Source organism: Labilibaculum sp. (assembly GCF_041595635.1).
GTDB lineage: Bacteria > Bacteroidota > Bacteroidia > Bacteroidales > Marinifilaceae > Labilibaculum.
In genome coordinates this window covers 1-97,144 of the sequence record NZ_JBFHJW010000007.1, presented here as the reverse complement: position 1 = coordinate 97,144, position 97,144 = coordinate 1, and the positions used below count along the sequence as shown (strand labels likewise).

Here is a 97,144-nt window from a genome sequence, read left to right as displayed (position 1 = left end):
AGCGACCATAAAATGGACGATGCCGATCCAAAACTGGGGAGTGATACTCAATCAGTTTTTAGCTATATTTGAAGAAAGGGTCAGACTTAACTAAAGTCTAACCCTGGAAATATCACTTACACACTTTGCGGGACAGTGTCACACTTTGCGGGACAGTGTCCTTTTCCCTGAAGGAAAAAATTTCCATTCCTTAATCACAACTTTCCATCAATGCGTCTTCAATTATTATAATATTCTTAATATTTATCTAACATTCTATTTAAGCTTATATTCCTTTAAATACACCTGTTTTAACTTTAATCCATTAGGTGTAAATTTATATTTATGCGATATTTCACCAAATCCGACTATTTCCTCTATATAATCATATTGACTTAAAAACTTTATCAAAGGAGTATAATCTGATGGATAACCTCCTGCAATATCCTCAATCAATTTTTCTAACTCTTCTATAGAATACTCCTTTTTAATTGTATTGAGCATATCATTTTCAATATCATTCTCACTAATGAACTTACTACTTGATTTAGTAAGCCCCAATATTCTCTGTTCTAATTTTTCATTCTCGTTTTGCATCTCAACCCTGCGACCTCTCTCTTCCTCTAATCGCTTTTCAAGTAAATCTCTTTCCTTTTCTAGTTGTTGGTATGTACTCTTTAAAACTACAGAATTTGCATCCGTCATCTTATAAACAAACGGAGTCACTTTTTTCTCATAGAAGTTTATAATTAACCTACTAAAATTGAGCAAAAAATAGGTAACAATTAAAACCAATACTGAAACAATAAGACACTCAATTAAATTCGTAGTAAATTTTATCGGTTTTAAATATCCATCTATAAACTCCCATTTCTTTTCAAGAGTCCACGACTTATCAAAATTGAAAACACCAAATACAAGCTTCCAATTATGGAATAGCCATACAATTATAACTGTACCTAAAAATGGATTTGTTGTTTTTTGAATAATATTATCTCTCAAAGAGGCAAAAGTTTTAGTAATCATTGGTTACGTATTTTAATGATCTACGAATTTAACAAATAATCAATACAGCAACAATAATCCACTTTAAGAATACTCAAAAGTCTCGTATTCCATCACACTATATTCATCATAAAATCAAAAACTTAACTCTTCTCCCCAATCAAGTCCTCCAGTTGCAGCAGTAGCTCGCTGGCTTTTCCCTGAAGGAAAAAATCAGTAATCTGATTGGTATAGTTTGAGGGCTCGGTATTAATTTCGATGATGGTGGCTCCAGCCCGCTTGGCTTCGGTGGGAATCATAGCAGCAGGCATCACCTCTCCGGTGGTTCCTACAATTAGTACCAAATCGGTTTTTCGGGCGGCCGCAAGCGAATTGGCATAGGCTTCTTCGGGAATTCCTTCTCCAAAAAACACAAAATTGGGTTTTAAAACGTGTCCATCATGCTTACACAAAGGAGGCAGTTCATCTAAATTCACCTCTTCGGGTAAATAGATCTTTTTGCAATGGGGACAAATCAATTTTTGCGAGTTGCCATGAAATTCATAAATCTCTTTAGAACCTGCCGCCTGATGCAAATTATCGATATTCTGAGTCACAATAGCCTTTACAATCCCCATTTGTTCGAAATCGGCTAAGACCTTATGAGCTGCATTAAATTTGGCTTTCCCAAAAAAATCATAAAAAATGGTTTTAATAGCCATCCACGACTCTTTAGGATGCGAATGAAAAAAATCCAAATCTAAACATTTCGGATCGTACCGACTCCACAATCCATTCTCGCCCCGAAAAGGAGGGATACCACTTTCTACTGAAATTCCTGCCCCGGTAAAGGCAATCATATTTTTTGAATTCCGAATCAATTCCGCTACTTCTTGTAAATCAACTTTCATAACTACTATTTTAATCTATTTTCTGAAGACTTGCACTTGTACCTCCTCCATCTTTTCTTAACAAAGGGATCGATTCACTAAGTAAAAAAGTGACAAATATACCACCCAAAATACTAATAATTAGCTACTTATAATACATAACGATTAATTAACATTCCTGTAACATTCCTGTAATATTAGCTTTCTATCATTGTAGTAGTAAAGAAATGAGGAGTTCGCTTCTCTTTTTACAAGTAAACGTGAAATTATAAATTATTTAATAAATCAAAGAACACTTCGTTCTAAACTAAAATCTTAAAAAGATGAAAAAATTTCAATTGCTTCTAACTGCTTTTATATCTCTTGCTCTTTTGGCTAGTTGTGGAGGCTCAGGAAAATCGAAATCGGATGCTAAAGCAAGTGCGATTACCGGTGCAGGAGCAACCTTCCCTCAACCCTTTTACAACAAGATTTTTAAGAACTATACTTCAGAACAAAATCTATTGGTTACATATGGTGGAATTGGTTCTGGTGGAGGAATTCGCAGTCTGAAAGACAAAATTGTAGACTTTGGAGCCAGCGATGCTTTTCTAAACGACAAAAAATTAGCCGATATGCCAGGCGAGGTTCTTCATATTCCTACCTGTTTGGGAGCTGTTGTTGCAGCTTACAACCTTCCGGGAAAACCAGAATTAAAATTCACTCCCGAATTAATGGAATCTATTTTCATGGGAAAAATCAACAAATGGAACGATGCTAAAATTGCAGCTGTAAATCCAGAGGTTCAATTACCAGATCTTGAAATCACTGTTGTTTACCGTTCCGATGGAAGTGGAACTACTTTTATTTTTAGCGATTACATGAGCAAAGTTAGTGCCGATTGGAAAGAGAAAATTGGGGCAGGAAAAGCGCTGCAATGGCCAGTTGGTATCGGTGCAAAAGGAAATCCTGGAGTTGCCGGAACCATTAGTCAAACAGTAGGTGCCATTGGTTACATCGGATCGGAATATGCTTTTGCACAAAAAATTCCTGTTGCAAGCATTCAAAATTCAGCCGGAAACTTCATTCATCCTTCTGTTGAATCGGTAAGTGCTTCGGCTAAAGGAGAAATACCTGCCGACACACGGGTAAGCCTTACCAATACCGATGCTGCCGATGGATATCCAATTTCAAGTTTCACCTGGTTAATCATTTATAAAGAGCAGAACTATAAAAAACGCAGTCTCGATCAGGCCGTTCAAACCATCAAATTAATCGACTGGGTAGTAAGTGCCGATGCACAAAAGGAAACCACTAAGGTTCACTATGCTCCGCTTCCCGAAGCTGCGGTTGCAAAAGCCAAAGCGGTGTTAAGTCAAGTTACTTACGATGGCAAATCTTTACAATAAATACTGATTCATTTCATACAGAGCTTGCTTCTGATTTACTTTTATTCTTGCAATAAAAAAGTTCTCCAGACTGAATCGGAAGCAAGCTCTCATTTTACAGGAAGCGCTCAAAACTTATGAACAGCGAAAAATTATTTCGATACCTATTAGTTGGAAGTGGCATTTTAATAGTTCTGATAGCTATTGGAATTGTAGCTACTTTATTTATTGGGTCTATCCCATCATTTAAAGAATTTGGGTTTGGATTTATTTACTCTTCGGAGTGGAATCCAACCGAAGGAAGAGAATCTTACGGAGCTCTCCCCTTTATTATAGGAACGCTAGTTACCTCTATTCTAGCCCTCCTTTTTACCTTTCCATTCGCCTTTTCTATCTCATTATTTTTAGGCGAATACTTCAAAAATGGGAAACTACCTTCTTTTTTACGATCCGTAGTGGATCTTTTGGCAGGAATTCCTTCCGTAGTATATGGTTTATGGGGTTTTTACGCCTTACGTCCTGTCATTGCCGATTTAGGATTAAATGCACAAGGCTTTGGTATTTTCACCTCCTCCATCGTATTGGCCATCATGATAATTCCTTACGCATCCTCTTTAGGATCGGAGGTTATATCCATGGTTCCAGGAAGCCTAAAAGAGGCAGCCTACTCATTAGGAGCCACCCGATTCGAAGTTGTTAAAACAGTGATTATTCCCAATGCCGGATCAGGAATATTTGCAGGTTACATTCTTGCCCTGGGAAGAGCCATTGGAGAAACCATGGCTGTAACCATGCTCATCGGAAATTCCAACAAGATACCAACAGGTATTTTCGATTTGGGCAACACCATGGCCAGTTTAATTGCCAATCAGTTTGGCGAGGCCGAAGGATTAAAATACACTTCTCTGGTTGAAATCGGTTTACTTCTGTTTGTAATAACAGGAATTGTGAACTACCTGGGAAAATTTATAATGAAAAAATTATCGGCTTAACCCGATTCAGATCAATAGTATGAATAAATCTACCGAGATATCTAACTCAAGCCTGAACAGGCGATTACTAAAAGATAAGCTATTCACCTACACGCTTATCTTCTTAGCCTTCCTGTCAAGTGTTCCTCTTTTCCTGATTCTTTTCGAATTGATAAAAAAGGGATACAAACAAATCAATCTCAGTTTCTTTTATAAAGTAGCACCCGACACCATGGAAGCAATGGTTGCAGTGCAAAATAACGAGATTATTCCTGGAGGTATTGCCAATGGAATTGTCGGTACTTTACTAATTGTGGGTGCAGCATCTTTAATAGCTATTCCGCTTGGAATTATCTGCGGAATGTACCTAGCCGAAAATTCAAAAGGCACATTTGCAGGCATCGTTCGCTTCATTGTTGACATGCTACAAGGAGTTCCCTCTATTGTGTTAGGAGTTATTGGGTACATCTGGATTGTGAAACCAATTACTGGAGGATTTTCAGCCTTAGCAGGAAGTGTAGCTCTGGCTATTATGATGCTTCCCTCTATTGTTCGATCAACCGAAGAAACCTTAAAAATGATTCCTGGAAGCCTAAAAGAAGCAGCTCTATCCCTTGGTGTTCCTTATCACAAAACCATGCTAAAAGTAATTCTTCCTTCGGGAATTAGTGGTATTTTAACTGGTGTGATTCTTGGAATATCAAGAATAGCAGGCGAAACAGCCCCACTTATGCTAACAGCCTTAGGAAGTGCAGCTATCAGCACTAACATTACTCAGCCATCGAGTGCTGTTCCTCTTTTAGTATGGGAATTCTATAACGATCCCAACTTAGTAGGCATGATTTGGAGTGCTTCCCTCTTCTTGCTGATTTTAATTTTAGGTTTAAATCTCACCGCAAAAACAATCGCTAAAAGATGGAAAGTACAGTATTAGAAAACAAAGAAGTTAAGAAAATTACTAGAGAACAAGAGTTCAAAGTCAATAATATGATGCAAAACCCAATAGAAAAAATAGGATCACCCATTTTAAATATCGACAACTTATCCGTTTCCTATGGAGGCAACAAATATTCCATTAATAATGTATCAGCAGGAATTGCTAAAAATAAGATCACTGCAATTATGGGGCCTTCGGGTTGTGGTAAAAGTACCTTACTTAGAGCCATGAACCGAATGCACGAACTTTATCCCGATACACACAATAAAGGATCTGTTTATTTGGGCGAAGAAGATATCTATAAAATGAATCCTATTCTCCTTAGACGAAAAATTGGAATGGTTTTTCAGCGTCCAAATCCTTTTCCAACCATGAGTATTTACGACAATGTAATTGCAGGCTATCTTTTAAATGGAATCAAGCTAAAGCGCAAAGAAAAAGATCAAATTGTAGAACGATCTTTGCGCGAAGTAGGATTATGGAGCGAGGTAAAAGATTCATTGCACAATAAAGGAACCTTTCTTTCAGGCGGACAACAGCAACGATTGTGCATTGCCAGAGCGTTAGCCTACACGCCCGATATCATTCTTTTAGATGAACCCACTTCAGCTCTGGATCCTATTGCAACTTCTATCATAGAAGATCTATTGGTAAAATTAAAAAAAGATTTCACCATCGTTCTGGTAACACATAACATGTCGCAAGCAGCCAGGATATCAGATTACTCGATGTTTATGTACCTGGGTGAATTGGTTGAATATGGAAAAACAAAACAAATGTTTACCATGCCAAAAGACAAACGAACAGAAGAATATTTAACTGGTAAATTTGGTTGATTTTTAATCATTTCAAATGAATTTTTTACTAACAATACAAACTCACATATAATGTCCATCAAAAAAGATAAAAAATTTGAAAAGCTTGACAATGATTTTGCAAAAATGCAATCACTACTTTTCGAACAATTTGAAATTCTGGATGAAGTGACCAACAATGGTTTGGCCGATGTCGATAAAAAACTGGTAGAAACTTTTAATCGAAACGAAGAAAAGATCGATCTATACGAACTTAAAATGAGCGACAACATTATCCAAACCATAGGTTTGCAACAACCTATGGCTAGTGACTTACGCCTTTTGGTATCGTATTTTCGAATGATCGGACACGTAGAGCGAATAGGAGACCAGCTAAATAACGTGATGCGTTTTTTCCATAAAATGGATCCTCCTACCATTCCAGATAATCATAAAGACTCGGTTTTAAATATGCTTTCGCTTAGTGAAAAAATGGTGAGAAAAGCATTGATTTCCTTTGAGGATGGTGACCGAGAATACGCCATTTGGACCCTTAAAACCGATGAGATTGTTGATGAAATGCAATCGAAAATCGTTAAGAGAATGGTGCGTAAAAACTCACCCAAAGGCAGCGAACCCACCGAAATTTTCAATCTGATAAATTTCAGCAGTATTTTAGGTAATATTGAACGAATAGCCGACAATGCCACCAATATTGCAGAAGCATCTATTTACTATCAGCAAGGAATTGATTTGAGACATAAGGATTTACCTGAGGAGAAGTAATAAACAATCCTCTAATGTTGATTTTTTACTAAAACTGAATCAATAGTCAGCAAAAACCTGGGAAAGATTCCAAAGCATGAAAAATTTAAAAATATTAGTCGTTGATGATGAAGAGGATTTATGCGAAATCCTCCAATTAAACCTCAAACAGGAAGGATATGAAGTGGATGTAGCCTACTCTGCCGAAAAAGCTCTTAAACTAGACCTTCACACCTATGATTTTTTTCTGCTTGATATTATGATGGGAGAAATATCAGGACTCGAATTGGCAAAAATTATACGCGGAAATCCTGATTTTGAAAAAAAACCAATTATTTTTATTACAGCACAAACCAGCGAAGCAGATAGGCTTAGTGCATTTATTGCCGGAGCAGACGATTACGTTGCAAAACCTTTTTCAGTAAAAGAAATCATCGCAAGAATTCATGTTATCTTCAAACGTGTTTTTTTAGAATCCCAAAATGAAATCAACTTTGAATTTGAAAAGATGAAAATGATTTCTACCTCGAAAAAAGTAACCATCAACAACATAGATATTGGGCTTACAAAAACCGAATACGAAATACTTCACTTGCTCATTAGCCAAAAGGGGCGCATTTATTCCCGAGAAGAAATTATACATAAAATCTGGGAAAACGACAATTCTATTGGCGACAGAACTGTTGATGTAAATGTTAGACGAATTAGAAAAAAAATAGGTGAATACCATTTATTAATTAAAACAAAATCGGGTTACGGTTACTATTTTGAACCAAACTCTAATTAAAGCTTTTAATCGATACTTCATGCAAAAATCCATTCTAAAATCCGGTTCCAAATACAAGAAAAGACTCTTCTTCTTCTTTTTTGTTATTGTACTGATCTTCTCCCTCCTTATCGGGGGATTTCAATATAACCAGGAAAAAATATATCAACGGGAAAAGCTAGAATATGCCTTAGACATTTACACTGAGCAAATTCACAAACTGATTGACAGCAAAAAAATTATAGAATCACTCGATTTTTCTGAAATTGATTCTCTTCGCCTATTGATTCCCGATAAAAGCATTCGTATTTCTGTAATTTTGGCCAAAGGAAAAGTTGAATATGATTCCTCCGTTCCCGACATTGAAAAATTAGACAATCACTTACAGCGGCCTGAGATTCAAAAGGCTCTGCATTCAAAAAAAGGAAGCAACATTCGTTTCTCCGATTCCACAGGCGAATCGTATTACTACTACACAAAAAACTACTACAATTATTTTGTGCGGACAGCTTTGCCTATCAACGAAAGTGTAGTAGATTTTTTAAAAGCAAATAGCTTATTCTTTTACTTTTTATTAGCCTTATTTGCTATCACCGTCATTTTTCTGATTTATGCAACAGAACACTTTGGAAACTCCATAGCTAAATTGCGAAAATTCGCCATTAATGCAGCTCAAAACAGAGAAATTGATCCCGATGAAAATTTTGGGAAAACAGAATTGGGTGAAATTAGCGATCAAATTGTAAAAATTTATCGCAAACTAAGCAAAACAAAAGAGGCGCTTAGTCAGGAAAAAGAAAAGTTGATCATGCACCTTCAAATTGCTCAAGAAGGAGTAGCTATTTTCGACAAAAAGAAAAATCTAATTCTTTGGAACAGCCATTTTATCGATTACATCAACTATTTAGCTCATATTTCGAGTCACAATTATCAGGAACTATTTAAACTTCCCGAACTAAAGGAAATTACCGAATTTATAAACGAAAATAGCAAAGAGCTAGTCGGTAACTACATTCCAAATATCGATATCATTAGCAGCAAAAAAACAATTACCATTGGGCACAAAGTTTTCCTGTTTCAGGTAGTTATTTTCTTAGATAAAAACTTCGAAATATCTGTGAATGACATCACGAAAGCCGAGAATGAAAAAATTATCAAACAGGAAATGACTCTAAATATTGCCCACGAACTTAAAACACCAATCACAGCTGTTTCCGGATTTTTAGAAACCATTAAGGACAACCCAGACATGGATGAAGAAAAAAAATCGGAATTTATTGAACGCTCCTGTACACAAATAAATCGTATATCGAATTTAATTCAGGACATTTCACTCATTACAAAAATTGAGGATAGCAATGAATTTTTCACATATGAAGATGTGGATTTAAACCAAATGCTAAATGAAATGTTGATTGATTTTGAACTGAAATTAATCGAAACAAAAATGGAGATTGGAATCCACTTTCCGAACGATTTAAAAATTAAAGGAAATACCGAATTATTAGATTCCATATTTAGAAATCTAATTGATAATTCGATAAAATATGCCGGAGAAGGCTGTAAAATTGAGATTAAACATTATTTCGAAGACAGCAACTATCACTACTTTTCGTTTACCGATAACGGAGTTGGCATTCAAGAAGTACATTTTCCTCGTATTTTTGAACGATTCTATCGAGCTGATAACGGTCGTTCGAGAAAAATGGGTGGCACAGGCTTAGGTTTATCCATTGTGAAAAATGCAGTAAGCCACCATAAAGGCCGAATATTTGTAAAAAAACCAAAAAACAAGGGAATAGAATTCTTTTTCTCATTGAAAAAAAGACAGTAATACAATCGTACATTTTTTTACTCAAAACCACAGAAAAATCTGTGGTTTTTTGTTTTTTGCTTACTACCTTTAGCTTCCCGATTTGCTTTTAAAAAGCATCGAAAAAAATCTCAACTTTTTTCTACTTAAAAAAAGATAAACAATGTACAAAGCATCAGAAAATAGATACGATGAGATGACTTATCGCCGCTGTGGACGAAGTGGACTACTCCTACCTGCAATTTCCTTAGGTTTGTGGCACAATTTCGGACATGTAGATATTTACGAAGAATTCAAACAAATTATTTTTCAAGCATTCGATCGTGGCATTACCCATTTCGATTTGGCCAATAATTATGGACCACCAGCTGGTTCGGCAGAAGAGAATTTTGGCAAGATTTTAAAGGAAAATCTGAAACCATATCGCGATGAGTTGATCATCTCGACCAAGGCAGGATATGGAATGTGGCCCGGACCTTACGGCGAATGGGGTTCCCGAAAATATCTCATTGCCAGTTTGGATCAGAGTCTGAAACGAATGGGTCTCGATTATGTCGACATCTTCTATTCTCATCGTCCTGACCCAGATACGCCACTGGAGGAAACCATGATGGCTTTGGATCAGGTTGTGCGTCAGGGAAAAGCCTTGTACGTTGGCATTTCGAGTTACAGTGCCGATCAAACACGCGAAGCCTCCCGAATATTGCGCGAACTGGGAACACCTTGCCTCATTCATCAGCCCAAATACTCCATGTTCGATCGTTGGGTTGAAAATGGCCTACTCGATGTTCTGGAGGAAGATGGAATTGGGTCCATTGCCTTCTCGCCTCTTTCGCAGGGATTGCTAACCAACAAATACATCAAAGGCATTCCGGAAGGTTCAAGAGCAGCCAATCCGAATGGTTTCTTGCAAAAAGATCAGATTACCCCTGAAGTAATCGAAAAGGTAGTTGCTCTGAATGCAATCGCTGAAAAACGCGGACAAAGTCTGGCTCAAATGGCCATTGCCTGGCTGCTGAAAGATGAACGCATAACTTCGGTATTGGTGGGTGCAAGTTCGGTGAATCAACTGAATCAAAATATTGACAGTCTTGCAAACCTGCACTTCGAGCATTCCGAATTAGAACAAATTCAGAATATCTTACAATAAAGGAACTCACTCACCTAATAATAAAAATAGGATTCTTAATCGATTTAAGAATCCTATTTCTATTAAAGAAAGAAACAAAGGTTTGCTATGGCAGAGTCGCATTGGTATGTCGAAAGAGCAAATTGCACATCCATTCAAAATCGATCAATCGAAATCACCTGTAGAAAGCAAAGACGAAAAAGGAAATGGTTTGGACATGATGCTTTGCAAACAATTTATGGAGCAAAACAAAGTAGAAATTCATTTAGAGAGTAATTCCGATACTAGAAGCACCTTCCAGTTCAGCATTCCAGCCACCGAAAACAAAAATTAATCTTCCTCCGCTCTTTCTTAGAATAAAATTCAAATTAAAACCAAAATTTTCCGAAAGATCCGCCCTATTCTTAATTTTCCAAAAACTTAACCGTTCATTCCAAGCAGATGTAAATAAAAATCATTAATTTTGCCGCCTAAATAATTAAAGGAAGTAGTTATATGATTTCAGTTTCAAATTTATCTATTCAATTTGGCAAAAAACCTCTCTTTCAGGATGTTAATATAAAATTCACACCCGGAAACTGCTACGGAGTTATCGGTGCCAATGGTGCGGGAAAATCCACACTAATAAAAATCATTTCTGGTGAGTTAGACTCAACAACCGGATCGGTTATGATGGAACCTGGTGAAAGAATGGCCGTTTTAAAACAGGATCACTTTGAATTTGATGAGTTTACAGTTTTAGATACCGTAATTATGGGTCACGCAGAGTTGTGGGCCATATTGCAGGAAAAAAATGAAATTTACGCAAAGCCTGATTTTTCGGAAGCTGATGGTATTAAAGCCTCAGAGTTGGAAGAACAATTTGCCGAAATGGATGGTTGGAATGCTGAAAGTGGTGCGGCTGAACTTTTGAGCGGCTTAGGCATTAAAGAAGCATTTCATTACAAACTGATGAGTGAATTGAGTGGTAAGGAGAAAGTTCGTGTATTATTAGCACAAGCTCTTTTTGGAAACCCAGACAACCTACTTCTTGATGAGCCAACCAATGATCTTGACCTTGAAACAGTAATGTGGTTGGAAAATTATTTGGCCAATTTCGAAAATACAGTAATTGTAGTATCGCATGACCGTCACTTTTTAGATTCAGTTTGTACCGATATTGTGGATATCGATTATGGAAAAGTGAAAATGTTCTCAGGAAACTACACTTTCTGGTACGAATCAAGCCAGTTAGCTGCGCGCCAGCAGGCAAATCAAAACAAGAAAGCCGAAGAAAAGAAGAAAGAACTTCAGGAATTTATTGCCCGATTCAGCGCCAATGTTGCCAAATCGAAGCAAACAACTTCCAGAAAGAAAATGATTGATAAACTGAATATTGCCGATATAGAAGCCTCTACGCGTCGTTACCCTGGAATTATTTTTCAGCAGGAACGCGAAGCTGGAGATAAAATATTCTCTTGCTCGGGCTTAAGCAAAAGCATCGATGGTGAAGTTTTATTTAAAGACGTTGAATTTACCATCGAAAAAGGAGAAAAAGTAGTCTTCCTTTCCAAAGATCCACGTGCCATGTCAGCACTTTTCGATATTATCAATGGAATTCAAAAGGCAGACAGTGGAAATTACGAATGGGGAGTTACCATTACTCCAGCCTATTTGCCTCTTGACAATACTGAATTCTTCGAAGAACCCATCACCTTAATCGATTGGTTAGCACAATACTCCAGCGACACTAGTGAAGTTTACCTTCGTGGATATCTTGGGAAAATGCTATTCTCGGGAGAAGATATTTACAAGAAAGCAAATGTTCTTTCGGGAGGTGAAAAAGTTCGTTGCATGGTTTCAAGAATGATGTTGAAAAATGCAAATCTTTTGGTTTTAGATACACCAACCAATCACTTGGATTTGGAATCCATTCAATCCTTTAACAATTCACTTATTAATTTTGGTGGTACTGTAATGATGTCCTCTCATGACCACGAATTTATTCAAACTATTGCCACTCGTGTAATTGAATTAACACCCAATGGAACCATCGACAAATTAATAGATTACGATGATTACATTTCCAGTGAAAAAATCAAAGAACAACGCGAGAACATGTACAAGTAAACTACTTGTAAAACGAATATCTCATCCCCGAACAAACAAATGTTCGGGGATTTTTTTCATCCACACAGCAAAAATAATTTACGAGCAAGAGCAATTTTCGCACGAAAAAATGCAAAGTCGATATTTTGAGTCTTCCTTGATTTCATTTTTCTAGACTTTTTTATTTACATTTGCATCACTACCTAAACAACCCTTCATCTGTATATTTTTATACACTTTTAAACACACATTTATGATTCCTAAAATTGAACGGGCTACAATTGTAGTTTTGGATAGCGCAGGCGTTGGTTATTTACCCGATGCTGAAGAATTTGGAGATGTAGGCTCCAATACATTTGGAAACATTGCAAAACATTGCAATGGAATAAATTTACCAAACATGCAAAAATTAGGTTTAGGCAACCTAACCGATATAAAAGGTGTCGAACCTTGCAACAATACTTATGGAGCTTATGGAAAAGCTGCCGAAGCTTCCAAAGGAAAAGATACCACTACAGGACATTGGGAAATTGCTGGAGTTAAATTAGAGCGAGCTTTTCCAACCTATGCAAACGGATTCTCGGAAGAAACCATTCGTTTGTTTGAGGAAAGAACCGGACGAAAGGTAATGGCGAACAAACCCTCTTCGGGTACGGTTATTTTAGATGAATATGGAGAAGATCAAATGAAAACAGGCAACTGGATCGTTTACACTTCTGCCGATCCTGTCTTTCAGATAGCTGCTCACGAAGAAATTATTCCCATTGAAGAACTATACCGAGCTTGCAAAATAGCCTTAGAAATATGTACTGAACTTGAGCCAGTAGCTCGAGTTATTGCACGTCCCTATTTGGGAAGTGGAAAAGGAAAATTTACACGAACCAGTCGTCGTCACGACTACTCGGTTACACCACCAGCTCCTACTGTTCTCGATCGCCTAAGTACCAGTGGCCTGGATGTTATTGGCATTGGTAAAACTAAGGATATTTTTGCTGGACAGGGCATTACCAATTCCCGCGGAACCAATGCCGATAACCTGGATGGAATTCACAAAACCATCGCAGCTCTAAAAGAAGATACAAAAGGCTTGATTTTTACCAACTTGGTGGATTTCGATATGCAATATGGTCATAGACGAAATCCAGAAGGATACAAAGCCGCTTTGGAAGAATTCGATCACTATTTGCCTCAAATTCAGGAAAACCTAAAGGAGGATGAAATTTTGATCTTGACTGCCGATCACGGATGCGATCCAACTTACAAAGGAACTGATCACACTCGCGAGTACATTCCCTTAATGGTATATGGCAAAAATATCAAGCAAAACGTTAACATTGGCATCCGAACTTCTTTTACTGATATTGCCTCGACAATAGAAGAATTATTATTAGGTAATAAGACAGAAGGAAGCTTCGCTAAAGACTTGTACAACTAATCGTAGAAGCTAAGTATAAGGACTAATAAATGCCGTTTTGAATTATCGAAACGGCATTTTTCATTCCTTTTTTTTTATAAAATCTTCTAGACAGAATTTATTTATAGGAATCTAGTTTTCACAAGTCCATCATTAGACTCTAAATAAGTAAGCAAAACAGCTAAACGTAGACTATTGGTTTGATTTTAGCGATAATTTAAAGATATTTGCACCGGTATATTTAACCAAACAAGAGAATACAAAAAACATGTACGTGATGAGAGATAAGGTTCTTCAATTAGCAAAAGAAAAGAATGCAGTCATTCTTGCCCACTACTATCAAACTTCTGACATCCAAGAAATAGCTGATTTTAAAGGAGATAGCTTGGCTCTTGCACAAAGAGCTTCAGAAGTTGATGCAGACATCATTTTGTTTGCAGGAGTTCATTTTATGGCAGAAACAGCTAAAATATTAAATCCGACCCGAAAAGTACTTCTTCCTGATTTAGAAGCTGGTTGTTCACTTGCCGAATCATGCCCAGCGGATGATTTTCGTAAATTTAAAGCTCTTCACCCCGATCATATCGTAATTTCTTACATCAATTGTACTGCTGAAATAAAAACCTTATCGGATGTAATCTGTACTTCGGGTAACGCTGTACAAATTGTAGAATCTTTTCCTAAGGATCAGAAAATCATCTTTGCTCCCGATAAAAACCTAGGACGCTACATCAACGAAGTTACAGGTCGACAAATGGTTCTTTGGGATGGAACCTGTGAAGTTCATGACATTCTTTCTTCGGAGCGAATCATGAAATTGAAAATTGAAAACCCCGATGCCAAATTAATTGCTCATCCGGAATGTGCACATCCAGTGCTTTTATTGGCCGATTTTGTGGGTTCAACAACTGCTATGCTTGAATACTGCAAAAATAGCAGTTCGGAAAAAATTATTGTAGCCACCGAAACAGGTATTCTTCACCAAATGCAAAAAGATTCTCCAGAAAAAGAATTTTTGATTGTGCCAGCAGACGAAAGCTGTTCGTGCAACGATTGTGCATACATGAAACTAAATACCATGGAGAAATTGTATTTAGCCCTTAAAAACGAAAAACCTGAAATCATATTACCAGATGATGTAATGGAAAATGCAAAAGCACCTATTGTTCGCATGCTCGATTTATCAAAACATTTAATCAAATAAAAGAAAAAATCACCATACAAAAAGGGAGATCCATTAGGGTCTCCCTTTCTTATGATCTTCAGATTTAGTTTTTAATACTTTCAAAAGAGATACCTGCCAATTCGCAAGCCTCCTTAAAATGCAATTCATCTACCGCTTTATACAGAACGGCAAATGCGGCACGAATCCAAACAATGGAAATGACCACACCTACTATTAGACAAATAAGGCCTAATATAAAGATGAAAAAGGAAAGAATAGCCATTCCAAAAATAGTCCAGAAATACCCCTTACTCATGTAGAAACTAAGCTTTACAGCTTGTATAGCATCTACCTTTTTATCTAGAACTAAAAAGGGAACAAATATCATTTTACAGATCAAATAAATACCCGGAAGAACCAGAAGTACAAATCCAAAACCCACAATAAAAAACACCAATATCTGACTTAAAACAACGGGAACTAACCTTTTAAATCCTTTCAGAATTTCTTCCATCTGAGGCTCTGTATTTCGAGAGGCTCTAAGAAATAGCCAATCTATACCATATTTAAAAGGTATTACAACCAACAAATAGTAGAAGAAAGCTAAAATTTTGAGAGAAAATAACTGAAACCCAAAAAAATCGATATTGTTCCAATCTATTTTATTTAAACCCATAGGTATTTGCACAAAGCCCATAAAAATAATTGCAAGCAAAAGCACTAAAAAATGTTTCTTTAGAACCGTCCAGCCTTCCTCGAAACATCCTCCTACCGTAGGATAAACTTTTAAAATTAAATCCTCTTTACTATAATCTACTTTCATAAAATTGGCTATTTGTTTTAAATTGAAACACTTAGGCAGACTATAAAATACAACTACTACAATGAAATAGAAGTATTTATTTGTTCCCAGTTAAATATAAGATATCTAAAGCGTCTAAAAAAGAGATCGGAAAGTAAAAAATAACAAAAAAAAGATAGGGTATTTTGCAAGAAAAGCATCATACTAGTAGAAACAAGAAAAGGCACGATCGATTTTCTTCAACAGACAAAAGTAGTATCAAATAAAATACATCGCCATGAAAACAAAAATTAGATTTTATTTCGCAATGCTTCTTTCCGCTTTTTTAATTTTCTCCATTAGCAATACAATGGCTTCGGAAGGAAACTTATATTCTAAGAAAAATGAAAGCAAAAAGGTTCAGCAAGCCATCGACACCTTAAATTACAAGGTGTACAAGGGAGAAATTAAAGATGCAAAAACCAATGAACCACTGATGTTTGCAACAGTAACAGTACAAGGAATAAATGTTGCTACCGTTTCGAATAGCGATGGCGAATTTCTTCTGAAAATTGCCAAAGATTTACCCGTTCGCAACATCGAAATTTCATATATCGGATATAAAAACCTTGAAATTCCCATCAGCTCACTAAAAAAGAATAAAAATATTTTTCAACTGGAACCCGTTTCCATTCCGTTGAGCCAAATTAATATTTATCCACAGGATGCCTTATTTTTAGTAAAAAGTGTATTGGCAAAAACCCAACAAAACTACTCTTTAGAACCCAATATGATGAAGGGATTTTATCGGGAAACCATAAAGAAAAACCGCTCGTATGTTGCCATTTCCGAAGCTATTGTGAATGTTCACAAAGCAAGTTATAAGCAAATGCGCGACGACCAGGTGCAGATTTTTAAGGGGCGTAAAAGTCAGGATGTAAAGAAAATGGATACGCTTCTTTTTAAATTACAAGGTGGTCCAAACACATCGCTCCTTTTAGATGTGATGAAAAATCCTTACAACCTATTCTCTGAAGACTTAATTACCATCTATGATTTTGCCATTAAATCAATCACTAAAATCAATAATAAAGTTCATTATGTAATTGAATTTAAGCAAAAAGAAAACGTTGATCTTCCTCTTTACTATGGACTTTTATACATCGAATCGACCAATTTAGCTTTGGCAAGTGCCAAATTTAGCCTGAATCTAAAAGATGCGGCAGAGGCCAGTAGAATGTTTATCAAGCGCAAACCAGCAGGTGTGAAAGTAACTCCTACATCGGCCGATTATTTGGTAAACTACATCGAAAAAGATGGAAAGTGGTATTTTAACTATGCCCGAGGCGAAATTAACTTCAAATGCAACTGGAAACGCAAACTATTTAACACCAACTATTTGGCCATGACAGAAATTGCAATCACCGACCGAAATGAAGAAAATATAGTTCGCTTTAAGGGAGCAGTTAAGTTTAAATCGAGTCAGATAATGTCAGAAGAAGTAAACAAATTTGCCGATGTAAATTTCTGGGGAGAATACAACACAATTGAACCCGATCAATCCATTGAATCGGCCATTCGAAAATTAAGTAGAAAAGCAAGATAATAATTATTCATATTTACATTGCAAATAAGAACCGTTCCCTTTCAAATCTATCCCTCAGGGAATGGTTCTCTTTCCTCTTAATAAATGATTAATTGTAGAAAAAAATTAAAGTTGAAACAATTCATTGTTAGAGGAAGTTAAAAAGGAATAAGTTGTACTGATCTTTCCCTACTGATTGAAAAATCCTATCTTAGAAGAGCTAAGAACCTTTTTTGATGGAAGCACAAAACAAACAAATGTTGAAAGATAAAAACAGCATACTAAAAAACATACGAAAGGGAGATCTACAAGAATTCGAAAACTTGTTCAGGAAATATTACCCTTTGCTTTGTCGTTATGCTTTTCGATTCGTAAGAAACACGAATCAATCGGAAGAAATTGTTCAGGATTTGTTCTGTCATTTATGGGAAAACAGAAAAGATATCAGCATTCATAGTTCAATAAAAGCATATCTATACAAAGCAACATATTATAACAGTTTGCAGGTGTTGCGAAAAAAGAAAGTAAAAACTCAATACGAAAATTACCTGAAACAAAGGAATACCGATCATTCACAACTTACATCTACCCTCGAAGAAAATGAAATTTACAGCATCGTACAAAAAACACTCGCAAATTTACCCGATCGTTGCAGTAAAATATTTAAAATGAATCGATTTGAAGGGCTTAAATATAAAGAAATTGCTGATCAATTATCCATCTCGGTAAAAACCGTTGAATCCAATATGGGAAAGGCATTAAAATCCTTTCGAAAAAGTTTAAAAGATTACCTTGGAACTATAGTGCTATAAATATCATGAAAGAAAAAGAATCACATCATATAAACTGGGATCTCATTTCGAACTACTTAAATGGAGAAATGAATACAGAAGACAAATTGGCTTTTGAAAAATTGATTGCTATCAATGCTGAGTACGCCAAAATTGTGACTGCCGTCAACAAAGATTTAAATTGCATTCATGAACTCAACAAAATTCACCAACAATTTGATGTTGATAAAGCATGGTTGGAAGTAAAATCAAAATTGAAAAATCAGCCAGAAAAAGCCACAAAATTTCCATTTTTCGCACGACAAAATGCTAAAAAAATACTTCAAATCGCCGCAATGTTACTTATTACCATTGGCTTGGGATTTGCATCTTATCGCATTTACACCGATCGGCTAGTTCCTTACCAAAGTATTTCTTCAGAAATCAACGAAAGTAGTACCACCATTACATTGCCCGATGCTTCCCTTGTAAGTTTGCATGGAGAATCAAAATTAATTTATGAAAAATCCTTTTCAGGAAAAGAAAGACGTGTGCAATTAATTGGCGAAGCCTATTTCGAAATTGCCAAAAATCCAGAAAAACCTTTTATTATATCGGTAGGAAATGCAGAAATCAAAGTACTTGGTACCTCATTCAATGTTAATGCCTTACATAAACAGATTGAAGTTTTGGTAGAAACAGGGAAAGTTCAATTTTCCAATGCAAAAGAACCCAACAGGAGCCTGATTCTTGAAAAAGGCGATTTTGCAATTCTTCGTGAAAACTTACTTGAAAAAAGAACTCAAAATGATGAAAACTATCTGTCCTGGAAAACTAAATTAATGGTTTTTAAAGCCATGAGTTTAGAGCAGGTTGCCAAAGTTATTGACAGAACCTATCAGGTACAAATTGAATTTAGCGACACAAGCATTCAAAATTTACCCATCACCACCTCCTTCAACCAAACACCAATCGAAGAAGTTTTAGAGAACCTTTGTCGTCCTCACAAACTCAGATACCAAATTAATGGCCACCGTATTATCATCGAAAAAAAAGTAGAATAAACAAGCAATAAAATGAAAAATAGAAAAGCAGATATACAACTGATGCAAAGAATCATTTCTTTTGCTCTTGTCCAGCTTTTAATTTGCTTGACTCCTTTTTCTCTTTTTGCACAGGAAAATCTTTTACAGAAAAAAATTTCAATTAATATTCACGAGCTGACTATCGCCGATGCTCTGGATTCTATAGCGGCACAAAATCATTGCTATTTTACTTACAACTCCAATTTATTTGCCGATCGGGAAAAAATTAGCCTGAAGGAAGATAATATCCAATTTGAAGAGTTGTTGCGAAACATTATTCAGGATAGTAGCCTTGCATTTCAACTCCTAAACAAGCACATTATTATTGTTCCTTCTGATTACAAATCGAATAAGGTGCAGAACAATAGCATCATTCCACACATTTCGTACCGAACCATTAGTGGAAAAATCACCAATCAGTCGGCTAAAACAGCCCTACCCTACGCAAGTATAGGCCTTCGGGGCAAACACATTGGAACTATTAGCAATCAGGATGGAGAATTTTCACTTTCTCTTTCCTCTGCAAACCAAAAAGATACACTTGTTGTGTCTTATGTTGGATTTAAAAATTATGAAATTCCCGTTTCTGAGATTGTAAAAAACCAGATGGAAATTAAAATGAAGGAGGATTTTATATCCCTACAGGAAGTAATCATTAGGAACAACAATCCCAAACACATTCTAAAAGCAGCTATCAATAAAATTGCTAGTAATTACCCTCAAAAACCAGCTCAACTCACCTCATTTTACCGCGAATCGGTGCTAAAAAACAACAAGTACATGATTTATTTGGAATCAGTTTTAGAGATCTATAAAAATCCCTATTCCGAACATAACGTAAACGATCGGGTGAAAATATTCAAGAGTCGTAAAATATATGATGTTTCGCGTTTAGATACCATTTCGTTCCGCTTAAAAGGCGGAATTCAGGGATGTTTGCTCCTAGACATTGTGCAAAATCAACCCGAATTCTTAAATCCAGAACTCATGGATTTATACCACTACCAACTAACGGACATCAGTACTTACAATAACAAAGCAGTCTATCTTATCGAATTTAAAGCTAAGTCGAAACAATCAAGACCACTTCTCGAGGGTCGATTGATAATTGAAACCCGAAGCTTAGCTATTATTCGAGCTGAATTTGCTTACCAACCAAGCCGCTTGCGCGAAATAAGCAATCAGTTTATTAGCAAATCGAATTCTAAAATAAAAGTCAGGCCTACGCAAATTCAATACACTGTAAACTATAAAAAAATAGGAGAAAAATATTACATAAATCATTCCCTAGGCAAGTTAAAATTCAAAGTAAAAAGTAAAAGAGACTTCTTTTCGCAAAATTTCTCCACCTCTTTCGAGATGGCCACCACCGATGTAGATACTGTAAATGTTAAACGATTTAAGCATCGGGAAACCATAACTCCAAACACTATTCTCTCTAGCGAAAAACTTAGCTACGACGATTCCTTTTGGGGACATCAGAATTTTATAAAACCTGAAGATAATATAAAAGAAGCCATTCGAAGAATAAACTCTAGCATGCAACAAATTGCTCTAGATACAAATAGCAACCCGTAACTTAGAATGCAAAAACAGCTAAACATCTTATTCTTATATAAAATTCCAGCTTCAAACAAAATATTCTAAAAGTCTTTCTACTTTTGTATTTCTGTACAAAAAGATAACAATCATAACTTCAGGTCATGTCAAGCCAATTGAAAAATATACTAAGGAATTCCATCGGATTGCTTATTGGAGCTTTCTTCCTTTATCTAGCATTACGAAAAAACCCATTGGGACCAGTTTGGAAAAGTCTTGAAAATGTCAATTACTTTTACATTCTACTCAGCTTTATTTGTCTTTTTGTTATCTTCTATTTGAGAGCCTTACGTTGGAAATTACTTCTGCAGGAAGCAGGCCAAGATCCAAAAGGTTCCAAGGTATTAACTTCTGTTCTATTGGGTTACTTTGTAAACAGTTTCACACCTAAATTGGGAGAAATCATTCGTTGCACCTCATTGCAAAAAAGCACCGATATTCCAGTATCTGTATCGATAGGAAGCGTAATGGCCGAACGAGCTTACGATTTGCTGATCCTTCTTATTGGAATTCTTGCAATATTTTGGATTGAATTCGAAAAACTAGAACTCATTATCGATTCAACAATGCGTGGAATTAGTGAGCTAGGCCACAACTACACATACCTGGCAGGATTTGCTCTCGTGCTTCTGATTCTTCTTTATTTCTTTGGAATAAAGCGACTAAAAAAATCAGAAAGCAAACCCATAAAAAAAGTGATTGAATTTATACAAAGTATGCTTGAATCGCTTAAACAAGGTATACTCCTAAAACAAAGATTTTTGTTTATTCTACTTACTCTGCTGATTTGGAGCATGCTAGTACTTTTGAATTACATTTATATGCTTTGTTTGCCCGAAACATCAACTTTTACAATAGGATTTGCCGTTGTAACTCTTTTTATTGGTGGCATTGGTTGGGCGCTTCCAAGTCCGGGAGGTATTGGAACCACACATTTTTTAATCTTACAATTGTTTATTGTTTACAACCTAAGCACTACAGCTGGAATTAGCTATGGCATCCTTTCCAATGGTCTTACTTTTATAGGTACAATTCTTATGGGCTCATACGGCTACTACAACTACCGAATGGAAATAAAATATAGAAAGTAAATAGAGTAGGTAAATTCCCGAGGTAGTGCAACAAGACAATCTGAATCGGTACAAACTCAACTTTTCCTTGTATCTTTGCGAAGTAAAAAATCTGAACACAAAAAATGAAATTTAGTCAATATAGTTTTTCTCCCGATATCAAAAGAAATTTAGAAGGCTTAGGTTTTAACCGACCAACCGATATTCAATTTAAAGCCATTCCTCCTATTGTGCGTGGAGAAGATGTACTTGCCATTGCCCAAACCGGTACAGGAAAAACAGCTGCATTTGCCATTCCAATTGTAGATAAGCTACACAAAACAAAAAAAAGCAAGAGCAGTAATGGAATCAAATGTGTGGTTATGGTACCAACCCGCGAATTAGCCATTCAAATTACCGAAGTTTTTCAACAGATAGCAAAACATACCAAAGTAAAAAGCTTTTGCGTATTTGGTGGCGTTGAACAAGCTCCACAGATAGCAAGTCTGCAAGATGGAATCGATATATTAATTACCACTCCAGGCAGAATGTTCGATTTAACCAGTCAGGGATTTATTGTGCTTGATAAAGTTGAAACCTTAGTTTTAGATGAAGCCGACCACATGTTGGATCTAGGTTTTATTAAAGACATACAGGATTTAATTCGTTATCTTCCTAAAAACCGTCAAACCCTGTTTTTCTCAGCGACCATCACTCCAAAAATTAAAAAACTAGCCTATTCTCTGGTTCGAAGTGCCATTCGAATCCAAATTTCGCCTAAAGATCCTGTTTCAAAAAATGTTGAACATGGAGTTGCTTTTGTTCAAATGGACGATAAGCGTTTCTTTTTAGAACGCATGGTTAAAGAACATCAGGAAAGCAAAATACTTGTTTTCGTACGAACAAAAGTAAGAGCGGAACGAGTACACAAAGCAATGATGCGCGTTGGAATAGAAACACAAACCATTCACGGCGATCGCGAACAAGATGATCGTTTACTTGCCTTAAATGCTTTTAAAACTGGAAAAATCAAGGTTTTAATCGCAACAGATGTAAGTGCACGTGGTATTGACATTCCCAATGTTGATTATGTGGTAAATTACGATATGCCAGATGTCGCCGAAAATTACGTTCACCGAGTTGGTAGAACCGGACGTGGCATTCAAAAAGGATTGGCCATTTCGTTCTGCAGTCCTAAGGAAGAAAAAAACTTATTAGAAGAAATAGAAGAATTTACTGGCACCAAAATTCAGGTAATGGATATTTCTCAAGGAGATTATTCAGCCACTATCGATTTTTCGGAAGACTACTCTAAAAGTTTAAAGGAACTAATGGAGGAAGCTGAAGAATTCATGGAAAATCCCAAAAAGAAAAAATCGAAAAAGAAAAAATCAAGTAAGAAAAATAAATAGATTCTAAGCTCAAATACCAAATGGTTTTGAGCTTTTTTTGTCCTTATCAAAAACTTAAAATTCTATTTCAACTAGTTTCTGTACCCTTTGCTAAGGGTACATTCGCTTTTTAATTAAAAAAATAATCATGCAATCATTCATCTCTCCCGAAAACAATTTAGTCTTGTTTTTTGTGATAACAGGAGCTGCGGCTTTTGGTCTTTACTCCGAGCATAAAAAATGGTTTGGAAAACTATCTGGAATTTTAGTTACCATGATATTCATGTCGATACTTGCCATGACAGGAATTGTGCCGGTAGCCTCTGATCCAAGTATCAAAGTGGACGTTTATGACATGGTATTCACCTATTTCATACCGATATCCATCCCAATGTTACTGTTCAGTTCTAATATTTTTAAAATTGTACAAGAAAGTGGCAAATTACTACTAGCCTATATCATAGGAGCTACAGGAATTGTAATAGGCTGTTTCATTGCTTTTTGGCTTATCGATTTAGGACCTGATTCGGCAGATACCGCAGGAGTTATTGCTGCCACCCTTATTGGAGGAAGTGTAAATTTTATTGCTGCAGCCGAGATCTTAAATTTTAGTACCAACCCCCTTTTTACTGCAACCATTGCAGTTGATAACTTTCTGGCTAACCTGTTTACCTTATTTTTATTCCTGACTCCTTCTCTAGTCTTCTTATCTCGCTTCTTTGTAAAACCGAAAAAAGAAAATCAAGAAGAAGCTGTTTCCTCAAGTGAGAAGGTAAAGTATCCCATGACTCTCGAAAGAATAGCTGTTTCTATATTTATTGCAGCATTAGTTGCCGGTTTGGGCCAACTTACTTCCCCTTACTTGCAAAATTTATTGCATACAAAACTGAACCTTAGCATTCTAATAATTACAGTTTTGGCTGTAATTACAGCCAATTTATTTCCTAAACGTTTAAAATATTTGCAAGAAACAGCCTTTTCGATCGGATTATGGATGATGTATATCTTTTTGGCCGTAATAGGTGCAGCTACCAACATTGGTCAAATATTTACCATAGGTCCTGCCGTACTTGCCTTTTACCTATGCATCATGCTTTTCCACTTTTTGTTTATGTTATCTCTGGCTAAACTTTTTAAACTAGATGCTTACGAAGTGGCTATTTCATCGGCAGCGAATATCATGGGACCATCTGTTGCTGCTCCCATGGCAGCTTCGATGGGACAGAAAAAATTGGTAACTCCAGCCATTTTGGTAGGGATATTAGGTTACATCATAGGAACCTTTATTGGTGTTTCAATAGCCATATTTTTGAGCTAATCAACAAATTTAAATTCCAAAATAACAGCATGTGAATGTTCAAATTTCTGGAAATGGCTTTGCCTGAGGGCAAAGCCATTTTTCATTTGTAAAATATAGCTTCACACTCACATAACAACTCATCATCAAACTTTTAATTAGAATGAATCCACTCTCAAAATTAATTAAATTTCATACTTTTATGTTTCTAACTATTCAAACCATTTTTCAATCCCCAAAAGTTTATGAAATACACTTTACTCGTACTTCTTATTTTTTCTATCAATTTTACTCTTTCAGCCCAATACGATAGTATTTATCCAAATCAAGATAAATACAAGCAAATAATCGATAGCATTAACAATTCATTTACCTACCAAAACGGGAGCATTCAACTTGTAAGTGCCAATGCAAACATTCTTGTTCCCGAAGGATACAAATTTCTAGATTCTGAACAAAGTGAATATGTACTTAGCGATTTATGGGACAATCCTCCGCAAGAAGTTTTGGGCATGTTATTCCCTAATAAAGCCAATCCTCTTGATGCAGATTTAAGCTTTGCTGTTGAAATTACCTATTCGGAGGAAGGTTACATTGAAGACGAGGAGGCTAAAAATATTGATTATAGTGATTTGTTAGAGGAAATGATGAAAGACACCGAAAATGAAAACCCATCCAGAAAGGAAGCCGGTTATCCTGCAATACATTTAATTGGTTGGGCCTCATCTCCATTTTATGATATGGAAAACAAAAAGCTACATTGGGCAAAAGAATTAAAATTTGAGAATTATGAGTCAAATACTCTGAACTATAGCATTCGTATTTTAGGTCGGAAAGGATATTTAAATTTAAATGCCATTGGTGACATTGATATACTCCCTGAATTTCAGAAAGATGCCAGTAAAATCATCTCATCAGTCCAATTTAATCCAGGAAACCAGTATCAAGAATTTAACCCAGAAATAGATAAAGTAGCCGCCTATGGTATTGGCGGACTCATTGCTGGAAGCGCACTACCCAAAGTCGGCTTTTTTGCTAAAATTCTTAAATTTTGGAAACTGATTTTAATCGGTGGAGTTGGATTTATTGCCGCTTTCAAAAAAAAATTATTCCTTGAACAGGAAGACTAAATACACATGTGCAAAAAATAAAACCAATAGAAACCCCTCACTATTAGTAAACACAAATTGTAATTCACAAGATCAGCCTAAGCCTTTATCAAGTTAAAAACACAAACAACAAACGCAATCTGTTGCGATTAATCACATCAAAAAAGTAACAGAGACTTTGTCACGCTAAAAAACAAAATAAGACTAATAAAAAAGAAGTAAGAATAGAAAATAATCCACTATTTGTCTCATTCAATTAAATTAAGCGTAAGCTTTATGAGTAAACTTTAATGTGATAGGTTCAACCAAATTGTGGAAATCTTCATACGATAGCATAAGTAACTCCGTATGAGTTCCTGCATTGAACACGATATCATCATCCTCATTTAAACTTTCAGACACATAAACCTCTAAACCATATAAATTTCCAAACGGTGGCATTGCTCCCACTTCACATTGCGGAAATATATCTTTAAAATCTTGCTCATGTGCCAGTTCCACTTTCTTGCATCCCAGCATTTGTTTTAATAAATCAAAATCGATCAAATAAGATGCAGGCAATACAGCCATACACATTCTTCCATCTACTTTAATCATTACCGTTTTAGCGAGCATTTTACCTGGAATATGAGCTGTTGCAGCAATTTGCTGGGCAGTATAGGCTGATGAATGCCGAATACTTACATATTTAATACGTCGCTCATCCAAATACTCTTTTAATTTACGAATAGGCATAATCTTTAGCTTAAAAGGGTTAAAAAATATCAAGTCTTCAAAAGGTTATACCAACCTTTTATTGGTTATTCCAATTGGATGACTTTTTTCAATTCTTACTTCTGCCCTCAACATTTTAGCAGCTGAAGGCACTCTTTAAAATACGAAAAAAAAAGCGGTAAGTAAAGAGCTAGAGCATTTTGATTAAGTATTTATATTCATTATTAACTTCTTCTTTTCTTTCCAAACATTTAGAAATACGAATTACTTCGTATTATAATTTTTATTATACGATAAGTTTCGTACATTGTCCTACGAAAACAATCGTATAACGGAAATCACCACAATAAAATGTCACAGAAGATAAAGCCCACCGAAGCAGAATTAGAAATACTACAAGTTCTATGGACATATGGTCCGTCGAATGTTCGATTTGTAAACGATAAATTAAAATCGGAACGAAATGTAGGTTACACTACCACCCTAAAAACAATGCAAATAATGAATGAAAAAGGGATGCTTGAACGTGATATGAATTCAAGAACTCACATTTATAAAGCTATTGTAGAAGAAAAAGAGACTAAAAATCAGTTAATCGATAAATTTATTTCTACTCTTTTTGGAGGTTCAACCTCCGGTATGGTTCTTCAGGCATTGGGCAATCAGAAATGTTCGACAAAAGAGCTTAATGAGATTAAAAAACTAATTGATAACCTTGAAAACCCAGAATCTGATGTATAATATAAATTTATACGACTGGAGTAAAACCATTGGCTGGACACTTTTTCATTCCACATGGCAAGTGACTGTTATTGGTGTAATTATTTGGTTGATATTTAGATTTATTTCTAAAGATAATGCTCGTATCCGTTATGCATTGTCAGGGCTTGGGTTAGTTATAATCTGTATCGCTTTCACGATTACATTTTACCATTACCTACCAAAAGAAACCAATAAAGCTCTTGTTGATTTAGGCCAGCAAATACAATTAACTGATTTCGAACAATTCGAAGAATCATTTTTCTCTCATTTATGGATTCAAGTAAGTAGCCGAATTGAAAATAGCTTCCCTATCCTGGTAAATATCTGGATAATCGGAATGTTTTTTCTATCCATCAACCTCATTTTAAAATACATAAATACACAAAAGCTAAAAACACACCTTACCTTCCCCTTAAGGTCTGAATATAAAGAGATTACTGATCGAATTATAACTAAATATCAGCTTAAGCAAAATATTATTTTTAAAGAATCTGGATTTCTCGAAATCCCATCTGTAATTGGATATTTTAAACCCTTTGTTATTCTGCCAATTAGCATACTCAGTGGCATCCCAAAAAATCAATTGGAAATTATTATAGCACATGAATTAGCACATATTCGGCGACACGATTATTTGCTGCAATTCATTCAAGGAATTATTGAACTCGTATTTTTTTATCATCCTGTTGTTTGGTGGCTATCTTCTGTGGTTAATGCCGAAAGAGAGCATATATGTGACGATCTTGCGGTTACGGTTTGTGGTGAATCCTTAACACTCATTAAAGCATTAAATAATATGGAAGCTATCAGAAAAAAGCAGTACAAAATGGTTTTAGGATTCTCTGGAAAAAAAGGGAAAGTACTAGGTAGAATTAATCGTATACTCAGGCCAAAAGTAACAATCAATCCCAGAAGAGAGAGATTCATGCTTAGCGGAGTTTTTACGCTCCTGTTTATCGGATTATTCTTGGTTTCGAATTTTGCGATTTCAGGAAACACCAATTATCAAAAGTCATTTTCAAAAATCAACCTTCTCGATCAAGAAAATAAATCGCCTAAAAAAGGCGAACATGAAACTTTTGTTCAGCCTAAAGACTCATTGAAATCAGAAGATTGGGTAAAAACAAAGGCTGAGGAAATTATCAGAGAACAAGTTGAGAATAACAATAATTCTTTATTGAATATTCTAAAATCATACAGCATTGATGAACTTAGAAAAGGTGTGCAACAAAATTTAGAAGCTCTAAACAATTCTAGTCCTGAAAAATATCTGCAAACCCTTATCCAAAGAGAAAAAGAAATTGATATTAAACTTAAAGAAAAGTTTAAGAATTCCAATTCTGATAAAACTCAAAATGAGCTAAAAGAACAACTTTTAAAAGCTAAAGAAAAAATTGCCAAGAAAAGAAAAGAATTCAATTCAGATGAATTCTTAAGTCGCATTGAAGAACAAAAGCGTGGACTAAGTCAAGAACTTCAAAAAATTGAATCTCCTGAATTTAATCAAATCATTGAGGAAGAAATTCAAGACAGAAAAAAAGAAATACTTGAGAGTAAGAATAAATTAAATAGTCTAGAATATAAAAATCGACTTGAAAATTTCCTTAGAAAAAACGCTAAACAAGAATGGAAGTCTGATTCTCCTGAATTAATTATAAGAGTTTTTCATCAGGATTCAATTACGCCAATGAGTAATGTGAAAGTAGGTCAGCCCATGACTCAAAATACAGTTCAAACTGGTTTCGGTACTGTCCCTTCTTTTAGTAAAATTGCGCAAAAAAACACTACTGAGAAACCTCTTATCATTCTTGATGGCAAAGAAATCACTCAGGAACAGATGGATCAAATTCCACCAAACGAAATTGCCAAAATAAATGTTGTAAAAGATGTTTCGGCAACAGCATTATATGGCGCTGTGGGGGGTGCTAATGGTGTAATTTTAATAACAAGCAAATCAGAATCAAATAATCTAAAAGCCGATTCTGTTGTTGTAGGTTATGGAACTCCTAAACAAAAAGGGATTTTGTTTAATTCCATTTCGAATCCAGACTCTGGTAAGCAACCACTAATTCTTTTAGATGGAAAAAAAATCACTCGTGAACAAATGGATGAGATCGCATCAGAAATTAAATCTATAAGTGTAATTAAAGATACTTCAGCAAGGGAATTGTATGGCGATGAAGGAAAAAATGGAGTCATCCTAATCACTAGCAAATCGAACAATACATTAGCGGATCAAATAAAACTTGTCTCGTCAAAAAATGCTCCGCTTTATATTGTTGATGGAAAAAAAACACCTGTGATGGAAGCTGAGAAAATTGATCCTAATACCATTAAAAGCATGAATGCGTTAAAAGGGACAAAAGCTACTGATAAATATGGTGAAGAGGCTAAAAATGGCGTTTTGCTTATTGAATTAATAAAGTAACCATTTTAACAATAGTTATCTGAAAGGCCATATTTCATAAAATATGGCCTTTTCAATTTAAAATGTTTACAATTTAAACTCAGCCTATTGCAAGCAAATTATCAAATTCGTATATTGAGATAGCTTGTAAACATATAATACTTAGCCAATGCTTTTTTTTCTCACTATTATCCTTGCCTATTTACTCGTGCAAGTCGTCTCTTTGTTTAGCCGATCATTGATGAAATTTTCAAAAAATGATCGTTTGCGCTTTGCTTATGCAATTGGATTCATCACCATTGGAGCCATGCATATTTTTATGCCTAATCTTTTCAAACACATGTTTTTAGCCTTATTTGACTCAACCTACGAATTGGTTAATATATCTGGATTTATTTTAATAATATGTGGGGTTGGCCTGCTAATACGAAGAGTACACAAAGAATCAGCGATTCTTGTAATTTTATTAATGCTCCTATTCATCCCTTTAAGCATCATAATGCTTACCAAATACATACCTGGTCCACTAGGGATCGAATATGAACCTGTTTTGGGTTATGCAAGAATTCTAGCCTTCTCTGCCTTAATTTGGTTTTTAATTAAAGCTTGTGAACTTTCTCCCCGAAGGAAATATAACAAAACAAAATACGACCAAAATATCTAATGTAAAATAGATCTACTTTTGAACTAATGAACACTTAAAAAGAATGAACATATTATAATTTAACATCCAAAAAAATCAACTTATGGGCTACTTTATAAGTTTAAGAACCAATTTTAAATTCGATGATGCTATCGATCGAATCACCAGAGCACTTCAAACTGAAGGATTTGGAATTTTAACCGATATTGATGTTAAATCAACTTTACGTGAAAAACTGGACGTTGATTTTAAGAAATACCGAATACTTGGTGCCTGCAATCCTTCCTTTGCTTACAAAGCTTTCCAGGTAGAGGATCAAATAGGCATTATGATGCCTTGCAATGTGACAGTTATTGAACAAGATAACGGTCACGTTGATATTTCGGTTATGGATCCTACTGCTGCATTTAATGTGATTGAAAATGAGGAACTCCAAGCTTTTGCACAGGAACTAAAGAATAAATTAGAACGCTGCTTAACCTATCTTGAGGAATAATTTCATTGATTTTTTGTAATTCACACTTAAAATTAAATTCATGAAACAATTACTAATCCCACTTTTCATTCTTATTTATTGTGTTTCTTATTCTCAGACTCTCCAAACAAACAAAATTATTTCTCCAGAACGACAATTTGATTTTTTGCTTGGAGATTGGGAGGTTTATACCAATGACGAACAAGTAGCTCACAATACCATTCGTCTTTTTCAAAACGGACATTTACTGCAGGAAAACTGGGTTTTGGAGCAAGAAAATTTTACTGGCACAAGCTACAGCTTCTACAACAATAAAATTAAACAATGGCAACAAATTTGGGTCGATAGTAATGGCAACAACCTCCTTTTAAGAGGAAATTTTAAAAATAAAACAATGATTTTAGACAGTGGAACAGATTCTTATATGGGTGAAGATAAATCCATTCATAAAATTAGTTGGACAATACTTCCTGACGGAGAAATCGAACAAATTTGGGAATCAACAATTGATAAAGGTAAAACCTGGACCATTCAATTCGAAGGAATTTATAAAAAAAAGAAATAACCTACACCCTAGCTTTCTAAAAATAAATCAAATAGAGTTTTATACTTTGTATCCTTTCTAAAATCTTAATTAGTATAACCTTCCCTTGCTATCTACCATGGGTACGAAACGAACTGGCAGTACTTTCTGACGGCTCAACTTCCCCTTTATTTTCTTAATCACAATTAATTCCTTCACATTTTTTTCCCCAACAGGAATAACCAATCGACCACCTTCTGCTAATTGTGAGAGCAAAGCTTTGGGAATTTTTGTAGGCGAACAGGTCACAATAATACCATCAAAGGGAGCTTTTTCTTCCATTCCCAAATACCCATCTCTGAAATAACATTTTACATTATCATAAGCCAAAGAATCCAATACACAAACGGCTTTTTTGTGCAAAGATTCAACAATTTCGATGGAGTAAACCATGGCACAAATTTCGCCCAATATCGCTGCCTGATATCCCGATCCTGTTCCTATTTCCAGCACTTTACTTTTCGAATTTAAATGCAAAAGCTGACTCATATAAGCCACAATATAGGGTTGAGAAATGCTTTGTCCTTTGCCTATGGGCAATGGACGATCCTCATAAGCAAAATTCCTCATCTTGACAGGAACAAACAAATGTCTCTCTACTTTCTCCATCGCACAAATAACATCAGGATCATCTATTCCCCTTTTAATGATTTGATCTTTGACCATATGAATACGAAGTTTCTCAAATTTCATCTTTTGCTGATTATCAGTCTCTAGATATTCACATAAACCAAATATCAATAACAAGACCATGACAATTACTTTCATGATTTTAGGATTCCTTATTTCATTCAAGTTACAACATTAACAATTAAAAAAGGAATCTTACAAAACAATCAATTCGCACTTTACCTCGAAATAATCATTGAATAATAGCAATAAAAAAACAAATTTTTGTAATTTAAATTTCATTCCTCTTCCAGTATAATTTAAAATTTCAGCATGCGATCAAGCCTTATTATTTTTATTATATCAATTAGTAATTTATTTATAGCAAGTGCACAAGAAAGCCTTCCTTTACACTATTCAAAACTACTCTCAAGTAAACAAATTCAAAAAGATATCGAGTTCCTATCCTCAGATGAGATGGAAGGAAGAGATACTGGAAGTAAAGGACAAAAACTTGCAGCCCATTACATTTACAAACAATTCGTAAATGCCAATTTAATTAATCCTACTGGTACTGAAGATAGCTTGGGTTTTTTTCAGCAATTCTCTGTCTATCAGCAACAATTACCCATTGCCAAAATAAAAACTGAAAAACAAGAATTAATCAACTACAAAAATATTTTAATCTCTGGATATAAAAATTATTCCAATAGCAACATGGAACTTGTTTTTTTAGGAACAGCGCCCGATAGCAGCTATACAAATAAAGATTATTCCAATAAAGCGGTTCTTTTTTTAAGTTCGAATTTGTATGCTGCAGCCTTAAAATCAAATAAAATTTCAATGGCTACAAAAGCCAAATTAATCCTCTTTTGTAATCCCAATCAGCCTAAACAATACAAAAACTTGCTCGCAAAAAAACGAAAGCTATTCACAAGAAGAATAATCATGGATAAAGAAATTAGTAAGTACAATCCATTTGATTCAATTAGCTCAACACTTTCCTTTATCCAATATAAAAACCGCTTACAATCCTATCATGGAGCAATTTCAAATGCGGCAGCCAGTGCTATTTTGCAAATTAAAACCAAAAGATTAAAACAAATTTTATTCGAAAAAAGCATCAAACCTACTGAAAATAACATTCGTAATTTTGCCTTTAATTTTGAATTAAAATTCAAAAAAATAAATACCGAGAATGTACTCGCCTTTTTACCTGGAACAGATAAAAAAGAGGAAATCGTAATTGTATCTGCCCACTACGATCACATTGGGAAAACCGCTAATGAAATATATAATGGAGCCAATGATAATGCTTCTGGTTGTGCTGCAATGATTGAACTAGCCAGAAAATTTAAGCAAGCAAGTGATGAAAAACACAAAACAAAAAGGAGCATTCTATTTGCTGCCTTCACAGGCGAAGAAAAAGGAATGTTCGGCTCGAAATACTTTGTTGAAAATTCTCCCTTCTCACAATCCAAATTTGTGGGAAATCTAAACATAGATATGCTTGGAAGATCTGATGAATTGCACGACACAACCGACTATATTTACCTTCTGGGAACCAATCATCTTCGTCCAAAATTAAAATGGATATCCGATAGCATTAATAAAATCAGTCCCAAACTACAGCTCGATTACAAATACGATCAGGCTGACAATTATTTATATCAAGCATCGGATCAGGTCAGTTTTGTTCAAAAAGGCATTCCAGCAATTTTTTATTTTAACGGATTACACAAAGATTATCACCAACCAGGCGATACTGCAGATAAAATTGATTATGAGGCAATAAAAAAAGTATCTGAACTTATATTCTTAACGACATGGGAACTTGCCAATGAAAATTAGTAATGAACTAAAATCCTGAGTCTAAATCATAATTTGATTAATTAACTTTAAACAAAAGATAACATAAAATCATTTTTTACGTATGTTTGTAATGTTACACTAATTTACCTAAATCCATCATTATGAAGCAACGTTATTTTTTCATTTTACTTTTTGTCATTGGAAGTATTTCCTGCTCAAATGAAAATGAATTCTCTGGTTATGTGGATGAAAACGAAGCATTGGTAGAAAGACTTAATGAAGTGGAAGGAAGACAACATACCTACAACTATGATTTTAAACTCCTCCAAGATCGGGAATATGTCAGTTATTATTCTCCCGTGAGTGTTAGCGAAGGCTTATCCTGTATTCCAACAAGCATGAGCGAAAAATTACATTTTATCTCACAAGATGACCTGCCATTTACTATATCTCAAGAAAAATCAAATATTGTCACTTCCTGGAATGAATCCAACCAATTGGTATTTCAGATTCAGTTCTCGTATTTAGAGAATTCAGATCAATATCAAACCAATTTTCAGGACTTTTTTATTATTTCGGTAACACAATATCCAGATGATCCTTTTGAAGATGCTGAAGCCACTTTGGAGATGGAAGAAAATTTACCTAGTAGTTATCAGAAATTAGTTTTAGTCGATGAACATCCTCTGTATTACAAACCTGAGTCGGTTACTTGGACCAGAATGTTTGATTACTATAAATATCTTGATGAAGATCAACTTTTGGATAAAGAATCAACAGGATCTTCGCAATATTACGCTTGGTACGATGGTTTAATATATAGTATTGGTTTTACAATGGATACCGACTCTATTGATCAAGAAAATTTAGTTCGAGAAATAATATTGGGTAATTAAATCAAAGAATTACTTTTTTGAAGAATATGTTTGTAACGAAATACAACACGTTTCCAAATTCTAAATCATTTTGGTTTTCTATGATTTTTTTGGACAATCTCCATCTATTTTTGCAAATCTCTTTTACAACTAGCTGCAAGTGCAGGATCAGATAAAGCTTTTTCTAATTGCATTTTGTCTTTAATTGGTTCGTACAATAGCTTGTAAACTTCTTTTACAAATAAGCTATTTTCTCTTCTATTAAGCAAAATTAATTCATCATTCCTCATTATTTTTCCTTCTTCAAGTACTCGAATATATACACCAGAAAAGCCAGAATCTATAAATTGGCGAACCATACTGTCGCAATCAAAACGATAATTTAGCTTGTAGCAAGGTTGTCGAGGTTGCGTTACCTGCACCTTAGCAGATCCAATCTGGAAAACATCTCCAATTTTAAGCTTTTCCTCATCCAAATTGGAAATGGTTAAATTCTCTCCAAACATACCAAAATCCCATTTTAAGTTAGGAAATTTATTTTTCCAGTACTCGTAGTGTTTTTCTGAATAACAATAGCAAGCCTTATCAGAACCACCATGATATCTTCTATCTACAACCGAATCATCAAAAACATCGTCTCTACCTAAAACAATAGGTTGATCAACTGCATGTTTATACATACCTGTTTTTTCAACTTTACCGTGATAATTAATTTCAACCTTTTCGCCAATATTTGTGGAAACAACCTTCATACTATACCATTCACTTTTAACTATCTTATTTTTTAAGCGATTGCAATATCAATGCAAATTCATCTTGTAAGCTTTCAAAATCTTCCTCCTTACAATCTAAAACCATTTCTACTCCCACCTGATTCTGAAGAGCATACAGCAAAATTGATTTCCGATATTGATCAGGAGAATCGCGATATTCTCCCAAATAAGCAATACAATTAGGCAAAGAAAACAAGTGATTTTCTTTTGCAACTTCACTCTTCACATCAATGGTCAACAAATCTCTCCGATACTTGGAGTAATCAGCTAATGACAAATCAACTCTTACCGATTCCAGAGAAATAAGACAAGAAGCGGTCTCTTCAAAACTATCATCTCCATCGCTAGCTAGTCGATAAAAAAGAAAATTTAATCGACCCTCTACCTGATATTTTTGCGATAAATACCAAAGCCCTTCAGGAAAACTAATATGAATATCTGGTCCATCAATAAAATATGCTTTTTTATATAATTCTTCGGCAACAGGCACACCATCTTCCGACAAGTAAGTCCACAAACCAGTTTTTATACCCTTGGCAAACTTTCCCATATTAGAAATTTTCCCATTACTATGATAGTAAATAGCTCCTCCCTGTAAGGTATCATTCTCGAACTTTACTAATAAACTTGTTTTCCCATTCTCAAAAAATTCAGAATAAACGCCATTAGCAACATTGTTTTCAGCAATAAACTCTCGCTCTTTGTTCCCATTTTCACGCCAAACAGTAATTTTTCCTTTTTGTTTTCCAGCAACAATTTCAAATTGTTTCCTCTTTTTCCCTGATGGATAATACTCTATACAAGTTCCATTTTCAATGGCCTGATCCTGAAAACCCTCTGCATAAATCCGAGTCCAATCTACATTATCGGTCAACGCTTTATAATGATATTCGGCAAGTAAATTTCCATCCATCGAAAAATCCCTGACTACGAACTCATTAGGAACATTTAAAACAGATTGAACTGTGGAATAAAATTGAGCATTATTTTTTTCTGAAAATTGCCAATTCTGGTTAAAATAAATAGTATCCTGTGCTTTACTGCTGAATGGAAGAAATAGTAGTAGTACGAAAAAAAAACGAGCAAAATTCATGAATTTTAAATTAAAAATTAGTGTATGCAAAATAGATAACTTTTGCATATTATGCGAACGATTTATGGACTATTTCTTTCGGCTTCTTTCGTGAAATTTCAGATGAGACAAACCATTCAACATCCCTTCGTCGGTATAATAATTCCAATAGGTATCAAAACCATGCTCAACTCCATGCAAAATATCAAAAGTGTGTTCAATTAAATTCTCTTTCAGAAATTGATGCATCTCGAAACTTGCTCTCCGATCCTTATTCAGAACAAAACTATCTTCGGTACCAATTTCCAAACGAAACGGCATTTTTTCCCTTTTCAAAAGTTCTAAATTCTTCCATCCCAAAAGAAAATTATTCTCCAATGTGTAGTCGCTAACATATCCCATGCCAAGCACAGACGAAAACAAACCTGGATATTTTAGATAGTAATAAATAGCTCCTGCAGCTCCACGCGAATGCCCTTCAATAGAAATCTGTTTCCCATGATCACCAGCATTAAAGTTATTCTGGCAGAATTTGATAAATTCACCTCCCTTTTCATCAACCAGAAGACACTCATTTCCTTCACTGAACCACTGCACATTATCGCGATCATTATCGCCACGTATTCCAGCAATTACCAACGGTTCAATATCACCACTGTTTATCCATTGATTCAATTGTTCTGCCTTAACATATTTACTAAAAGTTCCCTCATCTCCACCTTGTCCGTGTAAAAATAACACTAATGGATAGGATGTTTTAGGATTCCAATCTGGAGGCAAGTATACAAAATAAGGAACCCATGATTTTGATTGACTTTCAAAAGCCGAAATGTTTATTTTCCCTTTGCATTCAGAAAAATCACGTAAAAATTCAATATTATCGATGGGGAATAGTTTAGTAGTCATAAGGTGCTTAGAGAAAGATTACAATTAGAAGGTTAAAAAAAGTTTATTAAATCAGCCTGAAATATAAAAATCTCATTTTAATTCCAAAATGGTACGACACGATCTACAAATACCTTTTATATACAACTGATACTCTGTAGTTACAAAATCCTTTAATCCAGATTTTTGTATGGAATCCACATCAAATTCAAAATCAAAAACGCCCTTGCATTTCACACATTTAAAATGTCCATGCGAAGAGATATCCACATCGAAGCGCAATTCATTATCTTCAATGCCTATGGCCGTCACAATTCCTTTTTCTACAAACAAGTTTAAACAATTATAGACCGTAGTTTTCGAAATACTTGTTAATGTATTCAACATAGCCATATAAATAGTTTCAACATTAGGATGATTTCTATTCTCAATTAAATACTTATAAATTTTAACACGAGCTACAGAAGGTCGAATGTTATATAATGCTAACTTTTCGGATATTTCATGTTCTGAAATCATAAACCATATATTTTGTAAGGATTACAAATTTACAAAAAATTAACCTTATTTTATTTGGACAAATTCTAAACTAGATAATATGCCAGTAAAACGAATTGAAACACAGCCAAATTCAACCCGCAACAAAACAATCATTTGTTATTTCGATAATATGATAAAAATAATTGATTCATTTAACTTTGTTGTTATTTTAATCGAGTCTATATTTGTAATGGTTACAATAAACAAATTTAAAACAGACTAAAATGCAAACTTTAATTGGTAAAAAAGCACCCTCCTTTTCCTCAAACACAGTTATAAACGGAAATCAAATCGTTGAGGACTTTTCATTGGAACAATATGTTGGTAAAAAAGAAGTTGTTTTCTTCTTCTACCCTTTGGACTTTACTTTTGTTTGCCCGACAGAGCTTCTAGCTTTTCAAGAAAAATTAGCTGAATTTGAAAAGAGAAATGTAGCAGTAGTAGGTTGTTCTGTAGATTCAGAATATTCTCATTTTGCCTGGTTAAATACTGAAAAAAACAAAGGTGGAATTAAAGGCGTTACCTACCCATTGGTATCCGATTTGTCGAAAACAATTTCCGAAAATTTTGGGGTATTGGCTTCGGAATACGATTACGATGCAGAAGGTAATGCAGTATCATCAGGAGCAGCTGTTGCATATCGTGGCTTATTTCTTATCGACAAAAAAGGAATAGTTCGTCACTCAGTAATTAACGATTTACCTTTAGGAAGAAGTGTGGATGAAGCAATTCGTATGGTTGATGCTCTGCAGCATTTCGAAGAAAATGGTGAAGTTTGCCCAGCTAATTGGAACAAAGGAAAAGAAGCTATGCAAGCTACTGCTGAAGGTGTTGCCGAATACCTAAGCAAATAAATAATCAAAATAAAATTCATCCTCTCATCCCAAACAAAAGGGAATAAAATCAAACAAACAACATATGAAAATTAATAGATACCAAGACATTAACACCATTGATGGTGAAGCTAAAAAAGATTATATCGACAGACACTCAGCATTTGTTTACTGTGATGATACTGCTAAAAAGGGAGAAAAATTCAAAGTGAAAGTGAAAATTGGAGATGCTTATGCTCATCCAGATGATTTTGATCATTATGTAGCTTGGGTTCAACTTTGGGATGGTGAAAAAATGCTCACCCAAGCCAATTTTTCCACTGGAATTTTAGGTGGTGAAGCCAATCAAGCTGAAGTTGATTTTTACGTAGTTCCTTCTCGTAAAATGAAATTAACTGCTACAGCTTTCTGCACAAAACACGGCTTATGGCATTCCGATGAAAAGCTGGTAGAAATTGCAGAATAACTACTAATTCATAACAATAGCAAAGGCAATAACCTCGTTGGTTATTGCCTTTTTTATTGTGCTGCAAAAAAAGCAGTTATTCTAATATTCAGAAATTAGTCCTAATCAATTCATTAATCTTAGGTAGAAAGATATTTCTATTGGAGCTTGATTGTAAATTGTAGCTGTTATTTTCCAAATTGCTCTATCTTTGCCGAATCTTTAAAATAGAAAAATGGATATTTTAATGCCCCAATTTAAAGAAATGGGGATGACTTTAAATATACCGAAGTTTGCACTTGTATAAATTACATGCGCTCGGTACTTGAATCTTAAAATAATGAAAGAATCTGTTGTAATTCTGTGTGGTGGTGGTCCGGCTCCTGGTATTAACACCGTGATTAGTAGTGTAGGAAAAGTATTTTTAAAAAATGGTTATCGGGTAATTGGTTTGCATGAAGGCTACAAAGGCCTTTTCTCGGAAGACCGAAAAATGGTAGAACTAGACTTTGAAACGCTCGATGAGATCTATACAAGAGGTGGTTCACACCTAAAAATGAGTCGTTTTAAACCGAAGGATTCAGATTTTTCGAGTGACTTTTTCATTGCTAACAATGTGAAATTATTAGTTACCATTGGTGGCGACGATACTGCCTCAACAGCCAACCGAATATCAAAATACCTCGAAGAAAATAAGGTAAACATCTCTAATATTCACGTTCCTAAAACCATCGATAACGATTTGCCTTTGCCCGAAGGATCGCCAACATTTGGTTTTCATTCTGCAAAAGATGAAGGTGTAAAAATTGCAAGTACCGTTTACGAAGATGCTAAAACTTCTCAAAATTGGTTCGTATTAGCAGCCATGGGACGCGAAGCAGGTCATCTTGCTTTTGGAATTGGTACCGCCTGTCACTTTCCAATGATCATTATTCCTGAAATGTTTAACAAAACCAGCATTTCAGCCGAAAAAATTGCTCAATTGGTGATTTCTTCCATTGTAAAAAGACGACTTTTAGGCTTAAACTATGGTGCTGCCATTATTAGCGAGGGTGTTTTTCACTTTATGAGCGATGAAGAAATTAAAAGCACAGGAGCGAATTTTACCTTCGATTCTCATGGACATCCGGAATTGTTTAACGTGAGCAAATCTCATGTTTTTAACATGCTTATTCAACGAAAAATGAAATCCTACAATCTCAACATCGGAACTCGTCCTGTTGAATTGGGATTTGAAATTCGTTGCTGCCGTCCCATCGGTTTCGACTTGAACCTTTGTACCCTACTGGGAAATGGCGTTTACAGTCTATTCAAGCAGGGTCATTCAAAATGCATGGTAACCGTCGATCCTGTAGGTGATGCTTCTCCTCTATTTCTGAAAGATGTAGAAGATGAAAACGGAAAAGTGAAACCACGATTGGTGGATGTGAACAGCCAGCGTGTGCAGTCCGTTTTAAACTACAACCTTCATTATCTGACAAGTGAAGACGTTGAAGCCGCCAAGGAATATCTTCCTGATGCAGAGAACTATGTCTTTACAAAAATTCTGAATTGGGAATAGGTACATGGTTAAAGTGTAAAGGATAAAGGTTAAAGTAAAAGGAGATTCCCGAGCTAATGCATCTTTAAGATGATTCGCCTGGGAATTTTTTTGTTACAGGAAAACACGCTCCATAAGAACATATTTTGCGACAATCAATTATTAATTTAATATTAGTATTAATAATTCTCCAAATTTTCTATTTTTGCTTTTCACACCACTTATACAAACGGATTATTCGTTTACCATTCGAGCAAACTTGTAACTTGAAAAATAATTATCGGGATGAAAATCTCCGAACAATATGATAACGATTATGTCTGAAAATAATGTAAATGCCTATTTACTTTTTACCTGTCCCGATCAAAATGGGATTGTTGCCAAAATCACCCAATTTATTTACGAAACTGGCGGGAATATTATCGATTTGGATGAACATGTAAACCAAAACCAGCAATTCTTTTCTTTACGGATTGCCTGGAACATGTCTAAATCGAAGGTTCCAGCATCGGAGCTTCACGAAGCATTCGAGCCTCTTGCAAAACAATTTGATGCCCATTGGAGCATAGAATTTTCTCACCACAAACAACGAGTTGCCATTTTTGTTTCAAAATACGATCATTGTCTGCAGGAAATTTTGTGGCGTTTTAACATGAACGAATACGACATTGAAATTCCTGTGATCATATCCAATCATCCCGATTTAGAACATCTTGCTGAAGCAAACGGCATTCCTTACCATATATTCCCGATCACCAAAGAAAACAAACAGGAACAGGAAGCCAAGGAAATTGCCTTGCTGAAAGAATACAATATTGATTTTGTGGTGCTAGCACGTTACATGCAGGTTTTATCTCCTCAATTTATCAATGCATTCAAAAACAAAATCATCAATATTCACCATTCCTTCTTGCCTGGCTTTGTGGGAGGAAATCCGTACAAGCAAGCCTACGAACGAGGTGTGAAAATGATTGGAGCAACCAGTCACTTTGTAACCGAAGATCTGGACGAAGGACCGATTATTGAGCAGGATATCATGCGAATTACGCACAAGGATACCATTAAAGATTTGATCCGTAAAGGTAGAGATTTGGAGAGAATTGTATTGGCTCGCGCCCTCGGCTACAAATCGGAACACCGAATTATTGTGGATGGCACAAGAACCATTGTTTTTTAAAGAAATTCTATTTTTGAGATATGCAAAATGCTCATCTGAATACTGTTCGGATGAGCATTTGTTATTTTATTGAATTTCAATTGGCTTTATTCTCTCAGAGTAAATGTGTGACTGCACATGATCTTAGCCTCATAAATAATCTCAAAAATCCATTCTCCAAGCTGCATTTCCCAGTCGAATTCAAAGGTGTAGAAGTCATTGCCTAACTCATCAGTATAAGCATCTTTTTCCTCTATGCATTCAACAAACTGCTCCTTACTAACTGAATTCACCAACTTAGGATGTTTAATTCTGCACACAAAATCAATAAGTTCAACTTCTTCTAAATCTTGTTCAAACTCATAACTTATTCCAAAGCTCAAGCCTAACTTAGGGCTAATAACATCTGTTCTTTCCAGAAACTCCATATCGTCAGAGTGCAAAAAATATCCTGTTGTGCTACCCGGTTCAATGTCTTTCTTCGTCTCTCCAACCGCTTTACAAATTCCGTAATCAACTATTTTTATATTCATTATTGCTATTTTAAACTGCTTGATGTCCTCACTTTGAAAGAGAGTGGCAAAACTACAATTTTTTTTGTCACCAATCCTATTTGAGTTCATCTAAGGCTTAACTACAAAGCCAAACATCGATTTATTGCAGAAGCAAACACTATGTTTAAATAACATCATCTCTTCCTATTTTTGTAGGTTTTGAACTAATACAGCTTATATAACTACTCCACCCATACTCCAATGGATGTTCACAAAATCCATGATGAACTGGGTTTTGATGCATATATAAAAGCAAATTCTTAAAACGAGAAAACTCTTCAATCATCTTACGTTTAAAGGGCCGCTCGAATAAAGAAGCATGACGATTGTTGCGCTTGTTTAGGTATTTGGTATATGCTTTAAAAAATGCGAAAAATGCAAGTGCAATCCTGGAACTTTAAGGCTGTCAGGTCTTGCAAACCCTGACAGGTTCTCTCTTTCCCATTTCTGTTCTTTAAACCTGTCAGCGTCCATAGACCTGACAGCCTTATAACATTTAGCCTCCTGCTTTTCAACACCGTTTGGTCTTGTATCCCCTAACAGATTTATAAATTTCCCTTTTTATATCTCTAATCTATCAGCATTTAACATTTGACTCTTATCCAATTCTTCAGCCAAAATAATTGCCTCCCGAATAACATTCTCGGGATAGTTATTTATTTTCAGAATTCGAATGGCATTTCTGTTTTTCAGTTTGCCTTCCTTCAATTTGTAGTCAAAATCAACCGATTTATTACTTACCACTTCACTAAAGTGATACAATTCATATTCTTCTTGCAATAAATCGGCTAATTCGATATCGTGCGTAGATATGAACACCCTATTGTTATTTTTTGCAAGCGCAGACAATACCGCTTTTCCTGCAGAAATCCGCTCGACGGTATTGGTTCCCTTAAACAATTCATCCAATAAAAACAAACAGGTTTCACTTTTCTCGGAACGATCAATCATGTTTTTTATGGTAAGAACCTCTTCAAAATAATAGCTCTTGTCATTCATTAAATCGTCGCTAATGCGGATGGCGGAATAGATCTTAATTCGAGGAATCATCATCGATTTAGCAAAGCAAGTATTAATGCATAATCCCGTAAGGACATTGATGCCAATGGTCCGAATAAAAGAGGTTTTTCCCGACATATTCGATCCAGTCAACAGTATCGATTTATCCTTTACAGCAATATCATTTCCAACACAGTTAACTATTAATGGATGAGAAATCTCACGAGTTTCCATCCCACTAGTCTCTTCATCAATTTCGGGAATACACCAACAGTCAGTCCCTTTTCGCAAGGAGGCTATTGAAACAAGAACATCAATGCTACCCACAAATGAAAACACATTCTCAATTTCCTTTCTTCTTGTATTCAAACGCTTTAGCACCCCAAACAGTAACAATGGTTCTATCAAAAAAAGAATTTTAAACAATTCTACAACAGACCAAAAGATTACTTGTAAATCGCCTTCAACTTTTGAGTCTAATTTAAAGAAGAGCATTCTATTTCGTACCTGATCGAGTATTTTTAAAGACTCAGACAGTCTGGGATTTATTTTTTTTAATTGCTCATCCTGAAGAAAATGATTCGCAATTCTTTTTAAAACCAATAGCTGAGGAATAGAATCGGAATATTTAGATATATTTTTCTTGTTCCACAAATGAAAGCAGATGTTCGCGATAAAAACCACAAGTAAAACAAGGAATAGCTGTGGATTAAAAGGCAGTAAAATAAGCGATAAAATACTGGTAAAGGATAGCAATCGCAGCACGAAAAACCATTTGGGAGGTTTCAAATGTTCCTCCTGAAACAAGCTTGAAATATAGTAATCTTCTCTCCGATTCAACTTCTTCAATTGAGTTTGAACTTCTAACCGAAAATCAGAATCTTTTGTAAAACGATGAATCAACTCTTCATCCATATCTACATTTACGGCTTCCTGAGGAATAACCCGCAATTTATCATACAAATATTGTTGTCCGGGCTTCGAATGCGTTCGATCTAAAAACATAAACAGCTCCTCAAAATCCAAATCATCACAAGTTTTATCAGAAATCACCTGAAGAGATTTGGAATGATCTTTATTCCGAAAATACTTCTCAATCAAATCAAAATTGAAGGAAGAATCTTTTAGCTCGCCAAAGGAGTTTAGTAGTTCTTGAGCTTGGGTTTTCTTGCTTTTAAAGCTCAGACCCGTAAAAAATGAATTTAGAGACTGAAATAATATAGGAATTCTCATGAACTTCAAATCTTTTTAAACATTGAACTTTGTTATTGGTAATAGAATGGAGAGAACGAACTTAGTTTAAATAAACCGAAAGCGCAAAATTATGATTCATTAATCCACATGCTAAATTTTCATTTTCCCTCTGATAAACATCCAGATTGAACGCCTAAAACTTATCAAAACACTAAGCTCTTTCGGGGAACAGTACAAACACTTTCGTTGATAAAGAAAAGGATTCCCATTGGCGAGAAAAAGGAATACGATCACGTTCATAGACTGGGCTTTTTACATCGAGAAACAGGAATTGTTGAATTAAAAATGGTGATTTCCGATTGACTTTTATCCTCCTTCGCTGCGGAAAGAAGCATTTCGTTCACGAATTGGTCTTTTTCTCCATGAAATTGGCTCTTTCACATCGGAAATCATCGATTCCTGAATTGAAAATGGCGATTTGGATGGTTCGATGCCCTTTTTCTCTCTGGAAAGAGGAATTCTGATCGCGAATTTCCCTTTTTCTCAATGGAAATTGAGATATCTGATTGGAAATCGCCTTTTCCTCCCTTAAAAATGGCGTTTTCAATCGCGAATTGGCGTTTTTCTCAATAGAATTGCGTTTTTCGCATCAGAAATCGACGATTCGAAAGAGTGGAACGGACTTTTCGATTTGTTTTCGCTAAAATTCTCTCCCCAAAGGGGCCTTTCGATCGGGAATTAGCCATTTCCTTACTTGCAAACAGGAAATTCAATGAGAATTCGTCCTTTTTTTCATTTGAAACTAAAAATTTCAATTTCAAAAGAGGCTACTCCTTTATGGAATTCGGCCTTTCGCAAGGGATTTTAACTTTTACCGCAAAGTTTTCTGATACCCCAACCCCCTAAAGGGGCTTACTCGTGCGGATTTTAAAGTCCCCTTCAGGGGATTTAGGGGAAAAATAGAAATGCTTTTGAAATTACCGATCTCTTTTATCAATCGCTTATTGGAAAAAGGGCTTACTTTTTCTGTATTGCTGATTCATGGGCTAGCTGATGGCAAAAATCTTGTTTCTCATGGCCCGAATGTCCTTTTATCCATTTAAACTCCATCAATTTTCCTTCACACAGTCTATTAATTTTTTGCCAGTAATTGGCAAATTTCACTTCCTGTCCCTGAGCCGTTTGCCAATTGTTGTGCTGCCAAAAATGAATCCACTGTGCCAGGCCACGAATCACAAAACGACTATCGGTATTCACCTGAATTCTATCTTCCGATTGCAGCATTTCCAAACCTTCGAGCACGGCCAACAGCTCCATCATATTGCTGCTCCCCTGATCGAATGTGCGAGAATAAATTTGTTGATTGCCGGCGGGCATTTCTATGAAACCCGCATAAGCCGACTGATTCAATTCGGAAGCATGAGAACCATCAGCAAAAATTTTAGCAACCTCTTTTAGTCCCGTTTTGCTGGTGGTAATTTTTAAATCATTACATCGGCGATCGACTCGAATATAGTGCTTAAAATCCGATTCCTTTACGAAAGGAAAATCCTCAAAAAACACACATTCTATTTTTTGTCCCAATTGCAGTTTCCCATTAATCGCCGAACGCAACACCTTTTTGAATTGGAATTCAATAATGCGCATAGTAGCTGTTAATTCAAACTCCTCAGTATAAACAAGCTTCTCTTCCTCGGGAAAATAACTTGCATGAATACGCTCCTTTTCATTGGAAAGTAAACATTCTATTTGCTGAGCACTGATGGCCTGAATTTGTAGTCCTATTTTTATTGCTTTCATTCTTGCTGTGAATTTATACTGCAATTTACCTCTAAGCTGAGTATTTTGTAGATTCCTTAGTCAAAAAGAAATCTAAATCATTACATGTTTTATCGGTAAGTTCCTGAAAAAAAACAGAATGGTCATGATTGCGAAAATACTTCTCAATCAATTCGAAATGAAAAGAAGCATCTTAACGCTGTCAGGTCTTTCAGACACTGACAGGTTTTGCGTTTCCCACTTTACTTCACCAAACCTGACAGCATTCATAGACCTGTCAGCCTGTGATCAAACGAATTGATTACGCAATCCTATTGTTACTTATTATATCCAAGTTATCATTTTTTGCTTTAACAATATACATATTGAGTCAAAAATCAATTTTTCGTGCTTTGTACTTTCTACATTCCGTGAAAAATACGTTTTTTTCAGGCACTCCTCTCTTTGCAAGTCTGTTGAACGCAACCAAAGAGCAAAAAAAAAACCGCCTCAGTTTCCCGAGACGGTTTGTATAGTATCATTTCAATCTATCTTATTACTAGTTAAAATCGGCTTACCAAATTTTAGCTCTTTGCTCCTCGGTACGATACAAAGGATCTTCAGGACTAATATCAAAAGTATCGTAGAATTCAGGAATATTAAACAAACCACCGTTTACACGATATTCACCTGGGGAATGCACATCTTCTTTAATTAGTTTTCTCAAATAGGTATCTCTTACATTACCTTTCCAAACTTTAGCGTAGGCCAAAAAGAAACGTTGCATATTATTGAAACCATCAATATCTGCAGGTTTTTCTCCTTTCAAAGCCATCTTATAAGCTTCCAATGAAATGGTTAAACCACCATAATCCGCAATATTTTCTCCTAATGTCAATTTACCATTAACATGCAGATCATCAAAAGCCTGAAAGCCATTAAACTGATCGACTAGTTTTTGAGATCTTTCGTTAAACTTCTTGGTATCTTCGGCAGTCCACCAGTCTCTCATGTTTCCTTCTTTATCGAAACGACGACCATTATCATCAAAACCGTGAGTCATTTCGTGACCGATTACCACACCAATAGCACCGTAGTTTACCGCATCATCTCCATTCATATAAAAGAAAGGAGGCTGAAGAATTGCTGCTGGAAAAACCACCTCATTCAACATTGGGTGATAGTAAGCATTCACGGTTTGTGGAGTCATCCCCCACTTCTCAGTATCAACCTCTTGTCCTAATTTTGCAATATTCTTCTCAAAACTAAACCTGGCAGCTCTCCACATATTCTGAGCATACGAATCGGTAGATACCTCAAGCTTCGAATAATCTTCCCACTTATCGGGATAACCAATTTTCACGCCGAAAGCATCCAATTTTGCCAAAGCTTCTGTTCGAGTACTATCGCTCATCCATTCTAATTTTTCAATTCTTCCACGCAAAGCAGTTTTAAGATTCTTCACTAGCTTGTCCATGCGTAACTTTGCTTCAGGTGGGAAATATTTCGCCACATACAATTGTCCAACAGCTTCGCCCAAAACAGAACCCGTTACTGATGACATGCGTCTCCAACGTGGCTGTTGTTCTGTTGCACCGGTTAAAATTGTGCCATAAAAAGCGAAATTTTGTTTTTCCAGCTCAGAACCAACAGTTGCTGCCGCATCATCCAGTACTTTCCATTTCAAATACAACCTAATGTCATCCATTTTCTCCTCCACTAACATCTTATTTAGCTCGGTCAGGTAACGAGGGTGAGTTGTAATCACATACTCCTTAATGTCAGCACCTAATTCTTTAAAATAGCTTCCCCAGGCAAAGTTTGGATATTCTTTTTCTAGCACCTCAACCGTTTTTGGATTGTACATGGCTGGGTAATTTCTATTTTCAACACGGGTATTGAATTTTTCAGCCATGCGAGTCTCAAATTTCATGATTCTTGCGGCATTGCTTTTTGCAAGGCTTGCATCCTCACCAATCAACTCAAACATTTTGGCCACATGCTTTACAAATTCTTTACGGATATTTTCACTTGTTTCATTATCGGCAACATAGTAATCCCTATCCGATAAGGAAAGACCAGCCTCACCAAGATACATGCGATTAACCCTTGTGTTTTTCATGTCCTGCTCAACACCTGCACTAAACAAAGCATTAATGCCCATCTTGTGCAAATGAACCAATTCTTTGCGCAAGTCGCTTGCATTCTTCACCGAAGCTATTCTTTCAAACTCAGGAAGCAAAGGCTGAATACCTACCTTTTCGATTTTTTCAACATCCATAGCAGTCGCATAAAAATCCTGAATTTTCTTCAAATTGCTACCTTCCTCTGCATTTTCTGTTTTAGCGGCTTCTTCCAGTAGGTTATGAACTGCTTCGTTTGCGCTTTCGCCCAATATATCGAAAGCACCATAACGACTTTTATCAGCTGGAATTGGCGTATTCTTCATCCAGGTTCCATTTGCATATTCAAAGAAATTAACCCCTGGTTTTACTTCCAGGTTCATATCTTCTTTTTTCAGTACTCCTGTACCTTTGGGTGCCTTCTCGGTACATCCCACCATGATGGTAAGCACCAAACCCGCACTCAAAATACCACCCGACAATTGTTTTAAATTCATTATTTTGTTTTGTTGTGATTAATCGTTTTTTTAGAAGCAGCGAAAGTAAAAAAAAACCTCTGAATAGCCTTAGTTTTTTCGATATCCAGCAGGTTTCGCTCGATGATACCGATTTTGTAATCTTCTGTGAAAAGGATATGTTTGCAGAAGATTCTAAAAAAGAAGCAAAATGAGCGCGGAGATGGATGCAAAAAGGAGAATAGTTTTGGGAATGAGTGGTGGCACCGATTCGTCTGTAGCAGCCATGATGCTTCAGAAACAAGGCTATCAGGTAGTGGGTGTTTCCCTCTGGTTTTTTGGTACTGATCATTCTTTAAATCCCCATGATCCCTTGCCGGATTTTATTCTTGATGCGCAAAAATTGGCCAAGGAACTAAACATCGAACATCATGTGATTGATGCCCGCCAGGAATTTCGCGACACCATTATTCAGTTCTTTTTAGATGAATACCTGGCTGGCAGAACACCCAGTCCGTGCATACAGTGCAATCCTCAGCTAAAATGGAGATTGCTTCTGGAAAAAGCCGATGAGCTGCACTGTAAATGGATTGCTACCGGACATTACATTCAGATTATACACGAAGAAAAGGGATATTACATTCACAAAGGAAAAGATCCAGCCAAAGATCAATCCTACTTTCTTTGGAATTTAGGACAAGATATTTTATCGAGAACACTTACTCCTCTGGGAGGATTTACCAAAACAGAAGTGCGTGAAATTGCTAAGGAATTTGGCTTTGCTGAGGTCGCAAAAAAGAAGGAAAGCATGGGCATCTGCTTTATGGATCGAATGGATTACCGCGACTTTTTACTGGAAATGATTCCCGATTTGGATCGAAAAATTGGCCGCGGAAAAGTTCTGGACAATAAAGGCAATTATTTGGGTTGGCACAATGGTTACCCTTACTATACAGTAGGTCAAAAAAGAGGCCTGGAACTGGAAAAAAAATCGGGTTTAATGGTAAGTAGAATCAATGCCGAGAGCAATACGCTTATTCTGGAAAAGAAAGAGGAACTCAACCGAATGAAAATTAAGGTATCGAATTACTATTTTAATAATCTGGAAGACAGCCAACTTCCAAAAATCAACACCATTGTGCGTGGTCTGGGCCGAAATCCTCAAAAATTCAGTAAACTACAAATCATTTCGGATACAGAACTGGAGGTTATTCTGGAAGATGCTGCCTGGGCAATTGCTCCCGGTCAGCCTGTAGCCTTTTATATTGCTGATAAACTAATTGGTGGTGGATTTGCCGAATAACTTTTCCATTACAAACTGCTTCTATCTTCAGACTCATCTGCCATTAACAAATCTGATTCAATACCTGTGCGAAAATGATCGAGCAACTGATGATCCAAATCCACAAATTTTCGAGGCTCTTTATTCAGCACACAAATGGTTCCAAACAAATCCTTATTCGGATAAAAAATTGGTAATCCCATATAGCATGACATACCATTGTTAAACTTCATCTTTGATTGCCAATACTGATCTTCTGAAGCATCTTCAATTTGAAATTTAGCCTTGCTGGCAATAATAGTATCACAATAGGCTCCAATATTAATCTCTCCCCGATCTCCAATTGTATACGGATTATTTTCATTCCCAGAACTGACATACACCTCCAATTCGTGAGGATGCAACTTCATAATTAAGACTGCAGATACTTGCAGCGAATCCTGAAGCAAATCAATTTCTCCTTGCCACTTCTCTAGAATATTCTCCTCTGTAAATTGATTTCCCATTGCATTCATCTCCAATCGATTTTGTCTTTTGGTAAAGTTACGCGAAAATTATTGATACTGGGAAAGATAAATATCTATAATTTTTTTTAGAAATCTGAAATTCTAAAATACCTTTGCAGGAAATCGGATAAAAATATGGACAATATAGACGGGGACTTTATGAATGAGGAATTAATTAAATTAATTCGAATGAGAATGCCCTACGGAAAATACAAAGGACGTTACCTTATTGATATTCCTGAACCTTACTTGGTTTGGTATCGACAAAAAGGGTTTCCAGCTGGAAAACTAGGAGAAATGCTTGCCTCTATGTACGAGATAAAGCTGAACGGATTGGAAGGAATGTTACGTCCCCTTTGCAAAAAATACCAATAATAAAAAGAAAACAGAAAGACTATTTTATCTCATTTTGTGTGCAGAATTTTTTCTCTGATTCGAGACTAGTATTTTCAAAATAAATTCTTGATTTCTAACTAAACTTCACCTATTTATTTGCAAGGCCATTGATTTAAACAAACACCATACCTGTTTTCCTTCGACGAGCTGCATTTTTTCCAGTGATGCATGCGTGATGGAAACCAATAATGTAAAACCAACATCTACCATGCAATAGTTACGATTCTCCTTTTGAATTATCTTACGAATTCTTCCTCGTAGTTGGTTTCGGATGGAAATATTTGGAATTTGCTCCAAGGTAATCGCAATATCCTCAGGACGCAAGGATACGCTCATATCATCGCCAATCTGACAACAATCAAAACTCATCTCCCGCTCCACCTTAATTGGCTTACTGGCATTTTTATTCACCAAAATAGTCAAACCATCCTCTGCATTTCGTGAATCCACTTTAAATTGAATTACATTCATTAATCCCGATCCACGCATCAATTCAAAAAGATTCTCATTCTCCACCAAATCGAGATAATTTCCCTGACCAGCAACCCGACCATTTTTCAGTAAAAACAACTCGCGAGTTAAGTTTAGTAAATCAGGTAAATCGTGGCTAACCACCAACATAGGAATGTTAAAATTTCGATTTATTTTAATTAGGTAAGGAATAATCTGTCTTCGCAATTTCACATCCAGCGACGAAAAAGGCTCATCCATCAATAATAAGTTAGGAGAACTCAGCAAAGCCCTACCAATAGCCACACGCTGTTTTTCGCCTCCAGACAACTGACTGGGACGTTTTTCAAGCAGATCATTTACCTCCAACAAGTTCACCAGCTCATCAAACTCGATAAATTGTTCTCCTTTTGGAAGGTATTTCGTACCGAAAAGCAGATTCTTCCTGACAGTCATATGCGGAAACAATCGTCCTTCCTGAAAAACATAGCCAATTTTACGATTTCGTGCCGGCTCATAGATATTTGTTGAACTATCGACCAAATACCTCTCACCGATTTTTACATAACCTTCATCGGGACGTTCCAATCCTGCCAACATGTGCATTAAGGTTGTTTTGCCTGCTCCCGAGGGACCAAAAACTCCAGTAATTCCTTGTTTGAAATCTACTTTAATATCCAAAAAGAAATTGCCCTTCTTACGTTTTAAATGTGCTGATAAAACATGCATAAACAACTGATTTTCTTTGTTAACTAATTTGTATTGCAGAATCTGTTTATTCTACTAATGTTTGTGTAATTTCTTGACTAAATATTCAGAAACAGCCATAGCTAAAAAAGAAAAAACAACAGCAACCATCAGCAATCGAAATGCCGAACTCTCCATACCTGGCACTTGGATCTGATTAAACAATGCCAAGGGAATGGTTTGTGTTTCGCCTAAAATATTACCTGCAAATATTATAGTCGCACCAAATTCGCCAAGCGATCGTGCAAAAGAAAGCACAAAACCACTTATGATTCCCGGTAAAGACAAAGGAAGTGTTACTCTCACAAAACTCTGAATAGTACTAGCCCCCAAGGTCTTTGCAGCCTCTTCAAAACCTGGATCAACCATTTCGATGGAAAGACGAATGGCTCGCACCGCTAAAGGAAAAGAAACAACCATAGATGCGATTACGGCTGCATAATAAGTAAAGGCAATACGAATTCCCAAGTATTCATTCAGAAAATGACCAATCAGTCCTTTTGTTCCCAATAGCAATAACAAAATAAAACCCGTTGCAACAGGAGGCAATACCAATGGCAAATTAATAAATCCTTCAATTAATGATTTTCCTTTGAAAGATTTACGCGCCAACCACCATCCTACTAAAATTGCCAAAGGCAAAAGTAAAATTGCACAACACAAAGCCACCTTAAAAGAGATCGTAATTGCACTTATTTCTGTTTCTGTAAATACAAAATAACTATCCATATTAATCAATTCTAAAACCATTCTTAGCCCATACTAATTTCACTTGATCGGTTTGCAAAAATTCAAGGAAAGCACCTACTGCTTTTTTCGGTTTTGGGCAACTTGCTCCATAGTATCGAATGGGATCACAATCAGCACCAGAAAATTCGTAAACCACTCTTACTTTATCTGATTTATGAGCATCCGATGCATATACTATGCCCATTTCAACCTCTCCCATCTCCACCATAAAAAGTGCATCACGAACATTTTTTGCAGGCAATAGTCTATGCTTCAATTCCGCTATCCATCCGTACTTTTCTATCATTTGCATGGCATATTTTCCTGCTGGAACATGATTTGGATCACCCAAAGATATTCGCCCTTCGAAAAGCTGAGGAAAATTTACGATAGTAACCGAATCTATTATCATTTTTTTGTTGTCAACAGGCACAATAGCAACAATTCGGTTCCCAGCATGACTATGAATAGAATTTCGATCAACATATTGAAGAGTATCCAAATAATCCATCCATTCTTTACTTGCTGATAAGTAATAATCACAATGGGCACCATTTTCGATTTGCCGAGCCAATATCCCTGAAGATGCAAAATTCAAACGAACACTATAACCTGTTTCCTTTTTAAACTGGCTTGCTATTTCAGTCATCACATCAGTAAGACTTGCCGCTGCAAAAACAGTAATTGAATTAGTTTGCTTGGGGGTAGATGAACAGGACTGAAGAATACAACATACCAATAACAAAAAAACTTTATGGGGAATTTTAGATAATAATTTCATGAAACAGTAGCTTAGTTGGCTTTTGAAGACTTGAAAATAACAATTTTTAACTAAACTAAAGCTTTCAATGATCGGAATATAAACTAAATAATTTGATTCTATTTTGTAAATATTAATCAGGATAACTAGTGAAGAATGAGGAAATAGATCAATGGTGCAAAATAACCTACAAAAAAATCACGATAGGATTAATTATATTAACCCAAACGACTAATTTGCTCCAATTTATTAACGTCCAAAATGGTGATTTCACGCCTACGAATTTTTACGATCTGATCCATTTCAAATCCACATAATTGTTTTGATACACTTTCACGACTAATTCCAACCATATAAGCAATCTCCTTGCGTGTGAGTGGTAAAATAAAACAAAGCGATTCAAAAATAACATTGGAAAAATACAAAAGAACATCAGCAAGTTTGCCTCGACTATTTTTTTGATGCTGAATGATAAAACGATGATAATTTCGCAAATTGTTATTACAAATCGAAGATAAAATTTCATAACTAAACTGTCCGTTTTCTTTAATTAGCTCCAGAAAAACAGGCAATTTCAGAAAACATACTGTAACATCGCTCAAAGCCACATAAGAATACTTATTGATGCAATTATCAAAGATAGATTCAAGTCCTAAATAAGAATGCGGTTTAATAACCTGCAAAATGTACTGTTGAAAATGATCTATAGTTCCATACTCTTTTACCAGTCCTCTTCTTAAATAAGCAATCTGATTTACAGAAATTCCTTCGGACATAATCATATCTCCCTTACGAAATTTCACCTCGTGATAGTTGTTGCGCCATAATTGTAGCTCATATTCTCTAAGAGTTTTTATGGCGCATGATTTATCGGCACAAGTTTCACATGCGGAATTAAATCGATCATTAATTTGCTGCAACATAATAGTAGAATATATATAACAAATATAATATAAATACTTAAACATAAGTAATATAATAAAGCAGTATTGTATTTACAATAAATCAATATTTTGATCCAAAATATAATTATTCTATCCATTCTATAATGAAAAACTATGGCAAAAGTGGAATTTATAATTACCATTACTCCAATTGTTGTAAATTTCGATATCAAAATAAATTATAGACGAATTGCATCCTATTTTTGAACTATCTTACCTAAAAATCAACTACTATACCAGAAAAACACATTGGGATTTATTGCTTAAATATTGTCCATAAAAAAAGACTAACATTGCTGTTAGTCTTCATTTTATGATATAAATTTACTCTTTTATAAGCCTAAATTTTTATTTTTTATCACCTCGTCTTGAAGTTTTCGCGCCAGCTTTTGTTCTCGAACGAGTGCATTTTTACGAAGTGTATCCAATTCTTCCCGTACTTCTTCCAATGTCTGTTTTGTTTCCACTGTCAACACGTTGCTTCTTTTAAACAAGAGAAAACACAAACCTGCAAGTAGTAAAGATCCTAAAATTAAAATCCAAATAATGGTGTTGTAGGTTGCTTTAGGAAGATCCATTCCTAAAAACCGCATACTATCTTTAGAACTCCTCGTTTGTTCGAGTTCCTTTTTCACTGTTTCCAATTCATTTTTTAAAGAAGCAATCTCCAAATTCTGGCTTTTTTCTATAAATTTAGAATCAAGTAAATTCTTTTTTGCCAGATTTAATGAATCAAAAACATTCGATTTAAATGTATTGAGAGAGCTTATTTTTACAACCTTATATTCTTGATAACGATTGGATTTGCTCAACATATAATCAAATTGCTCTTCAATTGAACCCTCATCCATATATGCTTTTACTGGCTTTCTTACAACAGGTTTCTTTTCTACAGGAGTACTTACTTCTTGTTTTACAGTCTCCTGTTTTACTACCTCCTGTTTCTTTGCCGCTTCTTTTACTTTAGTAGTAGTATCGGTGCTTTGCGCAAATGCAGAAAGGGTGAATAAAGTGAAAAAGATAATTGAAAAAAATGATTTATTCATCTTCATTGGAATTCTTTTTGTTATATTTTAATTTCTTACTTACAAAGGAAACGATATTCGAGTAAGAATGTTGCAATTTAAGATTAATTTTTATCAAACTTATTTTATGCAGAATTTCTACTGGCATTAATATTACCATAAAGAGACCTAATAACCAAGTTTTCCAATGTAATGTATTTCTCCTGATCAATATTTCCTGACAATTCCATGGCTCGAATCTTCATCAATGCAAATTGCTGAATACAAATTAATGGCAATACAATTTCTTCCCGTAAATGAATGGAATCCTTTAACTCAAGCGATAGCTCCATCAATTCTTTTTGTCCAGACACCTCGAGCAACATATCTACACTAAGTTGATATTCTTGGTAAATCCAATTCCAGAACTCACCAAATTCTTCATCTTTTTTCATGTATTGCGTTAGTGAAAAATAAGATTTACAAATCGATTGCATGCTATTCTCCACCAAGGTGCGGAAAAATAACGAATTATGATACAACTTTTTACAGTTCTCCATTTTGCCTTCCTCTTTCATTCTTTTAAGAGACGCACCAACACCAAAAAAGCCAGGTACATTTTGCTTCATCTGACTCCATGCTCCTACGAATGGAATGGCTCGAAGATCTTCAAAATTCAATGTAGCTGTTTCTTTTCTTTTACTAGGCCGACTACCAATTTTTGCTTTCCCATAATACTTTAAAGCGCTCATTTTCTCTAAATAAGGCACAAATTTATCGGAAGATTTAAACCGGTGATATTCCTCCATGCTATAATTCGCCAAAGCTTCCATTGTTTCCTTATCTTCGACTGAAAACTGTTTGCTTTGATCTTCGAAAAGTCGATTTCCCAAACCTGCAGTAATCATTAATTCCTGATAATATTTTGCCGATGCTTTAGTACCGAATTTCGAACTAATAGTCTGCCCCTGAATGGTAACTTGTATTTCCTGATTTTCAATATCATTGCTCAAAGAGGAGTAAAATTTGTGAGTGTTTCCACCTCCACGCGCTGGTGGTCCACCACGACCATCGAAAAATACAACCACTATTCCTTTTTCCCGCGCCAATTGAGTAATGTTCTCTTTCGCTTTATAAATGCTCCAATTTGCCGAAAAATAACCTCCATCCTTGGTACCATCGGAGAAACCAAGCATAATGGTTTGCTTCTTCCCTCTCGAAACTAAATGCTGATAGTAGGTTTCATTCTCAAACAATTCTCTCATGCTTTGATCTGCTTTAGCTAAATCATCTATGGTTTCGAACAGTGGTACAATATCAAGAGGCAAAATCTTGTTCCAGGCACTAAGCTTAGCCAGAGCGTAAACTTGAGCTACATCAAGAGAAGTTTGACAATTACTGATGATAAAACGATTACAAGCAAGCTCTCCATTCATCTTCTGAATTTCTTTCATTGCAGAAAAAACAGCAAGTGTGTCTCTACTCACCTCATCATCAGTGGATATATCCCCAATCACACCTTTTGCTTGAAATAAACTATCCAGATGATTCTTATCTAGGTTTTTACTTATTTCAGGATTTGAATTGCACAAAAGATCAAAAGCTTTCCTTATGATTCTGCTATCTTGTCGGATGTCGATATTGGCAAAGTGAATTCCAAACAATTTCACTTTATTTTGAAATTTATGCAAAAGATCAAGAAAAAACCCATCGTGTTCTTCCCGCAATATTTTTTCAATTTTTGTTAAAGATTCATCAATTTCCTCAATTGTGATACTTCCTTCATCGCCTTTCGCATTCAAAGCCTTTAGTACTTTCTCTTCTAAATCAAGAACAATTTCATAAACTCCTTTAAAACTTAATCGTCTTCGTAATCGCCTTAAATCTTTATAATAATTCGAAAATAGAATGTATCGAAGTCGTTCTGCCACTTTAAAAGTTGTCTCTGTATTTACATATGGATTTCCATCCCGATCGCCACCGGGCCAAAACCCGAAGGAAATTACAGAACATGCTTTTCCATCGGATAATTGTTCATTGCTTAGCAATTCAGAATACAATTCGGAAGCCGATTGATAAAAAATATTTTCAAGATACCAACTTATACTTTTTGCCTCATCGTATGGGGTAGGACGTTCTTTTTTAAAAAACGGGGTTTTTCCCAATTGGGTAAGCAATAATTTTATTTGAAGCAAATCACTTTTCTGAATCGCTATAATTAAATCATTGATTATAGAAAGTACAGTACTCGGATAAAATTGTGTTGGATGAGCGGTTAAAACAATTCGTACAGCAAACCTCTCCAAATCACTTTTCAACTCCTTCCATTTATCTGCTTGATTCACTCTCGATTTTAAGTCTTTTAAACTTCCTGCTCCATCTAAATCATTAATTTTATCAAAAACGGCATCCTCTACAGCATCCAGCAATACTACCTGCCGTTCAATATAATGTATAACCCGAAACAGAAAATCGAATTGCTCTTTCTCTGTTCGTAAGGAAGTTTGTTTCTCAAAAAAATGATCGAAAATTTCAAGAGGAGACTTCCCCAGATCCAAACCTTTTGAGCAGCTCTCTTTTAGTATAGGAATTAAAATTCCTGTTCCATGAATGCCATCTAATGGCAAAGTTAAAAATATACTGTTGTACAATTTATACTTTAAATCTACTTCATTTTGAAACTTTTCCGATCTCATATCTATCTTTTTTCTTTCGATTATGCACACCACGAATACAAGCCTTAAGTTAAGAAAAGAGATTGAAAATATCCACAAGTCTTATCATTCCTTATGCATCAAAATTATGGATTTCTGTTAAGATTCAAAGTAAGTAACTGAATAACAAAACTTTCACTGCTTACGAATTACATTTATGTATTTTAAGGGAGAGGTACCATACTGCTTCTGAAAAAGCTGGCAGAAGTGAGAAACATTGGAAAAACCTGATTCCCAACAAATTTCATTGATTTTTTTATCGGTACTAATTAGTAAATGCGAAGAATATTCCAATCTTTTTTCTTGATTTGCTTTAACCAAACAAAAGCAACATTTATTTTTTCTTTTCGAACCATTATTTCTACTGCATTCAGTAAATCTTCATCCTGCAAAAGAAGTTTATGGTATTCAAAAATATCAACTTCTTTTTGGCTTAGTTCTTTAACAATTTTTTGTTGAATTGTTTCCAAATCGGCAAGTGCCTGATTAATCGATTTATGTAACAAACTAATTTCCTGATCAACATCTGATTAAGTAATTTTGGCGGATATAAAATGTTCTATTTGGCTCATTTCTTATCGGATTTGGTTAAAACGATTGCACCAGTCAGCCACACAGTTCACTTTGCTAAACCTTATGCATGGCACATAAACGACTATCTATTAGTATTAATACATGTTTAAATACATATAATTCTCTTTATTTCGGTCTGAAATAAGTCTACTGGGTATTTCCATCTGTCAGCTTCAACCATAAGGAACATATTTCTCAACAGAACATACGCTATATATTTGTACTTCAACCTTAAGCCTTTCAAACAATTCGTTTTTTCTGCAAAGGGAATAAATCAATAGATGGCTCCAACTTTTTCACTTGCAAAAATTCCTAAAAACTATATTCCATTATAGAGTAATCATAAGTAATAAATTGTATCTTTAAGTTCATTGTAATATCTAACTACTGCGAAGCAGGAACACCTATAATGCTTATGATTGCACATCTTAAAATCATTGAATCGGATCCTTTTTTACAAGATTACCAATTTGTAATTCAAAAAAGAATACTAGCGGCAGAACAAAAAGAACAAAACCTTGGCGAAACAAATCTTTCATCCTTTGCTAATGGCCACCATTACTATGGACTGCATCAAGATTCCAAAAATTGGATCATAAGAGAATGGGCTCCCAATGCAGAAGAAATATACCTTATTGGTAAATTTTCAAACTGGAAAAAACATTCAAACTATAAATTCGAAAAGCTTGAATATGGTAATTTCGAATTAAAACTGCCTTTAGCTTCTCTGCAACAGACAGATTTGTATAAATTACTAGTTTGTTGGTCTGGTGGCGAAGGAGAACGAATACCTGTATGGTGTAACCGTGTAATACAAGATCCGAAAACACTCGTTTATTCAGCACAAGTTTGGAAGCCAAAAGCTTCTTTCGAATGGAAACATGAAGCCAAACGAGTTAAATATCTATCGCCTCTTATTTACGAGGCTCATATTGGCATGGCAAGCGAGAAAGAAGGCGTTGGAAGCTATGATGAATTTCGAAAACTCATTCTTCCTCGAATCCATAAAGCAGGTTACAATACCATCCAATTGATGGCCATACAGGAACATCCTTACTATGGTTCTTTTGGATACCATGTTTCCAGTTTATTCGCTGCATCATCGCGCTTTGGCACACCCGAGGAATTAAAGCAACTCATTGATGAAGCTCATTCTTTAGGCATTATGGTAATCATGGATCTAATTCATTCTCATGCTGTTAAAAACGAAAACGAAGGACTTGGAAAGTTTGATGGTTCCACCTATCAGTTTTTTCATGATAACGAACGAAGAGAACACGTAGCTTGGGATTCTCTTTGCTACAATTATGCTAAAAATGAAGTCATTCACCTTTTATTGTCGAATATAAAATACTGGCTAGAAGAATATCATTTTGATGGATTTCGTTTCGATGGAGTAACCAGTATGTTGTACTACGATCATGGCTTATCGAGAGATTTCACCAATTACAGCATGTATTTCGATGGCCAACAAGATGAAGATGCCATTAGTTACCTTATTTTAGCCAATAAATTAATTCACCAATACAATCCTAAGGCAATTAGTATTGCTGAAGAAATGAGCGGTTATCCGGGATTAGCTTCCCCTATTCAGGAAGGTGGTTTGGGTTTCGATTTTCGCCTGGCAATGGGAATTCCAGATTATTGGATCAAACTCATTAAAGAATCTCACGATGAAAATTGGGACGTGGGTACTATCTTTTACGAACTCTCCAATAAACGAGCCGAAGAAAAAACCATTAGTTATGCTGAATCGCACGATCAGGCTTTGGTAGGAGATCAAACACTAATTTTTCGTTTGATTGACAAAAGCATGTATGATAGCATGGACAAGGCAAGTGAAAACCTAATTGTTGATCGCGGAATAGCACTTCATAAATTGATTCGTTTGCTAACTATCTGTTGCAGCGGAAATGGCTATTTGAATTTTATGGGCAATGAATTTGGGCATCCAGAATGGATTGATTTTCCCCGAGCTGGAAATAATTGGTCCTATAAATATGCACGCAGACAATGGAGTTTGGTCGACAATCCAAACTTACGATTCGAATTTTTAAATGAGTTCGATAAAGATATGATTGCCCTGCAAAAACAAGAAGAATTTATTAATGAGCCTTATATTGATTGTGTACAATCTGATAAAAATAATCAGGTATTGGCTGTTCGAAGAAAAAATTTACTTTTTGTTTTCAATTTAAACCCAAACCAATCCTTCACCTACTACGGAATTCCGGCACAATCTGGCAAATACCAGTTGGTGCTCAACTCTGACGAGAAAAAATACGGAGGTTTCGATCGTGTAGATGCAAATCGACTATACTATTCAAAACCCGAAGCTACAATGTCGAATATTCACCGGGTTTATCTTTACTTGCCAAGTAGAACTGCTTTGGTTTTTAAATATATTCCCTCTAAAAGCGTATTCTAGTTATGAAAAATATCAAGCTTATAATATACCAACTACTACCCCGCTTATTTGGAAATAAAAACACCAATCCCATTGCAAATGGTTCACGAGATCAAAACTCTTGCGGAAAATTCAACGATATCAGCACAAAGGCTCTACAGGAAATAAAAAAACTTGGTGTTACACATATTTGGTACACAGGAATTATCGAACATGCAATTAGCGAAGGTTATCCCGAAGCGGGAATACCAAATGGCAACCCGCTGGTAATTAAGGGAAAAGCAGGATCTCCTTATGCCATAAAAGATTACTATGATGTAAATCCAGATTTGGCCATAAATGTTAACCACCGAATGCAAGAATTTGAAGATTTACTTCATCGAAGTCATGAAAATGGAATGAAGGTGATCATTGACTTCGTTCCCAACCATTTGGCTCGAGAATATCATTCAGATGCAAAACCCAACGGCATTTCTGATTTTGGAAGCAATGACGATAGCAGTATGGCGTTCTCACCAACTAATAATTTTTACTACATGCCTCATCAGCATCTGCATTTGTCCAATGAAATAAGAAATAGATTTCCTAAAATTGATTATCAGGAATATCCTGCAAAAGCAACCGGAAACGATCAATTTTCTGATCATCCACAGCTAAACGATTGGTACGAAACCGTAAAACTAAACTACGGAGTAGATTACCTGAACAATCATTCAAAACATTTTGACCCGATACCGAATACCTGGTTCAAAATGAAGGACATCCTTATTTATTGGGCAAAGAAAGGGATTGACGCTTTTCGATGCGACATGGCTGAAATGGTTCCTGTTGAATTTTGGCAGTGGGTAATTCAAGAAGTTAAATCACAATTCCCTGATATTCTATTCATAGCTGAAGTCTACAATCCATATCTCTATGAAAGCTATATTAAAATTGGAAAATTTGATTACCTATATGATAAAGTAGGTTTGTACGATACCCTTAAAGCGGTAATTCGTGGCGAACGCCCAGCCAGAGACATTACACAATCCTGGCAATCACTGCATAATTTGGATGATTACATGCTCCAGTTTATGGAAAATCACGATGAACAAAGAATCGCATCCCCTTATTTCGCAACAGATCCTTTCAAAGCTCTTCCAGGAATGGTGCTTTCGGTTTGCATTAATAAAGGTGCAGCCCTACTCTATTCTGGACAAGAATTTGGAGAAACAGGAATGGAAAAATCGGGATACAGTGAAGCCGATGGTCGCTCTACCATATTCGATTACTGGAACCTCCCCGAACATCAGAAATGGATGAATGATGGAAAATTTGATGGAAAATTATTATCTACTCCACAAAAAAACTTGCAAAATGCTTACCGGGAGATTCTTAATTATGCACAGTTGCCAGCTATTGCCGAAGGTTCGTTTTACGATATCATGTGGCAGAATACAAATTCGGAGATTTTTAATTCAGAAACAGTTTATGCCTTTTTGCGCCACTGTTCAAGCCAAAAACTCCTAATTATATGCAGTTTTGACAATAAGCCTCAACATTTACAAATTAAAATACCTGCACATGCACTGGATGCGCTAAAAATTGCACATCCAACAAAATTACGTTTTAACAAGATACACACTAATACAAATCTCGAACTAAGTAGTAACGAATTATCGGAAAAAGGTTTAGACCTAGATATTTCGGCTCACCACTATCTTATTTTCGAAATTCAGGATTGTATTTGATAAAATATCTAGTCATAGCTCATCCTGTTAGGTCGTTTTGCTTATCCATAAAATACAAACACAATAATTTATTGCAATACAGGCAAAAATTATCAGTATTTGTACTACGTTTACACGAAATTTAACAATCTGCGAACCAAACATAGCTTAGGAAATTGTGCCTTAGTTCTGCTAAACGCAATAAAATAGATAAGTAATGGTACAAGCAAAAATAGAAATAATTCTTTCGGGCAAGAAAATTACAGCCAATCGTCCCGAACCTATCCTTTCTGATATTGAAGTAGTTCCCTATAAAAAAAGAATGGATCCAATGGATGCAGTAGATGCTCTTATTGATGGATATTCAGTATTAATTGTTGATTATTTTAGTAGTGGATTAGCTGTTCTCAGCGAGTTAAAAAAACACCTACAAACGAAATTTCCAGATCAATCCTATAAAGGACAACGTGAATTTCGTTCTGCATATCAAAAACTATCTCAAAAATTATTAATACACGTTACCAACAACAAATTAAACGTGCGAAAAGCTCCAGTAATTGGCTGGTTAGAAATACTATATCCAAATTTAAATGAGTTTTTGTTGCCTTTTACGCAAATACAAGGATTAAATAGCTCGTGGCAATGGTACGAAAAAGGCATTTACATTCCTGTTCTCGATCAAAAAATACATCCATTTTTCGATACCTATTTCCCAACTCGATTTGAACACATAAAACTTTTCGACAAATGGTTGGATCGATACAAAGGTGAAAAGAAATCTGCTTTCGATATAGGAACAGGTTCTGGAATTTTAAGTCTGCAACTCCTAAAGCATGGATTTAAAAAAATATACGCTACCGACACCAATCCTAATGCAATTATTGGAGCCTCGCAAACTCAAGGCTTTAATCAATACGATTCAAAAATTGAACTTCTATTGGGTGATTTATTTGCTCAAAGCAATTCAAAAACTGATTTGATCGTATTTAATCCGCCATGGTTGCCAGCTTCACACAATACACAGGGAATTGATAATGCCATGTACTACGAAAAGGATCTGTTTCCTCGCTTTTTTGAAGAAGCTAAAAAACACAGCAGAATCAATGGTCGCGTGGTTATTTTATTCTCGAACTTAGCGCAAATTACCGGACAAGAGAAAAATCATCCTATCGAAAAGGAATTAGCCGAAGGTGGACGATTCGAAAAAGAATTACTTTTGGAAAAAAAGGTGCGATCAGCTTCAAAAAATACCAAAAGAAATCAAAATTGGCGACATTCGGAAATGGTTCAATTATGGGTACTAAAACAAAAAGTAAATGACAATAAATAATCATTTTTTCATCATATAAAATCAATATATCATGGCAAAGTCACAGGATGCTAAAAAAAATGTAAAGAAAGAATCGACTAAAACAGCGAAAGAAAAAAAAGAAGCAAAAAGAGAAAAAAAGGCGAATAAGAATTAGTTTTTCTCACTACAAAGACAAATTTAGCTTAAAAGCTAAATTCAATATCCTATTTAAAAGACCAAATTCCAATGTGAATTTGGTCTTTTTTATTTTCTAAAATTGCTCAATGCAATAAAAACACATGTAGATTAAGAATACAACCTAAAAAAGAACGCAGAAAAAAGATTTATTATTTCGCTAATAATTCAGTAAATTGAGAGTACTTAAAAAAACAGTTCTAATTACCAGAACTGTAATTATATTCACTTAATACACAAAATCATGACCATTTTAAAAGTACTAGAAGTAATGTCTTCATCACCAAAGAGTTGGGAAGACGCAACAAAAAATGCAGTAAAAACTGCAGCTAAAACAGTAAAAGAAATTCGTTCTGTATATGTACAGGATATGAGTGCCGTAGTTTCTAAAAACGACATCACAGAATATCGTGTAAATGTAAAAATCACTTTCCAGCTTTTAGACTGATTCTCATTTAAAAAATAAATAATGTTTAACGCTAAAATTCAATCAGAATGGGACTCATTTCGTTCATAAAAAGTGCAGGTGAAAAAATCTTTGGGAAATCTGAGGAAACACTTGAAAAAGAAAAAGCTGAACTGATTGCCAATCACATTAAAAAATTTGGCTTTGATACTAGTACCATACAAGTATCGGTTGATGATGAGAAGGTAAGTTTAACAGGAAGTATTGATACGATAGAAAATAAAAACAAAGTTATTGTAACTGCAGGCAACGTAGATGGTATCTCCTCTGTTAATGATCAAATTACCGTTACAAATCCTCCCCCTGTAGAACCTCCTAAAGTAGAAAAACAATTCTACACCGTTAAAAAAGGAGATTATCTTTCAAAAATTGCCAAGGAAGTTTATGGAATGGCCAATAAATATGATGTTATTTTTGAAGCCAACAAACCAATGCTAAAAGATCCTAATTTAATTTATCCTGGGCAAGTTCTGGTAATTCCACCTTTGCAATAATAGAGAAAGGCTGCTTCAGATTAATCTAAAGCAGCCTATTTTTTTGTCATGATAATTTTAAATCCATTTCACGTAATTAAAATCCTGTCGATGAGGAAGGTTTTCATTACATGCAAACATTCTTAATCCAAAATCGAATATCCCTGGATCATTTAAAACCAAATCCAAATGATAAAAAGCAAGAGAATCTACCTTTCGATCGAGTAGTAATGGCACGGTACGAATAGGACCCGGTTTTTGTGCATCCAATGTTGCACGTAAAACCAATTCCACACAGATATTCTCGTCAATCAAATCTTTTAAATCCAATGCTACCTCTACATGATAATTTTCATCAGACAAATATTTGTGTTTAGGTGTACTTGGAGCATCCACAGCCACAACCTCAATTTTATCCCAGGAAGCCAGAATTTTTTGTTTCCATCTTACAACTTCCTGTATCGTTTCGTAATTGTCCTCCCTTATTTTCAGAACACGTTGATACATTTTACTATAAAACCTATCCTTATAATCGTCCATCATACGTTTAGTAGTGTACTCAGGAGCAATTTCGGCAATACATTTTTTTATGTACTGTATCCACCCCACAGGAATGTTATTTTCATCCCGCTTATAGTAAAGAGGTATAATTTCATTCTCAAACATCGAATAAATAGTCTGAGCATCCAATTCATCCTGAAATGCTTGGTTATCATAGGTTCTACCATCAGACAATGCCCATCCTGCACCTTCCCGATAGCCTTCGAGCCACCATCCGTCAAGTACACTAAAATTAAGCACTCCATTCATTGCAGCTTTTTCTCCTGATGTTCCGGAAGCCTCCAAAGGACGAGTTGGTGTATTCATCCAAATATCAACCCCTTTCACTAATTTTTGTCCCAATTCCATATCGTAATTTTCCAGGAACAAAATCTTTCCTTCAAATTCTGGACGACGAGAAACTTCAACAATTAATTTAATTAAATCCTGTCCGGCCTTATCGGCAGGATGAGCTTTACCTGCAAAAATAAATTGCACTGGTTTTTCTGGGTTATTTAGAATACGTGACAAACGCCCTAAATCACTAAACAACAGATGAGCTCGCTTATAAGTAGCGAATCGTCGGGCAAAACCAATGGTTAGTGCATTCTCATCAATAGATTCCAAAATTTCAACCAATGAACGAGGATCCTCATATCTTTTTATCCAATTGTGCTGGAAACGAACTTTTGCAAAATCGATTAATTTTTTACGTAAGATATTTTTAATGTCCCATATTTTTTCATCAGGCACATCGTATATTTTACTCCAATAATCTTTGTTCGATAAATCGTTCAAAAATCCTTTCTTAAATTCTTTTTCGTGAAGAATCCTCCACTCTTCGGCAGTCCAGCTAGGATAATGAACCCCATTTGTAACATAACCGATGTGTAACTCTTCTGGAAAATATCCCTGATAAAGATTATTGAACATTTCCTGCGAAATTTGCCCATGTAATTTACTCACACCATTCATGGCAACCGAAGTATTAGCAGCCAAATTACTCATTGAAAATTTCTCATTCTCATCCAATGGGTTTGCCCTACCCAAAGCTAAAAATTGATCCCAATCCAATTTTAATTTTCCTGGCACATAGGATAAATAATGTTTTATCATATCAGGCGAAAAGGTATCGTGACCTGCAGGAACTGGCGTATGAGTTGTAAAAAGAGAGGTAGCTCTAACAATTTCCAAAGCCTCTTCGTAAGGATGGCCTTCGGTAATCAGATTAATCAAACGTTCTACATTAATTAGGGCAGCATGACCTTCGTTGCAATGATATAAATCTGGTTCAATATCCAAAACATCCAATGCTTTAATTCCACCCATTCCCAAAAGAATTTCCTGCTTAATCCTATTATCCCAATCGCCACCGTACAATTGATGAGTTAAAGATCGATCCTGCTCTTCATTCATTTGTGTTTCTGTATCTAACAAATAAAGAGAAATTCGTCCTACTTCAACCCTCCAGATTTTTGCACTAACCGTTCTTCCTTCTAAAGAAAATGATATGCGCTTTACGACACCTGAACTATCTCGCACCTGACTAATTGGCAGTTGAGAAAAGCGCTGTTCATCCAATTCTACTAATTGCTCCCCATTTATAGACAATCGTTGAGTAAAATATCCAAACCGATACATAAAACCAATGGCTACCATATCAACATTTGAATCACTGGCTTCTTTTAAATAATCTCCTGCCAGAATTCCTAGTCCACCAGAATATATTTTCAGGTTGTTATTTAAACCATACTCCATACTGAAGTATGCGATTTTAGGTTGACCTTCGGCCGGCTTTTCTGCCATATAAGACTTAAACTCCTTAATTACATCGCTGTAATTATTCATAAAAGTTTTATCAAGAGCAAGACTTTTCATTCTTGAACTTGAAACTTGCTTTAACAATAAAATTGGGTTCTTATTGCAATCTTGCCATAACTTAGGATCAATCGATTCATACAAATCTACTGCTTTATAATTCCAGCACCACCATAAGTTTTTCGATAATTCCTCTAAGCCAACTAATTCTTTAGGGAGGTTCGTTTCTATAATTAATTTTCGCCAATGTAGCTCATTACTTTTTGCTACATCAAGATAGAGCTCTTTTGCTACAGCCTCCTCCATATCATTTTCCTGTTCCATGTTCTTTTTAATTGCTAATTCGTAGGCCTGATCATAATTTGATATAAAATTTTTCCACAATGCCCTATTGGCAATTTTTCTGGCGTTTTCTCTACACTTTAGAACTTTATCGGCAGATTTGGTTGTGAATTTTAAAAGATAAGCCGCAATTTTCTCAACTACTTCTTTTCGGTTCGAATCATTTCGATCTACGATTTCCACACCCCCTTTATCTGCTTCCCCAATCATTCTCACCCACTGACCAAAACCAGCCAAAGAGGTTGTTATTGTAGGGACGCTGAAGGCTACACTTTCCATTGGAGTATAACCCCAAGGTTCGTAATAGGATGGAAAAACAGATACATCAAACCCCATTAAAAGTTGATAGTAGGTTTTATTAAATATGCCATCTTTCCCATCTAAATAGGTGGGCACAAAAATTACCTTAACCCGTTCACTTTGACCATTTTCGAATCCTAATTCATTAATTTTTTTCAGGATATGATCGTTATCAACATCACCCAACAGATGAGTTGAAAATGGATTTGTCAAAGCTTTCTTTTCAGGATAATTTGCTAAATTCTCCTCCAAATCTTTTCGAATACCACGCTGATCACCGGGAATTAAAAAGAAAGCAACAATATCCCGATCCAAATATTTATTTTTATTCAGTTGATCCAAAGATTCCAGAAACACATCGAGTCCCTTATTGGTATATTCATAGCGTCCACCTGTACCTATAAACATGGTATTCGGTTTAAGCTCATACCCAAACATTGATTCTGCTACTTTTTTAAATGCTTTTTTAGCTTCTACTGCCCCTTTTTCCAAATCTTTAGTGTTTGGAACAAAATCATCTTCGAAACCATTGGGCAAGATAACATCTACATCTCGTTTGTGAAATTGCTTGCATTCCCGAGCTGTTATCTCACTTACTGTCGAAAGGCAATTGGCCGCTTTTGCAGCACATTTTTCCATAGAACACTTAGCCGTTACATTGTATTGACGTGGCTTTTCAATAGCATTGAAAAATGGTAAATTATCGTATAAATTTTCATTATTGCTAGCCAATACACGTCCCAACATGGTTGCGTGTGTTGTAAAAATAGTTGAAATTTCAGGTAGCTGATCTTCCAAATACAAAAGACCAGATCCAGTCATCCATTCATGAAACTGAGCAACAAGTTTTGATTCTAAGTACTTGTTTGCACGAGCAAAACTTTCGATAACTTTTCCACTTGCATAACCAAACATAGCAGCCTCATCGTAATCACCATGTCCGTATAAAGATTCTAAACCGTACACTTCCCAAAGTTTTGTATAAACAAAGCTTTTTTTAGGCAGCAAACTAGCAAAATCGACCAGAAATACGATTGGATTACCCGGAATCTTCCAACGGCCAATCCGCACAGACAAGCCTTCGGACTTTGCCTGTTTTCGCCAATCGGAAAACAAATTCAGATCCTCGTGAAATTCTCTTTCGCGATATTCTTGCTTATTAAAATCGGGTCCGATATAAATAATTTGATCGCCAAACTGAGATTGTAAAGACAAGGCTTTAGTTGAAATCACGGTATGAATTCCCCCAACCTTATTGCAAACTTCCCAACTAACTTCAAATATAAAATCTGGAGTTATTTTTTTATTATTCATACTATTATATAATTAATATGTACAGTAAAGGTATTCATCTTTTTCCCGAAGATGTATTATATAACAATAAACATATTTATTGCTAAAACAAGCTGGTAGTAGTATTTTTATAAGGAATACTTTACAGCTCCTTGAGTGAATGGTCTATTTTATATTCTGTTACTTAGATAGCTTGACTTTTAAGATCCCTCAATTCTTTTTCGTATTTATCAATCAGTTCATCCTTTTCGGAAAGCTGATGTTGCAGATCTACCAGATTATTGGATCCTCCCTCTTTTAGCTCCTTCACGCGAATCTGAAAATCGCTCAGAATATTCATGTAGTTAATGAATGCATCATAGGGAGAATTATAAGGATTGAAATAGGAATGCACATCGCCATCGCTAAAAAACTTAGTACACATATAATAGAAATGATCACTCGCTTGCAAATATTTCCAATCAGCATTGATGTGAGCATCCTGAATATCCAAAACATCATCGCGCAAAGCATATAGCTTTTCAAAAGCTTCCTTCTGTAATTTATTTCCTAGCCAGGCCGATAAATCACGTTCTTCATCTGCCCATGATATTTCATTAGCAACAAGAGCCTTGGCTATGGGTTGATATTGAGTGGCTAGTTCAGAAGGTGTTGCGAATTTATACTTCGAACGGCTCAAAACTTCATGTGGAAGATGAGATAGAAATTCAAAAATTCCAGAATCTTTTTTCTGATGTTCTCCAAAAGTTTCATAATCCATAAATAGATTTACGACATCTTCTTTTTCATCCAAATCATTCAACCAATCAACAAATTTAGAGCATGTTAATGGCCACTCCTTCCATCCTTTGGAAGAAAATCGAAATGAAATATCATCACTCAATTTGTAATTGCGCATTAGAATTTTCAGTTTGGGATTAATGGCATTGCAATACAAATAGTTAGGACTTTTCCATCCTAATATGTGTTTAGCTCCCTCGGTAAGAACAGCCTTGTATCCCATTTTTGCAATTTGTTCGCCAATTTTATCTGAATATATCATTTCTGTATTGCGAAATACAGTTGGACGAAGCCCAAATAAATCTTCTATTTTATCGCTATGCTCTTTTACTTGTTGCTCAAACTCATTGGGGTTAATAAGTGAAGCTAATGAGTGCGAATAAGTCTCAGCCAAAAACTCAACATCTCCTGTTTTTGCCAAGGCGTTAAAACTGTCAATTACCTCGGGAGCATAAAGCTGAAACTGTTCCAAAGCAATACCAGTAATGGAAAAAGATATTTTGAATTTTCCTTTGTGTTTTTTTAGCAATTCGAGAATGATTTTATTGGTCGGGAGATAACATTCATCTGAAATTTTCCGCATAATTGACTCATTGGAATAATCATCATAATAGTAATGATCATTCCCAATATCAAAAAATCGATATCTTCTTAAACGTAAAGGTTGATGAACTTGAAAATATAAACAAAGTGATTTCATATTATTGCTTTTTAGATAATGGAACAAATGATTTGATTGCCGAAGTATAAACATCATGAACATGAATTGCAGCCTTTGCCCATTTCAAATTATCTACTTCTTCCTTGCCTTCCTCTTTAAAAACTCCAGAAAGAGCATCGTATTTTATGATCCCGTAAATAGCATCGGCCATGGCATCAATATCCCAATAATCGACTTTTACGGCATGAGTTAAGATTTCCGATACTCCGGATTGCTTTGATATAATAACCGGAACATTGGATTGCATAGCTTCTAGTGGTGAAATCCCAAATGGTTCAGAAACCGATGGCATTACGTATACATCACTTAAAAGGAACATTTTAAAAACATCATCTCCTTTTAGGAAGCCAGTAAAATGAAATTTATCACTGATTCCCAATTGAGCAGCTCGGTCCACCATTTTCTCGAGCATATCTCCATTTCCTGCCATTACAAAACGTACATTGTTAGTTCGTTTCAGAACCTGATAGGCAGCTTCCACAAAATATTCTGGTCCTTTCTGCATGGTTATCCTTCCCAAGAAAGTAACCACTTTTTCTTTCACTCCTTTTTTTATTTTAATCTTCTCAGCAAGGGAAACAGGCTCTACAGCATTATAAACAGTATATACCTTTTTAGGATCCTGCCCGTACTTTTCAATAACAATATTACGAGTTAAGTTACTAACTGCAATAATTTTATCAGCAGCATCCATTCCCATTTTTTCAATTTCGAAAACCTTTGGATTGACATTTCCACCACTTCGATCAAAATCTGTAGCATGAACATGAATCACCAGAGGCTTTCCCGATACTTCCTTCGCAGCAATTCCTGCAGGATAACAAAGCCAGTCGTGCGCATGAATCACATCATGTTCGTATTTACCACTAATTGTAGATGCTACATAGGCATATTTATAGATTTCTTCAATTAAATTTGTGCCGTACTTACCGCTAAATTCAAGTTTTCCTTGCTTATCCACCTTAAAAAACTTGTTTTTTCCACATAATTCCTCACTCGAAAACGAGTAATACTCCTCAGGATCGTTATAAGGAATCAACTGAGATTCGACTTCCAAATAGGTATGCTGACTTTTGAATTTTTCGACCGAAGTTTGAACCTGCTTAATGGTAATTCCATTAGCACCAACCAATTTCATTTTACTTTGATCCTCATCACCATGCGCTTTAGGAACTACAAAAACAATATCTAAATCGTTTATCTGAGCCAATCCTCTGGTTAATCCATAACAAGCAGTTCCTAATCCTCCAGAAATATGAGGTGGAAATTCCCACCCAAACATTAGTACTTTCATTATATCGGCTATTTTAAAGGTGACTTATTCAACATTTTATTGACTCTAATAATTTCAGCAACACTTAAAGCATAGGAAGTAGCTTCGTTTGGTTGGTGTGGAGGATTTCCATCAAAAATTTCAGAAATAGTTCCCAAACCATGCTCTGATAAGGTTTCTTCAAATCCATATAAAAATCTTCGAATCGTACTTTCACCTCCAGACTTATGTAATTTAAGGTAAGCCTCGGCATAATGTCCGAAAAGCCAAGGAAAAACCGAACCATAATGAAAGGCCTGTTTTCGCTTTTCCTCATCCCCATTATAAACACCTATGTATTCATGATGATTAGGTGATAAAGTCCGTAAACCTCTCCTTGTTACCAAATCCTTTTCAATGACGTCCAACACAGCCTTCTTCTGAATTGCCGAAAGACAAGAATAAGGAAGAGATACTGCAAAAAGCTGATTGGGTCGAATGGCCCAACTTTTATGAGTTTCATCCACATAATCAGATAAATATCCTTTATCTTCTTCCCAAAAAGTTTCCAAAAATGATTGTTTTAACAATTCTGGCACCTTATCCCATTCTGAAATAAAATGTTTATCACCCGATTCATTAGCCATCTCTAAAGTAAAACAAATTGCATTGTACCAAAGGGCATTAATTTCAACAACATATCCCATGCGTCGATTTACAAACTCTCCATTCTTTTGAATATTCATCCAGGTAACGCCTTTTCGCTCAATCCAAAGCATACCATTATCCTTCATTATTATAGGAAGATTTGAACCATTCTTATAGTAGAGCAGAATCTGTTTTAGTTTCTCTCCATAATTTTTCCAGAGTTTCGTTTTATCAGCACCTGATTCTACATATTTTTGCAGACACCAAAACGACCATAAGGGAACATCCACTGAATAGCGCCTTCCGTTAATAGCAGAATCGGGAGAAAAGCGATCGCAAATCTTCGAAAATGAAGTTTTAAAAACCTCTAAAAACATTTTTTCATCGCCACGAGCTAAGGCTAATCCTGGCAAGGATAAATAAGTATTTCTTTCGCTAAGACTAAACCAGGGGAAACCATTTATAATACCAGTTCCTCGTCCATTTTTTGAAAAAAACTGAAGAGCCGAATTTTCCAAACAATGATCAAAACTATCTTGTCTCACCCTCTTATTTAATTCCTTTGTGAACTGCTTAAGGAGTTTTTTCGAATCAGCCTCTTTTGTTCCTGCCGAAAAAACAATAGCTTCTCCCTTTTTAAACTCCATCTCAAAATAACCAGGAACAAAAAGATCTTCATGACACTCATAACCTCTTTTTTTCTCCTCTTTATATTCGACATCATAATACCAGTCGGGAACATGAACAAACTCAGAAGTGTTTGAAGTTTGCATGTGTAAATAAGGGAACCCTGGATACATGCAAATTTTAATTCCATGATCAACCGACTCTGATCTTGTGTTCGCATCCATATTCGCCTTGGTTAAGGAATGAATGTTTCTGAATGCTAAAAAAGGTTGCAAGCGGAGCATTGTGGGAGAATTTGCCTCCAATAAGGTGTAACGTACCAATACTCGTTGTTCTTTCTCTACCAAAAGAGACTCTTTTTTTAATACCACACCACCTACCCTATAAGTAATGGAAGGAGTTGGATCCATATTGTATTCGCGGACATATTTATGCCCTTTCGGACTGTACTCTCCGGGAAATTTATGAATCCCCAAATTAAATGGAGAATCATGTTGTACAATCGTTTCGTCGAGCGAAGACAAGAGCACATAATTTTCTCCCAAAAAATTTTCAATGGGACATATTAAAAGCCCATGGTACTTTCGGGTATTGCAATTAATAATAGTGGAACTGGCAAAAGAGCCCGCCCGATTGGTTCGAATATATTCTTTCTTTAAAGAATATTCTGTATTCACCAATTGAGCTTTGTCAAACTTAAGGTAGTCCATACTCAAACTTTTTTTGGTTGTTTTGTTATTGGGTTATATTGGGTTAAAATAGGTGTCTTATCATAATAAACATTTTCCCTTTGCGAATAAAGTTATCACTTTTATTTATAAAATAAACGCTCAAATCCGCATTTTTACAATATTTTTTCAAGAATATTTCCCAATTTTTCAATTCTATTAACATATTATTTTTTGGTCTTTTACCATGCAATCGATTTAAACAAAAGAAAAATAAATCTACATCGTTTTAACTTATTTAACACATCAATTCAACATTCCATCCTGTACTAATACAATATCCATTTACCTATAGACTTTTACAATACGCTTAATCTTAAATTGAATGATTCAATTCAATTTTTCAAAGCAGTATTAAAAAAATAACTCCTATGTACCTCCTTCTTCATCCATTACTGTACTTTCTTTAAATTCAATTAAAACACAATTGTCTTCATAATAATTTTTATTAACAATGGATAAAAGTGTCATTAAATATGATTAATCAAACTTTTATTTGATAAAAGTACAATCAACTATCAAGAGTAATTTCATCCACACAATTACAAAAACTTCAGCAAAAAGAACAAAATTGAGACAGCAATTAAGTCCTAAGATACAATCAAAACTACTTGCCATATTACTTTCCAAAGTAAGAAACTATCATTTATTATGATTTTTTTGCTCCAAAATAAAAAGATGAGTACATTCAAGATCTAAACACTACTATAGGCACATAAACCAGAACTATGAAAAATCTACTATTCCTTACTTTTGCCTTTGTTATCCTACAAGGATGCCAAACAAATCAACAAAAAACGAGTTTAGAAGACAAAAAAGTCAGCTACTTAGATTATTCTAATTGTGATGATAAATTAAGTGGTGGCGTAAAGATGATTCCCATACAAACATCTGCCGGAGAGTTTAAAGTTTGGACCAAACGAACTGGAAACAATCCCACAATGAAAGTATTATTGCTTCATGGAGGACCGGGTGCCACTCATGAGTATTTCGAAGTTTTTGATTCCTATTTTCCAAATGCTGAAATTGAATATTATTACTACGACCAATTGGAATCTGCCTATAGCGATCAACCCAACGACAGTACTCTTTGGAGCGTTGACCGATATGTTGATGAAGTTGAACAAGTTCGAAAAGCTCTTGGCTTAAACGCCGATAACTTCTACCTACTTGGTCAATCGTGGGGAGGAATATTATGCATGGAGTATGCATTAAAATATCAAAAGAACCTTAAAGGCCTTATTATCTCGAACATGATGGCTTCCATTCCTGAATACATAAAATATGCAAATGATGTATTAGGTCCACAGTTACCCACAAATGTTTTGAATGAGATTAGAGATTTAGAGGCAAAAGGAGACTATGCAAACCCAAGATATTCAGAGTTAATCTATACTTACTATTACCCAGAACATGTTTTGAGAATGCCTTTGGATGAATGGCCAAATCCGGTAATTCGGGCTTTTGCAAATGTAAATGCAGACTTGTATACCACCATGCAAGGTCCTAGTGAGTTTGGAGTTGCTGGAGATGCAAAGTTAAAAAATTGGGACATTACATCAGAACTTTCAAAAATAAGTGTTCCTACCCTAAGCATTGGTGGCAATTACGACACCATGGATCCGAAACATATGAAATGGATTGCATCTGAAGTTCAAAATGGCCAATATTTAAACTGTCAAAATGGCAGTCATTTAGCCATGTACGATGATACTGAAATTTATTTTAAAGGTCTTATCGAATTCATTAAAAATGTGGACAAAGAAAATACAAAATAATTTCTGTAAGATTCACACGTCTGAAGCATAGCGAAAAAAATTCGATCCCGATGGGATCGAATTTCGTTTTTTTACACTGATATTACAAACATGCAATCCTCCAGTAAATTAAATACAGAAACAATAAATTCTACCTATTCTATTTAGGGATTTATTGTTGCTCTTGTTAAAAGTTGAATTTTACTTTTCAAGTCTTTTACATTTTCAGAAGTTTTCTTAAATCCCACAATAGAAGCCAGAAAGATAGCCGCTAATTCCTTTGGGTTTAGCCCTCCATTCAAACTTTCTTTTGGAAACTGTTGCAAGACATTTTCAATATCTGTTAAAAACAAGTCATTCACCTTGTTCATTGTTTCCTGCACAAAACCATAGCTGCATTCGTAAAGTTCTTTGGCTTCTTCCGACTTACTCAACTCCTCAAACATATCCAGCACCCATATCTGCAAAAGCTTTTCTAATTTTTCCAGAGGATGATCAAAAGCGACAATTTCCTTCTGAGCTTTTTCAGTCAATTCGCTTGCTATTTTCCATATTACATTCTCAAAAATATCATCTTTCCCTTTAAACATAGTATACAGCAAGGGTCTGGACATATTTGCAGCCTTTGCAATATCGCCCATATTCACTTTTGTATAGCCATATTTCAAAAATAATTTTTGAGCTGCCCTAACAACTATATCTTGCTTTTTATCCATACAAAAATCTATTTCTTTGTCGTTATGACAATTTTACTACATTTGTCAAATGTAATTACAATATCCCAAAAAGCAAATTTAATCTGCTTTTACAAGTTGACCTTCTTATCCGTAAAGAATCGCTTAAACAATGAAAAATAAATTGAAAAACTATATGATTATAACTCTATCAACACTACTCATTCTTAGCTTAGGAGTGATTCTATTTATGCAAATGCCCATGTTTGGAAAACAAGCATCAGGCAATCGTCTTTCAATAATAAAAGTGTCTCCCAATTATAAAAACGGTGAATTTCAGAACATAAGCCCAACTTCGATGCTTTCTGAAGATGCAAGTTACTGGTCCATGACCAAGGAGTATTTCTTTAAAAAAGTAAAAGAACCAGAAAGTAATTTGCCAACGAAAAAAACCAATCTATTAAAGCTGGATCCTTCGGAAAATATTCTGGTTTGGATGGGACATTCCTCCTACTTCATGCAATTAGACGGAAAAACAATTCTGGTTGATCCGGTACTGAGTGGTTCCGCTTCTCCCCTATGGTTCTCAATAGAAGCCTTTGCAGGCAGCGATATTTACAACCCTGATGATCTACCTACTATCGATTATCTTTTTATTACCCACGATCATTGGGATCATATGGACTACAAAACGCTAGGCCAACTGCAATCTAAAATTAAAAAGGTGATTTGTCCTCTCGGTAATGGATCGCATTTAGAGCATTGGGGTTTTCATAAATCAGTCATTTTTGAAGAAGATTGGAATAAAACCCTACTTTTTGATAATAATTTTACTGTCCATATTACACCAGCCCGTCATTTCTCGGGTCGAGGCTTTAAACGAAATCAAACATTGTGGGCTTCCTTTGTATTATGTACACCATCTGCAAAAGTATTCATTGGCGGCGATGGTGGTTACGATACTCACTTTGCTGAAATTGGAAATAAATACGGCCCCTTCGATTTGGCGATTCTTGAAAACGGACAGTACGATAAGAGTTGGAAATATATTCACATGATGCCACATGAAGTTTTAAAGGCTACCAGCGACTTAAAAGCAAAGGCTTTACTTCCTGTACATTCTGGAAAATTTACCCTGGGAAACCACAATTGGGATGAACCTTTAAACAAAATAACTCAAAACCAGGCAAAAAACTCATTTCGAATTCTAACTCCACAAATTGGAGAACAAGTAAATTTAAATGATAGCACCCAGCAATTTACACAATGGTGGAAGGAGATAAAATAGTTGAGCCTTTTTAATGAAATATATTTCGATAAACAAATGGTTTCATTGGAATTGGAATGTTCTTGTCTGCGATTTCTGCAAACGGATTCTTGTAGAGTCGCTCCTTACGAGCCAAGCAGAATATATCAGCAGTAAAAGGTCAATCAGCCAGACTGTTCCCTACTTTTGAGTTTCATTTTTTGGAATGTAGAGTTTAATGAGTTCCTTCCACTCTATTGCTAATGCAAGTACTAGCATTAAAATTAAGACAAAATAGAATCTGGAATCGAAAGATGGAAACAGCACAAACTTACTAAAGAAGGACAAGATACAAACCAGTACTATTTTGCTTCCACGACTCTTGAGTAACACTTTTAAGTTTTTGATTTTCAAATAATACAATCCAAGGAAAATAAGTAAAATCCATGGCAGATATTCTGGAGTTCGGGTAAACATGGTCCAAATATAATTACCAATTGTTAATGATGGCGTTTGCGACAAAGGGAAACTTAGTCTTTCGACAAATGCACTGTAGAAAAGAATTTCCCAACCTCCATTGGAGTATAAATGATTTATTATTAAGTAAATTAAAGCCAAAGCAAGCATGAATAAAAGCATAAGTCCTTTGCTTTTCTTTTCGGAAGAGTAGAGTGCTTCTAAAAGTAAAAGTATATAGCACCAAATTATATTATCGGTTCTGGTCATAACCGAAATCGCCATCAAAAGAAGAATTAAAAACCAATTGCTTCGATACAGGTAAGCCACAGTAATAATTACTAGAAACAGTGCCGATAAGCTATCGGGAGTAGAAAGCCTTGCCATGCGAATGATGGGAGGAAGAAACAATATGAGTATTGATATTGCAGCTGCTATCATAGTATTTTTAAGCTCTTTACTCAATACAAAGAATAGGGTGAGAATAATTAAAAATACACTGACTAAGGAGGGTAAAATAGTTGAAAAATAAAGTGGCAGACCCAGTTGATAGAAAAAATTAACAATATTGATATATACAATTCGGATTGTGTAGTAGGGTAAATTCTCGCTAAAAGCCTCATGATCGCTTTCCATGGCGAGCGTATATTCATTGTAAGAGAATTTATTGTATCTCTCGTCACCCAATTCTTGCCGTAATAAATGATAGGTTGCAGCATGACAAGCCTCGGAGTCTGGAGTGGTTTTTTGAATTACGCAAGCCATGTAGGGAATCATATCCCAGTTATAACGAGGATGTAAGCTAGCGTAAACAATTCCTATACAAAGAGAGATGAAGAAAACTATTTTGATTAAAATTTTCATTTTATAGATTTTATCGAGTAGCCTGATAAGTAAAACAGAAGTGAAGTAAGCTTTGCCCTATACTTCCTAAAAGAGAGTCGTTTCGAAGTCAATTATATTTTAATATGTCAAATATAGTACTCTTTTTTGTAAATATCAGCAAGACCATTTTATAATTATGTCCCTTAGCTTAAGGACAAAGAAAATACAAATGCAAAAGAACAAACATCTAATCATGAATTACTTCAAATTTACTCACCCCTCTCCCTGTCGGGTTTCTCCCCTGAAAAGGGAGATTTCAATTAATAGAGTTGCGTGCATAAATCTAATTAGAGCACAACGTGAAAATCAAAAAAAGCCAGATGAATTCAATTCGTTCATCTGGCTTTTTCATTAAATACATTCCCTAACTATTCATATAAGATAGGCAAAGGAGGCGCATCAATGGCATCATCGCTATGAGGCATTTCTTCCATAGGAACACCACTATATTTAGCACGAGAAACTTTCAATCCCTGAACCGGAGCATTCCACACACTGGACAGTGTACCTTCACAACCTCTATCAGGCATCATGCGAGCATACATATCCAAAAATTGATCTAATTTCAGGAGCGACTTATTACAAATTTCTTCTGCTATTTTCTGATCTGCTTTCGAAATCTCACCAGAGGCATTCTTTTTTATCGATTGAAGCTTGGTAGCTTCCACAAAAGCATCTAAATACAAAACCGTACAAAGCGCTCTATTTCCTTTAAAGGCTAAATAATCATGAGCCACAGTCCCTTTTTCAGTCTCCTTTAAAGCTTCGGCCAACAAATTGGCTACCTCAAGATGCATATCTCTGGCCTGAATCATGTGCTCAGGTTTCACATGAAGATAAGGACCACCTCTTCTCCAGGCCCCAAACCAGCAAAATCCAATATTTTTAAGACGCGATTTGGAGTAGGAATCTACTTCATTGATCATATGCAGTGCCTTGGTATAATCTTTTATATCAGTAATACCCAAACGTTTGGCATAACTTGCATAAAAAGTATCAGCAGGCATGCTCCCTGTCAGGCTTGTTTCGGCAACATAACGCGTAGAGGTTCTATTCTCTGCCGTTCTCCAATGATTAAAACACAAGGAAGAAATCTGTCCCCCGGCCATTTGAGCCATATCCTTAATCAAAGTCTCATTACCGCCAATTGAATTTTGCTCCAGATACATCAATCCATCAAACTCAATCCACGAATAAATTTCGGTATGATCCATATCTTCCTTATCGAGAACCGACAATGGAAATGCTAGGGCCGTACCATCGCTACCATGCGAAGGCATTAAACAAACAGGAATTTGAGGAAGAGCCAAACGAGCCAAACGGTAGGCTCCCTGAGTAAGATCATTTAAGGAAGAATAAATGCCCAATTTTAATTCAGGACCAAAAGCACCCTCTTTTCTGATTTCCTGAATGGCATTCACACAAATACCAATTTGCTCATACAACTTATTTAAATCGCGTTGCTTCTCACGAATAGGCTTTAATACAGTCGCATTTTTCGCAATATCGGCGGTAAAATACTTATCTAAAGTCGCTAATGTTTCTTCTTTAGTACAGGCAGGACCCCATCCACCGGTTTCTTCCGTCATAAATTCCAGTGCATCCATATCGGGATATTGCTTTTCAATTTCCTTAGCCGTACTTACTGCTTGCGCTACCGAAGTAGAACGCGGTTCGAAGGAAAGCTGAATATAAAAACCTCGCTTCTTGGCATAAGCCATAAATTGCTGCATCCAATCGATGGTGAAAGAACTTAAAGCCTGACCTTTCAATTTCTCTGCCTGTGGAATACAATAAAGAGAATCATTGGTCGGAATCACCTTCTTCAGCAAGGAATTATTATAGATGTAATGCTTATTTCCGTAAAAGAAATTACCCGCCATCGACAAGCTATCGCCAATATGCGTTTCGTACCATTGTCCTGGATAAGCATGAATGGTAAATTTATTCATACGCAGACGAGTCACACAATCGATATACTCTTTGGCATCCTCAATAGAGTAGGAAGAAACATCCATAGGAAAATTAACGTGCTGACGAATCCCTCTCCAGCGAACCGCAGGACTTATCCTACGATCTGCATTTTTAAGCACAGTAAAATCGTAACTGTCTGGCTTGCTAATGCCTGTAATATCAAAAGTATAGCCAATATCCTCCAGCAAAGTATACATTGCATTCGATAAGCCCATTGCATCGCCAGCAAAAAACTCAATGGTTTCACCCTTACGGCGATAACCAAAGCTACCATCGCTAATTTCAGAGTCTAAAAATAATTTATAATGGTCCTCAGCCTGATTCGTACCTACTCTGGCCTCTTCTACCAGACTTAAAAACTCACTTACAGCCGTCTGAACAGCGGGCACATTCGTCCCTGCTCCATAATCTACCTGTCCTTTTTCGGCACAGGAAAAAGTTAAAAAACAAACAGACATCAAAAAGATTAATCTTCTCATACTTAAAAATATTTATATCTATTGGAAAATAATGATTCTATAAAAAGGCAATTAAAAATGAGCCTGCAATTTGAAAATTTCCACTTCATTAGGCTGGTATCAACAAAAAATCCTGGACAAAATCCCTGTATCATAAAATTCATAGCGATCTTCTATATCCACTTAGGCAGATACTGCATAATTATTGTAAATGTATAGCAAATGATCAAGAATAGAGCGTACTTTGTTAATAATTTTCATAAGTTTCAGTCTAAATGATTAGAAATTTACAATCGTAAGCTTCCCGACACTCATCAATTGTGCACAAGTTGACAGCATTCACTCTTGCAGGCCACGAGCTTGCAGGAAAGAAAATAGCAAACCAACTCGCGAGCTGCCGAGCAGAATCGTTGTATAAACTTTCACACTTGTTGAATGCAAGCTTGCGTGCCCGATAGCAGTATTCATTACCTGCAAACTAATATCTTACCAACAAAAAAGTAGTAAACCAGCTTGTGAGCTAGTAACTAGAATTGTTTTGAGAGCATTCACACTTGCAGGAAGCAATCTTGCACGCAAGATGATACCAAACCAACCTGCATGGCCCCAACTAGAATTAGTTTGAGACCATTCATACTTGCAGGGAGCAAACCTGCACGCAAGTAGATACCAAACCAAGCTGAGTGACACCAACTAGAATTAGTTTGGGAGCATTCACACTTGCGTGGCCCCAACTAAAATCGTTTTGGGAGCATTCAAACTTGCAGGAAAACAAACTCGTTCGCAAGATTGCACCAAACAAAGCTGCAGGAAGCAATCAGGACGGGACTTTCGGGAGATTTAACCCTTCAATTGCCTCTGTTCACGGAAGTGGAACGCATGCTTTTTTTTGCTCCCATCCATATTTATGAAAAACTGAATACGAAACAGATCTGCTCCCCTCCTTCCAAAACTACTGACCAAATAATGATTCGAAATAATTAATTATGTGTACATTCGCAAGTCTGTCCAGCTCATTTGTTTATTGCATGGAATATTGGGAGAGCAGAGAGTAAAATAGACTACAGTTTAAAAATACATCAGCCAAAAGCTATTTAGCAAAAGCCTTACTCTTTTTAAAAAGAAATAAACGCCATGGTGGTTACTAAGAAGTTACCGCCAAGTTTAAATGAAAAAAAATAGAAGATGACAATTGAAATTAAATATTACAAAGCATCAATTCCTGCAATGTTTAAAATTGCATTGATTTCTTTCGTTCTGTTAAATGGATTAGCATATTTAATATTTACCATTTTATTAAAAACTCCTTTTGAAGAATTATTTGGTAAAAATTGGATAATACTTGTTTTTGTTCCATTAACTCAAGGATTAATTCAACCTCTTGTGGATAAAAAAGGAATAATGACGATTAAAAACAGTATCAATTTTGAAAATATATCAGAAAAAATTGAAAGTATTTTGGTTGAAAAAGGCTATCAAGAAATTAGTAGAGATAATAATTCTTCAACATTTGAGAAAATTTCAAAAATTAAAAAAATTACTAATCTGCATAGAGGAAAAATAACTATAAATTATAGAGAAAATAGCATACTAATTGTTGGACAAAAAATCTTACTAAATCTAATTGAATCAAAAATTAAATGAGATAAAACGTAATTGAAATTGGAGGCCCCCGCTAGCGCGAGCTTCTAGCTCGTGCTTTACTTTGCAAAAGTAAAAACACAAGCTCAAAAAAACAGTAAGCCAATCGAACTATAAATCGATTGGAACGAATAGGCAGGAGGAACTGCCTAGTAAGAAAAATATCCACCACAGAGCAGCGAGTAAGACAGAGAGAAAAATAACAGAATCCTTAGAATTCAAATGTTTCCAGAAACAAACATAAAAGCAAAAAGCCCCCGCTAGCGCGAGCTTCTAGCTCGTGCTTTACTTTGCAAAAGTAAAAAACACAAGCTCGAAAAAACAGTAGGCAAATCGAACTATAAATCGATTCGGACGAATTGGTTGGAAGAACTGCCTAGCAAGAAAAATATCCACCACAATGAGCAGCGAGTAAGAGAGAAAAAAAACAGAATCCTTAGAATTCAAATGTTTCCAGAAACAAACATAAAAGCAAAAAGCCACCTCAGGGTGGCTTTCTTCATCTTCGTAAATTTTAAAATACTTTTAGGCTAAGGCATCAATAAAATCCGCAGCTTTTCCCTGCTCTAATGCTTTAATAAACGCAGTTCCTATAATGGCTCCGTTAGAAAATTTAGATGCATTTACCAGACTTTGCTTATCGCGAATTCCAAATCCGATGAGGGAAGGAATATTTAATTGGGCCACCTTTTTAAAGTAGGCTTCCTTCTCCTTATTTTGCTCTAAAGCTCCGCCCGTTGTTGCCGATGAAGATACCATGTACAAGAAACCTTTGGCTGCTTTCTCGATTTTCGCCATGCGACTATCGGTGGTTTGTGGCGTTACCAACAGAATATTGTGCACGCCCTTGGCCTCAAACTTCTCTTTAAAATCCTCTTCGTATTCTTCCAAAGGCAAATCGGGCAAAATCACACCGTCAATTCCTACTTTTTGGCACTGATCTAGAAAAGCATCCACGCCAAATTTATGAACCACATTCCAATAGCCCATCAATATCAAAGGCATTATAATGCTTTTACGTACCTCTTTTAACTGCTCAAACAAAAGTTGTAAACTCATGCCGCTATCGAGAGCCTTCTTAGCAGCCAACTGAATTACCGGTCCATCGGCCAAAGGATCGGAAAATGGAATACCAATTTCCACCATATCCACACCCTTATCCTGCAAAAGTTGAAGGTTTGCAACTGTATCGTTCAAATTTGGATATCCAGCAGGAAAATAAATAGACAGGATGTCCTTTTCTTTATCTTGAAATAATTGATCTATTCGGTTCATGATAAACAATGAATAATAAACAATTAGTAATTAATAATTTTTAGGTCCTAATTGTTACTTGTTAATTACTATTTATTAATTAAAATGCTTCATGTAGGTTTCCATATCCTTATCGCCTCTTCCCGATAGGTTTAGAACCACCACATCCTCTTTCTTGAATTTTATTTTCTCCAGAGCAGCCAGAGCATGTGCCGATTCCAAAGCTGGAATAATTCCCTCAGACAGAGCCAAGGTTTTTGCGGCATCCAAAGCTTCCTGATCGGTAACAGAAAGGAATTCTGCCCTCTCCGATTCCGCCAAATGCGCATGCAAAGGCCCCACTCCCGGATAATCGAGACCTGCCGAAATGGAGTAAGGTTCGGTAATTTGTCCGTCCTCATCCTGCATCAGCATAGTTTTACTTCCGTGAATAAAGCCAATATTCCCTAAAGTTATGGTTGCGGCGGTCTCTCCGCTTTCAACGCCCATACCAGAAGCTTCAACGGCTACTAATTTCACTTTTTCTTCATCCAGATAATGGTAAAAAGCACCTGCCGCATTACTTCCTCCACCCACACAGGCAATCACGTAATCAGGATTCGGATTTCCTGTTTCAAGGGTCAGCTGCTCACGAATTTCTTTGGAGATTACCGACTGCAAACGCGTCACCATATCGGGGTATGGATGAGGACCCACCACCGAGCCAATTAAATAGAAGGAATGAGGATTAGCAATCCAGTCGCGAATGGCCTCGTTGGTCGCATCTTTCAAAGTCTTATTTCCTGATATGGCAGGAACCACTTTCGCGCCCAGCATTTTCATGCGCGCCACATTCGGAGCCTGACGTTCCACATCCAAAGCACCCATATAAACCACACATTCCAATCCAAACAAAGCACAAACGGTAGCAGTTGCAACGCCATGCTGCCCCGCTCCTGTCTCAGCAATAATTCGGGTCTTACCCATGTATTTGGCAATCAGAATCTGACCGATTGTGTTGTTGATTTTGTGCGCTCCGGTGTGCGTTAAATCTTCTCTTTTCAGATAGATATTCGCTCCGTAACGTTTCGACAAGCTCTCCACTTTAGTTAAAGGAGTAGGTCGTCCCACATAATTGTCTAACAGACGTTTGTAATCCTTCTGAAATTGATCCGAATTAATTATTTTCAGATAGTTTTCACGCAATTCATCAACATTAGCACGTAACATTTCAGGAATAAATGCGCCCCCAAATTGTCCATAGTACCCTCTATCGTTTACTGCATATTTTTGCTTGCTCATCTTCGTTTTTCTTACTGATTTTAAAAACTCTTTTACCAACACAACATTTTTTACGGCCGGACTCTCCTCAAATCCTGAATTCACATCTAAGCCGTATAATTGCGGATGCTGAAAAGCTTTTACTGCTTCCACATCCTCCATTCCAATTCCTCCACTCAAAAAGAAATCGGTTTCTCCCTTGTACTTTTCCAGGATTTGCCAGTTGAATTTCTTTCCACTTCCACCATAAGCAGCCGATTTGGTATCGAAAAGGAAATGATCACATGTTTTATGATACTTGTCCAGCTGTTCAAACTGAAAGTCTTCATTCAACTGAAAAGCTTTAAATACCTCAAAACCTGAGTCCTGAATTGTCTTGCACATTTTCGGACTCTCATCGCCATGCAACTGAACAACATCCAACTGGTATTTGTTTGCCAATTCAAGCACTCGCGGAACTGTTTCGTTCACAAAAACCCCCACTTTACGGATCTGAGAAGGAATCATTTTCATGATTTCTGCATCAAAATCATCCCCCACAAAACGCGCAGACTTTGAATAAAAAATGAAACCCATATAGTCCAATGGCAATACAGACAGATCTTTAAGATTATTCTTATCGCGAAGACCGCAAACTTTTATTTTCATGCTGTTTTTATATTTAAATTCCGACATGCCGTGTCCTTTTATTCTATCCTATTGGACACAATGTATCATGTCCCTACATTGCATTAATAAATTGTTTGCAGGCCTTGCCTGGGCAATCGGTTTTCATGAAATGTTCGCCCATTAAAAAGGCCTGAAAACCATTTGCTTTCATCTCTCGAACCACTTCTTCGCTATCCAAACCACTTTCGGCCACACGAATTAAATCTTCGGGTAATTTAGCAGCCAATCGAATCGATCGATCGGTATCAACCGAGAAATCTTTCAGGTTTCGGTTATTGATTCCCACCAAATCGACATATTCATTCACATGGGCTAATTCCGATTCGTCGTGCAGTTCCAGCAGTACTTCCATGCCCAAATCTCTAGCAAGAAAAGCAAAATCTTTGCATCGCTGTGGAGTTAGAATGGCTGCAATCAGCAGAATTACATCAGCTCCCATGGCTTTCGATTGATAGATTTGATAGGAATCAACAATGAACTCTTTTCTCAGCAAGGGAATGTTCAGTATTTTTCTTGCCATTTCAAAATCGCTTGCCTGCGCTCCAAAAAAAGTCTCATCGGTTAGCACTGAAACCATAGAAGCTCCCGCCTCCTCGTAAGCTTTCACAACATCCTCAGGCTTGGCTTTACCATTAATCACACCTTTCGATGGCGATTGACGTTTGAATTCAGCAATCACACCCGAAGCACCTATCTTAGTAATCGACTTTTTAGCGGAAAAACAGGTTCGCTTGAAATTTACCTCCTCCATCAATTGAAAAACAGGCACAAGCTCTTTCTGCCCCCTTACTTCAGCCAACTTCTGCTGAACAATCTTATCTAATATATTTTGTTTTGCATTCATGCTTAGTTTCTCTTTGTCAGTTTCCTTAATACATCATACGATTTGCCTGAAAATAAAGATTCTTCCGCTCTGCCCATGGCATCTGCCCGGCTTATTTCCGGATTCAGACAATGAATGGCCAAACCTGCATTTGTAGTAACCACAGAGTTTTGCGCCTCTGTTCCTTTGCCCTTTAGTATATCTACAAATATTTTTGCAGCTTCCTCTACTGTTTCTCCTCCATGCAATTCTTCCGGATTCAATTTTCTTTTCTCAAAATCTTCTGGCTCTAGCAACTCTTCCATCTGATTGCCAATCAATTTTACTTTGCCAGTAAGCGAAACCTCGTCGTAACCATCAATTCCATGAATCACCGTAAATTTCGAATCTGTTTCCTGCAATAAATACTGATACAAACGCGCCAATTCTAAGTCAAAAACCCCAACAATTTGATTTTTGGGTTTCGATGGATTCACCAAAGGACCCAACATATTAAAAAAGGTTCTCACCCCTAAATTTCGGCGAATGGGCGCAATATTTTTCATGGCTGGATTGAATAAGGGAGCATGCAAAAAACAAATGCCTGCCTCATCTAAATCTCTCTTCAAATCTTCTTCCCTGTTTTTAAACTGATAACCCAAATGCTCAATCACATTAGACGATCCGCAGAAAGATGACACCCCATAATTTCCATGCTTAGTTACTTTTTCGCCCGTACCGGCCACCACAAAAGAGGCTAAAGTAGAAATGTTGAAGGTGTTTTTGCCATCACCGCCAGTTCCACACAAATCAATACCATTATATTCCGACAGATCTACGGGAATGCATAACTCTAGAAGTGCCTCCCGAAAACCAGTCAGCTCCTCTACGGTAATGCTTCTCATCATAAAAACCGTTAAAAATGAAGTGATCTGGAACTCGTTGTAATTTCCTTTGGTAATCTGAATCAAAACCTTTTTGGCTTCCTCTTTTGTTAAGGTTTTATATTCGAATAAATGTTGAAGTATATTGCGCATGATTATAATATTAAGCTTCGTTATTTTTTATTTTTTTATTGATATCGCTCTCGACAAGCTACTAGCTTCAAGCATCAAGAAATTTTGAGTCCTTGAAACAAGACTTACAGCTTATGATTTCAGCCAATTTTCAATCATTTTCATTCCATCAGGTGTTAGAACCGACTCGGGATGAAACTGAACGCCCTGCACATCAAATTCTTTATGACGAATTCCCATAATCTGTCCTTCCGAGTCTTCGCAGGTTACGGTCAAACAATCGGGCAAATTTTCCTTCACTACATTCCAGGAATGATATCTCCCTGCCTGAAATTCTTTTTCGATTCCCTGCAAAAGGCCTTTGTCATCTTCGGTTCTAAAAATAGAAGTTGCTACACCATGGTACACTTTATCGAGATTTTCTATACTTCCACCAAACACCTCAGCAATAGCCTGTTCACCCAAACAAACACCTAATATTGACTTAGTTGAGGCATATTCCCTAATCACATCCTTTAAGATTCCGGCTTCATCAGGAATGCCTGGTCCGGGCGATAGTAAAATCTTATCGAACTTAGCCACCTCTTTCAAATCGATTTCACGATTTCGATGTATCTCAATATCTTTTGCACCCAATTTTCGCAAATATTCCACCAAATTATAGGTGAAGGAATCGTAATTATCTAATACTAAAATCTTCATAACCTATATATTTTGTGCCAATTCCATTGCTTTTCGCAAGGCTGCTAATTTATTACTCACTTCGTTTAACTCATTCTCCTCTTTCGATTTCTCAACCACACCGGCTCCTGCCTGATAATACAAACAATTATCTTTACTCATGAAACTGCGAATCATGATAGCCTGGTTAACTTCACCATTAAAGCCGAGAGATCCAATGCATCCGCCATAAAAACCTCGTGCTGTAGGTTCGTACTGATCGATCAATTCCATAGCTCTGTATTTAGGTGCACCCGATAGAGTTCCTGCAGGAAAGGTATCTCCAACCAATTGAAAAGGATTATAATCATCGGGCAGTTCACCCGACACCTTCGACACTAGGTGAATTACATGAGAAAAATACTGCACCTCGCAAAAGGTCTCTACCTTTATATTTTGTGCATCGCGGCTCAGGTCATTTCTTGCCAAATCTACCAGCATCACATGTTCAGCCTTCTCCTTTTCATCCTTCAATAACTCATTGGCCAACTCAACATCTTTTACTGCATCGCCAGTTCTTCGAAAAGTTCCTGCAATTGGGTGAATATAGGCCTTCTTATTTTTTATTTCGATTTGTGCCTCGGGCGATGATCCCATGATCCGGAAAGATCCGTAATCGAAATAAAACAGGTAAGGAGATGGATTAACCGATCGCAAGGCGCGATACAAATTAAAATCATCCCCTTTATATTTTTGCGAAAACTGACGAGAAAGAACAATTTGAAAAACATCACCCCGTCTACAATGCTGTTTTCCTTTCGTTACCAAACTCTTAAAAGCATCGTCATCCATATTGGTTTGCTCTTCGCCTTCCAAATTAAAGGTAAAAGCAGGCAGATTTCGGTTTCGTAACAAATCCGTCACCTCATGAATTCTTGAAGCTTCTCCATCTTTTACCAACTCAATCACCATCAGAGTATTATTAAAATGATTCACTTCAATAATAAACCGGTAGAGAGAGTAACACATTTGAGGAATACCTGATTGCTTTTTCTCCAAGTTAAAATTCAAATCCTCGAAAAAGGGTACTGCATCGAATGTGGTATAGCCAAAAAGAGCATTTGCCTTGGCAACATTCTCTTTGCCTTCCAAATCGAACTGATTGACAAAACCTTTCAATTTGTTGGAAACAAAGCGTTTTCCTTTTCCCCTTGCCTTGCAAATTTCTTTTTTACCTTCAATCTCCTCAATCAGTTGTCCATCTTTCAATGTAATACTGGCTATGGGATCTAAAGCGATAAAGGAGCTTGCATTTTCCGGACTGTGGTAATCCGAACTCTCCAATAAAATTGCACCGGGAAATCGATCACGCAATTTTAAATACATGCTTACCGGAGTAATTACATCGGCTAGCATTTCTTTTTTCAGGTAGTTAAATTTTATCATTTGGCTAATCGTTAAATTCAAGTCAAAAAAAAAGCGATCTACTGAGTATCAGTAGACCGCTTGCTTTGTTCGTTATATTAAAATGAACTAATTTTTACACATAGGGGAATCACTTCTGCTCTGGTTCGAGAGATTATAGCTGTGCCACCACCAATATGTTTTAATCATTCCAATCATATCTTTCTTTTTTCTTGTTACAAATCTAATTAATTATTTATTGAAATTCCAAATCGAAATTCAGGAACCAGTTCCTCCCCTCCTACAAAAACAACTTTCAATACTAATAATCAACTGATTAAATCAAAATATTTTTTTTAAATATTTTTTATCTTCATGAATCCTTTCTCTTTTAACCACAAAAGCCTTCTTTTTAAATGAGAGAATTGTTTTAGAAAAACTCTTTAATAATGTTCTGACCATTAAATTAAACACCTAGCCAATTAAATATTAATATAGCCTAAAAAAGAACGCAACACCTACTTTCACAAGTACTTTGACTATTCACCTTTCCTTATTCAATCGTTATCATTTTATGAAGACTGAAAAATAGATTTGCAGGATAAGAAATAATTCCTACATTTGAAGCAGACAATGAGAAAACAATTGATTTATCACATGAAAACTTTCAGTACTTACTTTTATTACTTTTGGTATTACTATTATCCACAACGATAAGGGCAAGAATTGATATGTAACAAATCGAACAGATACATTTAAAAATCTTGCCTTAACGGCAAGATTTTTTTTATATAAAATAGAACAATGAAAAATTCAGGATTAGCATTCCGATATTATTATTTTTATTTCTGGTTCAACGCAAGTGACCGGGCAGGATGCCTTATACCTAATTTTTAAGAAAAAGTATAACCATGATCCTGCTCAAAACGAGTAGGATTTTTTTTTGAAACAAAACCAAAATTTTAACCACAACAATAATGATTCAAGCAGCAAACAGAACCCAAGGCGTAAAAGAATACTATTTCTCACTAAAACTAAAAGAAATAGCACGCATGAACGAGGGGGAAGTAAAAGTTCTTAATTTGGGAATTGGCAATCCTGATATGTCTCCTTCGGAGAATACTTGGGGAATGCTTAAGGAAGCCTGTTCTCATCCAATGAGTCATGGTTACCAATCATACCAGGGAATTCCAGCCTTACGGGAAGCTTTCTCGAAATGGTACAAGACTTTTTTCAAGGTAGATTTAAATCCGGCCAAGGAAATTTTACCTTTAATGGGATCAAAAGAAGGAATCATGATCACCTCTCTGGCCTATTTAAATGAAGGCGAAGAGGTTTTAATTCCGAATCCATCCTATCCTACTTATACATCTGTAACAAACCTACTTGGCGGTAAAATAGTTTCTTATCCTTTGTTTGAGGAGAACAACTATTATCCTGATTTTGAAGAATTGGAAAAAAAAGACCTTAGCAAGGTAAAAATCATGTGGATCAACTATCCGCACATGCCAACTGGAGCTAGAGCAAGCAAAGAACTATTCGAAAAGGTAGTTGCTTTCGGTTTAAAACATGAGATTCTAATTGTAAATGATAATCCTTATGGTTTTATTCTGAACGATTCGCCCCTGAGTATTATGAGTATTGATGGTGCCAAAGAATGTTGCATAGAATTAAACTCACTTAGTAAATCGCACAACATGCCAGGTTGGAGAGTTGGGATGATATGTGGAAAAGCCGAATTACTTGAACCTGTTTTAAAGGTAAAAACAAATATGGATTCAGGTATGTTCTACCCTATTCAACAAGCAGCAGTTAAAGCTCTTTCACAAGATCAGAGCTGGTACGATTCAATAAACGCCACGTATAAAATAAGACGAAAATTAGTTTTCAAGCTAATGAATCTGATTGGTTGTACTCCTAGAGAAGATCAAGCTGGTATGTTTGTATGGGCTGCTATTCCCAACAAATACAAGGATAGCTACGAGCTAAGTGACAAAATTTTAAAAGAATCGAGAGTATTTATTACACCAGGAGGCATATTTGGCGATCAGGGAGACAAATACATTCGCATCTCACTTTGCAGTAGCGAAGCGCTTATTCAAGAAGCTATAGATAGAATTAAAGAAAACTAGATAAAAATCAAAACGATGATACTTTCAGTAATAGGATTAGGATTAATTGGGGGCTCAATAGCTCTTGACCTAAAGAAAAGAGGATTTGTAGGTAAAGTAATTGGAGTTGATAACAATTCTTTGAATGCTCACTCGGCTAAAAAATTAGGCCTAATTGATGAAATTCAAGATTTAAAAACAGCAGTTACGAACTCCGACCTGATTCTTTTGGCCATTCCTGTTGATGCCTGCATAAAGACATTGCCAAGCATTATGGATTTAATCGATAATCAAATCGTAAGTGATTTGGGATCAACAAAAGAACAATTAATTGAATCCATTGCCAATCATCCCAAAAGAAAGCAGTTTGTGCCAGCTCACCCTATGGCAGGTACCGAATTTTCGGGTCCACAGGCAGCACATTCAGGATTATTCGATGGGAAATGCTCTATTATTTGTAATCCTGAAGATTCAGATAAAAAAGCAGTCAGCCTAATCACTGATATGTTTCATTGCCTGAGAATGAGATGTGTTTTTATGGATGCGGAAGTGCACGACAGACAAACCGCTTACGTGTCTCATTTATCGCATATCAGTGCTTTTGCCCTATCACTAACTGTATTGCACAAAGAAAAAGCCGACAAGCACATTTTCGAATTGGCAAGTGGTGGATTTGATTCCACAGTTCGTTTGGCAAAAAGTTCTGCAGATATGTGGACACCTATTTTTCAGCAAAATAAAAAAAATGTTGGCAAAGTACTTCAAAAATACATCGACACACTTCAACAATTTAAAGATTTAATTGAAGAGGATAATTTTCAAGGTGTGAGCGATTTAATTTCTGAAGCCAACGACATAAGAAGAGTTCTTGATCAGAAAGAAAAAAACGAAAAAGAAACAATAGCAAAATCAACAGAGATTAGGACAAGAGCTTAATTTCACAATCTAAAATAAGAAACCATATTTTTAATCACTCGAAAAAAGAGTAAAAAAACAGTATACAATGAAGAATTTGGAAATTAAGGACCTTAGCAGCTGGCCAATTGAGCATAGCACACGCCCTTTAGTAATTGGTGGACCATGCAGTGCAGAGACAGAGGAACAAGTATTGGAAGCAGCACGCGGAATTAAAGCTGCCGGGATACCGATTTTCCGCGCGGGAATTTGGAAACCACGTACCCGTCCGAACAGTTTTGAAGGAATTGGTGCCAAAGGATTAATTTGGTTACAAAAAGTAAAAGAAGAAACAGGACTACTTACTGCTACCGAAGTTGCCAACGCCAGACACGTTGAGTTGGCTTTAGGTGCTGGAGTAGATATCTTATGGATTGGAGCAAGAACTACCGTAAATCCATTTGCCGTGCAAGAAATTGCTGATGCATTACGAGGACATGATATTCCTGTATTGGTAAAAAATCCAATCAACCCAGATTTGGAACTTTGGATGGGTGCTATCGAAAGATTACATGCCGTTGGATTGACAAGATTAGCTGCTATTCACAGAGGATTCTCAACCTACCAAAAACAGAAATACAGAAATGATCCTCAATGGCAAATTCCAATTGAGTTGAAGAGAAGAATGCCTCAACTTCCTATCTTTTGCGACCCTAGTCACATTACCGGAGATCGCGATTTACTTGCTGAAGTGACCCAAAAATCGATGGATTTGAACTACGAAGGTTTAATTATTGAATCACACTGCAAACCAGAAGAAGCCTGGAGTGATGCCAAACAGCAATTAACACCTATGGCACTCAAAGAACTTTTATCCAACTTAGTGCTTCGTGATCATGATAGCTCAAACGAATTAGTTGACAACACACTTGGAGAACTTCGTCATTTAATTGATGATTTCGACGAGAAATTATTAGAACTACTTGCTAACCGTATGCAAATTGCTAAAACCATCGGTCACTACAAAAAAGAGAATAACATTACCGTTTTGCAGAACAAAAGATGGGGTGCCATTGTTGAAAAAAGCATGATAAATGGACAAAAGAAAGGCTTTAGCGAGCAATTCATCACCAATTTATTTAAAGCAATTCACCAGGAATCAATCAATCAGCAGGAAGAAATTATGAACTCATAATATTTAGCTTTGAGATAGTAGAGATGAAATTTTTCTCCCTCTACTATCTTTTATCTCAAATCTCTTTAGAAAATATGAAAAGCATATACATCGAAAAACAAAACAGTAGTATTCATGTAGGCGAATCTTATCTCAAAGTAAAAAACTATTTACCCGAGAAAAAATGCTTTCTGATTTGTGATGAACACATCTATGAGCACTACTCCGAATTTATCGACCAATTCGACTATATCGTAATGGGTTGTGGCGAAGGAAACAAGAACTGGAATACAATGGAAAAAATTATTGAGCAATTGCTTGATAAAGGAGCCGATAGAAATAGTTTTTTACTTGGAATGGGTGGCGGTTTAGTTTCAGATGTGACAGGTTTCGTGGCTTCAATATTTATGCGAGGCATAGAGTTTGGTTTTATCAGCACTTCGCTTCTCTCTCAGGTTGATGCTAGTGTTGGCGGCAAGAATGGAATTAATTTCGGCAAACTCAAAAATATGGTTGGTGTTTTTAATCCACCCAAGTTTGTAATTTGCGATCCTATTTTGCTAAAAACCCTCCCAAAACGTGAACTTAGTAGTGGATTTGGGGAAATAATAAAACATGCTTTCATCAAAGATGAAAGTTTATATCTATTCCTAAAAGAAAAGCGCGAAGCTTTGCTAAATCTAGATTCAGATTTGATGGAAGATTTGGTATTCCGTGCTGTTTCTATAAAAACAGAAGTTGTAGAAGGCGATCCCTTTGAAAAAGGAGAACGTAAAAAACTAAACTTTGGACACACCATTGGTCATGCCATTGAGAACAATTCAGATTTAACACATGGCGAAGCTGTTTCGGTAGGAATGAATTTAGCCTGCCAATTGTCTCAGGAATTAAACGGTCTAAGTGCCGATGATGTTCAAAAAGTAAACGACCTACTTACTGATTTCAAATTACCAATAGATCATCAGGTTTCTGCGGAAACAATTAACCAATATTTAAGCAAAGACAAAAAGAAGAACAGATCGACCCTTGATTTTATTCTACTCAAAAAAATAGGAGAAGCCACCATTGTTACCCTTCCTATTGAAGAACTAAAAGCCAGAGTGATTGGACTATGCGCCAATCCTAAATCAACCCGTTAAAAGCCAAAATTATGAGAGTTCGAATCCAATCCTCAACCATTAAAGGAAGCCTGACACCACCTTCCTCAAAAAGCATGATGCAAAGAGCTTTAGCTGCAGCAATGTTAGCCAATGGAAACTCTGTAATTCACAATCCCTGTAAATGTGAAGATGCCGATGCGGCAACAGATATTATTCAGCGAATGGGTTCGGAAGTCATCAAAAAGGAAAAATCCGTAGAGATTACATCTAAGGTAAGCAAAGCTCCTGAAAGTATTCACGTAGGAGAATCAGGTCTTTCATTGCGAATGTTCTCTCCCATTGTTGCGCTAAAGCCCGATGAAATGGAAATTACGGGAACAGGCAGTATCCTAAAAAGGCCCGTTCAAAATATTATAGAAGGCCTGGAAAACCTGGGCATAGAATGTGAAAATCCGGGAAACGGATTCTTACCCATTACCATAAAAGGAGGCTACAAAAGTAATTTTGCAAGAATTGACGGATCGCTTGGGTCACAATTCCTCACCGGTCTTTTAATGGCTCTGCCCTTGCGGAAAGAGGATACGACTCTAAAAGTAAAGAATTTAAAAAGCATTCCTTACATCAACATGACTCTGGATCTGATAAAGCATTTCGGTATTGAAATAGAACATCAGAATTATGAAGACTTTCAGATAAAAGGGAATCAAATTTATCAACCCACCGAGTATACAATTGAGGCTGACTGGAGTTCCGCGGCTCCCCTTTTAGTGGCTGGTGCGCTAAAAGGAAGTGTTACGCTGGAACACATGAATCCCGATTCATATCAGGCCGATAAAGCTATTCTTGATGCTTTACAAAAATGTGGTGCTTCGCTTACATGGAATGGAAATAATTTAACGGTTACAAATAATAATTTACGCGCTTTTGAACTGGACGCAACCCATTGTCCTGACCTTTTTCCTCCTTTAGTTGCCCTGGCAGCTCATTGCACCGGAGAAAGCAGAATTAAAGGAGTACACCGCTTAGAGCATAAGGAAAGCAATCGTGGTTTAGTGCTGAAGAAAGAATTCTTAAAAATT

81 protein-coding genes and 1 pseudogene are annotated in these 97,144 nt (G+C 35.9%); 47 read left to right on the top strand and 35 right to left on the bottom strand.

Going from position 1 to position 97,144, the window contains the following annotated elements; genetic code table 11:
- Nucleotides 1-255: 255 nt before the first annotated feature.
- Nucleotides 256-1,005, bottom strand: a complete 750-nt coding sequence (locus ABYT26_RS03875; protein ID WP_372751582.1) for a hypothetical protein — start codon at nucleotides 1,003-1,005, stop codon at nucleotides 256-258.
- Nucleotides 1,006-1,127: 122 nt separating this feature from the next.
- On the bottom strand, nucleotides 1,128-1,874 hold the full coding sequence (locus ABYT26_RS03870; RefSeq protein ID WP_372751581.1) for an NAD-dependent deacetylase: 747 nt from the start codon (nucleotides 1,872-1,874) through the stop codon (nucleotides 1,128-1,130).
- A 302-nt stretch (nucleotides 1,875-2,176) separates the two neighbouring features.
- Here ABYT26_RS03870 and pstS point away from each other — a divergent pair, with 302 nt between their 5' ends.
- The 12 genes from pstS to nadA all read left to right on the top strand — a co-directional run bounded on the left by pstS (nucleotide 2,177) and on the right by nadA (nucleotide 15,101).
- Entirely contained in the window at nucleotides 2,177-3,241 is a 1,065-nt protein-coding gene (pstS, locus tag ABYT26_RS03865; RefSeq protein WP_372751580.1) for a phosphate ABC transporter substrate-binding protein PstS, read from the top strand.
- A gap of 116 nt (nucleotides 3,242-3,357) precedes the next feature.
- Nucleotides 3,358-4,212, top strand: a complete 855-nt coding sequence (pstC, locus tag ABYT26_RS03860; protein WP_372751579.1) for a phosphate ABC transporter permease subunit PstC — start codon at nucleotides 3,358-3,360, stop codon at nucleotides 4,210-4,212.
- A 19-nt stretch (nucleotides 4,213-4,231) separates the two neighbouring features.
- Nucleotides 4,232-5,125 (top strand): phosphate ABC transporter permease PstA, encoded by an 894-nt coding sequence (gene pstA, locus ABYT26_RS03855; protein ID WP_372751578.1) that lies wholly within the window; start codon nucleotides 4,232-4,234, stop codon nucleotides 5,123-5,125.
- A 56-nt stretch (nucleotides 5,126-5,181) separates the two neighbouring features.
- Nucleotides 5,182-5,964 carry a phosphate ABC transporter ATP-binding protein PstB gene (gene pstB, locus ABYT26_RS03850; RefSeq protein ID WP_372751585.1) on the top strand — a complete coding sequence of 261 codons (783 nt, stop codon included), beginning with the start codon at nucleotides 5,182-5,184 and terminating at the stop codon, nucleotides 5,962-5,964.
- Nucleotides 5,965-6,015: 51 nt separating this feature from the next.
- A complete protein-coding gene (gene phoU / locus ABYT26_RS03845) occupies nucleotides 6,016-6,708 on the top strand; it encodes a phosphate signaling complex protein PhoU (protein ID WP_372751577.1) in 693 nt (230 codons plus the stop codon).
- Nucleotides 6,709-6,784: 76 nt separating this feature from the next.
- Nucleotides 6,785-7,474, top strand: a complete 690-nt coding sequence (locus ABYT26_RS03840) for a response regulator transcription factor (protein WP_372751576.1) — start codon at nucleotides 6,785-6,787, stop codon at nucleotides 7,472-7,474.
- Nucleotides 7,475-7,493: 19 nt separating this feature from the next.
- Nucleotides 7,494-9,287, top strand: a complete 1,794-nt coding sequence (locus tag ABYT26_RS03835) for a sensor histidine kinase (RefSeq protein WP_372751575.1) — start codon at nucleotides 7,494-7,496, stop codon at nucleotides 9,285-9,287.
- Between the two features lie 142 nt (nucleotides 9,288-9,429).
- On the top strand, nucleotides 9,430-10,416 hold the full coding sequence (gene mgrA, locus ABYT26_RS03830) for an L-glyceraldehyde 3-phosphate reductase (protein ID WP_372751574.1): 987 nt from the start codon (nucleotides 9,430-9,432) through the stop codon (nucleotides 10,414-10,416).
- A 106-nt stretch (nucleotides 10,417-10,522) separates the two neighbouring features.
- Complete coding sequence (locus ABYT26_RS03825) at nucleotides 10,523-10,729, top strand: hypothetical protein (protein ID WP_372751573.1); 207 nt, start codon at nucleotides 10,523-10,525, stop codon at nucleotides 10,727-10,729.
- 161 nt (nucleotides 10,730-10,890) lie between these two features.
- Nucleotides 10,891-12,504: an ABC-F family ATP-binding cassette domain-containing protein gene (locus ABYT26_RS03820; RefSeq protein ID WP_372751572.1), complete on the top strand. Its 1,614-nt coding sequence runs from the start codon at nucleotides 10,891-10,893 to the stop codon at nucleotides 12,502-12,504.
- A 232-nt stretch (nucleotides 12,505-12,736) separates the two neighbouring features.
- Nucleotides 12,737-13,918 carry a phosphopentomutase gene (locus ABYT26_RS03815; protein ID WP_372751571.1) on the top strand — a complete coding sequence of 394 codons (1,182 nt, stop codon included), beginning with the start codon at nucleotides 12,737-12,739 and terminating at the stop codon, nucleotides 13,916-13,918.
- Nucleotides 13,919-14,120: 202 nt separating this feature from the next.
- Nucleotides 14,121-15,101 (top strand): quinolinate synthase NadA, encoded by a 981-nt coding sequence (gene nadA / locus ABYT26_RS03810; protein ID WP_372751584.1) that lies wholly within the window; start codon nucleotides 14,121-14,123, stop codon nucleotides 15,099-15,101.
- 64 nt (nucleotides 15,102-15,165) lie between these two features.
- Here the strand turns inward: nadA and ABYT26_RS03805 are convergent, their stop codons facing one another.
- The gene (locus ABYT26_RS03805) at nucleotides 15,166-15,885 is read right to left on the bottom strand and encodes a hypothetical protein (RefSeq protein ID WP_372751570.1); all 720 of its coding nucleotides are present in this window, start codon (nucleotides 15,883-15,885) and stop codon (nucleotides 15,166-15,168) included.
- A 256-nt stretch (nucleotides 15,886-16,141) separates the two neighbouring features.
- Here ABYT26_RS03805 and ABYT26_RS03800 point away from each other — a divergent pair, with 256 nt between their 5' ends.
- From ABYT26_RS03800 to ABYT26_RS03765, 8 genes are all read left to right on the top strand, one after another.
- Nucleotides 16,142-17,449 carry a carboxypeptidase-like regulatory domain-containing protein gene (locus ABYT26_RS03800; protein WP_372751569.1) on the top strand — a complete coding sequence of 436 codons (1,308 nt, stop codon included), beginning with the start codon at nucleotides 16,142-16,144 and terminating at the stop codon, nucleotides 17,447-17,449.
- Nucleotides 17,450-17,664: 215 nt separating this feature from the next.
- A complete protein-coding gene (locus ABYT26_RS03795; protein WP_372751568.1) occupies nucleotides 17,665-18,240 on the top strand; it encodes an RNA polymerase sigma-70 factor in 576 nt (191 codons plus the stop codon).
- A 5-nt stretch (nucleotides 18,241-18,245) separates the two neighbouring features.
- Nucleotides 18,246-19,262 carry a FecR family protein gene (locus ABYT26_RS03790; protein ID WP_372751567.1) on the top strand — a complete coding sequence of 339 codons (1,017 nt, stop codon included), beginning with the start codon at nucleotides 18,246-18,248 and terminating at the stop codon, nucleotides 19,260-19,262.
- A 12-nt stretch (nucleotides 19,263-19,274) separates the two neighbouring features.
- Complete coding sequence (locus tag ABYT26_RS03785; protein ID WP_372751566.1) at nucleotides 19,275-20,861, top strand: carboxypeptidase-like regulatory domain-containing protein; 1,587 nt, start codon at nucleotides 19,275-19,277, stop codon at nucleotides 20,859-20,861.
- Nucleotides 20,862-20,986: 125 nt separating this feature from the next.
- The gene (locus ABYT26_RS03780; protein ID WP_372751565.1) at nucleotides 20,987-21,973 is read left to right on the top strand and encodes a lysylphosphatidylglycerol synthase transmembrane domain-containing protein; all 987 of its coding nucleotides are present in this window, start codon (nucleotides 20,987-20,989) and stop codon (nucleotides 21,971-21,973) included.
- A gap of 104 nt (nucleotides 21,974-22,077) precedes the next feature.
- Nucleotides 22,078-23,343 carry a DEAD/DEAH box helicase gene (locus ABYT26_RS03775; RefSeq protein ID WP_372751564.1) on the top strand — a complete coding sequence of 422 codons (1,266 nt, stop codon included), beginning with the start codon at nucleotides 22,078-22,080 and terminating at the stop codon, nucleotides 23,341-23,343.
- Between the two features lie 127 nt (nucleotides 23,344-23,470).
- The gene (locus ABYT26_RS03770; RefSeq protein WP_372751563.1) at nucleotides 23,471-24,640 is read left to right on the top strand and encodes a DUF819 domain-containing protein; all 1,170 of its coding nucleotides are present in this window, start codon (nucleotides 23,471-23,473) and stop codon (nucleotides 24,638-24,640) included.
- A gap of 224 nt (nucleotides 24,641-24,864) precedes the next feature.
- Nucleotides 24,865-25,749 (top strand): DUF2167 domain-containing protein, encoded by an 885-nt coding sequence (locus ABYT26_RS03765; protein ID WP_372751562.1) that lies wholly within the window; start codon nucleotides 24,865-24,867, stop codon nucleotides 25,747-25,749.
- A gap of 240 nt (nucleotides 25,750-25,989) precedes the next feature.
- On the opposite strand, the gene ABYT26_RS03760 is transcribed toward ABYT26_RS03765, so the two are convergent.
- Entirely contained in the window at nucleotides 25,990-26,463 is a 474-nt protein-coding gene (locus ABYT26_RS03760) for an aminoacyl-tRNA deacylase (protein ID WP_372751561.1), read from the bottom strand.
- Nucleotides 26,464-26,793: 330 nt separating this feature from the next.
- Here ABYT26_RS03760 and ABYT26_RS03755 point away from each other — a divergent pair, with 330 nt between their 5' ends.
- The 5 genes from ABYT26_RS03755 to ABYT26_RS03735 all read left to right on the top strand — a co-directional run bounded on the left by ABYT26_RS03755 (nucleotide 26,794) and on the right by ABYT26_RS03735 (nucleotide 31,294).
- Nucleotides 26,794-27,183, top strand: a complete 390-nt coding sequence (locus ABYT26_RS03755; RefSeq protein WP_372751560.1) for a BlaI/MecI/CopY family transcriptional regulator — start codon at nucleotides 26,794-26,796, stop codon at nucleotides 27,181-27,183.
- Nucleotides 27,176-29,632 carry a M56 family metallopeptidase gene (locus tag ABYT26_RS03750; RefSeq protein ID WP_372751559.1) on the top strand — a complete coding sequence of 819 codons (2,457 nt, stop codon included), beginning with the start codon at nucleotides 27,176-27,178 and terminating at the stop codon, nucleotides 29,630-29,632. Before ABYT26_RS03755 ends, ABYT26_RS03750 begins: the two co-directional genes overlap by 8 nt.
- 220 nt (nucleotides 29,633-29,852) lie before the next feature.
- A complete protein-coding gene (locus ABYT26_RS03745; protein ID WP_372751558.1) occupies nucleotides 29,853-30,275 on the top strand; it encodes a hypothetical protein in 423 nt (140 codons plus the stop codon).
- Nucleotides 30,276-30,357: 82 nt separating this feature from the next.
- On the top strand, nucleotides 30,358-30,750 hold the full coding sequence (locus ABYT26_RS03740) for a DUF302 domain-containing protein (protein ID WP_372751557.1): 393 nt from the start codon (nucleotides 30,358-30,360) through the stop codon (nucleotides 30,748-30,750).
- Nucleotides 30,751-30,790: 40 nt separating this feature from the next.
- Nucleotides 30,791-31,294, top strand: coding sequence for a hypothetical protein (locus tag ABYT26_RS03735; protein ID WP_372751556.1), 504 nt, complete (start codon nucleotides 30,791-30,793; stop codon nucleotides 31,292-31,294).
- Nucleotides 31,295-31,363: 69 nt separating this feature from the next.
- Here the strand turns inward: ABYT26_RS03735 and ABYT26_RS03730 are convergent, their stop codons facing one another.
- On the bottom strand, nucleotides 31,364-32,080 hold the full coding sequence (locus ABYT26_RS03730; protein WP_372751554.1) for a protein-L-isoaspartate(D-aspartate) O-methyltransferase: 717 nt from the start codon (nucleotides 32,078-32,080) through the stop codon (nucleotides 31,364-31,366).
- A gap of 174 nt (nucleotides 32,081-32,254) precedes the next feature.
- On the opposite strand from ABYT26_RS03730, the gene ABYT26_RS03725 reads away from it, so the two are divergent.
- Entirely contained in the window at nucleotides 32,255-33,772 is a 1,518-nt protein-coding gene (locus ABYT26_RS03725; protein ID WP_372751553.1) for a M28 family peptidase, read from the top strand.
- A 122-nt stretch (nucleotides 33,773-33,894) separates the two neighbouring features.
- Entirely contained in the window at nucleotides 33,895-34,629 is a 735-nt protein-coding gene (locus tag ABYT26_RS03720) for a hypothetical protein (RefSeq protein WP_372751552.1), read from the top strand.
- Between the two features lie 104 nt (nucleotides 34,630-34,733).
- Here ABYT26_RS03720 and ABYT26_RS03715 read toward each other — a convergent pair whose 3' ends face one another.
- The 4 genes from ABYT26_RS03715 to ABYT26_RS03700 all read right to left on the bottom strand — a co-directional run bounded on the left by ABYT26_RS03715 (nucleotide 34,734) and on the right by ABYT26_RS03700 (nucleotide 37,857).
- Nucleotides 34,734-35,360, bottom strand: a complete 627-nt coding sequence (locus tag ABYT26_RS03715; RefSeq protein WP_372751551.1) for an MOSC domain-containing protein — start codon at nucleotides 35,358-35,360, stop codon at nucleotides 34,734-34,736.
- A gap of 25 nt (nucleotides 35,361-35,385) precedes the next feature.
- A complete protein-coding gene (locus tag ABYT26_RS03710) occupies nucleotides 35,386-36,474 on the bottom strand; it encodes a toxin-antitoxin system YwqK family antitoxin (RefSeq protein ID WP_372751550.1) in 1,089 nt (362 codons plus the stop codon).
- 69 nt (nucleotides 36,475-36,543) lie between these two features.
- A complete protein-coding gene (locus ABYT26_RS03705) occupies nucleotides 36,544-37,359 on the bottom strand; it encodes an alpha/beta hydrolase (protein WP_372751549.1) in 816 nt (271 codons plus the stop codon).
- Between the two features lie 72 nt (nucleotides 37,360-37,431).
- Complete coding sequence (locus ABYT26_RS03700; RefSeq protein ID WP_372751548.1) at nucleotides 37,432-37,857, bottom strand: Fur family transcriptional regulator; 426 nt, start codon at nucleotides 37,855-37,857, stop codon at nucleotides 37,432-37,434.
- Nucleotides 37,858-38,102: 245 nt separating this feature from the next.
- On the opposite strand from ABYT26_RS03700, the gene ABYT26_RS03695 reads away from it, so the two are divergent.
- The 4 genes from ABYT26_RS03695 to purU all read left to right on the top strand — a co-directional run bounded on the left by ABYT26_RS03695 (nucleotide 38,103) and on the right by purU (nucleotide 41,873).
- Nucleotides 38,103-38,732 carry a peroxiredoxin gene (locus ABYT26_RS03695; RefSeq protein ID WP_372751547.1) on the top strand — a complete coding sequence of 210 codons (630 nt, stop codon included), beginning with the start codon at nucleotides 38,103-38,105 and terminating at the stop codon, nucleotides 38,730-38,732.
- A gap of 64 nt (nucleotides 38,733-38,796) precedes the next feature.
- Nucleotides 38,797-39,177: a desulfoferrodoxin family protein gene (locus ABYT26_RS03690; protein ID WP_372751546.1), complete on the top strand. Its 381-nt coding sequence runs from the start codon at nucleotides 38,797-38,799 to the stop codon at nucleotides 39,175-39,177.
- A 319-nt stretch (nucleotides 39,178-39,496) separates the two neighbouring features.
- Nucleotides 39,497-40,717 carry a 6-phosphofructokinase gene (locus ABYT26_RS03685; RefSeq protein ID WP_372751545.1) on the top strand — a complete coding sequence of 407 codons (1,221 nt, stop codon included), beginning with the start codon at nucleotides 39,497-39,499 and terminating at the stop codon, nucleotides 40,715-40,717.
- A gap of 283 nt (nucleotides 40,718-41,000) precedes the next feature.
- Entirely contained in the window at nucleotides 41,001-41,873 is an 873-nt protein-coding gene (purU, locus tag ABYT26_RS03680; RefSeq protein ID WP_372751544.1) for a formyltetrahydrofolate deformylase, read from the top strand.
- Between the two features lie 86 nt (nucleotides 41,874-41,959).
- Here the strand turns inward: purU and ABYT26_RS03675 are convergent, their stop codons facing one another.
- The 4 genes from ABYT26_RS03675 to ABYT26_RS03660 form a co-directional block, all read right to left on the bottom strand.
- On the bottom strand, nucleotides 41,960-42,385 hold the full coding sequence (locus ABYT26_RS03675) for a DUF3859 domain-containing protein (protein ID WP_372751543.1): 426 nt from the start codon (nucleotides 42,383-42,385) through the stop codon (nucleotides 41,960-41,962).
- 582 nt (nucleotides 42,386-42,967) lie between these two features.
- On the bottom strand, nucleotides 42,968-44,638 hold the full coding sequence (locus tag ABYT26_RS03670) for a hypothetical protein (RefSeq protein WP_372751542.1): 1,671 nt from the start codon (nucleotides 44,636-44,638) through the stop codon (nucleotides 42,968-42,970).
- Between the two features lie 978 nt (nucleotides 44,639-45,616).
- Nucleotides 45,617-46,399 carry a ribonuclease H gene (locus tag ABYT26_RS03665; RefSeq protein ID WP_372751541.1) on the bottom strand — a complete coding sequence of 261 codons (783 nt, stop codon included), beginning with the start codon at nucleotides 46,397-46,399 and terminating at the stop codon, nucleotides 45,617-45,619.
- A 532-nt stretch (nucleotides 46,400-46,931) separates the two neighbouring features.
- Nucleotides 46,932-48,977, bottom strand: coding sequence for a M13 family metallopeptidase (locus ABYT26_RS03660; RefSeq protein WP_372751540.1), 2,046 nt, complete (start codon nucleotides 48,975-48,977; stop codon nucleotides 46,932-46,934).
- 169 nt (nucleotides 48,978-49,146) lie between these two features.
- Between ABYT26_RS03660 and mnmA the strand changes: the two genes are divergently transcribed.
- A complete protein-coding gene (mnmA, locus tag ABYT26_RS03655; RefSeq protein ID WP_372751539.1) occupies nucleotides 49,147-50,238 on the top strand; it encodes a tRNA 2-thiouridine(34) synthase MnmA in 1,092 nt (363 codons plus the stop codon).
- An 8-nt stretch (nucleotides 50,239-50,246) separates the two neighbouring features.
- On the opposite strand, the gene ABYT26_RS03650 is transcribed toward mnmA, so the two are convergent.
- Nucleotides 50,247-50,732 (bottom strand): GAF domain-containing protein, encoded by a 486-nt coding sequence (locus ABYT26_RS03650; RefSeq protein ID WP_372751538.1) that lies wholly within the window; start codon nucleotides 50,730-50,732, stop codon nucleotides 50,247-50,249.
- 126 nt (nucleotides 50,733-50,858) lie between these two features.
- On the opposite strand from ABYT26_RS03650, the gene ABYT26_RS03645 reads away from it, so the two are divergent.
- On the top strand, nucleotides 50,859-51,098 hold the full coding sequence (locus tag ABYT26_RS03645) for a DUF3820 family protein (protein ID WP_372751537.1): 240 nt from the start codon (nucleotides 50,859-50,861) through the stop codon (nucleotides 51,096-51,098).
- 105 nt (nucleotides 51,099-51,203) lie between these two features.
- On the opposite strand, the gene modC is transcribed toward ABYT26_RS03645, so the two are convergent.
- The 8 genes and pseudogenes from modC to ABYT26_RS03605 form a co-directional block, all read right to left on the bottom strand.
- Nucleotides 51,204-52,298: a molybdenum ABC transporter ATP-binding protein gene (gene modC, locus ABYT26_RS03640; RefSeq protein WP_372751536.1), complete on the bottom strand. Its 1,095-nt coding sequence runs from the start codon at nucleotides 52,296-52,298 to the stop codon at nucleotides 51,204-51,206.
- Between the two features lie 54 nt (nucleotides 52,299-52,352).
- Complete coding sequence (gene modB, locus ABYT26_RS03635) at nucleotides 52,353-53,045, bottom strand: molybdate ABC transporter permease subunit (protein WP_372751535.1); 693 nt, start codon at nucleotides 53,043-53,045, stop codon at nucleotides 52,353-52,355.
- A 1-nt stretch (nucleotide 53,046) separates the two neighbouring features.
- Nucleotides 53,047-53,826 (bottom strand): molybdate ABC transporter substrate-binding protein, encoded by a 780-nt coding sequence (gene modA / locus ABYT26_RS03630; protein ID WP_372751534.1) that lies wholly within the window; start codon nucleotides 53,824-53,826, stop codon nucleotides 53,047-53,049.
- A 197-nt stretch (nucleotides 53,827-54,023) separates the two neighbouring features.
- Nucleotides 54,024-54,728, bottom strand: coding sequence for a Crp/Fnr family transcriptional regulator (locus ABYT26_RS03625; RefSeq protein ID WP_372751533.1), 705 nt, complete (start codon nucleotides 54,726-54,728; stop codon nucleotides 54,024-54,026).
- Nucleotides 54,729-55,081: 353 nt separating this feature from the next.
- Nucleotides 55,082-55,801, bottom strand: a complete 720-nt coding sequence (locus ABYT26_RS03620) for a hypothetical protein (RefSeq protein WP_372751532.1) — start codon at nucleotides 55,799-55,801, stop codon at nucleotides 55,082-55,084.
- Between the two features lie 98 nt (nucleotides 55,802-55,899).
- Nucleotides 55,900-58,449 (bottom strand): phosphoenolpyruvate carboxylase, encoded by a 2,550-nt coding sequence (locus ABYT26_RS03615; protein WP_372751531.1) that lies wholly within the window; start codon nucleotides 58,447-58,449, stop codon nucleotides 55,900-55,902.
- Between the two features lie 153 nt (nucleotides 58,450-58,602).
- Nucleotides 58,603-58,761, bottom strand: coding sequence for a helix-turn-helix domain-containing protein (locus ABYT26_RS03610; RefSeq protein ID WP_372751530.1), 159 nt, complete (start codon nucleotides 58,759-58,761; stop codon nucleotides 58,603-58,605).
- Nucleotides 58,737-58,982 (bottom strand): annotated as a pseudogene (locus ABYT26_RS03605) (phosphoenolpyruvate-utilizing N-terminal domain-containing protein); the annotation flags it as partial. The gene ABYT26_RS03610 and the pseudogene ABYT26_RS03605, both read right to left, overlap by 25 nt.
- Before the next feature lie 467 nt (nucleotides 58,983-59,449).
- Here ABYT26_RS03605 and ABYT26_RS03600 point away from each other — a divergent pair.
- From ABYT26_RS03600 to lysM, 5 genes are all read left to right on the top strand, one after another.
- Nucleotides 59,450-61,468 carry an alpha amylase C-terminal domain-containing protein gene (locus ABYT26_RS03600; protein WP_372751529.1) on the top strand — a complete coding sequence of 673 codons (2,019 nt, stop codon included), beginning with the start codon at nucleotides 59,450-59,452 and terminating at the stop codon, nucleotides 61,466-61,468.
- A 2-nt stretch (nucleotides 61,469-61,470) separates the two neighbouring features.
- A complete protein-coding gene (locus ABYT26_RS03595) occupies nucleotides 61,471-63,177 on the top strand; it encodes an alpha-amylase family protein (RefSeq protein ID WP_372751528.1) in 1,707 nt (568 codons plus the stop codon).
- Nucleotides 63,178-63,373: 196 nt separating this feature from the next.
- Nucleotides 63,374-64,486: a 50S ribosomal protein L11 methyltransferase gene (locus tag ABYT26_RS03590; protein WP_372751527.1), complete on the top strand. Its 1,113-nt coding sequence runs from the start codon at nucleotides 63,374-63,376 to the stop codon at nucleotides 64,484-64,486.
- A gap of 400 nt (nucleotides 64,487-64,886) precedes the next feature.
- The gene (locus tag ABYT26_RS03585) at nucleotides 64,887-65,090 is read left to right on the top strand and encodes a dodecin family protein (RefSeq protein WP_372751526.1); all 204 of its coding nucleotides are present in this window, start codon (nucleotides 64,887-64,889) and stop codon (nucleotides 65,088-65,090) included.
- A gap of 47 nt (nucleotides 65,091-65,137) precedes the next feature.
- Nucleotides 65,138-65,602, top strand: a complete 465-nt coding sequence (gene lysM / locus ABYT26_RS03580; protein WP_372751525.1) for a peptidoglycan-binding protein LysM — start codon at nucleotides 65,138-65,140, stop codon at nucleotides 65,600-65,602.
- Between the two features lie 57 nt (nucleotides 65,603-65,659).
- Here lysM and glgP read toward each other — a convergent pair whose 3' ends face one another.
- The 4 genes from glgP to ABYT26_RS03560 form a co-directional block, all read right to left on the bottom strand.
- Nucleotides 65,660-69,895 (bottom strand): alpha-glucan family phosphorylase, encoded by a 4,236-nt coding sequence (gene glgP / locus ABYT26_RS03575; RefSeq protein WP_372751524.1) that lies wholly within the window; start codon nucleotides 69,893-69,895, stop codon nucleotides 65,660-65,662.
- 163 nt (nucleotides 69,896-70,058) lie between these two features.
- On the bottom strand, nucleotides 70,059-71,354 hold the full coding sequence (locus ABYT26_RS03570; RefSeq protein WP_372751523.1) for a glycoside hydrolase family 57 protein: 1,296 nt from the start codon (nucleotides 71,352-71,354) through the stop codon (nucleotides 70,059-70,061).
- A gap of 1 nt (nucleotide 71,355) precedes the next feature.
- Complete coding sequence (locus ABYT26_RS03565; protein ID WP_372751522.1) at nucleotides 71,356-72,669, bottom strand: glycosyltransferase; 1,314 nt, start codon at nucleotides 72,667-72,669, stop codon at nucleotides 71,356-71,358.
- An 8-nt stretch (nucleotides 72,670-72,677) separates the two neighbouring features.
- The gene (locus ABYT26_RS03560) at nucleotides 72,678-74,612 is read right to left on the bottom strand and encodes a glycogen debranching enzyme N-terminal domain-containing protein (protein WP_372751521.1); all 1,935 of its coding nucleotides are present in this window, start codon (nucleotides 74,610-74,612) and stop codon (nucleotides 72,678-72,680) included.
- Between the two features lie 746 nt (nucleotides 74,613-75,358).
- Between ABYT26_RS03560 and ABYT26_RS03555 the strand changes: the two genes are divergently transcribed.
- Nucleotides 75,359-76,408: a proline iminopeptidase-family hydrolase gene (locus ABYT26_RS03555; RefSeq protein WP_372751520.1), complete on the top strand. Its 1,050-nt coding sequence runs from the start codon at nucleotides 75,359-75,361 to the stop codon at nucleotides 76,406-76,408.
- A 143-nt stretch (nucleotides 76,409-76,551) separates the two neighbouring features.
- On the opposite strand, the gene ABYT26_RS03550 is transcribed toward ABYT26_RS03555, so the two are convergent.
- Nucleotides 76,552-77,103 carry a TetR/AcrR family transcriptional regulator gene (locus ABYT26_RS03550; RefSeq protein ID WP_372751519.1) on the bottom strand — a complete coding sequence of 184 codons (552 nt, stop codon included), beginning with the start codon at nucleotides 77,101-77,103 and terminating at the stop codon, nucleotides 76,552-76,554.
- Nucleotides 77,104-77,233: 130 nt separating this feature from the next.
- Between ABYT26_RS03550 and ABYT26_RS03545 the strand changes: the two genes are divergently transcribed.
- Entirely contained in the window at nucleotides 77,234-78,349 is a 1,116-nt protein-coding gene (locus ABYT26_RS03545; RefSeq protein ID WP_372751518.1) for an MBL fold metallo-hydrolase, read from the top strand.
- 159 nt (nucleotides 78,350-78,508) lie between these two features.
- Here ABYT26_RS03545 and ABYT26_RS03540 read toward each other — a convergent pair whose 3' ends face one another.
- Together ABYT26_RS03540 and ABYT26_RS03535 are read right to left on the bottom strand one after the other, a co-directional pair.
- Nucleotides 78,509-79,627 carry a hypothetical protein gene (locus ABYT26_RS03540; protein WP_372751517.1) on the bottom strand — a complete coding sequence of 373 codons (1,119 nt, stop codon included), beginning with the start codon at nucleotides 79,625-79,627 and terminating at the stop codon, nucleotides 78,509-78,511.
- A gap of 389 nt (nucleotides 79,628-80,016) precedes the next feature.
- Nucleotides 80,017-82,101: a hypothetical protein gene (locus ABYT26_RS03535; RefSeq protein ID WP_372751516.1), complete on the bottom strand. Its 2,085-nt coding sequence runs from the start codon at nucleotides 82,099-82,101 to the stop codon at nucleotides 80,017-80,019.
- A gap of 662 nt (nucleotides 82,102-82,763) precedes the next feature.
- On the opposite strand from ABYT26_RS03535, the gene ABYT26_RS03530 reads away from it, so the two are divergent.
- The gene (locus ABYT26_RS03530; protein WP_372751515.1) at nucleotides 82,764-82,991 is read left to right on the top strand and encodes a hypothetical protein; all 228 of its coding nucleotides are present in this window, start codon (nucleotides 82,764-82,766) and stop codon (nucleotides 82,989-82,991) included.
- A 274-nt stretch (nucleotides 82,992-83,265) separates the two neighbouring features.
- On the top strand, nucleotides 83,266-83,724 hold the full coding sequence (locus ABYT26_RS03525; RefSeq protein WP_372751514.1) for a hypothetical protein: 459 nt from the start codon (nucleotides 83,266-83,268) through the stop codon (nucleotides 83,722-83,724).
- 522 nt (nucleotides 83,725-84,246) lie between these two features.
- Here the strand turns inward: ABYT26_RS03525 and trpA are convergent.
- From trpA to ABYT26_RS03495, 6 genes are all read right to left on the bottom strand, one after another.
- Nucleotides 84,247-84,996, bottom strand: coding sequence for a tryptophan synthase subunit alpha (gene trpA / locus ABYT26_RS03520; protein WP_372751513.1), 750 nt, complete (start codon nucleotides 84,994-84,996; stop codon nucleotides 84,247-84,249).
- 75 nt (nucleotides 84,997-85,071) lie between these two features.
- Nucleotides 85,072-86,883, bottom strand: coding sequence for a bifunctional phosphoribosylanthranilate isomerase/tryptophan synthase subunit beta (locus tag ABYT26_RS03515; RefSeq protein WP_372751583.1), 1,812 nt, complete (start codon nucleotides 86,881-86,883; stop codon nucleotides 85,072-85,074).
- A 73-nt stretch (nucleotides 86,884-86,956) separates the two neighbouring features.
- On the bottom strand, nucleotides 86,957-87,748 hold the full coding sequence (trpC, locus tag ABYT26_RS03510) for an indole-3-glycerol phosphate synthase TrpC (RefSeq protein WP_372751512.1): 792 nt from the start codon (nucleotides 87,746-87,748) through the stop codon (nucleotides 86,957-86,959).
- A gap of 2 nt (nucleotides 87,749-87,750) precedes the next feature.
- Complete coding sequence (gene trpD / locus ABYT26_RS03505) at nucleotides 87,751-88,743, bottom strand: anthranilate phosphoribosyltransferase (protein WP_372751511.1); 993 nt, start codon at nucleotides 88,741-88,743, stop codon at nucleotides 87,751-87,753.
- A 111-nt stretch (nucleotides 88,744-88,854) separates the two neighbouring features.
- On the bottom strand, nucleotides 88,855-89,424 hold the full coding sequence (locus ABYT26_RS03500; protein WP_372751510.1) for an aminodeoxychorismate/anthranilate synthase component II: 570 nt from the start codon (nucleotides 89,422-89,424) through the stop codon (nucleotides 88,855-88,857).
- 3 nt (nucleotides 89,425-89,427) lie between these two features.
- Complete coding sequence (locus ABYT26_RS03495; protein WP_372751509.1) at nucleotides 89,428-90,828, bottom strand: anthranilate synthase component I family protein; 1,401 nt, start codon at nucleotides 90,826-90,828, stop codon at nucleotides 89,428-89,430.
- Nucleotides 90,829-91,763: 935 nt separating this feature from the next.
- On the opposite strand from ABYT26_RS03495, the gene ABYT26_RS03490 reads away from it, so the two are divergent.
- The 5 genes from ABYT26_RS03490 to ABYT26_RS03470 all read left to right on the top strand — a co-directional run.
- Complete coding sequence (locus ABYT26_RS03490; RefSeq protein WP_372751508.1) at nucleotides 91,764-92,918, top strand: pyridoxal phosphate-dependent aminotransferase; 1,155 nt, start codon at nucleotides 91,764-91,766, stop codon at nucleotides 92,916-92,918.
- Between the two features lie 15 nt (nucleotides 92,919-92,933).
- Nucleotides 92,934-93,833, top strand: a complete 900-nt coding sequence (locus tag ABYT26_RS03485) for a prephenate dehydrogenase (protein WP_372751507.1) — start codon at nucleotides 92,934-92,936, stop codon at nucleotides 93,831-93,833.
- Between the two features lie 67 nt (nucleotides 93,834-93,900).
- Nucleotides 93,901-94,986, top strand: a complete 1,086-nt coding sequence (locus tag ABYT26_RS03480) for a chorismate mutase (RefSeq protein WP_372751506.1) — start codon at nucleotides 93,901-93,903, stop codon at nucleotides 94,984-94,986.
- 74 nt (nucleotides 94,987-95,060) lie between these two features.
- Nucleotides 95,061-96,104, top strand: a complete 1,044-nt coding sequence (gene aroB, locus ABYT26_RS03475; RefSeq protein ID WP_372751505.1) for a 3-dehydroquinate synthase — start codon at nucleotides 95,061-95,063, stop codon at nucleotides 96,102-96,104.
- Between the two features lie 11 nt (nucleotides 96,105-96,115).
- Nucleotides 96,116-97,144 (top strand): 3-phosphoshikimate 1-carboxyvinyltransferase (locus tag ABYT26_RS03470; protein WP_372751504.1); only part of this gene is annotated, 1,029 nt, incomplete at its 3' end.

Coding starts and splice junctions, on each gene's coding strand:
- ABYT26_RS03540 (WP_372751517.1), bottom strand. CDS start 79,627: ATGAAAATTTTAATCAAAATAGTTTTCTTCATCTCTCTTTGTATAGGA.
- ABYT26_RS03525 (WP_372751514.1), top strand. CDS start 83,266: ATGACAATTGAAATTAAATATTACAAAGCATCAATTCCTGCAATGTTT.
- ABYT26_RS03495 (WP_372751509.1), bottom strand. CDS start 90,828: ATGATAAAATTTAACTACCTGAAAAAAGAAATGCTAGCCGATGTAATT.
- ABYT26_RS03835 (WP_372751575.1), top strand. CDS start 7,494: ATGCAAAAATCCATTCTAAAATCCGGTTCCAAATACAAGAAAAGACTC.
- ABYT26_RS03815 (WP_372751571.1), top strand. CDS start 12,737: ATGATTCCTAAAATTGAACGGGCTACAATTGTAGTTTTGGATAGCGCA.
- ABYT26_RS03720 (WP_372751552.1), top strand. CDS start 33,895: ATGAAGCAACGTTATTTTTTCATTTTACTTTTTGTCATTGGAAGTATT.
- ABYT26_RS03545 (WP_372751518.1), top strand. CDS start 77,234: ATGAAAAATAAATTGAAAAACTATATGATTATAACTCTATCAACACTA.
- trpD (WP_372751511.1), bottom strand. CDS start 88,743: ATGCGCAATATACTTCAACATTTATTCGAATATAAAACCTTAACAAAA.
- ABYT26_RS03620 (WP_372751532.1), bottom strand. CDS start 55,801: ATGAAGATGAATAAATCATTTTTTTCAATTATCTTTTTCACTTTATTC.
- modA (WP_372751534.1), bottom strand. CDS start 53,826: ATGAAATTATTATCTAAAATTCCCCATAAAGTTTTTTTGTTATTGGTA.
- ABYT26_RS03755 (WP_372751560.1), top strand. CDS start 26,794: ATGTCACAGAAGATAAAGCCCACCGAAGCAGAATTAGAAATACTACAA.
- ABYT26_RS03715 (WP_372751551.1), bottom strand. CDS start 35,360: ATGAAGGTTGTTTCCACAAATATTGGCGAAAAGGTTGAAATTAATTAT.
- ABYT26_RS03745 (WP_372751558.1), top strand. CDS start 29,853: ATGAAATTTTCAAAAAATGATCGTTTGCGCTTTGCTTATGCAATTGGA.
- ABYT26_RS03760 (WP_372751561.1), bottom strand. CDS start 26,463: ATGCCTATTCGTAAATTAAAAGAGTATTTGGATGAGCGACGTATTAAA.
- ABYT26_RS03820 (WP_372751572.1), top strand. CDS start 10,891: ATGATTTCAGTTTCAAATTTATCTATTCAATTTGGCAAAAAACCTCTC.
- ABYT26_RS03685 (WP_372751545.1), top strand. CDS start 39,497: ATGAAAGAATCTGTTGTAATTCTGTGTGGTGGTGGTCCGGCTCCTGGT.
- ABYT26_RS03500 (WP_372751510.1), bottom strand. CDS start 89,424: ATGAAGATTTTAGTATTAGATAATTACGATTCCTTCACCTATAATTTG.
- ABYT26_RS03840 (WP_372751576.1), top strand. CDS start 6,785: ATGAAAAATTTAAAAATATTAGTCGTTGATGATGAAGAGGATTTATGC.
- ABYT26_RS03560 (WP_372751521.1), bottom strand. CDS start 74,612: ATGGACTACCTTAAGTTTGACAAAGCTCAATTGGTGAATACAGAATAT.
- lysM (WP_372751525.1), top strand. CDS start 65,138: ATGGGACTCATTTCGTTCATAAAAAGTGCAGGTGAAAAAATCTTTGGG.
- ABYT26_RS03645 (WP_372751537.1), top strand. CDS start 50,859: ATGGACAATATAGACGGGGACTTTATGAATGAGGAATTAATTAAATTA.
- ABYT26_RS03565 (WP_372751522.1), bottom strand. CDS start 72,669: ATGAAAGTACTAATGTTTGGGTGGGAATTTCCACCTCATATTTCTGGA.
- pstS (WP_372751580.1), top strand. CDS start 2,177: ATGAAAAAATTTCAATTGCTTCTAACTGCTTTTATATCTCTTGCTCTT.
- ABYT26_RS03670 (WP_372751542.1), bottom strand. CDS start 44,638: ATGAGAATTCCTATATTATTTCAGTCTCTAAATTCATTTTTTACGGGT.
- ABYT26_RS03795 (WP_372751568.1), top strand. CDS start 17,665: ATGGAAGCACAAAACAAACAAATGTTGAAAGATAAAAACAGCATACTA.
- ABYT26_RS03515 (WP_372751583.1), bottom strand. CDS start 86,883: ATGAAAATAAAAGTTTGCGGTCTTCGCGATAAGAATAATCTTAAAGAT.
- ABYT26_RS03570 (WP_372751523.1), bottom strand. CDS start 71,354: ATGAAATCACTTTGTTTATATTTTCAAGTTCATCAACCTTTACGTTTA.
- ABYT26_RS03675 (WP_372751543.1), bottom strand. CDS start 42,385: ATGAATATAAAAATAGTTGATTACGGAATTTGTAAAGCGGTTGGAGAG.
- ABYT26_RS03825 (WP_372751573.1), top strand. CDS start 10,523: ATGTCGAAAGAGCAAATTGCACATCCATTCAAAATCGATCAATCGAAA.
- ABYT26_RS03780 (WP_372751565.1), top strand. CDS start 20,987: ATGTCAAGCCAATTGAAAAATATACTAAGGAATTCCATCGGATTGCTT.
- ABYT26_RS03740 (WP_372751557.1), top strand. CDS start 30,358: ATGGGCTACTTTATAAGTTTAAGAACCAATTTTAAATTCGATGATGCT.
- ABYT26_RS03615 (WP_372751531.1), bottom strand. CDS start 58,449: ATGAGATCGGAAAAGTTTCAAAATGAAGTAGATTTAAAGTATAAATTG.
- ABYT26_RS03735 (WP_372751556.1), top strand. CDS start 30,791: ATGAAACAATTACTAATCCCACTTTTCATTCTTATTTATTGTGTTTCT.
- ABYT26_RS03785 (WP_372751566.1), top strand. CDS start 19,275: ATGAAAAATAGAAAAGCAGATATACAACTGATGCAAAGAATCATTTCT.
- ABYT26_RS03490 (WP_372751508.1), top strand. CDS start 91,764: ATGATTCAAGCAGCAAACAGAACCCAAGGCGTAAAAGAATACTATTTC.
- trpA (WP_372751513.1), bottom strand. CDS start 84,996: ATGAACCGAATAGATCAATTATTTCAAGATAAAGAAAAGGACATCCTG.
- glgP (WP_372751524.1), bottom strand. CDS start 69,895: ATGAATAATAAAAAAATAACTCCAGATTTTATATTTGAAGTTAGTTGG.
- ABYT26_RS03790 (WP_372751567.1), top strand. CDS start 18,246: ATGAAAGAAAAAGAATCACATCATATAAACTGGGATCTCATTTCGAAC.
- ABYT26_RS03705 (WP_372751549.1), bottom strand. CDS start 37,359: ATGACTACTAAACTATTCCCCATCGATAATATTGAATTTTTACGTGAT.
- phoU (WP_372751577.1), top strand. CDS start 6,016: ATGTCCATCAAAAAAGATAAAAAATTTGAAAAGCTTGACAATGATTTT.
- ABYT26_RS03585 (WP_372751526.1), top strand. CDS start 64,887: ATGACCATTTTAAAAGTACTAGAAGTAATGTCTTCATCACCAAAGAGT.
- ABYT26_RS03770 (WP_372751563.1), top strand. CDS start 23,471: ATGCAATCATTCATCTCTCCCGAAAACAATTTAGTCTTGTTTTTTGTG.
- ABYT26_RS03480 (WP_372751506.1), top strand. CDS start 93,901: ATGAAGAATTTGGAAATTAAGGACCTTAGCAGCTGGCCAATTGAGCAT.
- modC (WP_372751536.1), bottom strand. CDS start 52,298: ATGCATGTTTTATCAGCACATTTAAAACGTAAGAAGGGCAATTTCTTT.
- mgrA (WP_372751574.1), top strand. CDS start 9,430: ATGTACAAAGCATCAGAAAATAGATACGATGAGATGACTTATCGCCGC.
- ABYT26_RS03750 (WP_372751559.1), top strand. CDS start 27,176: ATGTATAATATAAATTTATACGACTGGAGTAAAACCATTGGCTGGACA.
- ABYT26_RS03535 (WP_372751516.1), bottom strand. CDS start 82,101: ATGAGAAGATTAATCTTTTTGATGTCTGTTTGTTTTTTAACTTTTTCC.
- ABYT26_RS03600 (WP_372751529.1), top strand. CDS start 59,450: ATGCTTATGATTGCACATCTTAAAATCATTGAATCGGATCCTTTTTTA.
- ABYT26_RS03710 (WP_372751550.1), bottom strand. CDS start 36,474: ATGAATTTTGCTCGTTTTTTTTTCGTACTACTACTATTTCTTCCATTC.
- ABYT26_RS03775 (WP_372751564.1), top strand. CDS start 22,078: ATGAAATTTAGTCAATATAGTTTTTCTCCCGATATCAAAAGAAATTTA.
- ABYT26_RS03590 (WP_372751527.1), top strand. CDS start 63,374: ATGGTACAAGCAAAAATAGAAATAATTCTTTCGGGCAAGAAAATTACA.
- ABYT26_RS03765 (WP_372751562.1), top strand. CDS start 24,865: ATGAAATACACTTTACTCGTACTTCTTATTTTTTCTATCAATTTTACT.
- ABYT26_RS03595 (WP_372751528.1), top strand. CDS start 61,471: ATGAAAAATATCAAGCTTATAATATACCAACTACTACCCCGCTTATTT.
- ABYT26_RS03665 (WP_372751541.1), bottom strand. CDS start 46,399: ATGAAAGCAATAAAAATAGGACTACAAATTCAGGCCATCAGTGCTCAG.
- ABYT26_RS03555 (WP_372751520.1), top strand. CDS start 75,359: ATGAAAAATCTACTATTCCTTACTTTTGCCTTTGTTATCCTACAAGGA.
- ABYT26_RS03725 (WP_372751553.1), top strand. CDS start 32,255: ATGCGATCAAGCCTTATTATTTTTATTATATCAATTAGTAATTTATTT.
- ABYT26_RS03660 (WP_372751540.1), bottom strand. CDS start 48,977: ATGAATTTAAAACAATTGTCGGGTGGTATTTTGAGTGCGGGTTTGGTG.
- ABYT26_RS03700 (WP_372751548.1), bottom strand. CDS start 37,857: ATGATTTCAGAACATGAAATATCCGAAAAGTTAGCATTATATAACATT.
- ABYT26_RS03625 (WP_372751533.1), bottom strand. CDS start 54,728: ATGTTGCAGCAAATTAATGATCGATTTAATTCCGCATGTGAAACTTGT.
- modB (WP_372751535.1), bottom strand. CDS start 53,045: ATGGATAGTTATTTTGTATTTACAGAAACAGAAATAAGTGCAATTACG.
- ABYT26_RS03875 (WP_372751582.1), bottom strand. CDS start 1,005: ATGATTACTAAAACTTTTGCCTCTTTGAGAGATAATATTATTCAAAAA.
- ABYT26_RS03730 (WP_372751554.1), bottom strand. CDS start 32,080: ATGAAAGTAATTGTCATGGTCTTGTTATTGATATTTGGTTTATGTGAA.
- ABYT26_RS03800 (WP_372751569.1), top strand. CDS start 16,142: ATGAAAACAAAAATTAGATTTTATTTCGCAATGCTTCTTTCCGCTTTT.
- aroB (WP_372751505.1), top strand. CDS start 95,061: ATGAAAAGCATATACATCGAAAAACAAAACAGTAGTATTCATGTAGGC.
- ABYT26_RS03695 (WP_372751547.1), top strand. CDS start 38,103: ATGCAAACTTTAATTGGTAAAAAAGCACCCTCCTTTTCCTCAAACACA.
- ABYT26_RS03550 (WP_372751519.1), bottom strand. CDS start 77,103: ATGGATAAAAAGCAAGATATAGTTGTTAGGGCAGCTCAAAAATTATTT.
- trpC (WP_372751512.1), bottom strand. CDS start 87,748: ATGAATGCAAAACAAAATATATTAGATAAGATTGTTCAGCAGAAGTTG.
- ABYT26_RS03485 (WP_372751507.1), top strand. CDS start 92,934: ATGATACTTTCAGTAATAGGATTAGGATTAATTGGGGGCTCAATAGCT.
- pstA (WP_372751578.1), top strand. CDS start 4,232: ATGAATAAATCTACCGAGATATCTAACTCAAGCCTGAACAGGCGATTA.
- ABYT26_RS03870 (WP_372751581.1), bottom strand. CDS start 1,874: ATGAAAGTTGATTTACAAGAAGTAGCGGAATTGATTCGGAATTCAAAA.
- pstC (WP_372751579.1), top strand. CDS start 3,358: ATGAACAGCGAAAAATTATTTCGATACCTATTAGTTGGAAGTGGCATT.
- purU (WP_372751544.1), top strand. CDS start 41,001: ATGATAACGATTATGTCTGAAAATAATGTAAATGCCTATTTACTTTTT.
- ABYT26_RS03805 (WP_372751570.1), bottom strand. CDS start 15,885: ATGAAAGTAGATTATAGTAAAGAGGATTTAATTTTAAAAGTTTATCCT.
- mnmA (WP_372751539.1), top strand. CDS start 49,147: ATGAGCGCGGAGATGGATGCAAAAAGGAGAATAGTTTTGGGAATGAGT.
- pstB (WP_372751585.1), top strand. CDS start 5,182: ATGCAAAACCCAATAGAAAAAATAGGATCACCCATTTTAAATATCGAC.
- ABYT26_RS03690 (WP_372751546.1), top strand. CDS start 38,797: ATGAAAATTAATAGATACCAAGACATTAACACCATTGATGGTGAAGCT.
- ABYT26_RS03650 (WP_372751538.1), bottom strand. CDS start 50,732: ATGAATGCAATGGGAAATCAATTTACAGAGGAGAATATTCTAGAGAAG.